The sequence below is a fragment of the Geodermatophilus sp. SYSU D01180 genome (assembly GCF_054050415.1).
In genome coordinates this window covers 54,453-167,372 of sequence record NZ_JBJGZH010000008.1, presented here as the reverse complement: position 1 = coordinate 167,372, position 112,920 = coordinate 54,453, and the positions used below count along the sequence as shown (strand labels likewise).

The 112,920-nt window shown below is 76.1% G+C and carries 114 protein-coding genes, 2 tRNA genes and 2 riboswitches (2 of these 118 running past the window's edge); of the genes, 75 read left to right on the top strand and 41 right to left on the bottom strand.

The features are described 5' to 3' along the window. The 3 genes in view from ACI8AA_RS10170 to ACI8AA_RS10160 are tightly spaced (at most 53 nt apart) and all read right to left on the bottom strand, a layout consistent with a single transcriptional unit that may run on beyond the window. A protein-coding gene (locus ACI8AA_RS10170; protein ID WP_456930029.1) for a winged helix-turn-helix domain-containing protein crosses the window boundary here: on the bottom strand, positions 1-277 show its 5' portion. It extends 38 nt beyond the left edge of the window; only the first 277 of its 315 coding nucleotides appear in the window; it begins with the start codon at positions 275-277; its stop codon lies off the left edge, out of view. Then, on the bottom strand, positions 274-705 hold the full coding sequence (locus ACI8AA_RS10165; protein ID WP_457044336.1) for a hypothetical protein: 432 nt from the start codon (positions 703-705) through the stop codon (positions 274-276). The genes ACI8AA_RS10170 and ACI8AA_RS10165 overlap by 4 nt, the downstream gene beginning before the upstream one ends. 53 nt (positions 706-758) lie before the next feature. Continuing rightward, positions 759-1,550 (bottom strand): trans-aconitate 2-methyltransferase, encoded by a 792-nt coding sequence (locus tag ACI8AA_RS10160; RefSeq protein WP_457044335.1) that lies wholly within the window; start codon positions 1,548-1,550, stop codon positions 759-761. A gap of 91 nt (positions 1,551-1,641) precedes the next feature. On the opposite strand from ACI8AA_RS10160, the gene tmk reads away from it, so the two are divergent. The 10 genes from tmk to ACI8AA_RS10110 all read left to right on the top strand — a co-directional run bounded on the left by tmk (position 1,642) and on the right by ACI8AA_RS10110 (position 13,877). Next, entirely contained in the window at positions 1,642-2,298 is a 657-nt protein-coding gene (gene tmk / locus ACI8AA_RS10155) for a dTMP kinase (RefSeq protein ID WP_457044343.1), read from the top strand. Further along, positions 2,295-3,470: a DNA polymerase III subunit delta' gene (locus ACI8AA_RS10150; protein ID WP_457044334.1), complete on the top strand. Its 1,176-nt coding sequence runs from the start codon at positions 2,295-2,297 to the stop codon at positions 3,468-3,470. The genes tmk and ACI8AA_RS10150 overlap by 4 nt, the downstream gene beginning before the upstream one ends. 57 nt (positions 3,471-3,527) lie before the next feature. Then, a tRNA-Thr gene (locus ACI8AA_RS10145) sits at positions 3,528-3,600 on the top strand. A gap of 465 nt (positions 3,601-4,065) precedes the next feature. Beyond that, the gene (locus tag ACI8AA_RS10140) at positions 4,066-5,799 is read left to right on the top strand and encodes a glycosyl hydrolase family 28-related protein (RefSeq protein WP_457044333.1); all 1,734 of its coding nucleotides are present in this window, start codon (positions 4,066-4,068) and stop codon (positions 5,797-5,799) included. Between the two features lie 75 nt (positions 5,800-5,874). After that, the gene (locus tag ACI8AA_RS10135) at positions 5,875-6,324 is read left to right on the top strand and encodes a helix-turn-helix transcriptional regulator (protein ID WP_457044332.1); all 450 of its coding nucleotides are present in this window, start codon (positions 5,875-5,877) and stop codon (positions 6,322-6,324) included. A 5-nt stretch (positions 6,325-6,329) separates the two neighbouring features. Continuing rightward, complete coding sequence (locus tag ACI8AA_RS10130) at positions 6,330-6,737, top strand: VOC family protein (protein WP_457044331.1); 408 nt, start codon at positions 6,330-6,332, stop codon at positions 6,735-6,737. Between the two features lie 133 nt (positions 6,738-6,870). After that, entirely contained in the window at positions 6,871-9,258 is a 2,388-nt protein-coding gene (locus ACI8AA_RS10125; protein ID WP_457044330.1) for an ATP-binding cassette domain-containing protein, read from the top strand. A gap of 123 nt (positions 9,259-9,381) precedes the next feature. Beyond that, a complete protein-coding gene (locus ACI8AA_RS10120; protein ID WP_457044329.1) occupies positions 9,382-12,264 on the top strand; it encodes an EAL domain-containing protein in 2,883 nt (960 codons plus the stop codon). A 191-nt stretch (positions 12,265-12,455) separates the two neighbouring features. Next, on the top strand, positions 12,456-13,103 hold the full coding sequence (locus ACI8AA_RS10115; protein WP_457044328.1) for a flagellar brake protein: 648 nt from the start codon (positions 12,456-12,458) through the stop codon (positions 13,101-13,103). Positions 13,104-13,130: 27 nt separating this feature from the next. Continuing rightward, complete coding sequence (locus tag ACI8AA_RS10110; protein ID WP_457044327.1) at positions 13,131-13,877, top strand: SAM-dependent methyltransferase; 747 nt, start codon at positions 13,131-13,133, stop codon at positions 13,875-13,877. 94 nt (positions 13,878-13,971) lie between these two features. Here the strand turns inward: ACI8AA_RS10110 and ACI8AA_RS10105 are convergent, their stop codons facing one another. Then, on the bottom strand, positions 13,972-14,463 hold the full coding sequence (locus ACI8AA_RS10105; RefSeq protein ID WP_387987239.1) for an inorganic diphosphatase: 492 nt from the start codon (positions 14,461-14,463) through the stop codon (positions 13,972-13,974). A 68-nt stretch (positions 14,464-14,531) separates the two neighbouring features. Between ACI8AA_RS10105 and dacB the strand changes: the two genes are divergently transcribed. The 10 genes from dacB (at position 14,532) to ACI8AA_RS10055 (ending at position 23,961) form a co-directional block, all read left to right on the top strand. After that, entirely contained in the window at positions 14,532-15,953 is a 1,422-nt protein-coding gene (gene dacB, locus ACI8AA_RS10100; RefSeq protein ID WP_457044326.1) for a D-alanyl-D-alanine carboxypeptidase/D-alanyl-D-alanine endopeptidase, read from the top strand. A 40-nt stretch (positions 15,954-15,993) separates the two neighbouring features. Continuing rightward, on the top strand, positions 15,994-17,079 hold the full coding sequence (locus tag ACI8AA_RS10095; RefSeq protein WP_456936725.1) for a zinc-dependent metalloprotease: 1,086 nt from the start codon (positions 15,994-15,996) through the stop codon (positions 17,077-17,079). Between the two features lie 12 nt (positions 17,080-17,091). Beyond that, positions 17,092-18,102 (top strand): tRNA lysidine(34) synthetase TilS, encoded by a 1,011-nt coding sequence (gene tilS / locus ACI8AA_RS10090; protein ID WP_457044325.1) that lies wholly within the window; start codon positions 17,092-17,094, stop codon positions 18,100-18,102. Then, positions 18,099-18,686: a hypoxanthine phosphoribosyltransferase gene (gene hpt / locus ACI8AA_RS10085; RefSeq protein ID WP_387987227.1), complete on the top strand. Its 588-nt coding sequence runs from the start codon at positions 18,099-18,101 to the stop codon at positions 18,684-18,686. Before tilS ends, hpt begins: the two co-directional genes overlap by 4 nt. Positions 18,687-19,047: 361 nt before the next feature. Continuing rightward, complete coding sequence (ftsH, locus tag ACI8AA_RS10080; protein ID WP_457044324.1) at positions 19,048-21,084, top strand: ATP-dependent zinc metalloprotease FtsH; 2,037 nt, start codon at positions 19,048-19,050, stop codon at positions 21,082-21,084. Beyond that, entirely contained in the window at positions 21,081-21,698 is a 618-nt protein-coding gene (gene folE, locus ACI8AA_RS10075) for a GTP cyclohydrolase I FolE (protein ID WP_457044323.1), read from the top strand. Before ftsH ends, folE begins: the two co-directional genes overlap by 4 nt. Next, positions 21,695-22,558 (top strand): dihydropteroate synthase, encoded by an 864-nt coding sequence (folP, locus tag ACI8AA_RS10070; RefSeq protein ID WP_457044322.1) that lies wholly within the window; start codon positions 21,695-21,697, stop codon positions 22,556-22,558. The genes folE and folP overlap by 4 nt, the downstream gene beginning before the upstream one ends. Then, the gene (gene folB / locus ACI8AA_RS10065) at positions 22,551-22,928 is read left to right on the top strand and encodes a dihydroneopterin aldolase (RefSeq protein ID WP_457044321.1); all 378 of its coding nucleotides are present in this window, start codon (positions 22,551-22,553) and stop codon (positions 22,926-22,928) included. The genes folP and folB overlap by 8 nt, the downstream gene beginning before the upstream one ends. Further along, a complete protein-coding gene (folK, locus tag ACI8AA_RS10060; protein ID WP_457044320.1) occupies positions 22,925-23,428 on the top strand; it encodes a 2-amino-4-hydroxy-6-hydroxymethyldihydropteridine diphosphokinase in 504 nt (167 codons plus the stop codon). Before folB ends, folK begins: the two co-directional genes overlap by 4 nt. Before the next feature lie 5 nt (positions 23,429-23,433). Further along, positions 23,434-23,961 carry a DUF3180 domain-containing protein gene (locus tag ACI8AA_RS10055; RefSeq protein WP_457044319.1) on the top strand — a complete coding sequence of 176 codons (528 nt, stop codon included), beginning with the start codon at positions 23,434-23,436 and terminating at the stop codon, positions 23,959-23,961. Positions 23,962-23,965: 4 nt separating this feature from the next. On the opposite strand, the gene ACI8AA_RS10050 is transcribed toward ACI8AA_RS10055, so the two are convergent. After that, a complete protein-coding gene (locus ACI8AA_RS10050) occupies positions 23,966-25,150 on the bottom strand; it encodes an ABC transporter ATP-binding protein (protein WP_457044318.1) in 1,185 nt (394 codons plus the stop codon). A 39-nt stretch (positions 25,151-25,189) separates the two neighbouring features. Here ACI8AA_RS10050 and ACI8AA_RS10045 point away from each other — a divergent pair, with 39 nt between their 5' ends. The 4 genes from ACI8AA_RS10045 (at position 25,190) to ACI8AA_RS10030 (ending at position 28,956) form a co-directional block, all read left to right on the top strand. After that, complete coding sequence (locus tag ACI8AA_RS10045) at positions 25,190-25,885, top strand: ABC transporter permease (protein WP_457044317.1); 696 nt, start codon at positions 25,190-25,192, stop codon at positions 25,883-25,885. 73 nt (positions 25,886-25,958) lie between these two features. Continuing rightward, entirely contained in the window at positions 25,959-26,699 is a 741-nt protein-coding gene (locus tag ACI8AA_RS10040) for an ABC transporter permease (RefSeq protein WP_457044316.1), read from the top strand. Between the two features lie 161 nt (positions 26,700-26,860). Beyond that, positions 26,861-27,871: a glycine betaine ABC transporter substrate-binding protein gene (locus ACI8AA_RS10035; RefSeq protein ID WP_457044315.1), complete on the top strand. Its 1,011-nt coding sequence runs from the start codon at positions 26,861-26,863 to the stop codon at positions 27,869-27,871. A 92-nt stretch (positions 27,872-27,963) separates the two neighbouring features. After that, entirely contained in the window at positions 27,964-28,956 is a 993-nt protein-coding gene (locus ACI8AA_RS10030) for a DUF6779 domain-containing protein (protein WP_457044314.1), read from the top strand. A gap of 17 nt (positions 28,957-28,973) precedes the next feature. On the opposite strand, the gene ACI8AA_RS10025 is transcribed toward ACI8AA_RS10030, so the two are convergent. Further along, positions 28,974-29,720, bottom strand: a complete 747-nt coding sequence (locus ACI8AA_RS10025) for an SDR family oxidoreductase (RefSeq protein WP_387987193.1) — start codon at positions 29,718-29,720, stop codon at positions 28,974-28,976. Positions 29,721-30,029: 309 nt separating this feature from the next. On the opposite strand from ACI8AA_RS10025, the gene ACI8AA_RS10020 reads away from it, so the two are divergent. The 9 genes from ACI8AA_RS10020 to ACI8AA_RS09980 all read left to right on the top strand — a co-directional run bounded on the left by ACI8AA_RS10020 (position 30,030) and on the right by ACI8AA_RS09980 (position 40,573). Beyond that, a complete protein-coding gene (locus tag ACI8AA_RS10020; RefSeq protein ID WP_456930055.1) occupies positions 30,030-30,974 on the top strand; it encodes a Rossmann-like and DUF2520 domain-containing protein in 945 nt (314 codons plus the stop codon). Next, complete coding sequence (panC, locus tag ACI8AA_RS10015) at positions 30,971-31,825, top strand: pantoate--beta-alanine ligase (RefSeq protein WP_457044313.1); 855 nt, start codon at positions 30,971-30,973, stop codon at positions 31,823-31,825. The genes ACI8AA_RS10020 and panC overlap by 4 nt, the downstream gene beginning before the upstream one ends. After that, positions 31,822-32,247: an aspartate 1-decarboxylase gene (panD, locus tag ACI8AA_RS10010; protein ID WP_457044312.1), complete on the top strand. Its 426-nt coding sequence runs from the start codon at positions 31,822-31,824 to the stop codon at positions 32,245-32,247. The genes panC and panD overlap by 4 nt, the downstream gene beginning before the upstream one ends. Next, on the top strand, positions 32,244-33,923 hold the full coding sequence (locus ACI8AA_RS10005; protein WP_457044311.1) for an L-aspartate oxidase: 1,680 nt from the start codon (positions 32,244-32,246) through the stop codon (positions 33,921-33,923). The genes panD and ACI8AA_RS10005 overlap by 4 nt, the downstream gene beginning before the upstream one ends. Further along, positions 33,920-34,825 (top strand): carboxylating nicotinate-nucleotide diphosphorylase, encoded by a 906-nt coding sequence (gene nadC / locus ACI8AA_RS10000; RefSeq protein ID WP_457044310.1) that lies wholly within the window; start codon positions 33,920-33,922, stop codon positions 34,823-34,825. The genes ACI8AA_RS10005 and nadC overlap by 4 nt, the downstream gene beginning before the upstream one ends. A 5-nt stretch (positions 34,826-34,830) precedes the next feature. Further along, positions 34,831-35,625, top strand: a complete 795-nt coding sequence (locus ACI8AA_RS09995) for a type III pantothenate kinase (protein ID WP_457044309.1) — start codon at positions 34,831-34,833, stop codon at positions 35,623-35,625. Between the two features lie 46 nt (positions 35,626-35,671). Then, on the top strand, positions 35,672-37,174 hold the full coding sequence (lysS, locus tag ACI8AA_RS09990) for a lysine--tRNA ligase (RefSeq protein WP_457044308.1): 1,503 nt from the start codon (positions 35,672-35,674) through the stop codon (positions 37,172-37,174). A 161-nt stretch (positions 37,175-37,335) separates the two neighbouring features. Beyond that, positions 37,336-37,692: a histone-like nucleoid-structuring protein Lsr2 gene (locus ACI8AA_RS09985; protein WP_457044307.1), complete on the top strand. Its 357-nt coding sequence runs from the start codon at positions 37,336-37,338 to the stop codon at positions 37,690-37,692. A 340-nt stretch (positions 37,693-38,032) separates the two neighbouring features. After that, entirely contained in the window at positions 38,033-40,573 is a 2,541-nt protein-coding gene (locus ACI8AA_RS09980) for an ATP-dependent Clp protease ATP-binding subunit (protein WP_456930063.1), read from the top strand. 219 nt (positions 40,574-40,792) lie between these two features. Here ACI8AA_RS09980 and ACI8AA_RS09975 read toward each other — a convergent pair whose 3' ends face one another. Then, complete coding sequence (locus ACI8AA_RS09975; RefSeq protein ID WP_457044306.1) at positions 40,793-41,668, bottom strand: A/G-specific adenine glycosylase; 876 nt, start codon at positions 41,666-41,668, stop codon at positions 40,793-40,795. A gap of 77 nt (positions 41,669-41,745) precedes the next feature. Between ACI8AA_RS09975 and ACI8AA_RS09970 the strand changes: the two genes are divergently transcribed. Further along, positions 41,746-42,441 carry a MucR family transcriptional regulator gene (locus ACI8AA_RS09970; protein WP_457044305.1) on the top strand — a complete coding sequence of 232 codons (696 nt, stop codon included), beginning with the start codon at positions 41,746-41,748 and terminating at the stop codon, positions 42,439-42,441. Between the two features lie 22 nt (positions 42,442-42,463). On the opposite strand, the gene disA is transcribed toward ACI8AA_RS09970, so the two are convergent. The 3 genes from disA to ACI8AA_RS09955 all read right to left on the bottom strand — a co-directional run bounded on the left by disA (position 42,464) and on the right by ACI8AA_RS09955 (position 45,713). Then, positions 42,464-43,552 (bottom strand): DNA integrity scanning diadenylate cyclase DisA, encoded by a 1,089-nt coding sequence (disA, locus tag ACI8AA_RS09965; protein ID WP_387987151.1) that lies wholly within the window; start codon positions 43,550-43,552, stop codon positions 42,464-42,466. 87 nt (positions 43,553-43,639) lie between these two features. Further along, on the bottom strand, positions 43,640-45,010 hold the full coding sequence (radA, locus tag ACI8AA_RS09960; protein WP_457044304.1) for a DNA repair protein RadA: 1,371 nt from the start codon (positions 45,008-45,010) through the stop codon (positions 43,640-43,642). 76 nt (positions 45,011-45,086) lie between these two features. Next, a complete protein-coding gene (locus ACI8AA_RS09955; RefSeq protein WP_457044303.1) occupies positions 45,087-45,713 on the bottom strand; it encodes a copper chaperone PCu(A)C in 627 nt (208 codons plus the stop codon). 110 nt (positions 45,714-45,823) lie between these two features. Here ACI8AA_RS09955 and ACI8AA_RS09950 point away from each other — a divergent pair, with 110 nt between their 5' ends. The 3 genes from ACI8AA_RS09950 (at position 45,824) to ACI8AA_RS09940 (ending at position 49,064) form a co-directional block, all read left to right on the top strand. Then, on the top strand, positions 45,824-47,389 hold the full coding sequence (locus ACI8AA_RS09950; protein ID WP_457044302.1) for a cryptochrome/photolyase family protein: 1,566 nt from the start codon (positions 45,824-45,826) through the stop codon (positions 47,387-47,389). A gap of 77 nt (positions 47,390-47,466) precedes the next feature. Beyond that, complete coding sequence (locus tag ACI8AA_RS09945) at positions 47,467-48,087, top strand: RNA polymerase sigma factor (protein WP_457044301.1); 621 nt, start codon at positions 47,467-47,469, stop codon at positions 48,085-48,087. Next, positions 48,084-49,064 carry a hypothetical protein gene (locus ACI8AA_RS09940; RefSeq protein ID WP_457044300.1) on the top strand — a complete coding sequence of 327 codons (981 nt, stop codon included), beginning with the start codon at positions 48,084-48,086 and terminating at the stop codon, positions 49,062-49,064. The genes ACI8AA_RS09945 and ACI8AA_RS09940 overlap by 4 nt, the downstream gene beginning before the upstream one ends. Before the next feature lie 18 nt (positions 49,065-49,082). Here ACI8AA_RS09940 and ACI8AA_RS09935 read toward each other — a convergent pair whose 3' ends face one another. Further along, a complete protein-coding gene (locus ACI8AA_RS09935) occupies positions 49,083-49,937 on the bottom strand; it encodes a UbiA family prenyltransferase (protein WP_457044299.1) in 855 nt (284 codons plus the stop codon). Between the two features lie 121 nt (positions 49,938-50,058). Here ACI8AA_RS09935 and ACI8AA_RS09930 point away from each other — a divergent pair, with 121 nt between their 5' ends. From ACI8AA_RS09930 to ACI8AA_RS09905, 6 genes are all read left to right on the top strand, one after another. Then, positions 50,059-50,541, top strand: a complete 483-nt coding sequence (locus ACI8AA_RS09930; protein ID WP_073418385.1) for a CarD family transcriptional regulator — start codon at positions 50,059-50,061, stop codon at positions 50,539-50,541. A 32-nt stretch (positions 50,542-50,573) separates the two neighbouring features. Beyond that, complete coding sequence (ispD, locus tag ACI8AA_RS09925; RefSeq protein WP_457044298.1) at positions 50,574-51,236, top strand: 2-C-methyl-D-erythritol 4-phosphate cytidylyltransferase; 663 nt, start codon at positions 50,574-50,576, stop codon at positions 51,234-51,236. Next, positions 51,233-51,736: a 2-C-methyl-D-erythritol 2,4-cyclodiphosphate synthase gene (gene ispF, locus ACI8AA_RS09920; protein ID WP_457044297.1), complete on the top strand. Its 504-nt coding sequence runs from the start codon at positions 51,233-51,235 to the stop codon at positions 51,734-51,736. Before ispD ends, ispF begins: the two co-directional genes overlap by 4 nt. Positions 51,737-51,857: 121 nt before the next feature. Further along, on the top strand, positions 51,858-53,261 hold the full coding sequence (gene cysS, locus ACI8AA_RS09915; RefSeq protein ID WP_457044296.1) for a cysteine--tRNA ligase: 1,404 nt from the start codon (positions 51,858-51,860) through the stop codon (positions 53,259-53,261). Then, the gene (rlmB, locus tag ACI8AA_RS09910; RefSeq protein ID WP_457044295.1) at positions 53,243-54,217 is read left to right on the top strand and encodes a 23S rRNA (guanosine(2251)-2'-O)-methyltransferase RlmB; all 975 of its coding nucleotides are present in this window, start codon (positions 53,243-53,245) and stop codon (positions 54,215-54,217) included. Before cysS ends, rlmB begins: the two co-directional genes overlap by 19 nt. A 144-nt stretch (positions 54,218-54,361) precedes the next feature. Further along, positions 54,362-54,778 carry a cupin domain-containing protein gene (locus ACI8AA_RS09905; protein WP_457044294.1) on the top strand — a complete coding sequence of 139 codons (417 nt, stop codon included), beginning with the start codon at positions 54,362-54,364 and terminating at the stop codon, positions 54,776-54,778. Between the two features lie 2 nt (positions 54,779-54,780). Here ACI8AA_RS09905 and ACI8AA_RS09900 read toward each other — a convergent pair whose 3' ends face one another. The 3 genes from ACI8AA_RS09900 to ACI8AA_RS09890 all read right to left on the bottom strand — a co-directional run bounded on the left by ACI8AA_RS09900 (position 54,781) and on the right by ACI8AA_RS09890 (position 58,247). Continuing rightward, positions 54,781-56,046: a DUF445 domain-containing protein gene (locus tag ACI8AA_RS09900; RefSeq protein WP_457044293.1), complete on the bottom strand. Its 1,266-nt coding sequence runs from the start codon at positions 56,044-56,046 to the stop codon at positions 54,781-54,783. Positions 56,047-56,106: 60 nt separating this feature from the next. Further along, positions 56,107-57,366 carry a S1C family serine protease gene (locus ACI8AA_RS09895; RefSeq protein ID WP_457044292.1) on the bottom strand — a complete coding sequence of 420 codons (1,260 nt, stop codon included), beginning with the start codon at positions 57,364-57,366 and terminating at the stop codon, positions 56,107-56,109. A gap of 104 nt (positions 57,367-57,470) precedes the next feature. After that, on the bottom strand, positions 57,471-58,247 hold the full coding sequence (locus tag ACI8AA_RS09890; RefSeq protein WP_457044291.1) for an ABC transporter permease: 777 nt from the start codon (positions 58,245-58,247) through the stop codon (positions 57,471-57,473). A gap of 151 nt (positions 58,248-58,398) precedes the next feature. Between ACI8AA_RS09890 and ACI8AA_RS09885 the strand changes: the two genes are divergently transcribed. After that, on the top strand, positions 58,399-59,109 hold the full coding sequence (locus tag ACI8AA_RS09885) for a hypothetical protein (RefSeq protein WP_457044290.1): 711 nt from the start codon (positions 58,399-58,401) through the stop codon (positions 59,107-59,109). On the opposite strand, the gene ACI8AA_RS09880 is transcribed toward ACI8AA_RS09885, so the two are convergent. Beyond that, positions 59,079-59,354 (bottom strand): DUF2695 domain-containing protein, encoded by a 276-nt coding sequence (locus ACI8AA_RS09880; protein ID WP_457044289.1) that lies wholly within the window; start codon positions 59,352-59,354, stop codon positions 59,079-59,081. The genes ACI8AA_RS09885 and ACI8AA_RS09880 overlap by 31 nt on opposite strands. A gap of 56 nt (positions 59,355-59,410) precedes the next feature. Between ACI8AA_RS09880 and ACI8AA_RS09875 the strand changes: the two genes are divergently transcribed. Beyond that, a tRNA-Thr gene (locus tag ACI8AA_RS09875) sits at positions 59,411-59,483 on the top strand. On the opposite strand, the gene ACI8AA_RS09870 is transcribed toward ACI8AA_RS09875, so the two are convergent. Further along, positions 59,483-59,914 carry a DUF5313 family protein gene (locus ACI8AA_RS09870; protein WP_457044288.1) on the bottom strand — a complete coding sequence of 144 codons (432 nt, stop codon included), beginning with the start codon at positions 59,912-59,914 and terminating at the stop codon, positions 59,483-59,485. The two genes, ACI8AA_RS09875 and ACI8AA_RS09870, sit on opposite strands and share 1 nt — an antisense overlap. A gap of 119 nt (positions 59,915-60,033) precedes the next feature. On the opposite strand from ACI8AA_RS09870, the gene ACI8AA_RS09865 reads away from it, so the two are divergent. The 6 genes from ACI8AA_RS09865 (at position 60,034) to ACI8AA_RS09840 (ending at position 67,546) form a co-directional block, all read left to right on the top strand. After that, positions 60,034-60,465: a CBS domain-containing protein gene (locus tag ACI8AA_RS09865; RefSeq protein ID WP_457044287.1), complete on the top strand. Its 432-nt coding sequence runs from the start codon at positions 60,034-60,036 to the stop codon at positions 60,463-60,465. A 74-nt stretch (positions 60,466-60,539) separates the two neighbouring features. Beyond that, complete coding sequence (gene rarD / locus ACI8AA_RS09860) at positions 60,540-61,457, top strand: EamA family transporter RarD (protein ID WP_457044286.1); 918 nt, start codon at positions 60,540-60,542, stop codon at positions 61,455-61,457. Between the two features lie 83 nt (positions 61,458-61,540). Then, on the top strand, positions 61,541-61,873 hold the full coding sequence (locus tag ACI8AA_RS09855) for a DUF3263 domain-containing protein (protein WP_457044285.1): 333 nt from the start codon (positions 61,541-61,543) through the stop codon (positions 61,871-61,873). 65 nt (positions 61,874-61,938) lie between these two features. Next, entirely contained in the window at positions 61,939-63,651 is a 1,713-nt protein-coding gene (locus tag ACI8AA_RS09850) for a LytR C-terminal domain-containing protein (protein WP_457044284.1), read from the top strand. 89 nt (positions 63,652-63,740) lie between these two features. After that, complete coding sequence (locus tag ACI8AA_RS09845; protein ID WP_457044283.1) at positions 63,741-66,677, top strand: alpha/beta fold hydrolase; 2,937 nt, start codon at positions 63,741-63,743, stop codon at positions 66,675-66,677. Next, the gene (locus ACI8AA_RS09840; RefSeq protein WP_457044282.1) at positions 66,674-67,546 is read left to right on the top strand and encodes an ABC transporter permease; all 873 of its coding nucleotides are present in this window, start codon (positions 66,674-66,676) and stop codon (positions 67,544-67,546) included. Before ACI8AA_RS09845 ends, ACI8AA_RS09840 begins: the two co-directional genes overlap by 4 nt. Before the next feature lie 107 nt (positions 67,547-67,653). Here the strand turns inward: ACI8AA_RS09840 and ACI8AA_RS09835 are convergent, their stop codons facing one another. After that, a complete protein-coding gene (locus ACI8AA_RS09835) occupies positions 67,654-68,475 on the bottom strand; it encodes an HAD family hydrolase (RefSeq protein ID WP_457044281.1) in 822 nt (273 codons plus the stop codon). Between the two features lie 61 nt (positions 68,476-68,536). Further along, positions 68,537-68,660, top strand: a riboswitch (SAM riboswitch). Positions 68,661-68,672: 12 nt separating this feature from the next. On the opposite strand from ACI8AA_RS09835, the gene thrC reads away from it, so the two are divergent. The 4 genes from thrC to groL all read left to right on the top strand — a co-directional run bounded on the left by thrC (position 68,673) and on the right by groL (position 72,744). Continuing rightward, positions 68,673-69,974 carry a threonine synthase gene (thrC, locus tag ACI8AA_RS09830; protein ID WP_457044280.1) on the top strand — a complete coding sequence of 434 codons (1,302 nt, stop codon included), beginning with the start codon at positions 68,673-68,675 and terminating at the stop codon, positions 69,972-69,974. Between the two features lie 222 nt (positions 69,975-70,196). Beyond that, a complete protein-coding gene (locus ACI8AA_RS09825; RefSeq protein WP_075013019.1) occupies positions 70,197-70,397 on the top strand; it encodes a cold-shock protein in 201 nt (66 codons plus the stop codon). A gap of 16 nt (positions 70,398-70,413) precedes the next feature. Further along, positions 70,414-70,899, top strand: coding sequence for a hypothetical protein (locus ACI8AA_RS09820; RefSeq protein WP_457044279.1), 486 nt, complete (start codon positions 70,414-70,416; stop codon positions 70,897-70,899). Between the two features lie 216 nt (positions 70,900-71,115). Next, entirely contained in the window at positions 71,116-72,744 is a 1,629-nt protein-coding gene (groL, locus tag ACI8AA_RS09815) for a chaperonin GroEL (RefSeq protein WP_456942627.1), read from the top strand. Positions 72,745-72,956: 212 nt separating this feature from the next. Here groL and ACI8AA_RS09810 read toward each other — a convergent pair whose 3' ends face one another. Continuing rightward, complete coding sequence (locus tag ACI8AA_RS09810; protein ID WP_457044278.1) at positions 72,957-73,358, bottom strand: VOC family protein; 402 nt, start codon at positions 73,356-73,358, stop codon at positions 72,957-72,959. Between the two features lie 24 nt (positions 73,359-73,382). Here ACI8AA_RS09810 and ACI8AA_RS09805 point away from each other — a divergent pair, with 24 nt between their 5' ends. After that, a complete protein-coding gene (locus ACI8AA_RS09805; RefSeq protein ID WP_457044277.1) occupies positions 73,383-74,168 on the top strand; it encodes a DUF72 domain-containing protein in 786 nt (261 codons plus the stop codon). On the opposite strand, the gene ACI8AA_RS09800 is transcribed toward ACI8AA_RS09805, so the two are convergent. Then, positions 74,169-75,167 carry a Gfo/Idh/MocA family protein gene (locus ACI8AA_RS09800; RefSeq protein WP_457044276.1) on the bottom strand — a complete coding sequence of 333 codons (999 nt, stop codon included), beginning with the start codon at positions 75,165-75,167 and terminating at the stop codon, positions 74,169-74,171. A 35-nt stretch (positions 75,168-75,202) separates the two neighbouring features. On the opposite strand from ACI8AA_RS09800, the gene ACI8AA_RS09795 reads away from it, so the two are divergent. After that, positions 75,203-75,478, top strand: coding sequence for a DUF4031 domain-containing protein (locus ACI8AA_RS09795; RefSeq protein WP_387988030.1), 276 nt, complete (start codon positions 75,203-75,205; stop codon positions 75,476-75,478). Here ACI8AA_RS09795 and ACI8AA_RS09790 read toward each other — a convergent pair. Next, a complete protein-coding gene (locus tag ACI8AA_RS09790) occupies positions 75,450-76,067 on the bottom strand; it encodes an HD domain-containing protein (RefSeq protein WP_457044275.1) in 618 nt (205 codons plus the stop codon). The two genes, ACI8AA_RS09795 and ACI8AA_RS09790, sit on opposite strands and share 29 nt — an antisense overlap. Further along, positions 76,064-77,335 carry an ArgE/DapE family deacylase gene (locus tag ACI8AA_RS09785; protein WP_457044274.1) on the bottom strand — a complete coding sequence of 424 codons (1,272 nt, stop codon included), beginning with the start codon at positions 77,333-77,335 and terminating at the stop codon, positions 76,064-76,066. The genes ACI8AA_RS09790 and ACI8AA_RS09785 overlap by 4 nt, the downstream gene beginning before the upstream one ends. 51 nt (positions 77,336-77,386) lie before the next feature. Between ACI8AA_RS09785 and ACI8AA_RS09780 the strand changes: the two genes are divergently transcribed. Then, positions 77,387-78,196, top strand: a complete 810-nt coding sequence (locus ACI8AA_RS09780; RefSeq protein WP_457044273.1) for a phospholipid scramblase-related protein — start codon at positions 77,387-77,389, stop codon at positions 78,194-78,196. Between the two features lie 183 nt (positions 78,197-78,379). On the opposite strand, the gene ACI8AA_RS09775 is transcribed toward ACI8AA_RS09780, so the two are convergent. Further along, on the bottom strand, positions 78,380-79,768 hold the full coding sequence (locus ACI8AA_RS09775; RefSeq protein WP_457044272.1) for a glucose-6-phosphate dehydrogenase: 1,389 nt from the start codon (positions 79,766-79,768) through the stop codon (positions 78,380-78,382). Positions 79,769-79,933: 165 nt separating this feature from the next. Here ACI8AA_RS09775 and ACI8AA_RS09770 point away from each other — a divergent pair, with 165 nt between their 5' ends. Next, positions 79,934-80,056, top strand: coding sequence for a hypothetical protein (locus ACI8AA_RS09770; RefSeq protein WP_387988025.1), 123 nt, complete (start codon positions 79,934-79,936; stop codon positions 80,054-80,056). A gap of 2 nt (positions 80,057-80,058) precedes the next feature. Beyond that, complete coding sequence (locus ACI8AA_RS09765; protein ID WP_457044271.1) at positions 80,059-83,043, top strand: helix-turn-helix transcriptional regulator; 2,985 nt, start codon at positions 80,059-80,061, stop codon at positions 83,041-83,043. Between the two features lie 85 nt (positions 83,044-83,128). Here ACI8AA_RS09765 and ACI8AA_RS09760 read toward each other — a convergent pair whose 3' ends face one another. After that, entirely contained in the window at positions 83,129-84,919 is a 1,791-nt protein-coding gene (locus ACI8AA_RS09760) for a DEAD/DEAH box helicase (protein ID WP_457044270.1), read from the bottom strand. Between the two features lie 438 nt (positions 84,920-85,357). Between ACI8AA_RS09760 and ACI8AA_RS09755 the strand changes: the two genes are divergently transcribed. Both ACI8AA_RS09755 and ACI8AA_RS09750 read left to right on the top strand, forming a co-directional pair. Beyond that, positions 85,358-87,310, top strand: coding sequence for a DUF222 domain-containing protein (locus tag ACI8AA_RS09755; RefSeq protein WP_457044269.1), 1,953 nt, complete (start codon positions 85,358-85,360; stop codon positions 87,308-87,310). A gap of 150 nt (positions 87,311-87,460) precedes the next feature. Beyond that, on the top strand, positions 87,461-87,553 hold the full coding sequence (locus ACI8AA_RS09750) for an LPXTG cell wall anchor domain-containing protein (protein WP_456928067.1): 93 nt from the start codon (positions 87,461-87,463) through the stop codon (positions 87,551-87,553). 36 nt (positions 87,554-87,589) lie between these two features. On the opposite strand, the gene ACI8AA_RS09745 is transcribed toward ACI8AA_RS09750, so the two are convergent. The 3 genes from ACI8AA_RS09745 to ACI8AA_RS09735 all read right to left on the bottom strand — a co-directional run bounded on the left by ACI8AA_RS09745 (position 87,590) and on the right by ACI8AA_RS09735 (position 92,123). Further along, complete coding sequence (locus tag ACI8AA_RS09745) at positions 87,590-87,904, bottom strand: DMT family transporter (protein WP_457044268.1); 315 nt, start codon at positions 87,902-87,904, stop codon at positions 87,590-87,592. An 11-nt stretch (positions 87,905-87,915) separates the two neighbouring features. Continuing rightward, positions 87,916-87,980, bottom strand: a riboswitch (guanidine-III (ykkC-III) riboswitch). Between the two features lie 153 nt (positions 87,981-88,133). Beyond that, positions 88,134-89,819, bottom strand: coding sequence for a DNA repair helicase XPB (locus tag ACI8AA_RS09740; protein ID WP_457044267.1), 1,686 nt, complete (start codon positions 89,817-89,819; stop codon positions 88,134-88,136). A 42-nt stretch (positions 89,820-89,861) separates the two neighbouring features. After that, a complete protein-coding gene (locus ACI8AA_RS09735) occupies positions 89,862-92,123 on the bottom strand; it encodes a helicase-associated domain-containing protein (protein WP_457044266.1) in 2,262 nt (753 codons plus the stop codon). A 57-nt stretch (positions 92,124-92,180) separates the two neighbouring features. On the opposite strand from ACI8AA_RS09735, the gene ACI8AA_RS09730 reads away from it, so the two are divergent. The 3 genes from ACI8AA_RS09730 to ACI8AA_RS09720 all read left to right on the top strand — a co-directional run bounded on the left by ACI8AA_RS09730 (position 92,181) and on the right by ACI8AA_RS09720 (position 94,702). Further along, a complete protein-coding gene (locus ACI8AA_RS09730) occupies positions 92,181-92,729 on the top strand; it encodes a hypothetical protein (protein WP_457044265.1) in 549 nt (182 codons plus the stop codon). 93 nt (positions 92,730-92,822) lie between these two features. Then, positions 92,823-93,050 carry a hypothetical protein gene (locus ACI8AA_RS09725; RefSeq protein ID WP_387988018.1) on the top strand — a complete coding sequence of 76 codons (228 nt, stop codon included), beginning with the start codon at positions 92,823-92,825 and terminating at the stop codon, positions 93,048-93,050. Then, entirely contained in the window at positions 93,047-94,702 is a 1,656-nt protein-coding gene (locus tag ACI8AA_RS09720) for an AMP-binding protein (RefSeq protein ID WP_457044264.1), read from the top strand. Before ACI8AA_RS09725 ends, ACI8AA_RS09720 begins: the two co-directional genes overlap by 4 nt. An 80-nt stretch (positions 94,703-94,782) precedes the next feature. Here ACI8AA_RS09720 and ACI8AA_RS09715 read toward each other — a convergent pair whose 3' ends face one another. Together ACI8AA_RS09715 and ACI8AA_RS09710 are read right to left on the bottom strand one after the other, a co-directional pair. Further along, complete coding sequence (locus ACI8AA_RS09715) at positions 94,783-95,088, bottom strand: hypothetical protein (protein ID WP_457044263.1); 306 nt, start codon at positions 95,086-95,088, stop codon at positions 94,783-94,785. 42 nt (positions 95,089-95,130) lie between these two features. After that, positions 95,131-95,898, bottom strand: a complete 768-nt coding sequence (locus ACI8AA_RS09710) for an endonuclease/exonuclease/phosphatase family protein (RefSeq protein ID WP_457044262.1) — start codon at positions 95,896-95,898, stop codon at positions 95,131-95,133. 71 nt (positions 95,899-95,969) lie between these two features. On the opposite strand from ACI8AA_RS09710, the gene ACI8AA_RS09705 reads away from it, so the two are divergent. Next, positions 95,970-96,539, top strand: a complete 570-nt coding sequence (locus ACI8AA_RS09705) for a nucleotidyltransferase family protein (RefSeq protein ID WP_457044261.1) — start codon at positions 95,970-95,972, stop codon at positions 96,537-96,539. On the opposite strand, the gene ACI8AA_RS09700 is transcribed toward ACI8AA_RS09705, so the two are convergent. Next, positions 96,529-96,828 carry a DUF202 domain-containing protein gene (locus ACI8AA_RS09700; protein ID WP_457044260.1) on the bottom strand — a complete coding sequence of 100 codons (300 nt, stop codon included), beginning with the start codon at positions 96,826-96,828 and terminating at the stop codon, positions 96,529-96,531. The genes ACI8AA_RS09705 and ACI8AA_RS09700 overlap by 11 nt on opposite strands. Then, a complete protein-coding gene (locus ACI8AA_RS09695) occupies positions 96,828-97,181 on the bottom strand; it encodes a YidH family protein (RefSeq protein WP_457044259.1) in 354 nt (117 codons plus the stop codon). Before ACI8AA_RS09695 ends, ACI8AA_RS09700 begins: the two co-directional genes overlap by 1 nt. A gap of 117 nt (positions 97,182-97,298) precedes the next feature. Between ACI8AA_RS09695 and ACI8AA_RS09690 the strand changes: the two genes are divergently transcribed. Then, positions 97,299-97,694, top strand: a complete 396-nt coding sequence (locus tag ACI8AA_RS09690; RefSeq protein WP_456872889.1) for a cold-shock protein — start codon at positions 97,299-97,301, stop codon at positions 97,692-97,694. Positions 97,695-97,697: 3 nt separating this feature from the next. On the opposite strand, the gene ACI8AA_RS09685 is transcribed toward ACI8AA_RS09690, so the two are convergent. Together ACI8AA_RS09685 and ACI8AA_RS09680 are read right to left on the bottom strand one after the other, a co-directional pair. Then, complete coding sequence (locus tag ACI8AA_RS09685) at positions 97,698-98,195, bottom strand: DUF2771 family protein (protein WP_457044258.1); 498 nt, start codon at positions 98,193-98,195, stop codon at positions 97,698-97,700. Next, a complete protein-coding gene (locus tag ACI8AA_RS09680) occupies positions 98,192-99,811 on the bottom strand; it encodes an MFS transporter (protein ID WP_457044257.1) in 1,620 nt (539 codons plus the stop codon). The genes ACI8AA_RS09685 and ACI8AA_RS09680 overlap by 4 nt, the downstream gene beginning before the upstream one ends. Before the next feature lie 100 nt (positions 99,812-99,911). Between ACI8AA_RS09680 and ACI8AA_RS09675 the strand changes: the two genes are divergently transcribed. Beyond that, on the top strand, positions 99,912-100,700 hold the full coding sequence (locus ACI8AA_RS09675) for a DUF3027 domain-containing protein (protein ID WP_457044256.1): 789 nt from the start codon (positions 99,912-99,914) through the stop codon (positions 100,698-100,700). A gap of 10 nt (positions 100,701-100,710) precedes the next feature. Here the strand turns inward: ACI8AA_RS09675 and ACI8AA_RS09670 are convergent, their stop codons facing one another. Further along, entirely contained in the window at positions 100,711-100,947 is a 237-nt protein-coding gene (locus ACI8AA_RS09670) for a DUF2530 domain-containing protein (protein WP_456936803.1), read from the bottom strand. 109 nt (positions 100,948-101,056) lie between these two features. On the opposite strand from ACI8AA_RS09670, the gene ACI8AA_RS09665 reads away from it, so the two are divergent. The 5 genes from ACI8AA_RS09665 (at position 101,057) to thpR (ending at position 105,441) form a co-directional block, all read left to right on the top strand. Further along, positions 101,057-102,598 (top strand): NCS2 family permease, encoded by a 1,542-nt coding sequence (locus tag ACI8AA_RS09665; protein WP_457044255.1) that lies wholly within the window; start codon positions 101,057-101,059, stop codon positions 102,596-102,598. A gap of 29 nt (positions 102,599-102,627) precedes the next feature. Continuing rightward, positions 102,628-103,062 (top strand): MarR family winged helix-turn-helix transcriptional regulator, encoded by a 435-nt coding sequence (locus tag ACI8AA_RS09660; protein WP_457044254.1) that lies wholly within the window; start codon positions 102,628-102,630, stop codon positions 103,060-103,062. 71 nt (positions 103,063-103,133) lie between these two features. Then, positions 103,134-104,435 (top strand): MFS transporter, encoded by a 1,302-nt coding sequence (locus ACI8AA_RS09655; RefSeq protein WP_457044253.1) that lies wholly within the window; start codon positions 103,134-103,136, stop codon positions 104,433-104,435. 35 nt (positions 104,436-104,470) lie between these two features. Continuing rightward, complete coding sequence (locus tag ACI8AA_RS09650) at positions 104,471-104,869, top strand: hypothetical protein (protein ID WP_457044252.1); 399 nt, start codon at positions 104,471-104,473, stop codon at positions 104,867-104,869. Then, positions 104,866-105,441: an RNA 2',3'-cyclic phosphodiesterase gene (gene thpR, locus ACI8AA_RS09645; RefSeq protein WP_457044342.1), complete on the top strand. Its 576-nt coding sequence runs from the start codon at positions 104,866-104,868 to the stop codon at positions 105,439-105,441. The genes ACI8AA_RS09650 and thpR overlap by 4 nt, the downstream gene beginning before the upstream one ends. Here the strand turns inward: thpR and ACI8AA_RS09640 are convergent. Beyond that, complete coding sequence (locus tag ACI8AA_RS09640; protein WP_457044251.1) at positions 105,410-106,378, bottom strand: aldo/keto reductase; 969 nt, start codon at positions 106,376-106,378, stop codon at positions 105,410-105,412. The genes thpR and ACI8AA_RS09640 overlap by 32 nt on opposite strands. Positions 106,379-106,406: 28 nt before the next feature. Here ACI8AA_RS09640 and ACI8AA_RS09635 point away from each other — a divergent pair, with 28 nt between their 5' ends. Next, entirely contained in the window at positions 106,407-107,219 is an 813-nt protein-coding gene (locus ACI8AA_RS09635; protein WP_457044250.1) for a thioesterase family protein, read from the top strand. On the opposite strand, the gene ACI8AA_RS09630 is transcribed toward ACI8AA_RS09635, so the two are convergent. The 5 genes from ACI8AA_RS09630 to ACI8AA_RS09610 all read right to left on the bottom strand — a co-directional run bounded on the left by ACI8AA_RS09630 (position 107,216) and on the right by ACI8AA_RS09610 (position 111,408). Continuing rightward, complete coding sequence (locus tag ACI8AA_RS09630) at positions 107,216-107,776, bottom strand: TetR/AcrR family transcriptional regulator (RefSeq protein ID WP_457044249.1); 561 nt, start codon at positions 107,774-107,776, stop codon at positions 107,216-107,218. The two genes, ACI8AA_RS09635 and ACI8AA_RS09630, sit on opposite strands and share 4 nt — an antisense overlap. 53 nt (positions 107,777-107,829) lie before the next feature. Further along, the gene (locus tag ACI8AA_RS09625; protein WP_457044248.1) at positions 107,830-108,606 is read right to left on the bottom strand and encodes an ABC transporter permease; all 777 of its coding nucleotides are present in this window, start codon (positions 108,604-108,606) and stop codon (positions 107,830-107,832) included. Continuing rightward, on the bottom strand, positions 108,603-109,328 hold the full coding sequence (locus tag ACI8AA_RS09620; RefSeq protein ID WP_457044247.1) for an ABC transporter ATP-binding protein: 726 nt from the start codon (positions 109,326-109,328) through the stop codon (positions 108,603-108,605). The genes ACI8AA_RS09625 and ACI8AA_RS09620 overlap by 4 nt, the downstream gene beginning before the upstream one ends. A 94-nt stretch (positions 109,329-109,422) precedes the next feature. Then, complete coding sequence (locus ACI8AA_RS09615) at positions 109,423-110,454, bottom strand: hypothetical protein (protein WP_457044246.1); 1,032 nt, start codon at positions 110,452-110,454, stop codon at positions 109,423-109,425. Beyond that, the gene (locus ACI8AA_RS09610) at positions 110,455-111,408 is read right to left on the bottom strand and encodes an NAD(P)/FAD-dependent oxidoreductase (RefSeq protein WP_457044245.1); all 954 of its coding nucleotides are present in this window, start codon (positions 111,406-111,408) and stop codon (positions 110,455-110,457) included. It lies immediately after the preceding gene. Positions 111,409-111,458: 50 nt separating this feature from the next. Between ACI8AA_RS09610 and ACI8AA_RS09605 the strand changes: the two genes are divergently transcribed. Beyond that, positions 111,459-112,259: a TrmH family RNA methyltransferase gene (locus ACI8AA_RS09605; RefSeq protein WP_457044244.1), complete on the top strand. Its 801-nt coding sequence runs from the start codon at positions 111,459-111,461 to the stop codon at positions 112,257-112,259. Here the strand turns inward: ACI8AA_RS09605 and ACI8AA_RS09600 are convergent. Both ACI8AA_RS09600 and sepH read right to left on the bottom strand, forming a co-directional pair. After that, positions 112,256-112,729, bottom strand: coding sequence for a general stress protein (locus ACI8AA_RS09600; protein WP_457044243.1), 474 nt, complete (start codon positions 112,727-112,729; stop codon positions 112,256-112,258). The two genes, ACI8AA_RS09605 and ACI8AA_RS09600, sit on opposite strands and share 4 nt — an antisense overlap. Positions 112,730-112,821: 92 nt before the next feature. Continuing rightward, positions 112,822-112,920, bottom strand: the 3' end of a protein-coding gene (gene sepH, locus ACI8AA_RS09595) for a septation protein SepH (protein ID WP_457044242.1). Its footprint extends 780 nt past the window's final position; 99 of the gene's 879 nt are visible here — the last part of the coding sequence; its start codon lies off the right edge, out of view; its stop codon occupies positions 112,822-112,824.

Sequence of the window (112,920 nt, the reverse complement as noted above, 5' to 3'; positions counted from 1 at the left end):
GCAGCGCCGCCACGTGCGCGTCGAAGGCCGCGCGGCCGCGCGCGGACAGCCGCAGCCAGGTCCGCGGCCGCTTGCCGACGTAGCCCTTGCGCACCTCGACGTAGCCCGCCCGCTCCAGCACGGCCACCGTCTTCGAGAGCACCGAGTCGCTGACCTGCACGCCGTCGCGGACGAAGCCGAACTCCGCCTCCTCCGCGGCGGCCAACGTGGCCACCACCGAGAACCGCACCGGCGCGTGGATCACCTCGTCGAGGGCGTGCCGAGGGTGCCCGGTCACCGCGGCCGCTCCCGCCAGGCGCCGACCAGGCACGGCGCCGCGACGGCGACCGCCAGCGGCGCCCACCACGCCCGGTCGGCGGCCAGCCCCGGCACGGTGAGCCCCACCGCGAGCCCCAGGCCCAGCACCGCGCCCCAGACGCCCATCGCCAGGCCGAACCGGGTGGAGAAGCCGGCGCGCACCGAGCCCCGGCCGGCCAGCAGCGCCGCCGCGGCGCCCAGCACGGCCAACGCGTAGACCACCGCCGCCGCGGCGACCCCGCGCTCGGACCCGGCCACCGGCAGGGCGAGGAAGAACCCGGCGCTCGCGCAGCCGAGGGTGAGCAGGAACGCCGACGCCGCGGGGCTGGCCTCCCGCCGCACCCGGGTGGCGGCCGCGTCGGCCTCGGCCAGCAGGGCGGTGGCGGACTCGGGGGTGGGAGCGGGCACGGCGGCCTCCTCGGTCGGGGTGCGCGACAGAGTGGCAACTACTTTCCACTCCGTCAAGTAGTTGCCGGCCGGGACCCGACCGCGAACACCCGGCGGAAGGGCAGCACCGTCGTCCCGTCCGGCCGCGCGGGGTAGGCCGCCTGCAGCGCCGCGGCGTACTCGGCGGTGAACGCGGCGGCGTCGGCGTCGTCCAGCAGCGCCAGCACCGGCCGCAGCACCGTGCCGCGCACCCAGCTGAGCACCGGGTCGGCGCCGCGCAGCACGTGCAGGTAGGTGGTCTCCCAGACGTCGGCGGACAGGCCCGCCGCCGTGAGGACGTCGAGGTAGCCCGCCGGGTCGAGCACCGGGTCGGGCGGGGGAGCGACCGTGGCCAGGGGGGGCGCCCACCGCGGCGCGGTGCACAGGCCGGCCAGCAGCCGGTGGGTCGGGGCCCGGTGGTTGCCGGGCACCTGCAGCGCCAGCCACCCGCCCGGCGCCAGGTCGCCGGCCCACCGCGCGAGCAGGTCCGCGTGCCCGGGCACCCAGTGCAGGACGGCGTTGGTGACCACGACGTCGACCGGGCCGTCCGGCCGCCAGTCGCGGACGTCGCCCGGCACGAACCGCACCCGCCCGGGGACGGCGTGCGCGGCCGCGGCGGCGAGCATCTCGGGCGAGGAGTCGACGCCGGTCACCCGAGCGCCGGACCAGCGCCGCGCGAGCGAGGCGGTCAGCTCCCCGGTGCCGCAGCCCAGGTCGACGACCTCGCGGGGCTCCTGCGCGTCCACCCGGGCCACGAGGTCGGCGAACGGCCGCGCCCGCTCGCCGGCGTGGCGCAGGTAGGCGGCGGGGTCCCAGGCGGCGGTCACCCGCCCGACCGTAGGACCCAGGGAGCGTCGTCCCCGGCCGGTACCGTGGACCGGCCGACGCCCACCCGCCACGACTCCCCGGGAGCACCCGATCGACGCCACTGGTCGCCTGCCCGGCCGCGGCCTGTTCGTCGCCTTCGAGGGTGGGGAGGGCGCCGGGAAGTCCACCCAGGTCCGGCGGCTGTTCGACTGGCTGGGCGTGGTCGAGGTGCCGGCGCGGGTGACCCACGAGCCGGGCGGCACACCGCCCGGCGCCCGGATCCGCGCGCTGCTGCTCGACCCGGCCAGCGCCGGGTTGTCCCCGCGGGCCGAGGCGCTGCTCTACGCCGCCGACCGCGCGCACCACGTCGACACGGTGGTCCGCCCGGCGCTCGACGCCGGCGAGGTGGTGGTGACCGACCGCTACGTGGACAGCTCGCTGGCCTACCAGGGCGCCGGCCGGGCGCTCGCCCTCGACGAGGTCCGGCGGCTGTCGGCCTGGGCCACCGGCGGCCTGGTGCCCCACCTCACCGTGCTGCTGGACCTGCCGCCCGAGACGGGCCTGGCCCGCGCCCGGGGCCGCGCCGCCGCCGACCGGCTGGAGTCGGAGTCGGTGGAGTTCCACGAGCGGGTGCGCGCCACCTTCCTCGCCCTCGCCGCCGCCGAGCCCGGGCGGTACCTCGTGCTCGACGCGCAGCACCCCGCCGACGAGCTCGCCACGGCCGTCCGCGAGCGGGTCGCCGCGCTCATGCCGGGGAGGGTGGCGTGACCACGGCCGACGGCGTCTGGGCGGAGGTCATCGGGCAGCCGGCGGTCGTCGCGGAGCTGCAGGCCGCCGTCGCCCAGCCCGCGGCCATGACCCACGCCTGGCTGTTCACCGGGCCGCCCGGCTCGGGCCGCTCGGTGGCCGCGCGCGCCTTCGCCGCCGCGCTGCAGTGCCCCGCCGGCGGGGACGGCACCTGTCATCAGTGCCGGACCGTCCTGGCCGGCACCCATTCCGACGTCACGGTCATCGTGCCCGACGGCCTCTCGATCGGGGCCAAGGAGGCCCGAAGTCTCGTGTTCGTCGCGGGCCGCGCGCCATCGCAAGGGCGCTGGCAGGTGATCATCGTCGAGGACGTCGACCGAATGAGCGAACACGCAGCCAATGCCGTGCTCAAGATGATCGAGGAGCCGCCACCTCGCACAGTGGTGATGCTCTGTGCCCCGAGTCTGCACCCGGACGACGTGAAGGTGACGATCCAGTCTCGTTGCCGAGTGATGACATTGCGGACACCAGGGGTGGACGCCATCGCTGACGTACTGGTTCGCCGGGACGGCATCGATCCAGCCCTTGCTGCTTGGGCGGCCGGTGCGTGCGGAGGTCACATCGGCCGGGCCAAGCGACTGGCGGAGGACGAGGCCGCGCGGATCGCGCGAAAGTCGGTGCTCGACATCCCGTTGTCGCTGGTGTCCCTGGCTGCCTGCCTCAACGCAGCGGGTGATCTGGTCAATGCGGCACAGGAGGAGACGAACGCGGCCGCCGAGGAACTCGATGGACCGGAGACCGAGGCGCTCAAGGCGAGCCTGGGGATGGGCGCACGAGGCCCGGGTGTGGTCGCCGCCAACCGCGGAGCGGCTGGGCAGCTCAAGGAGTTGGAGAAACGGCAGAAGTCGCGTGCCACCCGGATCGGGCGAGACTCGTTCGACCGCGCGCTTGTCGACCTCGCTGCCTTCTACCGGGACGCGCTCGTCCTCGCCGCGGCTCCCGAGGTGGAGTTGCCGCTCAACCACCCCGACCGGCGGGCCGACGCCGAGGAGCTCGCCCGGCGGATCGGCGCCGAGGGTGCGCTGCGCCGGATCGACGCCGTCCTGGCCTGCCGCACCGCGCTGGAGCAGAACGTGAAGCCGCAGGTCGCCGTCGAGGCGCTGACCGTGGCGCTGCGCCTGCCCACCACCTGACCGCCGGGCCTGCGCGGGCGCGGCCGACCGGTGTCGTACTCTGGACGCCGCACGCCCGCCGCCTTAGCTCAGTCGGTAGAGCATCTCACTCGTAATGAGAAGGTCGTCGGTTCGATTCCGACAGGCGGCTCACCTGCAGCGGCCCTCCCCTCCCGGGGAGGGCCGCTGTCGTGTTCCCGGGCCGGATCGATGGGACGGTTGTGACGGCAGGGGCAGGGCTGCCGGTCTGACGACTATTTCGTGACTCACCACGCCCGCGCGGCTACGTTCTGCTTCGAGCCGTCCGGTCGGAGACGACTCCGCGGGCCCTGATCCTGAGCGCTCCGCGGGGGGACGCGGGCGGCGGAACGGCACGTCAGCGCGCGTCCCGGTCGTCCCGGGCCGCGGCGGCTGACGGCCCCGAGCAGCGGGCGTCCCGGCCGAGCGGCCACCGGGACGTCGCGTCCGCGCGCCCCCGGACCAGCGTCGGTCCGTCGCGTCCCGGCACCGGGACGGGGGTGCGGGGCGGCCCGCCCGCCCGGGAGCACTGCGCGGCCGCGCGCACGGCGAAGGCACTCCCCCCGACACGCAGGCAGGTACGGACATGCGTCCCCCCGTGGAACCCCCGTCCCCCGACCACCCCCACCGGGCGCCCGCCCGCCCCGGCACCGGCCGGGCGCGGCTGTCCGCGCTGCTGCTCGTGGTCGCCGTCGCCCTGGGGGTGACGGCCACGACCGCGGCCGTGCGCACCGTCCCCGCGGCCGGGGACGGCACGGAGACGGCGAGCGCCGCCGCGCGAGGACCCGTGCACGGCAGCCGCTCGTCGGTCCGCACCCACGGCGCGCGGGCCGGGGCGCGGACGCCGGCGGCCGCCCCGTCCGCCCCGTCGAGCGCCCCGGCCCCGGCGCCGTCCAGCAGCTCGGCCCCCGTGCCGCCGAGCAGCCCGTCCGCCCCGTCCCCGGCCGGGCAGCCGGCGCCGGCCGGCGTCAGCGTGGCCGGCTACGGCGCCCGGGGCGACGGGCGGGCCGACGACGCACCCGCGATCCGGGCCGCCCTGGCGGCCAACCAGCACGTGTACATCCCGGCCGGCACCTACCTCCTGGCGAGCTTCGAGAGCCCACGGCAGACCCGGCTCCACGCCGACTTCGTGTTCTCGCTGCGCAGCGGCCAGACCGTCACCGCCGACCCCGGGGCGGTGCTGCGCTTCGCCGACGGCGTCATCGTGGACTCGCCGACCCTCTGGGGCGGCAACCTGTTCATGGTCGACGGCCAGTCCGACGTGACGATCTCCGGCGGGACCTGGGACTTCAACGGCGCCCGCAACCTGGTCCGGCCCGGCCAGACGATCACCGGCTACGGCGTCTACACCTACGGCGCCCGCAACGTCACCGTCCAGGACGTGACCATGCAGGACACCCCGGGCCAGAACTACGTCGTCATGCAGGGCCGCGGCGAGGGCTTCCGCGTCCTGCGCTCGACGTTCCGCAACGGCGGCACCTCGCTGCCGGCCAACCGCAACCAGGTCGACTTCTCGGCCATGTACTTCACCGGCGCGGACGTCACGGTCGACCAGGTGCACGTCACGCACGACCAGCAGCCGTGGTCCTACGCCGGCGGCGTCGAGCTGCACGGCACCCGCAACGCGGTCACCAACAGCACGATCGAGAAGAGCTGGCCGGGCGTCTACGTCGGTCCCGACGTCGCCTCGCGGCTGGAGGTCATGGAGGACACGGTCGTCACCGGCAACCGGTTCCTCGAGGTGGGCCGCGCGCTGGTCTTCAACGCCGAGGGCACCGGGGCCATCGACGGCGTCGAGTTCTCCGGCAACACCGTGCACACGACGTCGTTCCCTGCCCTCGGGGCCGGCCGCGGCGTGGACCAGGACGCCCCGCCGGACGGCAACTGGACCTACCACCACCTGATCACCGGCCTGGACGTCCGGGACAACGACTTCTTCGACGACGACGGCCGGACCGACTCCGGCATCCGCCTGTCGCAGATCCACAGCGGCACGATCACGCAGAACCGCTTCCACCAGTTCTCCGGCGCGGTGCTGCGGCTCGGCGGCTCCCCGTGGGGCACCCGCGGGGTCACCTTCGCCGACAACACCGCCACCTGGCTCGGCAGCAGCGGCGTCCCGGCGATCACGCTGAGCTTCACCCCGCACGACGCCGACGGCATCACCATCGCCCGCAACCGGGTCACCCGGACGACGGGGAGCGGCTCCGCGTGCGGTGTCTACCTGGAGGGCGCCGCGGTGACCTCCACCGCCGTCACGGGCAACACGTTCGCGAGCATCGGGCTGCCGACCTGCGGCCCCGACGCCGCCCGCCTGGCCTACTCGGCGTGAGCGCCGGCCGCCCCGGTCCGACGGCCCGGGGCGGCCGGCGCCCGTCCGTCCCCGGCTTCGGGCACCATCCGGCAGGTGACCAGCAGACCCGACGACGAGCAGCGCCTGCGCGACCTCGCGCGGCTGCGTCGCGTCCGCGACCGGATCGACCGGGAGTACGCCCAGCCGCTCGACGTCGAGGCGCTCGCCCGGGGCGTGCACGTGTCGGCCGGGCACCTCAGCCGCGAGTTCCGCCGCGCCTACGGCGAGTCGCCGTACTCCTACCTGATGACCCGGCGCATCGAGCGGGCGATGGCGCTGCTGCGCCGCGGGGGCCTGAGCGTCACCGAGGTCTGCTTCGCCGTCGGCTGCTCGTCGCTGGGCACCTTCAGCACCCGCTTCACCGAGCTGGTCGGCATGCCGCCGAGCACCTACCGGCGCCTCGCGGCCGAGTCCACCGCCGGCATCCCGGCGTGCGTCGCCAAGCAGGTCACCCGACCGGTCAGGAATCGAGAAGCCCCGGTGGGGACGCCGTCCCTAGCGTGACCGCCATGGACCTCACCATCCACTACACCTTCCTCCCGCACGACGACCCGGAGGCCTCGCTGGCCTTCTACCGCGACACCCTGGGCTTCGAGCTCCGCAACGACGTCGGGTACGGCGGGATGCGCTGGCTGACCGTGGGCCCGCCCGGCCAGCCGACCTCGATCGTCCTGCACCCGCCGGCGGCGGACCCGGGCGTCACCGACGAGGAGCGCCGCACCATCACCGAGATGATGGCCAAGGGCACCTACGCCTCGATCGTCCTGGCCACGAAGGACCTCGACGGCGCCTTCGAGCGGCTGCAGGCCGGCGACGCCGAGGTCGTCCAGGAGCCGGCCGAGCAGCCCTACGGCGTCCGCGACTTCGCCGTCCGGGACCCCGCGGGCAACCTCGTCCGCGTCCAGGAGGCCGGCTGAGCCGCCCGCCGTCCCGAGGGCACGACGCCCGCCCGGGTCCAGCCGGACGGGCGTCGCCCCGTGCCGGCCGTCACCCCCACCAGGTAGACAGCGAGCGCGCCGTCGACGCAGGCGCCCACCGGATGGAGACACGATGAGCACCGCCACCAGCACCGACCGGCAGGCGTCCGGGTCGCACGCGGCCGACTCCCACGACCTCATCCGCGTGCACGGCGCGCGGGAGAACAACCTCAAGGACGTCAGCGTCGAGCTGCCCAAGCGCCGGCTGACCGTGTTCACCGGCGTCTCCGGCTCGGGCAAGAGCTCGCTGGTGTTCGGCACGATCGCCGCGGAGTCCCAGCGGCTGATCAACGAGACCTACAGCGCCTTCGTGCAGGGCTTCATGCCCACGCTGGCCCGTCCCGATGTCGACGTCCTCGACGGCCTGACGACGGCGATCATCGTCGACCAGGAGCGGATGGGCGCCAACCCGCGCTCCACGGTCGGCACCGCCACCGACGCCAATGCGATGCTGCGCATCCTGTTCAGCCGGCTCGGGCAGCCGCACGTCGGCGGGCCCCAGGCGTTCTCCTTCAACGTCGCCTCGATCAGCGGCGCCGGCGCGGTGAAGGTCGAGCGGGGCGGGCGCGAGGTCAAGGAGCGCCGGGAGTTCAGCATCACCGGCGGCATGTGCCCGCGCTGCGAGGGGATGGGCCGGGTCAACGACATCGACCTGTCCGCCCTCTACGACGAGCGCAAGTCGCTCGACGAGGGCGCGCTGACCGTCCCCGGCTACAGCATGGACGGCTGGTACGGCCGCATCTTCGCCGGCGCGGGCCTGCCCATGGACAAGCCGATCGCGCAGTTCACGGAGGAGGAGCTGGACCGGCTCCTGTACAGCGAGCCGACGAAGATCAAGGTCGAGGGGATCAACCTCACCTACGAGGGCGTCATCCCCAAGATCCAGAAGTCGATGCTGTCCAAGGACGTCGACGCGATGCAGCCGCACGTCCGCGCCTTCGTCGAGCGGGCGATCACCTTCACCACCTGCCCCCAGTGCGGCGGCTCCCGGCTCAGCGAGGCCGCCCGGTCGTCGAAGATCCGCGGGGCCAGCATCGCCGACCTCTGCGCGATGCAGATCAGCGACCTCGCCGGGTGGGTGCGCGACCTCGACGAGCCCTCCGTGGCCCCGTTGCTCACGGCGCTGCGCGAGACGCTGGACTCCTTCGTCCAGATCGGGCTGGGCTACCTGTCCCTCGACCGCCCCTCGGGCACGCTGTCCGGCGGCGAGGCCCAGCGCACCAAGATGATCCGCCACCTCGGCTCCGCCCTCACCGACGTCACCTACGTCTTCGACGAGCCCACCGTCGGCCTGCACCCGCACGACATCCAGCGGATGAACGACCTGCTGCGGCAACTGCGGGACAAGGGCAACACCGTGCTCGTCGTCGAGCACAAGCCGGAGGCGATCGCCATCGCCGACCACGTCGTCGACCTCGGCCCCGGGGCCGGGACCGCCGGCGGCGAGGTGGTGTTCGAGGGCACCGTCGAGGGGTTGCGGGCCAGCGGCACGCTGACCGGGCGGCACCTCGACGACCGGGCCGCGCTCAAGACGTCCGTGCGCACGCCGACCGGCGCGCTCGAGGTCCGCGGCGCCCGCACGCACAACCTGCAGGGCGTCGACGTCGACATCCCGCTCGGGGTGCTCGTCGTCGTCACCGGGGTGGCCGGGTCGGGCAAGAGCTCGCTGGTCCACGGGTCGGTGGCGGGCCGGGAGGGCGTGGTGACCGTCGACCAGACCGCGATCCGCGGCTCGCGACGGAGCAACCCGGCCACCTACACCGGGCTGCTGGACCCGATCCGCAAGGCGTTCGCCAAGGCCAACGGCGTCAAGCCCGCGCTGTTCAGCGCCAACTCCGAGGGCGCCTGCCCCACCTGCAACGGCGCCGGCGTCGTCTACACCGACCTCGGGATGATGGCCGGCGTCGCCACCCCCTGCGAGCAGTGCGAGGGCCGGCGGTTCGACGCCTCGGTGCTCGAGTACCACCTGGGCGGCCGGGACATCAGCGAGGTGCTCGCGATGCCGGTCGCCGAGGCGCGGGAGTTCTTCGGCTCCGGCGAGGCCCGCACGCCCGCCGCGGCGAGGGTGCTCGACCGGCTCGCCGACGTCGGGCTCGGCTACCTCACCCTCGGCCAGCCGCTCACCACGCTGTCCGGCGGCGAGCGGCAGCGGCTGAAGCTGGCCGCGCAGATGGCCGACGAGGGCGCCGTCTACGTGCTGGACGAGCCGACCACCGGCCTGCACCTCGCCGACGTCGAGAACCTGCTCGCCCTCCTCGACCGGCTCGTCGACTCCGGCCGGTCGGTGGTCGTCATCGAGCACCACCAGGCGGTCATGGCGCACGCCGACTGGATCGTCGACCTCGGTCCCGGGGCCGGCCACGACGGCGGCCGGATCGTCTTCGAGGGCACGCCCGCGGACCTGGTCGCCGCCCGCTCCACCCTCACCGGCGTGCACCTGGCGGCCTACGTCGGGGCCTGAGGACGAGCTCCCGGTCCCCTCTCTTCGAGGGGGACCGGGGAGTCGCGGACTCAGACAGGAACAGGAACGGCCGATACCCCCCTCGTCGGCGCCCGCACCAGAGGGCGCCGGAGGAGGGGACCCATGCACCACGACGCCGGTACGTCCACGCTCAGCACCCGACTGGTCCTGCGGCTGGCCGCCACCCTCGGAGGAGACGGCTCGGTCGACCGGGTGCTGGCCCGGGCCGGGCTCAGCGACCGGCGGGCGGAGCTCGAGGGCCTGCACGGCCGGGTGCCCTACGGGGTCAAGGCGGCGCTCCTGGACGCGGTGGCCGCCGAGCTCGGGGACCCGGGGATCGGCCTGCGCCTCGGGGAGGCCGCCCTGCAGGACCCGGCCCTGGCGCCGTTCCGGGCGGTGGTCCGGGCTCTCGGCTCGCCGGAGGCCGTGCTGCGCTCGGTGTCGCGGGTGTCCACACGGCTGGACACGGCCGCGGTCTTCCGCTGCCTCGGTGCGGATCCGGGCACCGCTCGCGTGGGGTGGCGGGTCCTGCCGCCGAACGTCCCGAACCGGGTCGACTGCGACTACAACACCGGGATGCTCCGGCAGGTGACCGTCGTCTTCGGCCTCCCCGCGGCGGAGGTGCGGCACACGGCCTGCCAGGTCGACGGCGCGCCCGAGTGCACCTACGAGGTCAGCTGGACGCCGCGCCGCGGGGCGTCCCGCTGGTCCCGACGGCGACGTCGCCCGACCCGGCCGAGCCTCGACGCGGCGCTGCTGTCCGACGAGCGGCTGGGGATCCTGCAGGACGCCGTCGGCGACCTGGTGTGCGGCGCGGACCTCGAGCAGACCCTGGGCCGGGTCACGTCCCGGGCGGACCGGGCGCTGCACGCCCCCGGACACCTGCTCGACGTCCGCCTGCCGGACGGGACGCGGCACGTCCGCGCGCGCGGCCTCGGGACGCGGGTCGCCGAGCACCTCGGTGACACCGTGCTGGAGCCTGGGCTGCAGCGCGTCGGCGAGGGCGAGGTGCTGGCCGTCCCGGTGGCCACCGCCGACCGCGGGTACGGCGTCCTCGCCGCCGTCCTCCGGCCGGGCCAGGCGTTCTTCCCCGAGGACGAGGCGATCCTGGCCGCCTTCGCCCGGCACGCCGCGGTGGCGCTGCGCACGTCGGCACTGCTCGCCGAGGCCCGGGAGCACGAGGAGACCGCACGCCTGCTGCTCACCGTGGCGCGGTCCCTGGCCGGCCAGCGGTCCGTGCGGCGCATCGCGCAAGCCGTCGCCGAGGCCGTGCCGGTGCTGTCGTCCGCCGACCGCTCGGCGGTCGCCCTGTGGGAGCCGGGCCGGGAGTCGGTGCGGGTCGCCGGGGCCAGCGGCTGGAGCGGTGAGCTGGGGGACCGCATCGCCCGGTACGTGACCGACACGTCGCAGAGCCCGGAGCTCTGCGAGATCGTCCGGCACGGCCGGCCGATGCTGGTCGACTCCTCGGGCTCGCCCTGGGCGCGCGACCTCCTGGAGCAGTTCGGGGTGCGGGCGATGGCCGGTGTGCCGATCGCCGTCGACGAGCGGTTCGTCGGCATCGTCCTGGCCCACTGGGTCCACCGGGACCCGCCCACCGTGCTCGGGGAGTCGCTCGTCGAGCGACTCTGGGGCCTGGCCGGCATCGCCGGCGTGGCGCTCGAGAACACCCGGCTCGCCGGGGAGGTCGAGTGGCAGGCCACGCACGACGCCCTGACCGGACTGCCGAACCGGGAGGCGTTCGAGTCCCGCCTCCGGGAGCTCGCGGGGGACGACGGGCACGCCGCGTGTGCGGTGCTCCTCTGCGACGTCAGCCGGCTGACCAGGGTCAACGAGAGCCTGGGCCACGAGGCGGGGGACGAGGTCCTGCGCCAGGTCGCCGACCGGCTCCGGTCCGTGTCGCGCGACGGTGACCTGCTGGCCCGCTACAGCGGCGACCAGTTCGTCGTCGCCCTCCCCGGTGTCGCGGCGACGGGTCTCCCGGCACTCGTCGACCGGGTCACCGCGGCCGTCGCGGCGCCGGTGACGGTGGCCGGCGGGGACGTCTTCGTCGAACTCGTGACCGGCGGGGCAGCGACGCGCACCGGGCTCCCGGACGCGCCCCCGTCGGTGGCCAGGGACCTCGTCGCCCGGGCCGCCGAGGACCTGCAGCGGGCCAAGGCCCGGCTGCACGGTGGCCGCACCGCGCAGCTCGCCTCGGCGCACGAGCTGCGGCTGGAGAGCGACCTGCACGGCGCGCTCGGGCGTGGGGAGGTCGCGGTCCACTACCAGCCGCAGGTGGACCTGCTCACCGGGCGGGTGGTGGCCGTCGAGGCGCTGGTCCGCTGGCACCACCCCGCGCTCGGTTCCGTCCCACCGGACGTGTTCGTCCCCCTGGCCGAGGCCGGCGGGCTCATCGGGGACCTCGGGGCGCACGTCCTCCGCGAGGCCTGCACCACGGTGGCCCTGTGGCGGCGGGGAGGACTGGACCTGGACGTGGCCGTGAACGTGTCCCCGCTGCAGCTCGCCGACCCCGGTTTCGCCGACCTGGTGGAGGCCACCCTGCGGGAGACCGGGCTGCCGTGCCGGGCGCTGACGGTGGAGGTCACCGAGAGCCAGGTGCTGTCGGAGGCCGCGGTGCGCAACGGGCACCTCGGGCGCCTGCGCGGACTCGACGTCGGCGTGTCCGTCGACGACTTCGGCACCGGGTGGTCCTCCCTGGCGCAGCTGCGCCGGCTCCCGGTGACGGAGGTCAAGATCGACCGCTCCTTCACGGCCGGGATGGCCGACGGCGACGGACCCATCGTCGCGGGCGTCGTCGGTCTCGGGCACGGCCTCGGGCTCCGCGTGGTCGCCGAGGGGGTCGAGACCAGCGAACAGGCCCGGCAGCTCGCCGCCCTCGGGTGCGACCGGGTGCAGGGGTACCTCGTCGGCCGGCCGGCACCGGCAGGGGAGCTCGCGCAGCGACTGCACGCCGGCCCGGTCCTGCCGGTGGACGTACCGCGGCCGCGGGTGCCCGTCGCCGGCTGAGGCCGCCGGCGTGCCCACGGGCATCGGCCGGCACCTCCCCTGACGGGGTGGAGGGACGAACGCGTGGCCGTCCGACTGGAGTCCCGCGTCCTCCCTGCCGATGCAGCCGGGGAACGTGACCGCGAGGAGCTGCCGCGTGTCGGTGGTCCGACGCCGTCACGTGCGGAACCAGGTGAGCGAGGAGAGCGACGATGGGGACGCCGGGAGTCGACTACCCCGAGGACAGGGCCGTGCTCGACGTGAAGGCGGTCAGCCGGGACGACGTGCTGACCAGCTTCGTCGAGGAGGCGACGGGCGGCGAGCTCGTCGTCAGCGTCGGGGAGGACGCCTCGCGGCGCCGCGTCCGCCTCGACGTCGGCGAGCGCTTGGAGCTCATCTGGCGGGGGCCCGAGGAGTTGCGCTCGCTGCCGGTCGAGCTCGTCGAGGTCCGTACCGGCGACGCGCCGACCTGGCGACTCCGGGTCGTCGGCCCCGCCTCGCGGGGGCAGCGGCGGTCCGCGGTCCGCAGCCCCCTGTCGCTGCCCGTCGAGCTGGGCGCCGGCGAGACCCTGCTGTCGGGGACCACCGTCGACCTCAGCGAGGGCGGGACGCGCTGCATCCTCGGCGGCAAGCGGGAGGTGGGCGCGGCCCTGGAGGTCGGCGCGGTGCTCCCGGTGACCGTGGACCTGGACGGCACCCGGGTGTCGGCCAAGGCCGAGATCGTCCGGCGTCACCCGCGCGAGGACGAGCGCACGGAGCTGTCGCTGCGCTTCGTGGGCCTGGGCGAGAAGCGCGAGGACCTCATCCGCCGGCGCGTGTTCGCCGAGCTGCGCGACCTGCGCTCCCGCGGCCTCATCTGACCCGGCGGGCTGCGCCAGACTGCCGGCGTGGACCGAGCCCTCCTCAGCGCCGTCGCCCACCGCTGGCACCCGGTCGCGGCCCCCGTCGCCGACGACGCCCTCGCCCGGCTGGTCGCGCGGCTGGCCCCGCCCGAGGACGGCCGGGTGCTCGACCTCGGCTGCGGCTCCGGCGCCTGGCTGCTGCCGCTGGTGGCCGCCCACCCCGGCGTCGTCGGCGTCGGTGTGGACACCTCCGCGCCCGCCCTCGACGCCGCCCGGGACCGCGCCGCGCTCGGCGGCCTCGTCGGCCGGGTCGAGTTCGTGCAGGCCGACGCGGCGGCCTGGCGCGGCGGGCAGTTCGACGTCGTCGTCTGCATCGGCGCCACGCACGCCTTCGGCGGACCGGCCGGGACCCTCGACGCGGTGCGCGGCCACCTGCGCCCCGACGGCCGGGTGCTGTTCGGCGACGGGTTCTGGGAGGCCGGGCCCGGTGAGGCGGCGCTGGCCGGCCTCGGCGCCGAGCCCGGCGAGCTGCCGGACCTGCCCGGGCTGCTGGCCGAGGTGACCCGGGCCGGCTTCGAGCCCGGCTACGGCCACCTGTCCACGCTCGCCGAGTGGGACGAGTACGAGTGGTGCTGGACCGGCGCGGTCACCGAGTGGGCGCTGACCGAGGCGGCGGGGGAGGACCGCGCCGCCGCGCTGGAGGCCGCGCGCACGCACCGGCGGCAGTGGCTGGAGGGCTACCGCGGCGAGCTGGGGTTCCTGACCCTCGTCCTGCACGACACGAGGCACTGACACGACGACGGCGGTGCACCCCGCGCAGGGGTGCACCGCCGTGCGTCGTCCGTCGTGCGCTCGGAGGGCCGGTGGATCGCCCCGGGGGCGGCGGTCAGTGGCCGCCGGCCTCCTGGGCCCGCTTGATGGAGGCGTCGATCTCGGCCTGGGCCTCGGCCCGGCCGACCCACTCGGCGCCCTCGACCGACTTGCCCGGCTCGAGGTCCTTGTAGGTCTCGAAGAAGTGCTGGATCTCCAGCCGGTCGAACTCCGAGACGTCGGTGATGTCCTGCAGGTGGGCCATGCGCGGGTCCGTGGCCGGGACGGTGAGGACCTTGTCGTCCCCGCCCTTCTCGTCGGTCATCCGGAACATGCCGATGGCGCGGCAGGTGATGAGGCACCCGGGGAAGGTCGGCTCCTCGAGCAGCACGAGGGCGTCGAGCGGGTCGCCGTCCTGACCCAGGGTGTTCTCGATGTACCCGTAGTCGGCCGGGTACCGCGTGGAGGTGAACAGCATCCGGTCGAGCCGGATGCGTCCGGTGGCGTGGTCCAGCTCGTACTTGTTGCGCTGGCCCTTGGGGATCTCGATCGTCACGTCGAACTGCACGGCACGTAGTGTGGCCCACCGGTATCAGGCCCACCGGCGCAGGTCCGCCCCGGGGTCTCGTACGGGGGGTGGGCAGCATCGCGCCGAACGGTCCGACGACGGTCACGCCGAGCTACCGGCGGCTGCGCCGTCGCCTGCTGGTCAGCGCCCTGGCGGTGCTGGTGGTGGCCGCGCTGGTCGTCGGCGGGGTCCTGTTCCTGACCCGGGACGACGACGCGACGGGCGCCGCCGCGGGGCCCGCCGCGGTGCTGCCCGACGTCGGCGACCCCGCGCCGGTGCTCGCCGCGCTCTCCTCCGAGGCGCCCACCCCCGACCCCGACGTCCTCGCCGCCGAGCTGGGCCCGCTGCTGGCGGTCCCGGCGCTGGCCCGCGGGGTGAACGCCGAGGTGGTCGACGTCGCCACGGGGGAGACGCTGGTCGACCAGGGCGCCGGCGACCCGGTGACCCCGGCCTCGACGGCCAAGCTGCTCACCTCCGTCGCGGCGCTGACCGCCCTGGACCCCGACGACACGCTCGAGACGACGGTCGTCGCCGGGTCGGCCCCGGACGAGGTCGTCCTCGTCGGCGGCGGCGACCCGACCCTGTCCACGACCAGCCCGTCGCTCACCTACCCGGGTGCGGCCACCGTCGCCGACCTCGCGGCCCAGGTGCGGGCCGCGCTGCCGCCGGGCACGACGGTGGGCCGGGTCGTCGTCGACACGTCCCTGTTCGAGGGGCCGCTGACCGCGGAGGGCTGGGGGCCGGAGGACGCGCCCTCGAGCTACGCCGCCCCGGTCACCGCGGCCGCGGTGGACGGCGCGCGGGTGGTCCCGGGGGAGAACGCCCGCAGCGGCCAGCCCGGCACCGACGCCGGGCGGGCGCTGGCCGAGGCGCTCGGCGTCCCGGGCGCGGCCGTCGAGCTCGGCGAGGCCCCCGACGGCGCGACGACGCTGGGCAGCGTCCGCTCGGCGCCGGTCGCGCGGCTGGTCGAGCAGGCGCTGTCGCAGTCGGACAACCTGCTGGCCGACTCGCTGGCCCGCCACGTCGCCCTGACCCGCGGCCTGCCGCCCACCTTCGAGGGCTCGGCGGAGGCGGTCACCGGCGCGCTGGCCGACGCCGGCCTCGACACCAGCGACGTCGAGCTGTACGACGGCAGCGGGCTGTCCCGGCTGGACCTGGTGACCCCCGACCTGCTCGCCGACGTGGTCGCCGGCGCCGCCGACGGCTCCCTGCCCGGCGCCTCGGCGGTCGTCTCCGGGCTGGCCGTGGCCGGCTACGACGGCACGCTCGCCGACCGCGGCGACGCCGACCCGGCCACCGCCCCCGGCGCGGTGCGCGGCAAGACCGGCACGCTGCTCGGCGTGCACGCCCTCGCCGGCACCGTGGTCACCGCCGACGGCCGACTGCTGGCCTACGCGCTCGTGGCCAACGGCACCACCGGCGGCGGCGGGCCCGAGGAGGCGGCGCTGGACGCCGTGGCCGCGGCCCTGGCCGCCTGCGGGTGCCGCTGAACGGGGCCGACGCCCGGGCTTTCACGCGTACGGTGAGGCGATGACGAGCAGCGCACTGGTCGACTGGGAGCTCGCCGGGCGCACCGCCCGCCGCCTGGCCGGGCCCGGGCCCGCCACCACGCGGGAGGAGGCCGCCGCCGTCGTCCGCGAGCTGCACGAGGCCGCCGCGGCCGCCGTCGCCCACGTCGAGGGCCTGACCGGGCTGCACCCGGTGGCGGGCGGACCGGTGCCGGAGGTCGCCGTCGTCGACCGGCCCGGCTGGATCGACGCCAACACCACCGGCATGGCCGCCCTGCTGGACCCGCTGGTCACCGCGCTCACCGAGCGCTCGGAGAGCCGACCCGGGCCGCTGGCCACCGCGATCGGCTCGCGCGCCACCGGCGTCCAGGCCGGCGGGCTGCTGGCCTTCCTGTCCTCCCGCGTCCTCGGCCAGTACGAGGTGTTCGGCACCGGCGGGCGGCTGCTGCTGGTGGCGCCGAACGTCGTCGACGCCGAGCGCAAGCTGGGCGTGGACCCGACCGACTTCCGCATGTGGGTGTGCCTGCACGAGGTCACCCACCAGCTGCAGTTCACCGCCTTCCCGTGGCTGCGCGACCACCTCGAGGCGCAGATCGCCGAGTTCGTCGAGGCCACCGACCTCAGCCCCGACGCGCTGCGCGACCGCATGTCCGACCTGGTCCGCGGCATCGCCGACGCCGTCCGCGGCGGGGACGGCGACGAGGGCTCCCAGGGGCTGATGGCGCTGGTGCGCGACCCCGAGCAGCGCGCCGTCCTCGACCGGGTCACCGCGGTGATGAGCCTGGTGGAGGGCCACGCCGAGTTCGTCATGGACGGCGTCGGCCCGGACGTCGTCCCCTCGGTCCGGACGCTGCGCAAGCGCTTCGCGCAGCGCCGCAAGGGCCGCGGCCCGCTGGACCGCGTGCTGCGCCGGTTGCTGGGCCTGGAGCAGAAGATGAAGCAGTACGCCGACGGGCGGACGTTCGTCGGCGGCGTCGTGGACCTCGTCGGCATGGAGGGCTTCAACCGGGTGTGGACCGGCCCGGAGACCCTGCCGCTGGTCGAGGAGCTCACCGACCCCGCCCGGTGGGTCGAGCGGGTGCACGGCCGCCCGGCCGTGACCGCCTGATCCCGGGGCGCGGTGAGCGGCCCGCCGGTCCCGGTCGCGCAGGTCCGCAGCGCCGTCCGGCCGGGCCTGCGGGCGTCCGGGCAGCCGGTGCTGGTCGCCGTCAGCGGGGGAGCGGACTCCCTCGCGCTGGCCGCCGCGGTCGCCTTCGAGGCCCCGCGCGCCGGGGTGCCCGCGGGCGCGGTGACCGTCGACCACGGCCTGCAGCCGGGCTCGGCGCGGCGCGCGCGGGACACCGCCGACCTGCTGCGCGGGACGGGGCTGGACCCGGTGCTGGTCGTCCCGGTCGAGGTGGGCGCCGAGGGCGGCCCCGAGGGCGCGGCCCGCGCCGCCCGGTACGCGGCCCTGACCGGGTGCGCGCGGGAGCACGGCGCGCGGATCGCCCTCGGCCACACCCTCGACGACCAGGCCGAGACCGTGCTGCTCGGGCTGGGCCGCGGCTCGGGCCCGCGCTCGGTGGCCGGGATGGTGACCGAGCGCCCGCCGTTCTGGCGGCCCCTGCTCGGCGTCCGCCGGGCCACCACCCGGGCCGCCTGCGCGGCCCTGGGCCTGCCGGTGTGGGACGACCCCTGGAACACCGACCCCGCCTACCGCCGCGCGCGGCTGCGCGCCGAGGTGCTGCCGCTGCTGGAGGACGTGCTCGGCGGCGGCGTCGCCCCGGCCCTCGCCCGGACCGCGGAGCAACTGCGCGAGGACCTCGACGCCCTCGACGCGCTGGCCGGCGGCCACCTCGCCCGGCTCGCCGGCCCGGACGGCCTGCCGGTCGCGGACCTGGCGCCGCTGCCGGCCGCGCTGCGCCGCCGGGTGCTGCGCGGGTGGCTGCGCGGGTCGGGGGTCGGCGACCTGCAGGCGGTGCACCTGGCCGCGGTCGACGCGCTGCTGACCGGGTGGCGCGGGCAGGGGCCGGTGGCCCTCCCGGGCGGTGCGGAGGCGCTCCGGGCGTCTGGCAGGCTGGTGCTGCGGCCCGCCGGCTCCCGGGGCGGGAGGGCCGGAACCGCCCCCGACCCCGAGGAGCAGGCCCCGTGAGCGAGACCGCGTCGACCCCTGTCGTGCTGGGGCCCGACCACGGCTACGGCCCCGACATCGACCACGTGCTGCTGTCCGAGCAGCAGATCCAGGACAAGATCACCGAGCTGGCCGACCAGATCGCGCGGGATTACGAGGGCCGGGAGGTCCTGCTCGTCGGCGTCCTCAAGGGCGCGGTGCTGTTCATGAGCGACTTCGCCCGGGCGCTGCGGCTGCCCACCCAGATGGAGTTCATGGCCGTCTCCTCCTACGGCAGCTCCACCAGCTCCTCCGGGGTCGTGCGCATCCTCAAGGACCTCGACCGGGACATCTCCGGCATGGACGTCCTCGTCCTCGAGGACATCATCGACTCCGGGCTGACCCTGTCCTGGCTGCTCAAGAACCTCGGCAGCCGCCGGCCCGCCTCGCTGGAGGTGTGCGCCCTGCTGCGCAAGCCCGACGCGATCAAGGTCGAGGTGCCGGTGCGCTACGTCGGGTTCGACATCCCCAACGAGTTCGTCGTCGGCTACGGCCTCGACTACGCCGAGCGCTACCGCGACCTCCCCTACATCGGGACGCTCAAGCCCGAGGTCTACGCGTCGTAACCGGTCGGCCCACCGGCCGACACCGCGACCAGGTGCCCAGAAGGACCTCGGCGCCCCCCACGCCTCGCACGCTCGGCGCGAGCCCCTGCACCGAGGCCGACCGTCGCACCCGTCGCGAAGCCCTCCGGGCCCCACTCGGGCACGACACCGCCCTGTCGGGCGGGGTCCCCAGGACGGGGGAGGGCACAGCACCCGGGCAGCTCGCACACAGGGGACGCGCAGCCTCTCCGGTGTACCGTCGACCGCAACGACGCTGCCCCGAGCGCCCAGGTGCCCGCCCGGGTCGCGCGGAGCGTCACCGGACGCGATCAGGAGGGTCGACGGGCCAGGCCGGAGCCCCCCGGCCGCCCGGCATCGGTGTATGGAACGCAAGAAGATCTTCCGCTCCGTGTGGTTCTGGGTCGTCCTCGTCGTCCTGGTGGCCCTCGGGCTGTCCACCTTCCTCGGCGGCGGCTCCAGCTACGAGCAGGTCAACACCTCGGTCGCGCTGCAGCAGATCGAGGACGGCAACGTCGAGTCGGTCACGATCAACGACAAGGAACAGACCCTCGACCTCGACCTGCGCGACCCCTACGAGGGCAACGACCAGATCAGCGCGTCGTACCCGATCGGGGCCTCCGACGACGTCTTCGCCCTGGTCTCCGGGATCGACGCGAACGGCCAGAGCACCGGTGACGGCGTCGACTTCACCACGAACGTCACGCAGGACAACGTCTTCGTCAGCGTCCTGATCAGCTTCCTGCCCTTCCTCATCCTCCTGCTGCTGCTGTTCTGGCTGTTCAACTCCATGCAGGGCGGCGGCCGCGGCGTCATGGCCTTCGGCAAGTCCAAGGCCAAGACCGTCAGCAAGGACATGCCGAAGACGACGTTCGCCGACGTCGCCGGCGCCGACGAGGCCATCGAGGAACTGCAGGAGATCAAGGACTTCCTCGCCAACCCGGTCAAGTTCCAGGCCGTCGGCGCCAAGATCCCCAAGGGCGTGCTGCTGTTCGGCCCGCCCGGCACCGGCAAGACGCTGCTGGCGCGCGCGGTGGCCGGCGAGGCCGGCGTGCCGTTCTTCTCGATCTCCGGGTCGGACTTCGTCGAGATGTTCGTCGGCGTCGGCGCGAGCCGGGTCCGCGACCTGTTCGAGCAGGCCAAGCAGAACGCGCCGGCGATCATCTTCGTCGACGAGATCGACGCCGTCGGCCGGCACCGCGGCGCCGGCATGGGCGGCGGCCACGACGAGCGCGAGCAGACGCTCAACCAGATGCTCGTCGAGATGGACGGCTTCGACGTCAAGGGCGGCGTCATCATGATCGCCGCCACCAACCGGCCGGACATCCTCGACCCCGCGCTGCTGCGCCCCGGCCGCTTCGACCGGCAGATCGCCGTCGACCGGCCCGACCTCGAGGGCCGCAAGCGGATCCTCGAGGTGCACGCCAAGGGCAAGCCGCTCGCCCCCGACGTCGACCTCGAGACCGTCGCCCGCCGCACCCCCGGCTTCACCGGCGCGGACCTGGCCAACGTGCTCAACGAGGCCGCGCTGCTCACCGCCCGGCAGGGCAACTCGGTCGTCACCGACGCCACCGTCGAGGAGGCGATCGACCGCGTCATCGCCGGCCCCGAGCGCAAGACGCGGGCGATGAGCGAGAAGGAGAAGAAGGTCACCGCCTACCACGAGGGCGGGCACGCCCTGGTGGCGCACGCACTGCCCAACCTCGACCCCGTGCACAAGGTGACGATCCTGCCGCGCGGCCGCTCGCTCGGGCACACGCTCGTCCTGCCGACCGAGGACAAGTACACCCAGACCCGCTCGGAGATGATCGACACCCTCGCCTACGCCCTCGGCGGGCGCGCGGCCGAGGAGCTGGTCTTCCACGAGCCGACCACCGGTGCCGGCAACGACATCGAGAAGGCCACCTCGATGGCCCGCGCGATGGTCACCCAGTACGGCATGAGCGCCAAGCTGGGCGCGGTGAAGTACGGCAGCGGCGACTCCGAGCCGTTCATGGGCCGGGACATGCACACGCGACCGGACTACTCCGAGGCCGTCGCCGCCGACATCGACGCCGAGATCCGCGCGCTCATCGAGGCGGCGCACGACGAGGCCTGGGAGATCCTCGTGGAGTACCGGGCCGTGCTCGACCAGCTCGTCCTCGAGCTCATCGAGAAGGAGACCCTCTCCAAGGAGGACATGGCCCGCATCTGCGCGCCGGTCACCAAGCGCCCGTCGCTGGCCCCCTACAACGGCTTCGGCAAGCGCACACCGTCGGACCAGCCGCCGGTGCTGACCCCCGCCGAGCGGGCGGCCCAGGCGAACGGCGCCAACGGCCACGGGGCCACCGCGGCCGGCAACGGGCTGGTCAAGGGCGGCAACAACCCGGTCGGTGACGTCGGCGCCCCCGTCCAGAGATGAGCGAGATCCCGGAAGAGGCCGAGGACGAGGTCCGTCCGGACTACTCGCGGGTCGACTCGGCGCGGGCGGAGGCCGCCGTCCGCGAGCTGCTGCTCGCGGTGGGCGAGGACCCGGACCGGCCCGGGCTGCGGGACACCCCCGCCCGGGTCGCCCGGGCCTACGCCGAGACCTTCGCCGGGCTCTGGCAGGACCCGGGCGAGGTGCTCGCCACCGTCTTCGACGAGGACCACGACGAGATGGTCCTGGTCCGGGACATCCCGATGTACTCGACCTGCGAGCACCACCTGGTGCCCTTCCACGGCGCCGCTCACGTCGGCTACATCCCCGGCGACGACGGCCGGGTGACCGGGCTGTCCAAGCTGGCCCGCCTGGTCGACGTCTACGCCCGCCGCCCGCAGGTGCAGGAGCGGCTGACCCGGCAGATCGCCGACGCGCTGGCCGACCACCTCAAGCCGCGCGGGGTGATCGTCGTCGTCGAGGCCGAGCACCTGTGCATGGGGATGCGCGGCATCCGCAAGCCCGGGTCGACGACGGTCACCTCGGCCGTCCGCGGCATGTTCCGGGAGAACGCGGCCACCCGTGCCGAGGCGATGAGCCTCGTCCTGGGCCGGTGACCGGCCGCCGCGCCGAGCTCCTGCACCCGGGCCGGTGCGTGGTGATGGGCGTCCTCAACGTCACGCCCGACTCCTTCTCCGACGGCGGCTGCTTCGCCGACACGGCGTCCGCGGTCGCGCACGGCCTCGCGATGGCCGCGGCGGGCGCCGACTACGTGGACGTCGGCGGTGAGTCCACCCGCCCGGGCGCCGACCGCGTGGACGCCGCCGAGGAGCGCCGCCGCGTCGTCCCGGTGGTCCGTGAGCTCACCGGCGCCGGCGTGCGGGTCAGCGTGGACACCACCCGCACCGAGGTCGCCGAGGCGGCGCTGGAGGCCGGGGCGGTCCTGGTCAACGACATCAGCGGCGGGCTGGCCGACGACGGCATGGCCGCGCTCGTCGCCGACGCCGGCGTCCCGTGGGTGCTCATGCACTGGCGCGGCCACAGCCGGGAGATGTACGCGCAGGCCACCTACGGCGACGTCGTCGCCGAGGTCTGCGCGGAGCTGTCCGTCCGGGTCGACGCCGCGCTGTCGGCGGGCGTGGACGCCGCCCAGCTCGTGCTCGACCCCGGCCTGGGCTTCGCCAAGCAGGCGGCGCACAACTGGGCGCTGCTGGCCGCGCTGCCCCGGGTGGTGTCCCTCGGCCTGCCGGTGCTGGTCGGCGCCTCCCGCAAGTCCTTCCTGGGCCGCCTGCTCCCCGGTCCCGACGGCGCGCTGCGCCCGGCGCCGGGACGCGACGCCGCCACCCTGGCCACCACCGTCCTGGCCGCGGAGGCCGGCGCCTGGGGCGTGCGGGTGCACGACGCCGCCGGCTCGGCCGACGCCGTGCGCACCGTGGCCGCCGTCCAGCACGCCCGCGAGGAGGCCCGCCGTGATTGACACCCGCGTCCCGGACCGGATCGCCGTCCGCGGCCTGACCGCGCACGCCCACCACGGCGTCTACGGCTTCGAGCGCGAGAACGGGCAGACCTTCTCCGTCGACGCCGTCCTGGAGCTGGACACCGCGCCCGCCGCGGCCGGGGACGACCTGACGAAGACGGTCAACTACGCCGAGCTCGCCCAGCGGCTGCACGCCGTCCTCACCGGGGAGCCGGTGGACCTGCTCGAGACCCTCTGCCAGCGGCTGGCCGACGTCTGCCTCGCCGACCCGCTGGTCGACGCCGCCGAGATCACCGTGCACAAGCCGCAGGCCGACCTGGGCGTCCCCTTCGACGACGTCACCGTCACCATCCGGCGGACGCGGTCGTGACTCGCGCGGTGCTCTCCCTCGGCGCCAACCTCGGCGACCGCGCGAAGGCGCTGCGCACCGCCGTCGAGGCGCTCCGGGCCGACGGCCTGGTCGCCCGCTCGACGCTGTACGAGACGCCGCCCTGGGGGCCGGTCGAGCAGCCGCCCTACCTCAACGCGGTGGTGTTCGTCCGCGGCGACCGCGACGCCACCGGCTGGCTGGCGCGCGCCCACGAGCTGGAGCAGGCCGCCGGGCGCACCCGCGAGGTGCGGTGGGGCGCGCGCACGCTCGACGTCGACGTCGTCACGGTGACCGCCGACGACGGCACCCCGGTCCTCTCCGACGACCCGGCCCTCACGCTGCCGCACCCGCGGGCGCACGAGCGGGCGTTCGTGCTGGTCCCCTGGCTGTCGCTGGACCCGACCGCGGTGCTGCCGGGGCACGGGAAGGTGGCCGACCTGGTCGCCGCGCTCCCGCCGGAGGACGTGGCCGCGGTCGTGCGCTGGGAGCACCTGCATTGAGGCCGGTGAACCGCCGCGACCTGGTCGTCGTCGCCGTCGGGCTGGCGCTGGCCGCCTGGCTGCTGGTCCGCGCGACCTACGGCAGCCTGCCGCCGCTGCGCTGGTGGCTGCCGGTGCCGCTGGCGCTGCTCGCCGTCGCCGAGGCGCTGGGCGCCCGCACGCTGCGTGCCCGGCTGGCGGCCGAGCGCGCTGCCCGGCGCAGCGCCCGCGAGGGGGAGGCGGCGCCGCCCGCCGACCGCGGCGCGCCGCTGGTGCGCCGGGTCGAGCCGCTGCTGGTGGCCCGGCTGGCGGTGCTCGCGCAGGCCAGCGCGTTCGTCGGCGCGGCGTTCGTCGGCATCTGGGCCGGGGTGCTGCTGCACGTGGCCCCGGCGGTGTCCCGGCTGCAGGCGGCCGGCGACGACACGGTCGCCGCGGTCGTCGGCGTGCTGTGCGCCGTCGCGCTGACCGTCGCCGCGCTGTGGCTGGAGTCGGTCTGCCGCATCCCGCCGGAGGAGCGCGACGACCGGCGGCCGGGGGGCGGCGTCCGGGCCTAGCCGCTCAGCCCCGGGCGGGCACCGGGCCGGCGGTCTCCGGGGCCGTGCCCTCCACCGAGCGGCGCAGCGCCGCGTGCAGCGACTCGGGGGTGAGCACGCCGAGGAAGACGTCGCCGTCGAGCACCGCCACCCAGCCCGCCTCGTGCTGGAGCATCGTCGAGAACGCGGTCTTGAGCGTCGCGTCGGCGGGCACCCAGGCCTCCATCCGGTGCGCCGCCGTCCCCACCGTCCCGGCGCCCGTGGCCCGCTCGGCCGACAGCCAGCCGTGCAGCCGGCCGTCGTCGTCGAGGACGACCGCCCAGCGGGCGCCCCCGGCCTCCAGCGAGGCGCGGGCGTCGGCGAGCCCGTCGGCCACGTGCACGACCGGCGGCCGCTCCAGGTCGTCGGGGCCGATGCCGGTGACCGCCAGCCGCTTGAGGCCGCGGTCGGCGCCCACGAAGTCGGCGACGAAGGCGTTGGCCGGCCGGCCCAGCAGCTCCGCGGGCGGCGCGAACTGCTCGACGTGGCCGCGGGTGCTCATCACCGCGATCCGGTCGCCGAGGCGGACGGCCTCCTCGATGTCGTGGGTGACGAACACGATCGTCTTGCGCACCGTCTCCTGCAGCCGCAGGAACTCCGCCTGCAGCCGCTCGCGGACCACCGGGTCCACCGCGGAGAACGGCTCGTCCATCAGCAGGACGGCGGGGTCGGCCGCCAGCGCCCGGGCCACGCCGGCCCGCTGCCGCTGGCCGCCGGAGAGCTGGGCCGGGTAGCGCCCGCCGTGGACGGCGGGCTCCAGCCCCACGGTGGCCAGCAGTTCGTCGACGCGGGCGCGGGTGCGCCGCTTGTCCCAGCCCAGCAGCCGCGGCACGGTGGCGACGTTGTCCCGCACGGTCTGGTGCGGGAAGAGCCCGACGTTCTGGATCACGTAGCCGATGCGGCGGCGCAGCCGGTCGGCGTCGACGCGGGTGACGTCCTCGCCGCCGAGCAGGATCCGCCCCGTCGTCGGCTCGATGACCCGGTTGATCATCTTCATCGTCGTGGTCTTGCCGCAGCCGGACGGGCCGACCAGGACCGACAGCTCGCCCGCGGCGAAGGTGAGGTCCAGCCGCTCCACGCCGACCGTGCCGTCGGGGTAGGTCTTGCTGACGCCCTCGAGCCGGATCTCCTCCGCGGTGCTCTCGCGGCCGGCCTCGGCAGTAGCGTCCACGGGGTGACCTCCCTGGGTACGCGCCCTCTGCTGGACGCGGTGAGCGACCCCGTGGCGGGGGTGCTCGCGGTGGACGAGGCGCCGAACCCGTGGTTCGACCCGTCCTACGTGACGGAGAACTGGGACTCCATCCTGTCCTACACCGTCGAGCACGTCCGGCTGACCGTGCTGGCGGTGGTGATCGGGGCGGCCATCGCGCTGCCGCTGGCGGTGCTGGCCCGCCGCAGCCGGTTCCTGTCGGCGCCGGTGCTGGGCCTGTCCACGGTCGTCTACACCATCCCGTCGCTGGCGATGTTCGCGCTGCTGGTGCCCTTCACCGGGCTGTCGTCGAACACCGTGCTCATCGGCCTGGTCGCCTACTCGCTCGTCATCCTGGTGCGGAACTTCCTCGCCGGCCTGCAGGGCGTCCCGGCCGACGTCCGCGAGGCGGCGCGGGGGATGGGGCTGTCGGCCGCGCAGACGTTCTGGCGGGTGGACCTGCCGCTGGCCCTGCCGGCGTTCATGGCGGGGCTGCGGATCGCCACGGTGTCCACGGTGGCGCTGACGACGGTCGGCGTCCTGGTCGGGCACGGCGGCCTCGGGCAGCTGATCACCGGCGGGTTCGCGGCGAACTTCTACCGCGCCGAGATCGTCACCGGCGCGGTCGGGTGCGTGCTGCTCGCGCTGCTGGCCGACGTCCTGCTGGCCGGCGCCGAGCGGGCGCTCACCCCGTGGACCCGGGCGGTGCGGACGTGAGCGAGCTCGCGAGCTCACGCGGGGGCAGAGCAACGCCGGTCACGAGGCCGACGAGCGCCGGCGAGGAGACCGAGTGAACGACTTCTCGCGGGCGCTGGTGTACCTCAACGACCCGTTCAACTGGACCCGGCCCAACGGCATCGCCGACCTGACGCTGGAGCACCTGGGCATCTCCGCCGTCGCGGTCCTCGCGGCGATGGTCGTGGCGCTGCCGGTCGGCGTCGCCCTGGGGACGGCGCGCCGCGGCGCGGGCCTGGTCGTCGTCCTGTCCAACGTCAGCCGGGCGGTCCCGACCCTCGCGCTGCTCACCCTCTTCGCGGTCAGCCCGATCGGCTTCGGCAACCGCGCGACGACGATCGCGCTGGCGGTGTTCGCCGTCCCGCCGATCCTCACCAACACCTTCGTCGGCTTCCGCGGCGTCGACCCCGAGGTGAAGGAGGCCGCTCGCGGGATGGGGATGAGCCGGGCGCAGGTGCTCGGCCGGGTCGAGCTGCCCCTGGCCCTGCCGCTGGTGACCACCGGCATCCGCACCGCGGCGGTGCAGGTCGTGGCGACGGCGGGACTGGCCGCGCTGGTCGGCGGGGGAGGGCTGGGCCGGCTGATCAACCTCGGCTTCGGCCAGCAGGACTACGGCGTGATGATCGCCGGCGCGATCCTCGTGGCGGGCCTGGCGCTGCTCACCGAGCTGGTCCTCGCGGTGCTGTCCTGGGCGGTCACCCCGGGCCCCCGCAGGCCGCCGTTCCTGCACACCCGCACGACCCCCTCACGGGACGGCGCCGTGCCGGAACCGACCGCCAGCGGGGTGCCGCTGTGACCGGCGTCTCCCTCTGATCGCGCGCAGGTAACGAGAGCGCAACACATCGGCGGTGCCGGTGTCGGTGCGCGGGGCCCGCGGGTTGCATGTGCCGCGCGGGAGACCCCCGCCAGACACGCGTCGCGGCCGCGCGCCGCACGGGACACAGAAGGCGGGACACCATGCGCAGGCAGCGCGCCCTGGCTCCTCTCCTGCTCACCGGCCTGCTCCTGACCGCCGCCTGTGGCGAGTCGGGCTCCTCGGGCACCGGCGGGTCGACCGCGAGCGGCTCGGCCGCCGGCGGCGACGCCTGCGCCCCCGTGGCCGGTGACCAGCTGGTGGTCCTCGAGGACGACCAGGAGCTGCAGAACGCCGACAACATCGTGCCGGCGGTCACCGCCGCCACCGCCGCGGCCAACCCCGCGCTGGTGCCGGCCCTCGACGCGGTCTCGGCCGCGCTGACCACCGACCAGCTCATCGACATGAACGCCGCCGTCGACCTCGAGCGGCAGAGCGCCGAGGACGTCGCGGCGCAGTGGGTCGAGGACAGCGGCGTGACCGACGGCCTCGAGCAGGGCAGCGGGCCGGTGATCGTGGGCGCCGGCAACTTCACCGAGTCGACGATCCTGGCCAACGTCTACGCGGGGGTCCTGCAGGCCGCGGGCTTCGACGCCACCGTGCGCGAGGTGGGCAACCGCGACCTCTACCTGCCGGCGCTGATCTCGGGCACCGACCTGCAGGTCTTCCCCGAGTACCTGGCCACCGTCACCGAGGCGCTCAACGCCCAGGTCAACGGCCCCAACCCGACGCCGATCGCCAGCGGCGACGCCCAGGCCACCCGCGACGCGCTGCAGCCGCTGGCCGACCAGGTCGGGCTGACCTTCGGCACGCCGTCGGAGGCCGCCGACCAGAACGCCTTCGCCGTGACCCAGGAGTTCGCCGATCAGCTGGGCGTGGCCACGCTGTCCGAGCTCGCCGACGCCTGCGGCGACGGGTCGCTGGTCCTGGGCGGGCCGGCCGAGTGCCCGACCCGGCCGTTCTGCCAGCCGGGCCTCGAGGAGACCTACGGCCTGCAGTTCGCCGAGTTCCGCGAGTTCGACGCCGGCGGCCCGGCGACCAAGGCCGCCATCCAGCAGGGCGAGGTCTCGATGGGCCTGGTCTTCAGCTCCGACGGCGCCCTCGCGCAGGAGTAGCAGCACCAGCAGCACCGGGCGGGCCCTCGGCTGCGGCACACGGGACGATTCCGTGCCGCAGTCGGGGGCTCGCTCAGCGTTACGCTGAGGTCATGCGGACGGGGGGACGGCTGCGCGTCGCCGGGCAGGTGCTCGGGTGCGTGCTCGCCACCGCCGCGACCGCCGTCGTCTTCCTCAGCGACGACCCGCAGGTCCTGCGGGTGGCCGTGGTCGCCGTCGCCTGGGCCTGCCTGGGCGCCGCCTTCGCGGCCGGGCGCCGGCCGGAGCCGGCCGCCGGCGGTCCCGACGTCGCCGCCCTCGAGGCGCAGCTGCGCCGGGCCCACGAGGCCGAGCGCGACCGCGACGCGGCCGCCCACCGCGAGTCGGAGCGGCAGCTGGAGGCGCGGGTCCGCGGCGAGTCCGAGGCGTCGATGCGCCGCGAGCTCGACGGGCTGCGGGCCGAGCTGGCCGGGCTGCGCGGGGACCTCTCGGGCCTGGGCGCCCTGCAGGCCGAGGTCGCCGCGATCGGCGCCCTGCGGACCGAGCTGGCCGAGCTGGCCGGCCTGCGCGCCGACGTCGGCCGGCTGCGCGCCGAGCTGACCGGGCGGTCCGCGGGCGAGCTGCCGCACACGGGCGAGCTGCACCACTCCGGCGAGATGCGCATCGAGCGGGTGGTCATGCGCACCCAGTCGGTGCGGACCGGCCGCGAGCCGCTGGAGCCGGCGACCGCCGCCTGGCACGCCGCCGTCCCGCGGGAGCTGGGCGGCTGGCCCGCGCCGTCCGAGGGCCCCGGTCCCGCGGTGCCGCCCCCGGTCGCCGTCCCGCTGCCCGCGCCGGAGCCCGAGCCGGTCGCGCGCGTGGTGGCGCCGCCGCCGGTCCCGCGCCGGCGCCGCACCGACCTGCCCGCCGACCTGCTGCCCCCGGCGCCGCAGGAGCAGCTGACCCTCGAGCGCCCCTCCGTGCAGTCCGCCGCCGCGCGGCACGGCGGGCACGGGGCGCCGGTCCCGCCGGCCGACGACGAGGCCGGCGCGGCGCGGCTCGCACAGATCCTCGCCGAGAGCGGGGTCACCCCCGGCGGCCGGCGCCGCCGCTACCGCGACGTCTGAGGTCGCGGGGCCGTCGGCTACGCCGGGCCGCGGGAGAGCGCGCCGCCGTCGAGCACGAGCGTCTGGCCGGTGACCCAGCCGGCGCCGAGCAGGTAGGCCGCGGCCTCCCCGACGTCCTCGGGCTCGCCCAGCCGGCCGGCCGGGTAGGCGCGGGCGGCCTCCTCCTCGCGGCCCTCGTACAGCGCGCCGGCGAACCGGGTCTTCACCACCGCCGGGGCGACCGCGTTGACCGTCACCTTCGGGCCGAGCTCCACGGCCAGCTGGGTGACCAGGTTGACCAGCCCCGCCTTGCTGACGCCGTAGCCGCCGATCATCGGCGAGGCCTTGAGCCCGGCCACCGAGGCGACGACGAGGACCGAGCCGCCGTGCTCGGACATCCACGCCCGCCAGGCCTCCTGCACCAGGCCGAGCGTGCCGACGACGTTGGTGTCGAGGATCTTGCGGAACGCGTCGAGGTCGAGGTCCACCATCGGTCCGTAGACCGGGTTGATCCCGACGTTGCCGACCAGGTGGTCGAGGCTGCCGAACCGCTCGACCGCGGTGCGCACGGCCTCGGCCCGGTGCGCGGCGTCCCCGGCGTTGCCCGCCACGCCGACGGCGACGTCGGGACCGCCGAGCGACGCGACGGCCTCCTCCAGCGCCTCGGCCTTGCGGGCGGTGAGCACCACGCGCGCCCCCCGGTCGACCAGGCTGCGCGCGATGGCCAGCCCGATGCCGCGGCTGCCGCCGGTGACCAGTGCGGTGCGTCCCTCGAACGTGCCCACGTCGCTCCCTCGTGTCCGCCGGCGACCGCGTCGGCGCCGGTGCCGCCGCAACCGTAGGACCGCCCCCGGCGGGCGCTCCGCCCGCCCCGGCGCGCCGAGCGTGAGCCACCCCACACCGCCGTTCCGTTGCAGGCGCCCCGGGGCCGACTCACACTCGCCTTCGGCGCGTCGCCCGCGTGACACACCCGGTCGCAGCGGACGCACCCGCCGGCACCACCCGCACCGCACCCGCACCACCCGGGCCGCCAACGACGACGGTCCGCCCACCGAGTCCGGTACCCGCCAGGGACTGGAACGAGAGGTGTCCCGATGCCTGCTGCCCGCAGGACCCCCCGCGCTGCCGGGCTCGAGCCCGCCGACAGCGCCCCCGCCCGGCTCCGCGTCGGCGTCATCGGCGCCGGCCGCGTCGGCGCCGTCCTCGGGGCCGCACTCGCCGCCGCCGGCCACGACGTGGTCGCCGCCTCCGGCGTCTCCACCGCCTCCGCCGAGCGCGCCGCCCGGCTGCTGCCCGGCACCCCGCTGCTGCCCGCCGACGAGGTGGTCGCCGCCGCCGACCTCGTGGTGCTCGCCGTCCCCGACGACACGCTGCCCGGCCTGGTCGCGGGCCTCGCCGAGACCGGCACCTGGCGGGCCGGCCAGCTGGCCTTCCACACCTCCGGCGCGCACGGCCTGGCCGCCCTCGCCCCCGCGGAGCGGGCCGGCGTCCTCCCGCTGGCCCTGCACCCGGCCATGACCTTCACCGGCGCCCCCGAGGACGCCGACCGGCTCGCCGGCGCCCCGTTCGGCGTCACCAGCCGCCCCGAGCACCGGCCGGTCGCCGAGACCCTGGTGCTGGAGATGGGCGGCGAGCCGTTCTTCGTCGCCGAGGACGACCGGCGGCTCTACCACGCGGCGCTGGTCACCGGCGCCAACCACCTGGTCACCCTCGTCGCCGAGGCCGCCGACCTGCTGCGCCAGGCCGGCGTCGACGCCCCGGCCCGGGTGCTCACCCCGCTGCTCACCGCCGCGCTGGACAACGGCCTGCGCCGCGGCGACCGCGGGCTCACCGGCCCGGTCAGCCGCGGTGACGTCGGCACGGTGGCCGACCACCTCGCGACGCTCACCGACCGGGCGCCCGAGTCGGTGGCCGCCTACGTCGCCATGGCGCAGCGGACCACCGAGCGCGCGCTGTCCGCCGGCCGGCTCAAGCGGCACGAGGGCGCCCCGCTGCTGGACCTGCTGTACGAGGCCGCGGACCCGGCGGGCTCCCGGTGACCACCAGCACCCGGCCGGCCGTCGCGGAGACGGTGGCCGAGCTCCGCGAGCTGATCGCCCGGCTGCCCGGCCCGGTGGCGCTGGTGCCGACCATGGGTGCCCTGCACGAGGGGCACCGCACGCTCGTCCGCGCCGCCCGCGAGCGGGCCGGCAGCGTCGTCGTCTCGGTGTTCGTCAACCCGACCCAGTTCGGCCCCGGCGAGGACCTCGACCGCTACCCGCGCACCTGGGACGCCGACCTCGCCGCGCTCACCGACGAGGGCGCCGACGTCGTCTTCCACCCGCCGGTCGACGAGGTCTACCCGCCCGGCTCGCTCGGCGTCACCGTCGACCCCGGCCCGCTCGGGTCGGTCCTCGAGGGCGCGGTCCGGCCCGGCCACTTCGCCGGCGTGCTGACCGTCGTCGCCAAGCTGTTCGGCCTCGTCCGGCCCGCCCTCGCGTTCTTCGGCGAGAAGGACTACCAGCAGCTGACGCTGGTCCGGGCGATGGTCCGCGAGCTGGCGCTGCCGCTGGAAGTGGTCGGCGTGCCGACCGTCCGCGAGGACGACGGCATGGCGCTGTCCAGCCGCAACCGCTACCTGGCACCGGAAGAGCGCGCCCGGGCCGCGACGTTGAACAGGGCACTGCGTGCCGGGGCCGACGCCGGACCGCGCGGCGCCGGGGCCGTCCTCGCCGCCGCCCGCGAGGTGCTGGCCGGCGCGCCCGAGCTGGTGCCCGACTACCTCGAGCTCACCGACCCCGACCTCGGCCCCGCACCCGCGGCCGGCCCCGCCCGCCTCCTGCTGGCCGCCCGCGCCGGCGCCACCCGACTCCTCGACAACACCCCCGTCCTGCTGGGAGCCCCCCGATGATGCGCACGATGCTCAAGTCCAAGATCCACCGGGCGACGGTGACCCAGGCCGACCTGCACTACGTCGGCTCGGTGACGATCGACGAGGACCTGCTCGACGCCGCCGACCTCATCCCCGGCGAGCAGGTGGCGATCGTGGACGTCACCAACGGCGCCCGCCTGGAGACCTACGTCATCCCCGGTGAGCGGGGCAGCGGCGTCATCGGCATCAACGGCGCCGCCGCGCACCTCGTGCACCCCGGCGACCTCGTGATCCTGATCAGCTACGGCCTCATGGACGAGACCGAGGCCAAGAGCCACATCCCCAAGGTCGTGCACGTCGACGGCGGCAACCGCGTCGTCGAGCTGGGCGGGGACCCCTCGGCCCCGGTGCCGGGCGCGACCGACCAGCAGCGCAGCGACCTCGGCGTCCCCGTCCGGTGACCCTGGCGGCCCCGACCGTCAGCGGCCTGCCCACCCGGCTGGCCGCCCCGGCGCCCGGCTGGGAGCTGTCGGCCGACGTCTGCGTCGTCGGCTCCGGCGTCGCGGGCCTGTGCGTCGCGCTGCACGCCCGCGCGGCCGGGCTGTCGGTCGCCGTCGTCACGAAGGTCCGCGTCGACGACGGGTCGACCCGCTGGGCGCAGGGCGGCATCGCCGCGGTGCTCGACCCGGCCGACAGCCCCGGGGCGCACGCCCGCGACACCGAGGTCGCCGGCGTGGGGCTGTGCGAGCCCGACGCCGTGCGCACCCTGGTCACCGAGGGCCCGGCGCGGCTGCACCAGCTCATCGGCTGGGGCGCCGGCTTCGACCGCGACGAGTCGGGCCGCCTGCTGCTCACCCGCGAGGGCGGGCACACCGCCGACCGGATCGTGCACGCCGGCGGAGACGCCACCGGCGCCGAGGTCATGCGCGCCCTGTGCGAGGCCGTGCACGCCGACCCCGGCATCACCCTCGTCGAGCACGCGATGGTGCTCGACCTGCTCACCGACGCCGGCGGCCGGGCCGCCGGCGTCACGCTGCACGTCCTCGGCGAGGGCACCGAGGACGGCGTGGGCGCGGTCCGCGCGCGGGCCGTCGTCCTCGCCACCGGCGGGATGGGCCAGGTCTACGCCGCGACGACGAACCCCCCGGTGTCCACCGGCGACGGCGTGGCGCTGGGCCTGCGCGCCGGCGCGGTCGCCACCGACCTGGAGTTCGTGCAGTTCCACCCGACGTCGCTGTACCGCGGCCCCGGCGCCCGCGGGCAGCAGCCGCTGGTCAGCGAGGCGCTGCGCGGCGAGGGCGCGGTGCTGCGCGACGGGGCGGGGGAGCGGTTCATGCTCGGCGTGCACCCGCAGGCCGAGCTCGCGCCGCGCGACGTCGTCGCCAAGGCCATCACCCGGGTGCAGCTGCGCGACGGCGTCGACCACGTCTGGCTCGACGCCCGGCACGTCCCCGGCCTCGCCGAGCGGTTCCCGACCATCGTGGCCAGCTGCCGCGCGATCGGCGTCGACCCGGTCACCGACCTGGTGCCGGTCACGCCCGCCGCCCACTACGCCTCCGGCGGCCTGGTCACCGACCTCGCCGGCCGGACCACCGTCCCCGGGCTCTACGCCTGCGGCGAGGCCGCCTGCACCGGCGTGCACGGGGCCAACCGGCTGGCGTCGAACTCGCTGCTGGAGGGGCTGGTGTTCGCCGCCCGCATCGGAGTGGAGCTGGCCCGCTCGCTGCCCCCGGCCGCGCCGGCCCGCACGGCCGCCGCCGGGACCTCGGGCCTGCTGGACCCCGCCGGGCGGCGCACGGTCACCGAGACCATGTCCGGCCGGGTCGCCGCGCTGCGCTCGGGCGCCGGGCTGGCCGAGGCCACCGGCGTGCTCGCCGGGCTGGCCGCGGGGCTGGCCGCCGGCCCCGGCGCCGCGCCCGGCGTCGACAGCTGGGAGGCCACCGACCTGCTCACCGTCGCCAGCGCCCTCGCCGCCGCCGCCGGCGCCCGCGAGGAGACCCGCGGCTGCCACTGGCGGGAGGACCACCCCGCCACCGAGGAGGACTGGCGGGTGCACCTCGACGTCCGCCTCGACGACGACGGCCGGCTGCGCCTGACCCGCCGGCCGGTGGGGACCCCCGTGGTGCAGCCGTGGTGACCGCCGACCCACGGTCGCTGGCGGGCACCGGGCTGGCCGAGGCCTGGGTCGACGACCTGGTCGAGCGCACGCTGGCCGAGGACCTCGCCGGCGGGGCCGTGCTGCCCAGCGCGCCGGACCTGGCCGTCGCCCTCGACGTCACCAGCGCCGCCACCGTGCCCCCGGCGCAGTACGGCACCGCCGACCTCGTCGCCCGCGCCGACGGCGTCGTCGCCGGCCTGCCGGTCGCCGCCCGCGTGTTCACCCGCCTCGCGCCCGGCGCCACGCTCACCGTCGGCGCGGCCGACGGGGACCGGGTGGCCCGCGGCGACGTGCTGCTGACCGTCCGCGGGCCGGTCCGCGCGCTGCTGGCCGCCGAGCGCAGCGCGTTGAACATCGCCAGCCGGGCCAGCGGGATCGCCACCGCCACCCGCGCCTGGGTGGACGCCGTCGAGGGCACCGGCGCCGTCGTCCTCGACACCCGCAAGACCACCCCGGGCCTGCGCCCGCTGGAGAAGTACGCGGTGCGCTGCGGCGGCGGGTCGAACAAGCGCATGGGCCTCTACGACGTCGCGATGGTCAAGGACAACCACGTCGCCGCCGCGGGCTCGGTCGCGGCCGCCGTCGCGGCGGTGCGCGAGCGGGCGCCGCGGGTGCCGGTGCAGGTGGAGGCGGACACCCCCGCGCAGGCGGTCGAGGCGGTCGAGGCCGGCGCGGACTTCCTGCTGCTGGACAACATGCCGCCCGCGCAACTGCGCGAGGTGGTGGCGCTGGTCGGCGGCCGCGCGGAGCTCGAGGCCACCGGCGGGCTCACCCTCGCCGTCGCCCGCGAGGTGGCCGCCACCGGCGTGGACTTCCTGTCGGTCGGCGCGCTCACGCACTCCTCGCCGATCCTCGACCTCGCGCTCGACCTGCGGAGCTGACCGGCGTGCTGCTCACCGTCGACGTCGGCAACAGCCAGACCGTGCTGGCCACCTTCGACGGTGCCCGCAGGATCGGGTGCTGGCGCGTGACGACGCACGCGCGGGCCACCTCCGACGAGATCCGCATGCTGTGGCGCGGGCTGCTGCGCGACACCGAGGTCACCGGCGTCGCGGCGTGCTCCACCGTGCCGGCGCTGCTGCCCGCGCTGCGGCAGCTGCTGGACTCCCTCGAGGTCCCGGTCGTGCTCATCGGCCCCGGCGTGCGCACCGGCGTCCCGCTGCACGTCGACAACCCGCGCGAGGTCGGCGCCGACCGCGTCGTCACCGCGCTGGCCGCGCACGAGCTGTTCGGCCGGGCGCCCGACGGCGGCGGCCGCCCGGTCGTGGTGGTCGACTTCGGCACCTCCACCAACGTCGACGCCGTCGGCCCCGACGGGCAGTTCCTCGGCGGCGCGCTGGCCCCCGGCGTCGAGGTCAGCCTGGAGGCGCTGGCCACCCGCGCGGCCCAGCTGCGGTCGGTGGAGCTCACCGTGCCGACGCAGGCGATCGGCAAGAACACCGTCGCCGCGCTGCAGTCCGGGCTGGTGCTGGGCTTCGCCGGCCTGGTCGACGGGCTGGTCGGCCGGATCGCCGGCGAGCTGGTCGCGCAGTTCGGCGACCCGCCGGTCGTCGTCGCCACCGGCGGCCTGGCGCCGCTGGTGGCCGACAGCTGCCGCACCATCGGCGAGCGCGAGCCCGACCTCACCGTGCACGGCCTGCGGCTGGCCTTCGAGCGCTCCCAGGCCGGCGGCCGCCGATAGGACGTCGCCGGAGGTGGCGCGGCACACCGCCGTAGGCTCGGACGACGTGACCGACGAACCCCCGGGCCTCCCGGACGACGAGCTCCCCGAACAGCTCCGGGTCCGCCGCGCCAAGCTCGACCGGCTGCGCGAGTCCGGCGTCGACCCCTACCCGGTCACGGTGGAGCGCACGACCTCGCTGGCCGACGTCCGGGCCAAGCACCCCGACCTCGAGCCCGACACGCTGACCGGCGAGCGGGTCGGCGTCACCGGCAGGGTCATCTTCAGCCGCAACACCGGCAAGCTCTGCTTCGCGACGCTGCGCGAGGGCGACGCCGAGCTGCAGGTCATGCTCTCCCGCGACCGGGTGGGCGCCGACGCGCTCGACGCCTGGAAGGCCGACGTCGACCTCGGCGACCACGTCTTCGTCGAGGGCGAGGTCGGGACGTCGCGCCGCGGCGAGCTGTCGGTGTTCGCCGACTCCTGGCGGATGGCGGCCAAGGCGCTGCGCCCGCTGCCGGTGGCGCACAAGCCGATGAGCGAGGAGCTGCGGGTCCGACGCCGCTACGTGGACCTCATCGTCCGCGACGAGGCCCGCCGCACCGTCCGGCAGCGCGCGCAGGTGATGGCCGCGCTCCGGTCCGGGCTCACCGGCCGCGGTTTCCTCGAGGTCGAGACGCCGATGCTGCAGACCGTGCACGGCGGTGCCGCGGCCCGGCCGTTCCGCACGCACATGAACGCCTTCGACCTCGACCTGTACCTGCGCATCGCGCCCGAGCTGTTCCTCAAGCGCTGCATCGTGGGCGGCCTGGAGAAGGTCTTCGAGATCAACCGGAACTTCCGCAACGAGGGCGCCGACAGCTCGCACTCGCCGGAGTTCGCGATGCTCGAGTTCTACGAGGCCTACGCCGACTACCAGGACGTGGCGCGCACCACGCGCGAGCTGGTCCAGGAGTGCTGCGCGGCGCTGTTCGGCGACCACGTCGCGCGCCACCACGACGGCACCGAGATCGACCTGTCGGGGGAGTGGCCGCAGGTGCCGCTCTACACCCTGGTCTCCGACGCCGTCGGCGAGGCGGTCACCCCGGAGACGCCGGTCGAGCGGCTGCGGGAGCTGGCGGAGCGGCACGACGTCGGCGTCGACCCGGCGTGGCTGCCCGGCAAGGTGGTCGAGGAGCTGTTCGAGGCGCTCGTGCAGGACTCGCTGCAGGCGCCCACGTTCGTCGTCGACTACCCGGTCGACACCTCGCCGCTGACCCGCGCGCACCGCACGACGCCGGGCCTGGCGGAGAAGTGGGACCTCTACATCGCCGGCATCGAGCGCGGCACCGGCTACTCCGAGCTGGTCGACCCGGTGGTCCAGCGCGATCGGTTCACCCAGCAGGCGCTGCTGGCCGCGGCCGGCGACCCCGAGGCCATGGTGCTCGACGAGGACTTCCTCGAGGCCCTCGAGTACGGGATGCCGCCCAGCGGCGGCGTCGGCATGGGCATCGACCGGCTCATGATGACGCTCACGGGACTCGGTATCCGCGAGACGATCCTGTTCCCATTGGTGCGGCCGATTAGCTGAAACTCACGGTGCCGTTCCGCTGAATTCCTCCCCGAAATGGGCGACCCGCCGCTCGGGATTGGTCCGCCGGCTCCGTGTTGTGGTGCAATGTGCGCGTCGCCCGGTTCCGGGTGGCTGCAATTGTCCGGCCACGGGGGCCGAGAGGGAGTGAGGAAAGCGGAATGGCGCGCAAGGTCCAGGTGATCCTGAGTGACGACCTCGACGAGGACCTCCCCGCCGACGAGACGGTGAGTTTCTCGCTCGACGGCACGAACTACGAGATCGACCTGTCCGAGAAGAACGCCGAGGAACTGCGCAACGCCTTCTCCCGGTACGTGCAGGCCGCCCGCAAGGTCGGCCGCGGCGGCGGTGGCCGGGCCTCCGGCGGCGGTCGGTCCCGCGCCACCGGTGGCGGCGGCCGGATGGACCGCGAGCAGGCCGGCGCGATCCGCGACTGGGCCCGCAAGAACGGCCACAACGTCAGCGACCGCGGCCGCATCCCGGCCAGCGTCGTCGAGGCCTACGAGGCCGCGCACTAGCGACCTTCCTGCAGGGCCCCGCCGCGAGCTCGCGAGTGGTGGGGGGCAGGGAGGTCCTTCCGGTGAGCGACGGCCCGGTCCCCGCACGGGGACCGGGCCGTCGGCGTCCCCGACCGACACGCCGTCCGCTGTCGGCGTAACGCCCACGGAACACCGCCCCGTCACCATCGGTTGGACCGGGCAAGCCACCCACCGCACCGCCGGTCGCGACCGACGGGACGGCGTGGTCCGTGACTACAGTGGAATGACCGGTGCCCCAGCGCGCCGACGGACGTCGGGTGCTCCTCCCCGCTCGTGGGGAGGGACGTGCCGGACCAGCCGGTCAGAGGAGAAGCAGCAGATGTTCGAACGGTTCACCGACCGAGCCCGACGGGTGGTCGTCCTGGCGCAGGAAGAGGCCAGGATGCTCAACCACAACTACATCGGCACCGAGCACATCCTCCTGGGCCTGATCCACGAGGGCGAGGGCGTCGCTGCCAAGGCCCTCGAGTCGCTCGGCATCTCGCTCGAGGGTGTCCGCCAGCAGGTCGAGGAGATCATCGGCCAGGGCCAGCAGGCCCCGTCCGGGCACATCCCCTTCACCCCGCGGGCGAAGAAGGTGCTCGAGCTGTCCCTGCGCGAGGCGCTGCAGCTCGGCCACAACTACATCGGCACCGAGCACATCCTGCTCGGCCTGATCCGCGAGGGCGAGGGCGTCGCCGCCCAGGTCCTCGTGAAGCTGGGCGCCGACCTCAACCGCGTCCGCCAGCAGGTCATCCAGCTGCTCTCCGGCTACCAGGGCAAGGAGCCGGCCTCGGCCGGCGGCCCCTCGGAGGGCACGCCGTCGACGTCGCTGGTGCTCGACCAGTTCGGCCGCAACCTGACCCAGGCCGCGCGCGACTCCAAGCTCGACCCGGTCATCGGGCGGGCCAAGGAGATCGAGCGGGTCATGCAGGTCCTCTCGCGGCGGACCAAGAACAACCCCGTCCTCATCGGCGAGCCCGGCGTCGGCAAGACCGCCGTCGTCGAGGGCCTGGCCCAGGCGATCGTCAAGGGCGAGGTCCCCGAGACGCTGAAGGACAAGCAGCTCTACACCCTCGACCTCGGCGCCCTGGTCGCCGGGTCGCGCTACCGCGGTGACTTCGAGGAGCGCCTCAAGAAGGTGCTCAAGGAGATCCGCACCCGCGGCGACATCATCCTGTTCATCGACGAGATCCACACCCTCGTCGGTGCCGGTGCCGCCGAGGGCGCGATCGACGCCGCCAGCATCCTCAAGCCGATGCTGGCCCGCGGTGAGCTGCAGACCATCGGCGCCACCACGCTCGACGAGTACCGCAAGCACCTGGAGAAGGACGCCGCGCTCGAGCGCCGCTTCCAGCCGATCCAGGTGGGCGAGCCGACGCTCACCCACACGATCGAGATCCTCAAGGGCCTGCGCGACCGCTACGAGGCGCACCACCGGATCAGCATCACCGACGGCGCCCTCGTCGCCGCCGCCACGCTGGCCGACCGGTACATCTCCGACCGCTTCCTGCCGGACAAGGCGATCGACCTGATCGACGAGGCCGGTGCCCGGATGCGGATCAAGCGGATGACCGCCCCGCCGGACCTGCGCGAGTTCGACGACCGGATCGCCGGCATCCGCCGCGAGAAGGAGTCCGCGATCGACGCGCAGGACTTCGAGAAGGCCGCGTCGCTGCGCGACAAGGAGAAGACCCTCCTGGCCGAGAAGGCCGAGCGGGAGAAGGCGTGGAAGGCCGGCGACATGGACGTCGTCGCCGAGGTCGACGACGAGCAGATCGCCGAGGTGCTGGCCAACTGGACCGGCATCCCCGTCTTCAAGCTCACCGAGGAGGAGACGACCCGTCTGCTCCGCATGGAGGACGAGCTCCACAAGCGGATCATCGGCCAGGAAGAGGCCATCAAGAGCGTCAGCCAGGCGATCCGGCGCACCCGCGCGGGCCTCAAGGACCCGCGTCGCCCCGGTGGCTCGTTCATCTTCGCCGGCCCCTCGGGTGTCGGTAAGACCGAGCTCGCCAAGGCGCTCGCGAACTTCCTGTTCGGCGAGGACGACGCGCTCATCCAGATCGACATGGGCGAGTTCCACGACCGGTTCACCGTGTCGCGGCTCGTCGGTGCCCCTCCCGGCTACGTCGGTTACGACGAGGGCGGCCAGCTGACCGAGAAGGTGCGGCGCAAGCCGTTCTCGGTGGTCCTCTTCGACGAGATCGAGAAGGCCCACGCCGACGTCTTCAACACGCTGCTGCAGGTGCTGGAGGACGGCCGGCTCACCGACGGTCAGGGCCGGATCGTGGACTTCAAGAACACGATCCTGATCCTCACGACCAACCTCGGGACGCGGGACATCTCCAAGGCGGTCGGCCTCGGCTTCCAGGCCGGGAACGACGACCAGTCGAACTACGAGCGCATGAAGACGAAGGTCCACGACGAGCTCAAGCAGCACTTCCGGCCTGAGTTCCTCAACCGGATCGACGACATCGTCGTGTTCCACCAGCTGACCGAGGCCGAGATCATCCAGATCGTCGACCTGATGCTCGCCCGCGTGGAGAGCCAGCTGAGCAACAAGGACATGTCGCTCGAGGTCACCCAGGAGGCCAAGAAGCTCCTGGCGGCCCGGGGGTTCGACCCGGTGCTGGGCGCCCGGCCGCTGCGCCGGACCATCCAGCGCGAGATCGAGGACGCGCTGTCGGAGAAGATCCTCTACGGGGAGCTGACCGCCGGTCAGATCGTCGTGGTGGACGTCGAGGGCGAGGGCACCGACGCGAAGTTCACCTTCCGCGGCGAGACCAAGCCGATCGACCTGCCCGACACGCCGCCGGTGGCGCTGACCGTCGGCGACGACGAGGACGGCACCCAGGGCCCCTCGCTCCGCAAGGAGTGAGCAGGTAGCTCCACCGGCAGGGGCCGTCTCCCACGAGGGAGGCGGCCCCTGCTGCGTTCCCGGGAGGGGAGGGGCGGATGGCCCGCGACGACCACCCGAGGCGGACGCCGGCCGGCCTCCTGGGCGCCGTCCGCGGCCTCCCGCTCGTCCTGGCGGCCCTGGCGGGGTGGCTCACGACCTCCCGCGACCGCACGCCGCCACGGCGCCGCTGACGGCGGCTCAGGCGGGCAGGGCGAACCGGCCGTCGGCGGTCTGCTCGACGAGGCCGTCGGCCAGCAGGGAGTCCAGGCACCGGGACCGCTGCACCGCGTCGTCCCAGGCGGCGTCCAGGGCCGGGGCGGGCACCGGACCGTCGGCGGCGCGCAGGACGTCGAGCAGCCGGCCGCGGACCTGCCGGTCGGTCCCCGCGAACCGCTGCACCCGCCGCGGCGGTCCCTCGGCGGCCGGGCAGCCGGCCAGCCGCCAGGCGCAGCGGTCGCGCACCGGGCACGCGCCGCACCGTGGGGTGCGGGCCACGCAGACGAGCGCGCCGAGCTCCATGGCCGCCACCGAGAACCGGCACGCCCGCTCCCGGTCCGCCGGCGCCAGCGCCGCGACGTCGGTCAGGTCGGAGGCGCGCGCGGTCCCGGCCTCGGCGCGGCCGTGCACCAGCCGGGCCACCACCCGCCGCACGTTGGTGTCCACGACCGGCTGCGGCGTCCCGTGGCCGAAGCAGGCCACCGCCCGGGCGGTGTACGTTCCGATGCCCGGCAGCGCCTCCAGGGCCGCCACGTCGGCCGGGACGACGCCGCCGTGCCGCTCGGTGAGGGCGACGGCGGTCTCCCGCAGCCGGAGCGCCCGCCGCGGGTAGCCGAGCTTGCCCCAGGCGCGGATCACCTCGGCCGGCGACGCGGCGGCCAGCGCGGCCGGGGTGGGCCAGCGCTCCATCCAGGCGTGCCACACCGGCTCGACCCGCGCCACCGGCGTCTGCTGCAGCATCACCTCGCTGACCAGCACCGCCCACGGGTCCACGCCGGGCCGGCGCCACGGCAGGTCGCGGGCCGCCGTGTCGTACCAGTCGACCAGGGCGTCCCCGAGTCCGGCGGTGCTGCTCACGAGGGTCCAGTGTGCCCGGCCCGGACCGCGGCGTGCCCTGCCGGGACGGCCGGGAGCCGCCGACTACGGTCGCCTTCGTGCTGCACCCGGTCGGGCCCCTGCCGGCCGCCGTCTACTGGCGACGGCGGCTGCTCGTGCTCCTCCTGCTCGTCGCGGTCGTCGGCGGCGGGACCTGGCTCGGGGTGGCGCTGGCGGGCGGCGACCCGGAGGGCCGGGCCACGGCCGCCGGCACCTCGGAGGCGGCGTCGACGGCGCCGGCCGACGCGGAGGTGCCCGCCCTGGACCGGGTCCTCCCGTCGCTGGCCGGCGTGCAGACCCCCACGCCGCCGCCCACCCCGACGCCCGCCGCGCCCCCGGCTCCGGCCGCCCCGGTGCAGGAGGCCGGCGCCCCGTGCGGCGACGACGTCGTCGCGCTGGAGGTGCGCACGCCCGGCACCGTGACCTCCGGCTCCTCGCCGACGCTCGAGCTCGTGGTCACCAACACCGCCGCGGTGCCGTGCACCCGCGTGCTGGACAAGCAGGTGCAGGAGATGGTGCTGCTCGACGCGGCCGGGACCCGGCTGTGGGGCAGCAACGACTGCCAGCCCGAGACCAGCAGCGACACCCGCACGCTGCAGCCCGGTGAGCAGGTGGTGTTCCCGCTGGTGTGGAGCGGCCTGACCAGCGAGCCGACCTGCACCGCCGAGCGCGTGCCGGTGGCCCCGGGTCAGTACGTGCTGCGTGCCCGACTGGACACCGCGACCAGCCCGGACGCCGTCCTGCAGGTGACCTGAGCGCGGCCGAGGACGGGAGCCGTCAGCTGTAGCGGTCGAGGATCGAGGTCTCGGCCAGCCGGGACAGGCCCTCGCGGATGCCGCGGGCGCGGGCCTCGCCGACGCCCTCGACGGCGAGCAGGTCCTCGATGGTGGCCGCCAGCAGCTTCTGCAGGCCGCCGAAGTGGTCGACCAGCCGGTCGATGATCGCCGCGGGCAGCCGCGGCACCCGGGCCAGCAGCCGGTAGCCGCGCGGGCTGACGGGGGAGTCCAGCGCGTCGGCCGAGGTGGGCAGCCCGTAGCAGCGCGAGACGGCGGACAGGTCCAGCAGCTCGGTGGCAGACAGCGCCCGCAGCTCGGCCAGCACGTCCTCGATGGTGCGCGGCCGGCGGGTGCCCGCGGCGGGCAGGTAGTCGCGCACCAGCAGCGCGCGGTCCTCCTCGACGCCGGCGAGCATCTCGTCCAGCTGCAGGGCCAGCAGCCGGCCGTCGGTGCCCAGCTCGACGACGAAGCCCTCGATCTCGTCGGCGATCCGCCGGACCATCTCCAGCCGCTGGCTGACGCTCATCGCGTCGCGGACCGTCACCAGGTCCTCGATCTCCAGCGCCGAGAGGGTGCTGGCGACCTCGTCGAGGCGCAGCTTGTACCGCTCCAGCGCCGCGAGGGCCTGGTTGGCGCGGGCGAGGATCGTCGTCGGGTGCTCGAGCGTGTAGCGCCGGCCGGCCACGTAGACGCTGATGATGTGCATCGACTGGCTGACCGAGATCACCGGGAACCCGGTCTGCACGGCCACCCGCTCGGCGGTCCGGTGCCGGGTGCCCGACTCCTCGGTGGGCACGGTCGGGTCGGGCATCAGGTGCACGCCGGCCCGGACGATGCGCAGCCCGTCGGAGGACAGGATCACCGCGCCGTCCATCTTGGCCAGCTCGCGCAGCCGGGTCGCCGACAGTGCGACGTCCAGGGCGAACCCGCCGGTGCAGATGGACTCCACGACCCGGTCGTAGCCGAGCACGATCAGGGCGCCGGTGCGGCCGGCCAGGATGCGCTCCAGGCCGTCGCGCAACGCGGTCCCCGGGGCGATGCGGCCGAGCAGTTCGCGCAGGGCGACCTCGGAGTCCACAGCGGGGGGCACGGGCGCTCCTGACGTCGTCGTGGTACGGCAACCGAGTCTACGTGGCACGCCGACCTGCCGGTCGGGACCGGGGTGTGGTGAGCAGGCTCACCCCGGGAAGAGCCCGGCGAGCGCTGCTCCCAGGTCGGGCACCTCCATGAGCCGGATGGCCTTGGGGGCCTGGCCGGCGTCCGGCGGGACCAGCGCGAGCCGGTAACCCTGGCGGGCGGCCTCGGCCAGCCGCCGGCCGGTGCCGCCGACCCGCCGGATCTCCCCGGACAGACCCACCTCGCCCAGCGCGATCATCCCCTCGGGCAGCGGGGTGTCCCGCGACGCCGAGGCGATCGCCAGCGCGAGTGCGAGGTCGGCCGCGGGCTCGGCGATCTTCACGCCGCCGACGGAGGCGGCGAACACGTCGGCGTCGGCCAGCCGGACGCCGCCGCGCCGCTCGACGACGGCGTTGACCATCGCGACCCGCTGCGAATCCAGCCCGCTGACCGCCCGCCGCGGCGAGCCGCCGCCGGTGTTGGTGGCGACGAGGGCCTGCACCTCGGCCAGCAGCGGCCGGCTGCCCTCCATGGTCACCGTGACGCAACTGCCGGGCACCGAGGCGGTGCGGCGCGAGACGAACAGGTGGGAGGGGTCGGGGACGCCGACCACCCCGCCGTCGCCGATCTCGAAGCAGCCGATCTCGTCGGCCGGGCCGAACCGGTTCTTGGTGGCGCGCACCAGGCGCAGCGTGGAGTGCCGCTCCCCGTCGAAGGACACGACGACGTCGACCAGGTGCTCCAGCGCCCGCGGCCCGGCGATCGCGCCGTCCTTGGTGACGTGCCCGACGAGGATCGTCGTCATCCCGCGGGACTTGGCGACGGCGGTGAGCGCGGTGGCCACCGAGCGGACCTGGGTGGCGCCGCCGTCGGTGCCGTCGACCGCGGAGGAGCGGACGGTCTGCACGCTGTCGAGCACCAGCAGCGAGGGCGCCACCTGCTCGACGTGGGCGAGGACGGCCGACAGCTCGGTCTCGGCGGCGAGGTAGAGCCGGTCGTGCAGGGCGCCGATCCGCTCGGCGCGCAGCCGCACCTGCGCGGCGGACTCCTCGCCCGAGACCACCAGCGTGGGCCCGTTGGACTCCGCGACCCGGTGGGCGACCTCGAGCAGCAGCGTGGACTTGCCCACGCCGGGCTCGCCGGCGACGAGGACCACTGCGCCGGGCACCAGGCCGCCGCCGAGGACGCGGTCGAACTCGGGGATGCCGGTGGGCACCGCCCGCGCGCCGTCGAGCTGGACCTGGGCGATCGGCCGGGCGGGCGCGGTGACCGGGCCGGCGGCGACCGAGCGCAGCGCCGGCGCGGCGGGCCCGACCTCCTGCAGCGTGCCCCAGGCCTGGCACTCCGGGCACTTGCCCATCCACTTCGCCGACGAGAAGCCGCACTCGGTGCAGCGGTGGGCGGGACGGGCGGACTTCACTCCGGAGGGCACGCCGCCACGGTAGGTGGGGGTACCGACACTCCCGGGGAGGCCGGGCGGGTCACCGGAGGCAGGTCACCCCGGGCCGTCACTCGGCCTGGGTGTCCTCCTCGCTCTCCGGGTTCTCCTCCTCGAGGCCCTCCTCGAAGTCGAAGCTCTCGCCCCGCTCGATCTCCTCGTCCGGACCGGCCACCAACGCCTGCGTGGTGATCTCGCCGGCCTGCTCGAAGGTCAGGGTGAGCGTCAGGGTCTGCCCGGCCGTGAGCTCCTCGCCGAGGTCCTGCAGCGTGACCGTCGCGCCGTCCTCGCGCCCGATGTAGAGCGCGGAGTCGGCCGGGACGTCCAGCGACACCCGGCTGCTCGCCGTCGGCGTCGCGCCCGGCACGGTGGGCGCCGGGACGGCCGAGGTGCCGGACGCCGAGACGACCACGCCGTCGAAGCCCTCGCCCTCGATGCCGGTGAGGGTGTCGTCCTCGTTCGAGGCGTTGACGATCGTGAGGATCAGCTCGGCGTCGTCACCCTCCTCGTACCGCTCGTTCTCGGGGTAGGCGATCAGCACCTGGCGCAGCAGGATGTCCTCCACCTGCGCCTGGGGGCCGACCTTGTCGCGGTCCTGGGTGCCGGTCTGCGAGACCTGGCCGGCGCTGCAGGCGCCGAGCGCGACCGGGCTGAGGACGAGGGCACCCATCACGGCGGCGCGCAGCGCGCGGTTCACAGCGGTCGACCTCCACGGGGGAAACAGCAGCCGGCCACCGTGCGTCTCGATGGCCCGAGTCGCGCCGAGCCTAACGGTCCGCCCACCATGTCCGCCGGGAGGTGAGGCCGATGGGGCGCCCAGGACCCGGCGCCGGTGGACAGCCGCGCGACCCCGCCCTCGCTGACTTCCCCGAACGGTCGCCCGGTACGCGTCGGTGGACCTTCGCCGACCAGCTCGGCCCGCACTTCCTCGACGCGCCCGGCCAGCCGGTGCTCCTGGTCGAGTCGAGGGCGGTGTTCGCCCGCCGGCGGTTCCACCGGCAGAAGGCCCACCTGGTGCTCTCCGCGCTGCGCCACCGGGCCGCCGAGCTGGGGGACCAGGCCGACTTCCACCAGGTCACCACCTACGCCGAGGCCCTGGACCGGTACGACGAGCCGCTGAGCGTCTGCGCCCCCACCACCTGGAGCAGCCGCGACTACGTGCTGCGCCGCCCCGGCCTGCAGGTGCTCGCCGCCCGCGGCTTCGTCAGCAGCCAGGCCGAGTTCGCCCGGTGGGCGGAGGGCCGCGGCCGCCGCCGGCTGCTGATGGAGGACTTCTACCGCGACGCCCGCCGCCGCCTCGACGTCCTCATGGACGGCGCCGAGCCGCTGGGCGGGCAGTGGAACCGCGACCACGAGAACCGTGAGCCCGCCCCGCGGGACGGCCGCTCCCCGGCCCCGGAGCCGTGGTGGCCGGCCGAGGACGAGATCGACGAGCAGGTGCGCGCCGACCTCGACCGCTGGGAGGCCGCCGGCGAGGTCTCCTTCGTCGGCGACGACGGGCCGCGGCGGTTCCCCGTCACCCGCGAGGAGGCGCTCACCCGGCTGGCCGACTTCCTCACGAGCCGGCTGGGCGTCTTCGGCCCGCACGAGGACGCGATGCTCGCCGGTGAGCGCTGGCTGGCGCACTCACTGCTGTCGCCGGCGATCAACCTCGGCCTGCTCGACCCGCTGGAGGTGGTGCACGCCGCCGAGGACGCCGCCCGCGCGGCCGCCGCCGACGGCGCCCCGCTGCCGCTCAACAGCGTCGAGGGCTTCGTCCGCCAGGTGATGGGCTGGCGGGACTACGTCTGGCACACCTACTGGCACTTCGGCCGCGACTACCGGCACCGCAACGCCCTCCGCGCCACCGAGCCGGTGCCGGGGTGGCTGGCCGGGCTGGACGGGGACGCCGTCGACGCCGCGTGCCTGTCCGGCGTCCTCACCGACCTGCGCCGCGACGGGTGGGTGCACCACATCCCGCGGCTGATGGTGCTCGGCAACTACGCGCTGCAGCGCGGCATCGACCCGCTGGCGATGACCGACTGGTTCCACCGCACGTTCGTCGACGGCTACGACTGGGTGATGGTCGCCAACGTCGTCGGGATGAGCCAGCACGCCGACGGCGGGGCGCTGGCCACCAAGCCCTACGCGGCCGGCGGGGCCTACATCGACCGGATGAGCGACTACTGCGGCGGCTGCCCCTACGACCCGCGGCGGCGCCTCGGCGACGACGCCTGCCCCTACACCGCCGGTTACTGGGCCTTCCTCGAGCGCAACCGCGAGCGGCTGGCCGGCAACCAGCGGATGCGCCGTCCGCTGCAGGGCCTCGACCGGTTGAGGGACCTGCCGCTCGTCGTCGAGCAGGAGGCCGCCCGGGGCACCGCCGCCCCCTGATCGGGGGACGGACGGTCCAGTTCCGCGTCCGGCCTGCCGATGCCTCCCCCTGCACGGGGACGGCACGGGAGGTGCGGATGGCGGTCGGTGCCGCGTTCGACGACGTCCTCGCGGCGGCCCGGGCGGGCGCCGCGTGGGCCTTCGAGGTGCTCTACCGGGACCTGTCCCCGGTGGTCACCGGGTACCTGCGGCTGCACGGCGCCCCGGATCCCGACGACCTGGCCAGCGAGACCTTCCTCGCGGTCTTCCGCGGGCTGTCCGGCTTCACCGGTGACGAGGCGGGGCTGCGGTCGTGGGTGTTCACCATCGCCCACCGGCGGCTGGTCGACGACCTGCGCCGGCGCAGCCGCCGCCCGCAACTTGCGGACGGGGGCGCGGACCTGCTGCCGGAGGTCGCCGGCGGGGACGTGGAGGACGACGTCCTGACCCGGCTGGGCGCCGAGGCGGTGCACCGGCTGTGCGCCGGCCTGCCGGAGGACCAGCGCTCGGTCCTGCTGCTGCGGGTCCTGGCCGACCTCGCCGTCGAGCAGGTCGCCGCGGTGATGGGCCGGTCCGTGGCCTCGGTCAAGGCGCTGCAGCGGCGCGGCCTGCGCCGGCTGCGCGAGGACCTGGAGTCCGCTAGGACCACCCCGACGAGGGGGACGGCGACGGGCCGCGCACCCCTGCGGGCCCGTCCGGCGATGACGGGGGCGAGATGACCACGCCAGCCGACGCCCGGACCGCCGAGCAGGCCCTCGAGGCCTGCCTCGCCGGCCGTCCCGTGCCCGAGGGCGCGCAGTACCTGGCCGCGTTCACCGACGCGGTCCGGTCCGCGGCCACCGCGCCGGGCCGCCCGAACGCGGCCCTGGCCGAGCTGCTGGCGACCGGTCTGCTCACCGACCAGTCGGACCCGTCCACGCGGACGACCGGGCACCCCGCCCGGGCCTCACGGAAGAGACCCCGCATGTTCATCACCTCCCTCGCCGTCAAGTTCGCCGCGCTCTCCGCGGTCGCCAAGGCCGCCGTCGCCGGTGGCGCCGTCGCGGTCGCCCTGACCGCCGGCACGACCGCCGCCGTCGTCCTGCCCGAGGACACCACCCCCGCCCTCGTGGAGGCCGGCGACGGCACGGTCGCCGACGACACCGTCACCGACGGCGGCGCGCCGACCGAGGACGACGGGACCGCGACCGACGACACGACCGACGACACGGACACGACCGAGGGCACGACCGGCGAGCCCACCGAGGACGACACCACCGAGGAGGGCGCCGAGGAGGAGGTCGCGGAGGAGGAGCCCGCCACCGAGCCCACGACCCCCGGGGACGACCCGCTCGCCGGTATCGACGCGGACCAGCCCTTCGGCCACTTCGTGCACGCGATCATCGCGGCGAGCCGGGCGTCCGGTGACAAGGTCGGCCCGGCGGTCAGCGCCACGGCACACGCTCGCAACACGGCCCGTCAGGAGGCCCGCCAGGGCACCGTGACCGAGCAGCCGGAGACCGAGCCGGTCACCGAGCCCGTCATCGAGGAGCCGGTGACCGAGGAGCAGGAGGCCGTGGCCCCGGCGCCCACCCCCGAGGAGCCCGTCGCCACCACCTCCACCGGCGGCAACGGCCACGGCAACGGCGGTGACGGCGGCAACGGCAACGGCAACGGCAACGGTGGCGGCAACGGCCACGGCAACGGCCGGAAGTGACCGACGGCGGAGCCGCGCTCAGGTGAGCGCGGCCCCGCCCGCCAGCAGCAGCACCACGTCGAGCACGGTCAGCAGCATCACCGCCGGGAAGGCCAGCCGGCGGAAGGGCGCGGTCCCGGCCAGGGCGGCGACGGCGACCGCGGGCACCGCCAGCACCAGCCCCGCCCAGCCCCACCACGCGGGCGGGCCGGCCGGGCCGAGCACGAGCACCAGCGACGCCGTCCCGAGCAGCAGCGCTCCCAGGACCGCCGACACGCGGGGACCCAGCCGGTGCGGCAGCCCGCGCACCCCGGTCGCCAGGTCGTCGGCGATGTCGGGGGCCACGTTGGCCAGGTGGGCCGCCGCGCCCAGGGCAGCGCCGGCCGTCGGCAGCCACCACGGCGCGACCGGGACGCCCGGCGCCGCGGCCACCACCCCGGCGGGCAGCGCGCCGAAACCGGTGACGTAGGGGAGCCCGGAGGCCACCGTGCGCTTCAGACCCGCGTTGTAGGCCCAACCGCTGGCCACCAGCACCAGCAGCAGGAGTCCGGGCACCCAGCCCAGCGCCAGGGACAGGACGACGGCCGCCGCGGCCGCGCCGAGGGCCGCCGCGCGCAGCGTGGCGGGGGCGACGGCGCCCTGCACGACCGGCTTGTCGGCCCGCGCGACGGCGCGGTCGCGGTCGGCGTCGAGCCAGTCGTTGCTCCACCCGATGGACGCCTGACCTGCGAGGACGGCCAGCCCCAGGAGCACGACGCGCCCCGGGGACACCTGCGCGGTGCCGGCGAGGAGGGTCGCCACGACGGTGACCGCGACCGCCGGCGGCGCGTGCGTGGCCAGGACGAGCGCGCGGACGGAGGCGCCCCGCGAGGCCCGGGCAGGCACACCGACCACGCGCTGTCAACCCCTCCCGGGTACTTCATCAGGCCTCTGACCTGCGGATATCCCTCGGCGGACCGTTCCGGCCGTCAGTGTGCCGTGCTAACCTGGGTACAGCGAAAGGGGTCACACACACATGGGCTTCACTGTCGGCGAGACCGTCGTCTACCCGCACCACGGTGCCGCTCTGATCGAGGCGATCGAGACGCGGGTCATCAAGGGTGAAGAGAAGGCCTACCTCGTGCTGAAGGTCGCCCAGGGCGACCTGACCGTGCGCGTGCCGGCCGACAACGCAGAGATCGTCGGCGTCCGTGACGTCGTCGGTCAGGACGGGCTCAACCGCGTGTTCGAGGTCCTGCGGGCCCCGCACACCGAGGAGCCGACCAACTGGTCGCGCCGCTACAAGGCCAACCTCGAGAAGCTGGCCTCCGGCGACGTCAACAAGGTGGCCGAGGTCGTCCGCGACCTGTGGCGCCGCGACAAGGACCGTGGCCTCTCCGCCGGCGAGAAGCGGATGCTGTCCAAGGCCCGCCAGATCCTGGTGAGCGAGCTCGCGCTCGCCGAGGGGACCAACGAGGACAAGGCCGAGGTGCTGCTCGACGAGGTCCTCGCCAGCTGACCCCCGCACCCTCGCTCTCCCGGACCACTCCCGTGTCCGCTGTCGGCATCGTCGCAGCGGCCGGGAGTGGTTCGCGTCTGGGGGCGGACAGGCCCAAGGCGCTCGTCGAGCTGGCCGGCCGCCCGCTGGTCCGCTGGGCGGTGGACACGCTGCTGGCCGGCGGCGTCGACGAGGTCGTCGTCGCGGTGCCCGCGGCCGAGCGCGACGCCTTCGCCGCCGTCCTGCCCGACCGGGTCCGCCTCGTCGAGGGCGGCGCCACCCGCACCGCCTCGGTCCGCGCCGCGCTGTCGGCCGCCGACCCCCGCGCCGAGGCCGTCCTCGTGCACGACGCCGCCCGTCCGCTGACCCCGCCGGACGTGGTGGCCCGCGTGCTGACGGCGCTGTCCGCCGGTGCGCCCGCCGTCGTCCCGGTGCTGCCGGTCGTGGACACCACCGTCGTCGTCGACGCGGCCGGCACCGTGACCGCGGCGCCCGACCGCGCGCCGCTCCGCCGGGTGCAGACCCCGCAGGGCTTCTCCTCCCGCGTGCTCGCCGAGGCCTACGACGCCCTGCCGGTCGGTGAGGAGCTGACCGACGACGCCGCCGTCGTCCGCGCGATCGGCGTCCCCGTGAGCACCGTGGCCGGCGACGAGCGGGCCGCGAAGGTGACCGTGCCGCACGACCTGCACCTGGCCGCCCTGCAGGCCGCCCGGTGAGCGACGACCTGGCCCGGGTCGGCCTCGGCGTCGACGTGCACCCGGTCGAGGCCGGCCGGGACTGCTGGCTGGCCGGGCTGCAGTGGCCCGGCGCCGACGGCTGCGCCGGGCACTCCGACGGCGACGTCGTCGCCCACGCCCTCACCGACGCGGTGCTGTCCGCGGCCGGCCTCGGCGACATCGGCGGGCTGCTCGGCACCGACGACCCGCGCTGGGCCGGCGCCCGTGGCGTCGCCGTGCTCGAGCACGTGCGGGAGACCCTGGCCGCGGCCGGCTGGCGGGTCGGCAACGCCGCCGTGCAGCTCGTGGCGCCCACGCCGAAGCTCGGCCCGCGCCGGGCCGAGGCCGAGGCGGCGCTGTCCGCGGCGCTGGGCGCCCCGGTGAGCGTCACCGCCACCACCACCGACGGGCTGGGCCTGGTCGGCCGCGGCGAGGGCCGGGCCGCCCTCGCGACGGCGCTGGTCGTCCGGGTGGGCTCCGCGGACTCCGCGCTCGGCTGACGCCGCGCTCCGCAGACTCCGCGCTCGGCTGACGCCGCGCTCCGCAGACTCCGCGCTCGGCTGACGCCGCGCTCCGCAGACTCCGCGCTCGGCTGACGGCGCGCTCCGTAGACTCCGCGCAGTGAGCCTCCGCCTGTACGACACGGCCGCGCGCGCGGTCCGGGACTTCACGCCCCTGCGTCCCGGCGAGGCCTCGGTGTACGTCTGCGGGCTCACCGTCCAGGGGCCGCCGCACGTCGGGCACGTGCGCGCCGCCGTCGCCTTCGACGTCCTGCGCCGCTGGCTGACCGCGAGCGGGCTCGAGGTCACCTACGTCCGCAACGTCACCGACATCGACGACAAGATCCTCGCCAAGGCCGCCGAGCACGGCGTCCCGTGGTGGGCCTGGGCGTACACCAACGAGCTGGCCTGCACCCGCGCCTACGACGCCCTGGGGGTCCTGCCGCCCACCTACGAGCCGCGCGCGACCGGGCACGTCACGGACATGGTGGCGCTGGTCGAGCGGCTGGTGGAGCGCGGGCACGCCTACACCGTCGACGGCGACGCCTACTTCGACGTCCGCAGCTTCCCCCGCTACGGCGAGCTGACCCGGCAGGCGCTGGGCGACCTGCAGCCGGCCGCCGACACCGACACCGACGAGCGCAAGCGCGACCCCCGCGACTTCGCGCTGTGGAAGGCGCACAAGCCCGGCGAGCCGGAGACCGCGAGCTGGCCGACCCCCTGGGGCGCCGGCCGGCCCGGCTGGCACCTGGAGTGCTCGGCGATGGCGGGGCGCTACCTCGGCGCCGAGTTCGACATCCACGGCGGCGGGCTGGACCTGCGCTTCCCGCACCACGAGAACGAGCGCGCCCAGTCGATGGCCGCCGGCCTGCCGTTCACCCGCTACTGGATGCACAACGGCTGGGTCACCCTCGGCGGCGAGAAGATGAGCAAGTCGCTGGGCAACACCGCGCTGGTCGACGAGGTGGTCCGCCGGGTGCGGCCGGTCGAGCTGCGCTACTACCTGGTCGCGCCGCACTACCGGTCCACCGTCGAGTTCACCGATGCCGCGCTGGCCGAGGCGGGCGCCGCCTACCGGCGGATCGAGTCGTTCGTGCACCGCGCCGCGGAGCGGGTCGGCCGGGACACCCCGACCAGCCTGCCGCCGGCGTTCCGCGAGGCCATGGACGACGACCTGGGCACCCCGGCCGCGATCGCCGTCGTCCACGAGGTCGTCCGCACCGGCAACACCGTCCTGGCCGAGGGCGACGACGCCGCGCTGGCCGACGCGCTCGGCGCCGTCCGGGGCATGCTGGACGTGCTGGGGCTGGACCCGCTCGACCCGCACTGGGCGGCCGGCGGGGGTGCCGGCGACCGGCTGGCCGAGGTCACCGACGGCCTGGTCCGGCTGGCGCTGGAGCAGCGGCAGGCCGCCCGCGCCCGCAAGGACTACGCGGCGGCCGACGCGCTGCGCGACCAGCTCACCGCCCTCGGCGTGCAGGTCGAGGACACCCCGCAGGGACCCCGATGGGAGCTGACCCGCTGATGGCCGGAAACAGCCAGCGCCGCGGCCGCACGAGCGGCGCGGGCAAGAAGGGCGCCACCGCCGGCACCGGCGGCAAGAACCGCCGGGCGCTGGCCGGCCGGGGGGCGACCCCGCCGGCCGAGAAGCGCACGGGACACCCGGCGCAGCGCCGCGCGCAGGCCGACGCCCGCCGCCGCGCCGAGCGCGATCGCAGCCGCCAGCGCGCCGAGGAGGCGCCGGAGCTGCTGCTCGGCCGCAACCCCGTCGTCGAGGCGCTGCGCGCGCAGATCCCGGCGACGGCGCTGTACGTCGTCACCGGGGACACCGCCCGCGCCGACGAGCGGGTGACCGAGGCGGTGCAGCTGGCCGCCGACCGCGGACTGCCGCTGCTCGAGGTCGGCAGGGCGGAGTTCGACCGGATGTCGAACAACGCGCTGCACCAGGGCATCGGGCTGCAGGTCCCGCCCTACGAGTACGCGCACCCCGACGACCTGCTCGACGTCGCCCGCGACTCCGGCCGCCCGCCGCTGGTCGTGGCCATGGACGGCGTCACCGATCCGCGCAACCTCGGCGCGGTGGTCCGCTCGGCCGCCGCCTTCGACGCGCACGGCGTCGTCGTGCCGCAGCGGCGCGCGGTCGGGATGACCGCCTCGGCGTGGCGTACCAGCGCCGGCGCCGCCGCCCGGCTGCCGGTGGCCCGCGCGGTCAACCTGGCCCGCGCGCTGGCCTCCTACCAGGACGCCGGGCTGCAGACGGTCGGCCTGGCCGGCGACGGCGACGTGGACATCGCCGACTACGACGGCCTCGCCGACCCGGTGGCGCTGGTCGTGGGTGCGGAGGGCGCGGGGCTGTCCCGGCTGGTGCGCGAGCGGTGCGACGTCGTCGTCCGCATCCCGATCGCCCGCGACACCGAGTCGCTCAATGTGAGCGTCGCGGCGTCCATCGCCCTCTACGCCGCCGCTCAGGCGCGTCTATGACACGGCGGTCCTGCCGGACCGCACCGCGGCCAGGTGCCGTCCCCCGGACGCCATGAGCCCCGACGGACGCATCCCTCCTCGGGGACCCTCCGGGCCCCGCTCGTCGGTCGCAGCCACGCGGCCAGGTGCCGTCCCCCGGACGCCATGAGCCCCGACGGACGCATCCCTCCTCGGGGACCCTCCGGGCCCCGCTCGTCGGTCGCAGCGACTGCAACCCGGCTGGGGCTGGAGCCGCACCCCGAGGGCGGCTGGTACCGGCGCACCTGGACCTCGCCCGCCACGGCCGGTGACCGCCCGGCCGCGACGGCGATCCTCTACCTGCTCGCGCCGGGGGAGCGCTCGGCGCCGCACACCGTCGACGCCGACGAGCTGTGGCTCTGGCACGGCCCGGGGTCGCTGGTGCTGCACGTCGGCGACGCGCGCACGGTGCTCGACGCGGCGCACCCGCAGGTGCTCGTGCCCGCCGGCGCCCGGCAGGCGACCGACCCGGCGGAGGACGAGGTGCTGGTGACCTGCGTCGTCTCGCCCGGCTTCGCGTGGAGCGGCTTCCGGCTGGTCTGAGCTCAGCCCAGCAGCTGGGCGAGGGTGTAGATGACCAGCCCGGCCAGCCCGCCGACGACGGTGCCGTTGATGCGGATGAACTGCAGGTCGCGGCCGACCTGCAGCTCGATGCGGCGGCTGGTCTCCTCGGTGTCCCAGCGGGCGACGGTGCTGCCGACGACGTCGGCCAGGTCGCCGGCGAAGCGCTCCACCAGGTAGCCGGCCACCCGCACCGACTGCCGCTGCACCCGCTCGCGCACCCGCGGGTCGGTCTGCAGCAGCCTGGCGGCGTCGCGGATCATGCCGGTCACCCGGGACCGCAGCTCCGAGTCCGGGTCGGCGGCGGCGGCGAGGAACGAGGACTTCGCGTTGGTCCACAGCGACGAGGACCAGGTGCGCACCGCCGGGTGGTCGAGCAGCTCCTTCTTGAACCCCTCGACGCGGGCGGCGGTGTCGGGGTCGGTGCGCAGGTCGTGCACGTAGGCGCGCAGCCGGGCGTCGTACACCCGCCGCAGCTCGTGGTCGCGGTCGGCGCCGACCTCCTCCAGGAAGCCCTGCACGCCGGCGAACACGCGGTCGAACACCCGGTCGTCGACCCAGTTGGGCACCCACGACGGGGAGGCGTCCCCGAGCTGGGCGCGGAACACCACCCGGTTCTCCTCGAGGAACCGGGCGAGGTAGCGCAGGCCCGCCGACAGGACCTCCTGGTGCCGGTTGCCGTCGACCACCAGCTCCAGGACCCGCGCCAGCACCGGCGCGGCCGGCGTCGCGTGCAGCTTGCGGTCCACCAGGCCGGAGACGGCCTGCTGCAGGTCGTCGTCGCGCAGCAGGTCGGTGAGGCCGGACAGCCCGGCGGCGGCGTCACCGGCCAGCCGCTCGGCGCGGCCGGGCGCGGCGAGGAAGGCGCCGAGCCGGCCGGGGACGTCGACGGCGGCGAGCCGGTCCTCGACGACCGAGCGGGTCAGGAAGTTCTCCTGCACGAACGTGCCCAGGCTCGCGCCGATCTGGTCCTTCTTGCGCGGGATGATCGCCGTGTGCGGGATCGGCAGCCGCAGCGGGTGCCGGAACAGCGCGGTGACGGCGAACCAGTCGGCCAGCGCGCCGACCATCGAGGCCTCGGCGGTGGCCCGCACGTACCCGACCCAGGGCCCGGCGGTGTCGCCGAGCAGCACGCAGGCGAGGAAGACGGCCGCGGCCAGCAGGAACAGCCCCGTGGCCAGCCGTTTCATCCGTCGCAGTCCGGCGGCGCGCTCCGGGTCGTCGAGCGAGGAGGCGAGCGGAGCGCTCACAGACGACGACACCCTCCCCAGCCTAGAGGCGGGGGAGGGTGCCATCCCGGGCCGGAGGGGTCAGCCCGCGCTGCTGCCGAGGGTGACCTCGACCGTCGACGTCCCGCCGCCGCGCTGCACGGTCAGCTGCACCTGCGCGCCGGGGGCGGAGCTGCGGATCGCGGCGGTGAGCTCGGTGGAGGTGGTCACCGCCCGGTCGCCGACCGCGGTGACGACGTCGCCGGCCTGCAGGCCCGCCTCCGCGGCGGCCCCGCCGGGCTGCACCTGCACGACCTGCGCGCCGGTGCCCACCTCGGACGAGCCGGTCCCGCCGGCGGTGTGGGCGTTCACCCCGAGGACGGCGTGGGTGGCCGAGCCGGTGTCGACGATCTCCTCGGCGATCCGCTGGGCGGTGTTGCTCGGGATGGCGAACCCGACGCCGATGTTGCCGCTCTGGCCCGACGAGCCGGGCGCGCCCGAGGCCACCGAGGCGATCGCGGTGTTGATGCCGATGACCTCGCCCGCGGCGTCGACCAGCGCGCCGCCGGAGTTGCCGGGGTTGATCGCGGCGTCGGTCTGCAGCGCGTCGATGACGGTGGCGTCGTCCTGGGTGGAGCCGGTGGCCACCGCGCGGTCGGTGGCGCTGACGATCCCGTCGGTCACCGTGTCGGACAGGCCGAGCGGCGCGCCGATCGCGACGGCGAGGTCGCCGACCTGCACGTCGTCGGAGTCGGCGAACGTGGCCGCGGTGAGCCCGCTCGCGCCCTGCAGCCGGATGACGGCGAGGTCCGAGGTCGGGTCGGTGCCGACGACGGTGGCGTCGTAGAGGGTGCCGTCGGAGGTGCGCACCTGGACGGCGGCGTCGCCGGTGCTGCTGTCCAGCGTGACCACGTGGTTGTTGGTCAGCACGTAGCCGTCGTCGGAGAGCACCACGCCCGAGCCGCTGCCCGAGCCCGAGCCGCTGGTGACGTACACGGTGACGACGCTGGGCGAGGCCTTGGCGGCCGCGGCGGTCACCGCGGTCGCGTTCTCCGGGTCGGTGATGACCACCGACTGCGCCGCGGCCGCCGTGCCGCTGCCCCCGCTCCCGCCGCCGGAGGTGAGGGCGACGACCCCCGCCCCGGCGCCGCCGCCGACGAGGGCCCCGGCGAGCAGCCCGGCGACGCCGATCCGCAGCCGGCCCGCCCGCCGCCTCCCCGGGGCCGGCACAGGCGCCGGCGGCGGCAGGGGCGCCGTCGCGGTGCCGGCCGGCGCGTACCAGGAGTCACCGGACGGCGGCGGGGTCCAGCCCGGGGTCGCACCGGTCGGCTGCGCCGGGTTCGGGTACGGGTGTCCGTTCACTGCTGTGGTCCTCCTCTGGGGCGGCCGTCCGCCGCTCTGGGGACCACTGTCGGCGCGGCGTCTGGCGGGGCCCTGCGGAGCGCCTGTGAGGTGTCTGGACGTCCTCAGCGGGGGAGGTCCGGCAGCACCCGGCCGCGCGCGACCAGCTCGGTGACCACCCAGACCGCCGCCACCTCGGCGGCCAGCAGCCCCACGAGGACCAGCAGCTGCGCGGCGCCGGCGGCCAGCGGGCTGCCCCCGCCGAGCAGCACGCCGACGTAGGCGCCGGGCAGGGTGACCAGCCCGACGGTGCGGGTCTGGTCCAGCGGCGGCAGCAGGGCGGTCGCGGCGGAGGGCCGGGCGACCTCGAGGACGGCGTCGCGGGGGAGCAGCCCCAGCGCCAGGGCCGCCTCGACCTCCCCGCGGCGGGTGGTCAGCTCCTCGCGCAGCCGCCGGCCGGCCAGCGACGTCGCCGTCATCGCGCCGCCGACCAGGATGCCCGCGACCGGGATCACCGCCTCCCCGCGCAGCGGCACCGTGCCGCTGGCCAGCACCAGCGCGACCACCGGCGCCGCCCCGCCGGCCACCGCCAGCGCCGCGGCCCCCACCCGCCGCGGGGCACCCGGGGCCCGCAGCGGCAGGCCGCTGACCCGCCCGGCCGCCGTGACCGCCGCGACGGTGACCATCAGCAGCACGAACGCCGCCGACAGCCAGAGCGAGCGGACGACGACCAGCAGCACCGCCGAGACCGCCGCCAGCTGGACCGTGGCCCGCAGCGCCGCGACGACGACCGGCCGCTCCTGGCCCAGCCCGGACAGCCGCCCGCCCGCCGCCGCCAGCGCGGTGAGCAGCACCAGGACGACGGCCAGCGGCGGGCCGAGCTCGACGACGGAGGTCCCCACGGCCGCCGATCCTGCCGCCCACGACCCGGCCGCCCGCGACACGCCGACCACCGTGTGCGACGGGAGCGTCGCGGGGTAGAGGGGGAGCCCGGTCGCTCCCCTGGGAGCGGGCGGGTCCCCGCTGCCCGGCCTGCGCTCCTGGAGGCTGCTCGTGTCCACCCGCGGTCTGCCCGCCCGCCTGCTCGTGGGCCTCGCCGCCCTCACCGCCGTCGCGGTCGCCGTCGTCGGCGGCCTCGCCCTGCGGCCCCCGGGGCTGCTCGCCGTCGCGCTGGCCGCGGTGGTGACCTCCTGCCTGGCCGGCGGCGTGGCGCGCGAGTCGCACGAGGACGGCCGGCCGCCGCGGTACACGCCGCTGGAGGCGGCCTGGCGGGCCGGCGCGGTCACGATCGGGGTGCTGCTGTTCCTGTCCGGCGTCGCCGTGCTGGGCGGCCCGGCGCTCACCGCCCTGGCCGGTGCGGTGCTCTTCCTCGGCGGGCTCGGGCTGTGGCTGCTGCGCACCGGCCGCCCGGTGCGGCCGGCCGCGCCCGACGACGCACCGGCGCCCGGCCGGCCCGCCGCACCGGCGCCGCAGCGGCCGGTGGCCGGCGTCCGCCCGGGGGAGGCCGTCGGGACGGTCACCTCCCTGCCGCCGGTGGCGACGCTGACGACCGCGGCGCTCGGCCGCGAGTGGCTGAGCACGACGGCGGCGCTGGCCGGCCGGCTGGACCCGGCGGCGCGGCAGTCGATCGTCCGCCGTCGCCAGGAGGTCCTCGACGAGCTCGAGCGCCGTGACCCCGCCGGCTTCGCCCGCTGGCTGGCCGAGGGGTCGCTGCCCGGCAGCGACCCGGCCGGCTACCTGCGCGAGGGCCCGGCGGCCGCCTGAGGGTCGAAGACGGCGGCGGGGTCGACGTTCATCACGACCTCGCAGTCGCAGAACCCGCCGTACTCCTCGACCCCCTCGTGCAGCCGGTCGAGGGCGATCCCGTTCCCGGCGGCCCAGGCGTCGGTGGCGCGGTGGGTCCGGTCGCAGCCGCCGGCCGCGATGACGGCGTCGAGGTGCTCGCGCAGGGCGTCCAGCTGGGTGCGGTCCAGCGGCAGGAGCCCGGCCGGGTCGTCGATCGGTGCCACGCGCTCAGCATCGGCAGCAGGGCCGTCCGGGTCGAGCCCTATCGTGGTGGGCGTACGCCGGCGTGGCGCAACTGGTAGCGCACCCGACTTGTAATCGGGCGGTTGGGGGTTCGAGTCCCCCCGTCGGCTCAGTCGAAGCTGCCCGCCCCGCCCACGCGGTAGGGGTGGTGCCGCTCGTCGCGGGCCGTCCGCGCCCGCTCCGCGCGCTCCTCGCGCAGCCGGGCGGCGGTGCCGGAGGGATAGCCCGCCTTGGCCACGCGGTGCTCGGTGGTCTCCACCATGAACGCCAGCGAGTACATCAGCCCGACCATCAGCCCCCCGGCCGCCGCGGTCAGCCGGTAGCCCATCCCCACGGGGACGGCGACCAGGCAGATCACCACCAGCGGGGCGAGCTGCACCAGCGAGCGGGCGACGTGCCGGCGCACCCATCCCGGGCGGGTGGTGTCCGACAGCACCCACGGCGACAGCTCCCGGGGCAGCCCGCCGCCGACGGCGTAGCGGAGCCACTGCAGGGTGGTCGGACGGCGGGACGTCGCAGGCGCGGCGTGCTGGGTGCGCACGAGTCGACGGTAGGCCCCGCTGTCCACCCCGGGAACGGGGACGGGAGCGTCCCGTGCGGGCCGTTGCCCCCGCACGGCGGCGGGTGGACACTGCGACCGCCGAGTGAGGGAGGGTCCCCGTGCAGATCGCCTCGCTGCTCCGCCGCAAGGGGCCCGACGTCGTCACCGTCGCGCCGGACCGGCCCGTCCGCGCCGCCCTGGCCCTGCTCGCCGAGCACCGCATCGGCGCGCTCGTCGTCTCCCGCGGGGGCGGCGCCGTCGACGGCATCGTCTCCGAGCGCGACGTCGTCCGCGCCCTGCACGCCTCCGGGCCGGAGGTCCTCGACGGGCCGGTGTCGGCGCTGATGACCGCCGAGGTGCGCACCTGCGTGCCCGGCGCCTCGGTGCACGACCTCGCCCGCACGATGACCGATCACCGCATCCGGCACGTGCCCGTCGTCGAGGACGGCCGGCTGCTGGGGATCGTCTCGATCGGCGACGTCGTCAAGGCGCGCCTCGACGAGCTGCAGGACGAGCGGGACCACCTCGTCGACTACATCCAGACCACCTGACGAAGGACTCCCTCGCCCCACCGCCCGCACGCTCGCGGCGGGACCCTGCGAGGGGGCCAGTACGGTTGCCCGCCGTGGACGAGCGGCGGGCGGGCACGGCAGCGGGACTCGCCGCCTACGGGCTGTGGGGCGTGTTCCCGCTCTACTTCCCGCTGCTGGAGCCGGCCGGCGGGGTGGAGATCGTCGCCCACCGCATCGTCTGGTCGCTGCTGTTCGTGGCCGCGCTGCTGACCGTGCTGCGGAGGTGGGCGCTGGTCCGCGCGGCGGTCACCGACCGGCGCACGCTGCTCGTCCTGGCCGGGGCCTCGGTGCTCATCGCGGCCAACTGGCTGGTCTTCGTCTACGGCGTCAACTCCGGGCACGTCGTCGAGACCTCGCTCGGCTACTTCATCAACCCGCTGGTCAGCGTGCTGCTCGGCGTCGTCGTCTTCGCCGAGCGGCTGCGCCCGCTGCAGTGGGTGGCGGTCGGGCTGGCCGCGGTGGCCGTCGTCGTCCTGACCGTCGACCACGGCCGGCCGCCGTGGATCGCCCTGGCGCTGGCCGCCACCTTCGGCAGCTACGGGCTGCTCAAGAAGCTGGTGCGGGTGGAGGCGGCACCGGGCCTGTTCGTCGAGACGGCGCTGACCTTCCTGCCGGCGCTGCTGTTCCTCGGCGTCCTGCAGGCCACCGGGCGGGGGACCGCGGGCTCCGAGGGCGCCGGCCACCTGCTGTTGCTCATGGCCTCGGGCGTGGCGACGGCGGTGCCGCTGCTGCTGTTCGCCGCGGCCGCCCGGCGCATCCCGCTGTCCACCGTCGGGCTGCTGCAGTACGTCACGCCGCTCATGCAGCTGGCGCTCGGCGTCTTCGTGTTCCACGAGCCGATGCCCCCGGCGCGGCTGGCCGGCTTCGCGATCGTCTGGGCGGCGCTGGCGGTGTTCACCGTGGACAGCCTGCGCTCGGTCCGGGCCGCCGGCCGCCGGGCGGCCGCCGAGCAGGTGCCCGCGGCGGCCTGACCGCGCGTCTCGGGCTGTGGCCTGTCACCCCCCGGGCCTACCGTTGTGGGTGACGGCTTCCCCCCGATCGAACGGACCCGACCATGACCCCCGACCCCGACCCCGCGGTCTCCCCGCCGGGGGGCTCGGAGTCCGGTGAGGGCCCCGCGCAGCCCGCGGGCCTGACCCGGCGCGAGCACGAGATGCTGGCCTTCGAGCGGCAGTGGTGGCGCCAGCCCGGCGCGAAGGAGACGGCGATCCGCGAGCGGTTCGGCCTGCCCCCGACCCGCTACTACCAGGTGCTGAACGCGCTGGTGGACCGCCCGGCCGCGCTCGAGGCCGACCCCCTCCTCGTCCGCCGCCTGCGCCGGCTGCGCACCGCGCGGCGGCAGCGGCGTTCGCCTCACCTGCTGGGCAAGGGCTCGTCCGCCCTCTAGATTTGGTGACCGTGGGCAGGCACGCGGCACCAGGCGGTGACCAACCGGACCGGCCGTCAGCCCCCGTGGCCGGCGGCCGGCGCCGCACCGACCACCCCAGCGCGCCCCTGCCCGACCTGCCGACGACGCCCGGCCCCGGCGTGGACCCGGGCGCCGCGGAGCTGAGCGACCACCCGACGACGCCCGGTACCGGCCGCAGCCGCGCCGACCGCCGCCGCGACGCGCTGCTCGGCGCCGGGGACGAGACCGACCGCCGCCGGCTCACCGGCCGGTCCGCCCGCCCCGCCCTGGCCGCCCGCCCGGCGGCGGCCGCGCCCCCGGTGGCACCCGCGCCCCCGGCGACGTCCGCCCGTCCGGCCGAGCCGCAGCGGCCGCCGGTCCGCGCGCCGCAGCCCGAGGCACCGGCCGTCCGGTCGCGCCCCGCGCAGCCCGCCGCCCCGGCCCGCCCCCGGGTCCCCGCGCCGGTGGCCGCCGGCGTCGCCACCCGGCAGGCGCCCGCGCCGCAGCCGCCGGCCCGCCCCGCACCCCAGCCGCCGGCCGAGCCGCCGACCGCGCAGTCGCCGGCCGTGTCCCGTCCGGCGCCGCAGCCGCCGGCCCGTCCCGCGCCGCCCGAGACCACGGTCGCCCCGTTCCAGGCGGTCCCCCGGCCCGACGCCGAGACCGCCGAGCCGGCGGCGGCGCCGCTGGACCCCTGGGAGCAGCCCGCGCGCCCGCCCGCCCGCGGCCGGGCGCAGACCCCGCCCGCCGCCGAGCCCGCGCCGCCCCGGGACCGGGGCCGGACCCCGGGGGAGGCCCCCGCCGCGAACGGCTACCGCGACTGGACCAGCCCCTCCGGTGCGGGCACCGCGACGCCGGCCGCCCCGCCCACCGAGGCGATCCCGGACCGCGAGGTGTCCCGCGACCGCGCCGCGTCCGCCGACCGGGCGCCCGCCCCGGCGACCGCGGCGATCCCCGAGCGGGAGGTGTCCCGCGACCGGACCCGCGACCGCGCCCCGGCCGCGCCGCTGACCGAGGCCATCCCCGACCGCGAGGTCGCCGGCCGCCGCGACCGGGGACAGCGGGACCGCGACGCCGAGCCGGACACCGGCCCGCCGACCGGCGGCACCGGCGTCGTGGGCAACCGCGCCGCGATGCGCGCCGAGCGCCAGGCGAAGGAGGCCGAGCGGCAGGCCATGGAGGCCGAGCGCCGCAAGGCCGCGCGCCGGGCCGGGGTCTCCCGCGCCGCGCTGCGCGCCGCCGACGGCGAGGACGCGCCGCCGCGCCGGCGCACCGGCGTCGCGCTGCTGGCGGTGGTCGTCGTCGCGCTGGTCGTGCTCGGCGTCTACAGCTTCACCTCCCCGGCGGCGCAGGAGGCCGGCTCGGCCGCCACGCCCACGAGCGAGCCGTCGGCCTCGGCGACGGTGGCCCCCTCGTCGGGCCCGCTGCCCCCGCTGTCCGCCGAGCCGCTGCCCCCGGTCGAGCAGGCGCCCAGCACCCCGGTGCGGGTGCCGGTGACCGTCCTCAACGCCACGCAGACCGGGGGGCTGGCCGCCGACGTCGCCACCGCGTTCGCCGCGCAGGGCTGGACGACGGCCGGCGTCGGGGCCTACGAGGGCGGGGACGTCGCCGCCACCACCGTCTTCTTCGACGAGGGCGACGAGTCGCAGCGCCAGTCCGCCCTGCAGCTCATGGAGGCCTTCCCGGGCATCACCACCGGGCCCGCGGCGCGGTTCTTCGAGGTGCCGGACGTGGCCGACCCGGGCCTGGTCGTCGTCGTCACCGGCGGGTTCCAGCCCTGACCGCTCCCCGCCGCGCCCCGTCCCGGTCCCTGCGGAACCCGGGCGCGGCACCGTCCGTTGGCCGCAGCGTGCGTCCGTTCCGCGGGCCCGTGACACCCCGCCCGCGCCCCGGCGCCCGCGCGGTCGCCGGCATCCTGCTCGCCCTCCTGCTCACCGGCACCCTCGTCGGCGCGCTGCCCACCCCGGCGGCCGCCGCCGAGGAGGTCCGCACCGAGGACGCGCGCGTGCCCTCCGGCTCGGGCGCCGACGCCGTCGAGCTGGACACCACGCTCCACCTCCCGGCCTCGGCCACCGCCGACGACCCGGCGCCGGCCGTGGTCCTCGCGCACGGCTTCGGCGGCAGCAAGCGGTCGGTCGCCGACGACGCACAGGACCTCGCCGGCCGCGGCTACGTCGTCCTCACCTGGTCCGCGCGCGGGTTCGGCGAGAGCACCGGCCAGATCGGCCTGGACGACCCCCGCTACGAGGTCGCCGACCTGTCCACGCTGCTCGACCTGCTCGCCGACCGCGACGACGTCCTGCTCGACGGCGACGGCGACCCGCGGGTGGGCGTGGCCGGCGCCTCCTACGGCGGGGCGCTGTCGCTGCTCGGCGCCGCCTACGACGACCGGGTCGACGCCATCGCGCCGCAGATCACCTGGAACTCGCTGACCGCCGCGCTCTTCCCCTCCCAGACCGGCACCGCCGACGCGCCGACGATCGCCGCCACGCCGCAGACCGCTGACGCCGGCGTCTACAAGCGGCTGTGGTCGGGGCTGTTCTTCGGCGTCGGCGCGGTGCCCACCGGCGGGCTGCTGGACGCGCTCGGCGGCGGGGGAGCGGCCGAGGACGGGGACGGCGAGGACTCCGGCGAGGACCCCGGCGGCACCGGCGACGCGGCCCCCGTCTCCGGCGACGCCCCCACCCTGCCGTTCGACCCCGCGTCGGTGGACCCCGCGGTGGTGGAGCAGGCGCTGACCTGCGGCCGGTTCCGCGCCGACATCTGCGCCGCCTACCAGTCCGCCGCGGCCTCGGGCACGCTCACGCCCGAGGTGGCCGCGGTGCTCGACCGCAGCAGCCCGGCCGCGGTGCTCGACCGCATCACCGCGCCGACCCTGCTGGTCCAGGGCACCGAGGACTCGCTGTTCGGCCTCGGTCAGGCCGACGCCAACGCCCGCGGCATCGCCGCGAACGGCACCCCGGTCAAGGTCGTCTGGTACGCCGGCGGCCACGACTCCCAGGCGTCGGAGCGGGAGACCGCCGAGCTGCGCGACCAGGTCGCCGGCTGGTTTGACTGGTACCTGCGCGACGAGGACGACCCGGCCCGCGGCGAGGACCCGGGAACCGGCTTCGAGTTCCCCGCGCCCACCGGCCTCGGCAGCGGGCTGGGCAGCGTGCAGGGCGGCAACCAGAGCGTGCTCGCCGGCGCCTACCCCGGCCTCGACGGCGGGGAGCCGGCGCAGCGGGAGAGCATCGCGCTCGACGGCGGCACCCAGCCGGTGGTCACACCCGCCGGCGGCACCCCGGCCGCGATCACCACCGTCCCGGGCCTGGGCGCGGTGGCCTCGGCGCTCGGCGGCCAGGCCGTGGAGATCCCCGGCCAGTTCGCCGCGTTCACCAGCGAGCCGCTCGACGAGGCGGTCGAGGTGGTCGGCGCGCCGACCGTCGAGCTCGCCGTCGCCTCGCCCACCGGCAGCGCCACGCTGTTCGCCAAGCTCTACGACGTCGGCCCCGACGGCGCCCAGACCCTGCCCGGCGGGCTGGTCGCCCCGCTGGCGCTCACCGGCCTGTCGGCGGACCCGGCCGCGCCCACCGAGGTCGCCGTGACGCTGCCGGGCATCGTGCACCGCTTCGAGGCCGGGCACACGATGCGCGTCGTCGTCTCCTCGACCGACCAGGCCTTCGCGCTGCCGGCCGAGGCCACCGTCTACTCCGTCGCCCTCGCCGGGGCCGGCAACGGCGGCACCGCGCTGGCCGTGCCCACCGTCGAGGGGCAGCCGCAGGCCGACGGCGGCACCTCCCGCTGGTGGTGGCTGCTCGGCGCCGTCGCCGCCCTCGGCCTGCTCGGCTGGCTCGCCGCGGTGCTGTGGGGCCGCCGCCGGCGCCGGGTCACCTCGGAGGTGGAGCCCGACGGCGAGGACGTGCCGCTGCGGTTCGAGGGCATCACCAAGGCCTACAAGGACGGCTTCGTCGCCGTCCGCGACCTGTCCTTCGAGGTCCGCCGCGGCCAGGTGCTCGGCCTGCTCGGCCCCAACGGCGCGGGCAAGACGACCTCGCTGCGCATGCTCATGGGGCTGATCCGGCCGAACTCCGGGCGGATCACCGTGTTCGGCCACGCGGTCCGCCCCGGCGCCCCGGTGCTGTCCCGGCTCGGCTCGTTCGTCGAGGGCACCGGCCTGCAGCCGCACCTCTCCGGCCGCGACAACCTGCGCCTGTACTGGGCCGCCACCGGCCGCCCCGCCGAGGACGCGCACATGGAGGAGGCGATCGCGGTCGCCGGCCTGGGTGCGGCCATCGACCGGCCGGTGCGCCGCTACAGCCAGGGCATGCGCCAGCGGGTGGCGATCGCCCAGGCCATGCTCGGCCTGCCCGACCTGCTGGTCCTCGACGAGCCGACCAACGGGCTGGACCCGCCGCAGATCCACGCCATGCGCGAGGTGCTGCGCGACTACGCCGCCACAGGCCGCACGGTCATCGTCTCCAGCCACCTGCTCAGCGAGATCGAGCAGACGTGCACCCACGTGGTGGTCATGGCCAAGGGGCAGAAGATCGCGCAAGGGACCGTGGAGGAGATCGTCGGCACCGGCGGCGCGGTGCTGGTCGGCCTCTCCGACGACGCCGACGCCGACCGCGCGGCCGCCGTCCTGTCCGGGCTGCCCGGGGTCGCCGTCGAGCGCACCGACGAGGGCCTGGTCGCCGACCTCGGCCCCGAGACCTCGCGGGCGGCGGCGCTGCAGGCGCTGGTGGCCGCGGGCGTCGCCGTCGACCAGTTCACGCCGCGCCGCCGCCTGGAGGACGCGTTCCTGGCACTCGTGGGGGAGTCGTGACCGCGACCGAGCACGTCCAGCCCACCGGCGCCGTCGCCGGCTACCGGCCCGAGCGGACGCTGCGGCTGTCGGTCGAGCTGCGGCGGCAGTTCAAGCGGCGCCGCACGATCGGCGTCTTCGTGGCGATGGTGGCGCTGCCGCTGGTGCTCATCGCCGCGCTCCAGCTCGGGGCGAGCGAGGACGCGCAGACCAACAGCCGGATCAACCTGGTCGACGTCGCCACCGCCAGCGGGCTGAACTTCACCCTGTTCGTGCTGTTCGCGACGACGTCGTTCTTCCTCGTCGTGGTCTACGCGCTGTTCTTCGGCGACACGGTGGCCAGCGAGGCGCAGTGGGGGTCGCTGCGCTACACGCTGGCCACGCCGGTGCCCCGGATGCGGCTGCTCCGGCAGAAGTGGCTCGCGGCGCTGGTCCAGTCGGTGGGCGCGCTGCTCACCCTCGCCGTCGTCGCGGTGGTCGCCGGCGGCCTGGCGTTCGGGTTCGGCGAGATCGAGACGCCGATCGGGGTGACCCTGTCGCAGGGCGAGGGGTTCCTGCGGCTGGCCGGGATGCTCGGCTACCTCGCCGTGCACCTGCTCGTGGTCGGCACGCTGGCGTTCTGGCTGTCCACGATCACGGACGCACCGCTGGCCGCCGTCGGCGGGGCGGTGTTCACGACGGTCGTGTTCGCCATCCTCGACCAGGTCGAGCAGCTCGGGTCGATCCGCGACTGGTTCCCCACCGCGGAGGAGTTCGCCTGGACCGACCTGCTGCAGACGCCGGTCGACTCCTCGGACCTGTTCCGCGGCGTCGTCCAGTCGCTGGTCTACGCCGCCGTCTTCACCGCGCTGGGCTTCCGCCACTTCGCCCGGCGCGACGTCACGTCGTAACGGTCGCCCTACCGGGCGACGCCGCGGCCAGGAGCCGTCCCCAGCGCCGCGGAGCCCTTCCGTCGCGCCTGCGCGGACCCCTCCGGGGCCCACTCGGCACGACCCGCTCACAGGCTCGCTCGGACCGCCTCGGCCCAGCCGACGCCCATCGGCTCGGTGGTCACCGACACGTTGGGGACGGCGCCCAGCAACCCGGCCATGCCGTCGACCTCCGCGCCGTTGGCGGTGATCCACAGCCGGCCGACGGCGGGCGCCATCTCCAGGTCGCTGGCGCTGTCGCCGATCGCGACGGCGTCCGCGGGGTCGACGCCACGCCGGTCGAGGTCCCAGGCGATCGCCGCGCCCTTGGAGATGCCGCGCGGCATCAGGTGGTAGACGCGGGCCAGCTGCCCCTCCGGCGCCAGCCGCAGCCGGGCCGAGGCGGGGATCGCGCCGTTGTCCTTGAGCGTCAGCCAGCCGAACCCGCGCTCGGCCAGCCACGCGTCGACGGCGAGCGGGTCGACGAACCCGCGCAGCAGCGCGTCGCCGTCGTGCGTGGTGTGCCAGGGCGCGTGCCACTCCAGCCGGCCGGGGTGGGCGGCGCACAGCGCGTCGACGACGCCGAGCTCGGCCATCACGTCCATCGGCGTGCGGCCGGCGTACTCGGCGGGCAGCTCACCGGTCAGCTCGTGCCGTTCCCGGCCGCCCTTCCACGTCACCAGCGAGCCGAGCTCGGCTATCGCGCCGTCCGCGGCGAAGATCCGCCCCGCCTCGGTGACCTGGTCGGCGGTGCGCCCGCTGACGATCACCAGCGCGACCCCGGCGGTGTGCAGCTCCAGCAGGGCCGCGGCCGGCTCGGCCGTGGGGGAGCCGTCGGCGGCGTGCCAGAACGACCCCCGCGGTCCGACCATCGTGCCGTCGAGGTCGGTGTAGACGATGCGCGCAGCCACGGCGCCCAGCATGGCCGGGGCCGGGGGCGGTCCCGGCAGCCGGGTAGAGTCGGGCCCGTTCCACTCATCCAGAGGGGCAGAGGGACACGGCCCGGTGAAGCCCCGGCAACCGCGCTCGCGACAGCGGCGAGAGGTGCCAATTCCGTCCCGCGCGGCTCGACGGCCCGACGCGGGGAAGATGAGGAGGTAGTCGTCGCATGACCCTGACCGCTCCCGGTTCGCTCCAGGCCGACTCCGCCGCAGGCGGCCCGGTCCCGCCCAACCCCGCCCGCGGCCTCGTCTGTCGCAACTGCGGCGCCACCTTCGGCCTCATCGCCGAGCACGCCTGCGCCCAGTGCTTCGGCCCGCTCGAGGTCGACTACGACCCCGAGCTCATGCGGCAGGTCACCCGCGAGCAGATCGAGGCCGGCCCGCAGGACATCTGGCGCTACGCCGCGCTGCTGCCGGTGGGCCAGGACCCGGCCGACCGCGTCTCCCTCGACCCGGGCATGACCCCGCTCGTGCGCGCCGACCGGCTCGCCGCCGAGCTCGGCATCACCGGCGGGCTGTGGGTCAAGGACGACTCGGCCAACCCCACCCACTCGTTCAAGGACCGCGTGGTCAGCCTCGCCGCCACCGCCGCGAAGGGGCTGGGCTACCGCAAGATCGCCGCGGCCTCCACCGGCAACCTGGCCAACTCGGTGGCCGCGCACGCCGCCCGCGCCGGCCTGCCGTCGTTCGTGTTCATCCCGTCCGACCTGGAGCCCGGCAAGGTCGTGCAGTCGGCGGTCTACGGCCAGACGCTGGTCGCCGTCGACGGCTCCTACGACGACGTGAACCGGCTGACCAGCGAGCTCGCCGAGACCGACGAGTTCGAGGACACCGCCTTCGTCAACCAGAACGTGCGGCCCTACTACGCCGAGGGCTCCAAGACGATGGGCTACGAGATCGCCGAGCAGCTCGGCTGGCGGATCCCGGCCCAGGTCGTCATCCCCATGGCCTCGGGCTCGCTGCTCACCAAGGTGGACAAGGCCTGGCGGGAGCTGGTCGAGGCCGGGATCGTCGCGGACACCGAGTGGCGGGTCTTCGGCGCCCAGTCCGCCGGCTGCGACCCGATCGCCACCGCGTTCGACAACGGCTGGGACGTCGTCAAGCCGGTCAAGCCCACCGGCATCGCGAAGTCGCTGAACATCGGCAACCCCGCCGACGGCCCGTACGCGCTCGACGCCATCCGCCGCACCGGCGGCGCCGTCGGCCGGGTCGGCGACGAGCAGATCGTCCAGGGCATCCGCGACCTCGCCCGCACCACCGGCGTCTTCGCCGAGACCGCCGGCGGCGTGACCGTGGCGGTGCTGCGGCAGCTGGTCGAGGACGGCCGGCTGGACCCGAGCCGGGAGACCGTCGTCCTCAACACCGGTGAGGGCCTCAAGACCCTCGACCCGCTGCTGCCGGTGGTCGGCCCGACCCACCGGGTGGAGCCGTCGCTGCGGTCGGTCCGCTCCGCGGGGCTCATCGGCTGAGCCCCGCGGCGGGGGCGTAGCCTCGCCGGCGACGTCGATCCGGCGGGTGACATCTCCGCCGGATCGTCCCGAGTCGTGTGTCCAGGATCTCCCCACGGCGGCGTGCCTGTTGTACCGTCTCGCGCGGTCGTCAGTTCCACGCACGTGTCCGACGGGCGGAAGAGCTGTACCCCGGTCCCCGGATCACGGGGACCGTCCGCACGCACCAACGTGGGAGCACACGTGGCACAGGGCACCGTGAAGTGGTTCAACGCCGAGAAGGGCTTCGGCTTCATCGCCGTCGACGGCGGCCAGGACGTCTTCGTCCACTACTCGGCCATCCAGATGGACGGCTACAAGAGCCTCGACGAGGGCCAGCGGGTCGTCTTCGAGGTCGTCCAGGGCGAGAAGGGCCCCCAGGCCGACGGCGTCCGCGTCGCCTGAGCTCCTCCGTACCCCCGTGCTGCGGCCCGGTTCCCTCCGCGGGAGCCGGGCCGCAGCCGTTCCCGGGCCGCCGCCGGCCAGCTGGGCGCCGTGCCTGCTGGCCGCCCACGTCGCGGTCCTCGTCCTGCTGTCGGCCGTCTCCGCGGTCCTGCACCTCTCCGGCTGGCGCAGCAGCGGCTACGACGAGGTCGGTCGCTGGACCGGCCCGCCGCTCGCGGTCCCCGTCGCGACGTGGGTGCTCGCGCTGCTCGTGGTCGTGGTGGTGGCACGCGCCGTCGGCCCGCGGCGGCCCGGCCGGCTCGCGTACTGGCTGACCGGCACCGCGTGCTGGGCGGTCCTGCCGTGGGCCTGGCTGGCGACCGGCCTGTCGGCCTCCCAGCCCGAGGGCGGCTGGGCGTGGGTGACCGTCATCGGGTTCTCCCTCTACGGCTGGGTCTGGCTCCTGCCGCTCCTGGGTTTCGGCGCGGTGTTCACCGCCGTCCTGGCGCGCTTTCCCGACTGACCGGCACGGGAACAGGCGGCACCCACCCCCCGTTCTTGCACTCGGCAGGGGCGAGTGCCAGACTTCCGGTTGGCACTCGACAGTGCCGAGTGCCAATCAGGTCGGAACGGTGAGGCACAGGAGCGCGGGCCACATGGGAGCCCGCCGCGCCGGTGTCGTCCGTCGCGGGCGCCGGTCCCGGCCGTGCAGCGATCCATGCATGGAGGACATCACCACATGGCCAAGATGATCGCCTTCGAGGAAGAGGCGCGCCGCGGCCTCGAGCGGGGCATGAACACCCTCGCCGACGCCGTCAAGGTGACGCTCGGCCCCAAGGGCCGCAACGTCGTCCTCGAGAAGAAGTGGGGCGCTCCCACCATCACCAACGACGGTGTGAGCATCGCCAAGGAGATCGAGCTCGAGGACCCCTGGGAGAAGATCGGCGCCGAGCTGGTCAAGGAGGTCGCGAAGAAGACCGACGACGTCGCGGGTGACGGCACCACCACCGCCACCGTGCTGGCCCAGGCGCTCGTCCGCGAGGGTCTGCGCAACGTCGCCGCCGGCGCCAACCCGATGGCCCTGAAGAAGGGCATCGAGAAGGCCGTCGCCTCGGTCACCGAGTACCTCCTCTCGACCGCCAAGGACGTCGAGACCAAGGAGCAGATCGCCGCCACCGCGTCGATCTCCGCCGCTGACCCGGCCATCGGCGAGCTCATCGCCGAGGCGATGGACAAGGTCGGCAAGGAAGGCGTCATCACCGTCGAGGAGAGCAACACCTTCGGCCTCGAGCTCGAGCTCACCGAGGGCATGCGCTTCGACAAGGGCTACATCTCGCCCTACTTCGTCACCGACGCCGAGCGCATGGAGGCCGTCCTCGACGACCCGTACGTGCTCGTCGTCAACTCGAAGATCAGCTCGGTCAAGGACCTGCTCCCGCTGCTGGAGAAGGTCATGCAGTCGGGCAAGCCGCTGGCCATCATCGCCGAGGACGTCGAGGGCGAGGCCCTCGCGACCCTGGTCGTGAACAAGATCCGTGGCACCTTCAAGTCGCTGGCCGTCAAGGCCCCCGGCTTCGGTGACCGCCGCAAGGCCATGCTGACCGACATCGCCATCCTCACCGGTGGCCAGGTCATCAGCGAGGAGGTCGGCCTCAAGCTCGACACCGCCGACGTCTCCCTGCTGGGCCGCGCCCGCAAGGTCGTCGTCACCAAGGACGAGACGACGATCGTCGAGGGCGCCGGCGACAGCGACCAGATCGCCGGCCGGGTGAACCAGATCCGCGCCGAGATCGAGAAGTCGGACTCCGACTACGACCGCGAGAAGCTGCAGGAGCGTCTGGCCAAGCTGGCCGGTGGCGTCGCCGTCATCAAGGCCGGCGCCGCGACCGAGGTCGAGCTCAAGGAGCGCAAGCACCGCATCGAGGACGCGGTGCGCAACGCCAAGGCCGCCGTCGAGGAGGGCATCGTCGCCGGTGGTGGCGTCGCCCTGGCGCAGGCCACCGCCGTCGCGTTCGAGAAGCTCGACCTCGAGGGTGACGAGGCCACCGGTGCCAACATCGTGCGCGTCGCGCTCGAGGCGCCGCTGAAGCAGATCGCCGTCAACGCCGGCCTCGAGGGCGGCGTCGTGGCGGAGAAGGTGCGCAACTCCGAGGTGGGCCACGGCCTCAACGCCGCCACCGGCGAGTACGTGGACCTGGTCTCGGCCGGCATCATCGACCCGGCCAAGGTCACCCGCTCGGCGCTGCAGAACGCCGCCTCCATCGCGGCGCTCTTCCTCACCACCGAGGCCGTCATCGCCGACAAGCCGGAGAAGGCCGCCCCGGCCATGCCCGGTGGCGACGGCGGCATGGGCGGCATGGACTTCTGAGTCCCGCCCTCCCGTAACACCCCGCAACGCCCGGCAGGGGCGGTCCCGCATCGCGCGGGGCCGCCCCTGTCGGCGTTCCGGGCCGAACACACGGGTCGCCCTCTCGGCCGTCGGGAGAGGGCGCCCGGCGTGTGTTCGACCCGCGGCGATCCCGGTCGGGCCCCTTCCCGGGCCTCCCGGCCGCCCGGTGAGTTGCCGACGCCGCCGGCGGGTCAGGCCGGCGGCGGGAAGCAGCAGAACTCGTCGCCCTCGGGGTCGGCGAGGACGTCCCAGCCGATCTCGCCGGCGTCCTCGTCGGGCTCGTGGCCTGGCCGCGCGTCCGAGGCCCGCACCACCGTGGCGCCCGCGGCCTGCAGCGCCGCGGCGTCGCCGACGACGTCGAGGTGCACGCGGTTCTCGACCGCCTTCTCCTCGGGCACCGGGTTGAGCCAGGTCAGCGGCCCGGCGCCGGTGGGGTCCTCGATCGGCACCGGCCGGTCGCGCTCGCGCGGCATGCCGTCGGGCAGGACGTCGCGGCGGACGTGGCCCAGGGCGGCGCACCACCAGTCGGCCAGGGCCTGGTGGTCGCGGGCGTCGATGCAGAGGTCCTCGACGCGGGCGGGTGCGTCGTCCATGGGCGCGCAGGGTAGGCCGACGTCGTGGCCGTGGTGATCGGGACCTCGGGATGGCAGTACCGCGACTGGCGCGGCCGCTTCTACCCGCAGCGCCTGCCGCAGCGGCTGTGGCTGGAGCACCACGCGCGGCGCTTCGCCACGGTCGAGAGCAACGCCGCGTTCTACCGGCTGCCCGAGCGGGACACCTTCGCCGCCTGGCGCGAGCGCACCCCGCCGGACTACCGGTGGGCGGTCAAGGCCAGCCGCTTCCTCACCCACGTCCGGCGGCTGCGCGAGCCCGAGGAGCCCGTGGCCCGGCTGGTGGAGCACGCCGCGGGCCTCGGCGACCGCCTCGACGTCGTCCTGCTGCAGCTGCCGCCCACGCTGAAGGCGGACGCCGGGCTGCTGCGCGACTGTCTGGCCTGCTTCCCGCCCGGCCTGCGGGTCGCCGTGGAGCCCCGGCACGACAGCTGGTGGACCGAGGAGGTCCGGGCGCTGCTGGAGCGCTACGGCGCCGCGCTGTGCTGGGCCGACCGCGCCGAGCGGCCGGTGACGCCGCTGTGGCGGACCACCGGCTGGGGCTACCTCCGGCTGCACACCGGCGCGGAGGGCTGGGCCTACCCGCCGGGGGTGCTCGAGCAGTGGGCGCAGCGCCTCGCGGAGACGTACGCCGACGACGAGGACGTGTTCGTCTACCTGAACAACGACCCGGGCGGCGCCGCCGTCGTCGACGCGGTCACCCTGGCCGGTGCCGTCCGCCGGGCCGGCCGGACGCCCACCCGGGTGCCGACGCCGGAGGAGGCGACCGGCGCGGCGTGGGCCGCCGCCTGATCAGCCGAGGACGTGCGGGTCCTCGCGGTGCCGCACGCCGAGCTGCTCGGCGGCGCGCCCCAGGACGTCCTGCACGGCGAGGGTGTCGGCCAGCGGCACGACCGCGGACTCGGTGCGTCCCTCCTGCAGGCAGCGGGTGACCTCGGCGAGCTCGTGCGAGTAGCCGACGCCGGTCGCCGGGCGGGTGATCTCCTCGGGCTCGGCGCCGGTGCGGTGCAGCACGATGGTGGCCGGGTGGTGGAAGCGGGGGAGGACGTCGATCCAGCCGCCGGTGCCGAACACCCGCGCCTGCCCCGGCGTCGGGTAGCGCAGCGAGGTGGTCAGCGTGGCCGAGCGGCCGTCCTCCCAGCCGAGCAGCAGCGCCGCCTCGGCGTCGGCGCCGGTGGGGTAGGTGGACCCGGCGGCGGTGACGGTGTCGGGGGTGCCCAGCAGCATCTGGGCGAAGGAGACGACGTAGACGCCGAGGTCGAGCAGCGCGCCGCCGCCGAGCTCGAGGGCGAACAGCCGGTCGGCGGGGTCGTAGACGCGGTCGACGCCGAGGTCGGCCTGCACCGAGCGCACCTCGCCGATCGCGCCGTCGGCGATCAGCTCCCGCATGCGGACGACGGCCGGCTGGAACCGCGTCCACATCGCCTCCATGACGAAGACGCCGGCCCCGCGGGCCGCCGTCACCACCTCCTGCGCGCCGGCGGTGGTGGCGGTGAACGCCTTCTCCACCAGCAGCGCCTTGCCCGCGTCGATGGCGGCGAGCGCGATCGCGTGGTGCTGCGGGTGCGGGGTGGCGACGTAGAGGACGTCGACGTCGGGGTCGGCGAGGAGCTCGGCGTAGGAGCCGTACGCGCGCTCCAGCCCGTGCTGCTCCGCGAAGGCCTGCGCCCGGTCGGCCGAGCGGGACGCGACCGCCACCGGCCGCGCCCCTTCCACGTGCGCGAAGTCGCCCATCACGCTCTGCGCGATGCGCCCCGGTCCGACGATGCCCCAGCGGATCTGCTCGCTCACGGCGACGACGCTAGTCGCCGGGCAGACTGCACCCCGTGGCCGTGCTGATCGACAGTCCCGTCTGGCCGTGGCGGGGGCGCCGCTGGTCGCACCTGGTCAGCGACGTGTCGCACGACGAGCTGCACGCCTTCGTCGCCGCCGAGCTCGGCATCCCGCGCCGGGCGTTCCAGGGGGACCACTACGACGTCCCGGAGGACCTCTACGACGTCGCGGTGGCTGCCGGCGCCGAGCCGGTCGGGGCGCGCGAGCTGCTCGCCCGGCTGACGGCCGCGGGGCTGCGGGTCAGGAAGCGCGACCGCGCAGCAGGGTGAGCTCGGCGGCCAGGTTGGCCCGCGCCCGCGGCTCCCACTCCCGCGTCCCCGGCAGCCGGTAGAGCGCCGGCAGCGCCAGCAGCGACTCCAGGACGGCGATCCGCCCGGCGGTGAACACCTCGTCGGACAGGTGCCCGTACTCCTCGCGGACGGCCGACGCGTAGGCGGCGTACGCCCCGGGCGGCCCGGCGAGGACGGCGAGGTCGGCGTCGCAGAGCACGGCGCCGTTCGCGTCGCCGTCGGCCGCGTCGTGGCCGGCGGTCAGCAGCACCAGCCGGACCACCTCGTCCACCCGCGCCGCCGGGACCAGGCCGGTCAGGCCCGCCCGCGCGCGCTCGGCGCTGGCCTGCTCGTTGTCGCCGCGGGTGGGGTCGTAGACGACGTCGTGGTACCAGGCGGCCAGCGCGACGGCGGCCGGGTCGTCGGCGGCCGCGCCCAGTGCGTCGACCAGCCCGAGGACGGCGGCCAGGTGGTGGAGGTCGTGGTAGCGGCGGTGCGGTTCGCTCCACGCGGCGACGACGGCGGCCCACTCCGTGCGCGCGGTGGGGGAGTCGCCGGTCAGCGTGGCGAACTCCTCGAAGCCGATCACGCGACCCCGCAGCGGCGCAGGGTGAGCAGCGCCAGCGCGCGGGCGACGGCGGTCACGTCGGCCACCGGGACCCGCTCGGCCGGGCCGTGCGCCAGGTGCAGGTCGCCCGGGCCCAGGTGCAGCGCGGGGACGCCCGCGGCCGCGTACAGCCGCAGGTCGGTGCCGGCCGGCACGGCCCGCTCGGGCGGCGGCGCCCCGCCGGCGTCGACCACCGCGCCGCGGACCTCGCCGAGCAGCTCGTGCCCCGGCGGCAGCTGCCCGCTGGCGAAGGCGCCGCCGGTCCAGGTCACCCGCACCGGGTGCGCGGCCAGCCACCGGTGCCCGGCGCAGAACGCCGCCACCCGCTCCTCGAACGCCGCGCGGGCGACCTCGACCGGTTCGCCGAGCCGCACGCCGTAGCGGCCCTCGGCCACCAGCCGGTCCGGCACGCTCGAGGACCAGTCGCCGGCGCGCACCGTGCCGATCGACAGCCCGAAGGGGTACCGCTCGCCGGTGAAGCGCGGGTCGACGTCGCGCTGCCGGGCGCCCTCGAACGCGCGCAGGTCCGCGTGCAGCTCCCCGAACAGCTCGACCGCGCTCACCCCGCGGTCGCGCACCGCGGCGTGCGCGGCCAGGCCGGTCACCTCCAGCCGGAAGGTCAGCGCCCCGGCGGCGGCGGTGACGACGGCGCCGGCGGTGGGCTCGGGGATGACGCAGGCGTCGCCGCGGTGCCCGCGGGCCAGGGTGGCCCACGCGCCCAGGCCGCCGTCCTCCTCGCCGACGACGCTGTGCAGCGCCACCGGCCGGCACAGGCGCACGCCCGCGGCGCGGATCGCGGCCAGCGCGGCGAGGGCCGAGACCAGCCCGCCCTTCATGTCGCAGGCGCCGCGGCCGTGCACCGCGCCGCCGTCCCGCCGCGGGGTGAACGGGTCGCCGGCCCACAGCGCGCGGTCGCCGGTCGGGACGACGTCGGTGTGACCGCACAGCACCAGCGCCGGATCGCCGCCGTCGACGCCGGGCAGGGTGCCGACGACGCCCCACGCCTCGTCGCGCTCGACCTCCTGGCCGGGCGCGTCCGGTGCGGTGGCGGCCGCCGCGAGGTCGATCGCCCAGCGGTCGACGTCGCAGCCCAGCGCGTCGAGCTCGCCGGCGACCAGGGCCTGCGCCTCGCTCTCGGCCGCGGTGCCGCCCACGGAGGGGACGGCGACCAGGCGGCACAGCAGGTCGACGGCGGCGGCCTCGTCGACGGCGTCCAGGACGGCGGCCTCGGCACGGCTCAGGTCGGACACGGCTCGGGAGTCTGGCACGCGCGCACAGCCGCGGCGGTTACCGTCGCCGCCGTGACACAGCCCCTGCCGCCGCCCGGCTGGTATCCCGACCCCGCCGGCAGCGGCGGTTTCCGCTGGTGGGACGGCCGGACCTGGACCGAGCACGTCCAGCAGGCGGCCCCGCAGCCCGTGCCCCAGCCCACCCCCGCACCGGTCCAGCAGTCGGTCCAGCCGGTCCAGCAGCCGTACGGCGGTCAGCAGCAGTACAGCGCCCAGCCGCGCCGCTCGGTCCTGCACGACCAGCCGGTGCTGCTGGTCAACCAGAAGACCAAGCTCGTCGAGCTCACCAACGAGTACGCCGTCCTCGACAGCAACGGCACGCAGGTCGGCGCGGTGGTCGAGGTCGGGCAGTCGGCGGCCAAGAAGGTCGTCCGCTTCATGAGCAGCCTCGACCAGTACCTCACCCACCGCCTCGAGGTGCGCGACGCGTACGGGCCGGTCCTCGTGCTCACCCGCCCGGCGAAGCTGGTCAGGTCGCGGGTCGTCGTCGAGACGCCCGAGGGCGCGCCGGTGGGGGAGATCGTCCAGGCCAACGTGTTCGGCCGGATCCGCTTCGACCTGGTGGTGGGCGGTCAGCTCGCCGGCGCGATCCAGGCGGAGAACTGGCGCGCCTGGGACTTCTCGATCACCGACTCGCTCGGGAACGAGGTCGCCCGCATCACCAAGACGTGGGAGGGCCTGGCGCGCACGCTGTTCACCACCGCCGACCGCTACGTCGTGCGGGTGCACGCCCGGCTGCCCGAGCCGCTGGCGAGCCTGGTGCTGGCCTCGGCGCTGACCGTCGACACGGCGCTCAAGCAGGACTCCCGCGGATTCGGCTGATCCGCGCGTGGCGCGGCCCGGAGCGGGGTACCGTCGGGGATGTCCGGACCGGGCGATCTGTGTCCCCGGGTGCCAATTGGATACCGCCTTCGCGGACCACCGCCCCGGCCTCGGCCGGGGGTCTGGAGCCGCGTCGTGCTTCTCGCCGCGAGGCGACCAGAGCCCGGTCCGGACCCCATCCCCTCAGCTCCCCAGCACCCAGCCGCACGGGTCGGCCAGCGCCGCCGCCTGCGCGGGCCCCCAGGAGCCCGGCTCGTAGGGGTGCACCTCCGGCCGGTCCGCGAGGACCGGCGCGACCGCCCGCCACGCCCGCGCCAGCCCGCCGCTGGTGGTGAACAGCGACCGGTCGCCGACCAGGACGTCGTACAGCAGCGTGGCGTAGGGCGGCAGCGGCTCGCCCTCGGGCACCGCGCCCAGGTCCAGCGAGGACTCCGCCACCGCCAGCTCCAGCTCCGGCCCCGGGCGCTTGGCCACCAGCCCGAGGTCCAGCGCGCCGGCGCCCGACAGCGACAGCGAGACGGTGTTCCCGCCGCCGGGCACCGCGCCCACCGGGCCGTCGGGCCGGCGCAGCACCAGCGTCACCCGCTGCTGGTCCTCGGCCATCCGCTTGCCGGTGCGCAGCAGGAACGGGACGTCTTGCCAGCGGTCGGTGTCGATCCACAGCCGCGCCGCGACGAAGGTGTCGGTGCCGCTGTCGTCGGCGACGTCGTCGAGGTCCCGGTAGCCGGTGAACTGCCCGAGGACGACGTCGTCGCGGGTCAGCGGCCGGAACGCCGCGAGCACCGCGTCGCGGGCCTCCTGCAGGTCGCCCGGCGCCAGCGACGCCGGCGGCTCCGTCGCCACCTCGGCGGCCACCTGGAACAGGTGGGTGACCAGCATGTCGAGGGTGGCGCCGGTGGCGTCGTAGAACTCGGCGCGGTCGGCGACGTCGAGGGTCTCGGGGACGTCGACCTGCACCTGCGCCACGTGCTCGCGGCTCCACACCGAGGAGAACAGCCCGTTGGCGAAGCGCAGCACGTGCAGGTCCTGGGTGGCCTCCTTGCCCAGGAAGTGGTCGATGCGGAAGACCTGCTCCTCGTCGAGCACCGCGTGCACCAGCTCGTCGAGCTCGCGGAACCCGTCGGGGGAGGTGCCGTAGGGCTTCTCGTAGACGACGCGCGCGCCGTCGGCGAGGCCATGGGCGGCCAGGGCCCGGGTGATGCCGCCGAACGCCTCGGGCGGGACGGCGAGGTAGTGCACGAGCTGCGCGTCGTCGCCGAGCTCCTCGCGGGCGCGGGCCACGGCGTCGGGCAGCTGCCCGGGGTCGTCCGGGGCGAAGCCGCCGCCGGCGAAGCGCAGCCGCTCGGGCAGCCCCTCGGCGGGCTCCCCGTCGCCGTGCTCGGCCAGGGCGTCCCGGACCAGGTCGCGGAACTCGTCGTCGGAGCGCTCGCCGCGGCCGCTGCCGACGATCCGCCAGTCCGGCGGGAGCAGCCCGCGGCGCTGCAGGACGTCGAAGGCCGGCAGCACCATGCGCGCGGCCAGGTCGCCGGTGGCGCCGTACAGGACGAAGACGGTCGGGCGGAGGTCGGCCATGCGCCCAGCCTCGCCGCCCGGCCCCTCAGGCGCGCGCCGGGTGCGTCTGAGGGGCCTCAGACGCCGGGGGGAGGCGAGGACTGCCCGGTCGCCCGATGCCCGTGCCGCCGCCTCAGCACGACCGTGGTCGCCGTCCCCACCGGACACCGACCCGAGGAGCCCATCGTGACCATCTACCCCAACCCCGGACTCGAGGCCGAGCTCGCCTACCGCCGCGAGGTGCTGCGGGAGCTCGGCCGCGGCACCCGCACCCGCCGCGGGCCGTGGCGGTCGCGGCGGTCCCGCTGAGCGTGGCCACGCTGACGGCGGTCCCGTCGGCGGCCCGTGCCACGATCGTCGACGTGGCGCGGTGGGACGAGCGGCCCCTGGTGGGGCGGACGGCGGAGCTGGCCACCCTGCTGTCCGCCGTCGACCGGGCGGTCGCCGGCCGCGGCGCGGCCGTGCTGGTGGCCGGGGACGCCGGCGTCGGCAAGTCCCGCCTGCTCGACGAGCTGACGGGTCGCGCGGCCGCCCGTGGCCTGCGGGTGCTCACCGGCCACTGCGTCGACCTCGGCGAGGTCGGCCTGCCCTACCTGCCCTTCGTCGACCTGCTGCGCCCCGTCGCCGACGAGCTCGGCGACGGGGCCGCCGCGCTGTTCGCCGCCCGCTCGGCCGCCGCGCGCGAGCCCGAGGCGGCCGACCTGGGCAGCCCGGTCCGCGCGCTGCGCCCGCCGGTCGACGACGGCCGGCTGCAGCTGTTCGAGGCGGTCGCCACCGCGCTGTCCGGGCTCGCCGCCGACACCCCGCTGCTGGTGGTGCTCGAGGACCTGCACTGGGCCGACCGCTCCAGCCGCGACCTGGTCCGCTACCTGCTGGCCCGGCTGACCGGCGAGCCGGTCGCCGTCGTCGCCTCCTACCGCTCCGACGACCTGCACCGCCGCCACCCCCTGCGGCCGCTGCTCGCCGAGCTGGTCCGGCTGCCCGGCGTCGAGCGGCTGGACCTCGGCCCGCTGCCCGACGCCGACGTCGAGCAGCTCGTGCGCGGGCTGGCCGCGGGCGTGCCCGACCGCACCGTCGACGACGTCGTCGCCCGCGCGGAGGGCAACGCCTTCTACGCCGAGGAGCTGCTCGCCGCGGGGCTCGCGGGGGAGTCGCTGCCGCTGCTGCTCACCGACGTGCTGCTCGCCCGGGTGGAGCAGCTGACCCCGGCCGGGCAGCAGGTGCTGCGGGTGGCCGCGGTCGCCGGCCGGCGGGTGCGGCACGAGCTCGTGGCGGCGGTGGGCGGGCTGGCGCCGGCCGACCTGGAGGCGGCGCTGGCCGAGGCGGTGCACTCGCACCTGCTCGTCGTCGACCCCGACGGCGCCTACCGGTTCCGGCACGCCCTGGTGCGCGAGGCCGTGCTGGCCGACCTGCTGCCCGGTGAGCGGGTCCGGCTGCACGCCGCGGTCGCCGCGCACCTGGCCGGCGTCCCGGGGGCGGGCACCGCGGCCGAGCGGGCGCACCACCTGCGGGAGAGCAACGACCTGGCCGGCGCCCTGTCGGCCTCCCTGGACGCCGCCGACGAGGCGCGGCGGCTGGCCGCCCCGGCCGAGCAGCTGCAGCACCTGGAGGCGGTGCTCGCGCTGTGGCGGGCGGTACCCGACGCGGCGGCGCGGGCCGGGCGGTCGCAGGCGGAGCTGCTGCTGGACACCGCGGCCGCCGCCCGCCGCGGCGGTGAGCTGCACCGGGCGGTGGCGCTGCTGCGCTCGGCGCAGGACCTGCTCGGCCCGGACGGCGACCGGCAGCTGCGCGCGCGGGTGCACTCGACGCTGGCGCAGGCGCTGGGCCGCATCGAGGACCAGGCCGCCGCGCTGCGCGAGAGCACGGCGGCGATGGCGCTGGTGCCGGCTGAGCCGCCCTCGCCGGTGCGCACCTGGGCCGCGGCCACGCACGCCCGCGTCTGCTACGACGTGGGCCGCCGCACCGAGGGCGACGCCGCCGCCGAGGAGGCGCTGGCCGCGGCCGACGCGCTCGGGCTCGACGGCGCGTGGGCCGACGTCGCCGTGTCGCTGGCCCGCTCACGCGGCGGGGAGGAGCTGCCCGCGCGGCTGGAGGAGGCGCTGGCCCGCGCCCGCCGGTCGGGGGACCCCGACGTCGAGATGCGGGTGCTGTTCAACCTGGCGATCGTCGCCTACGAGGCCGGCTGCTCGGGCGAGACGCTGCGGTGGAGCGACACCGCGCTGGCGCGGGCCGCGGAGCTCGGCGTCGAGTGGTCGTTCTACGCCGCGGAGCTGCGCCACCTCGGGGTCGTCTCGCGGTACGTCGTCGGCGACTGGGACGGCAGCCTGGCGCTGGCCGACCGGCTGGCCCGGGTGCCCGAGATGGCCGCGCACGTGCGGGCGGCCGGGCTGCTCGTGCAGGTCGGCCGCGGCGACCCGGCCGCCGCGGAGCGGATCGCCTGGGCGCGCGGCCTCGTCGGCCGGCTCGACGCGCACGTGCTGCTGCTCCTGGCCACCGCCGGCGCGGAGGTCGACCTCGCCGCGTGGGCCGGCGACCCGGCCACCGCCCTGGCCACCGCGCGGTCGGCCACGGAGACGCTGACCGGGCTGTGGGGCGACGACCGGCTGGCCGTCGTCCGGCTCGCCGCGACCGCGCTGGCGCCGGTCGGCGACGCGGCGGCCACGGCCCGCCTGACCGGGGACGCCGCCGCGGAGCGGGAGTGGACGGCCGCGGGGGGGTCGCTGGTGGAGATCGCGCGCTCCGCGGTGGAGGCGCACGCCCGCCTGATCGGCCCGCACGGCGTCGAGGCGGCGGCGTGGACCGCGCGGGTGGAGGCCGAGGCCGCGCGGCTGGCCGGGTGCCCGGCGCCGGAGCTGTGGGCGGCCGCCGTCGAGGCGTTCGGCTACGGGCACGTGTACGAGCAGGCCCGCAGCCGGTGGCGGCTGGCCGAGGCGCTGGTCGCCGTCGGCGACCGCGGGGCCGCGCTGGAGCCGCTCTCCGCCGCCGCCCGGACCGCGCGCGAGCTGGGCGCCGCGCCGCTGCTGGCCGCGGTCACCGCGCTGGCCCGCCGGGCGCGGCTGGAGCTGCCCGGCGCCGGGCGGGTGGTGGATACCGCGGCGGTGTTCACCCCGCGCGAGACCGAGGTGCTGGCCCTGCTCGCCCGCGGCCGCACCAACCGGCAGATCGGCAGCGAGCTCTACATCAGCGAGAAGACCGCCAGCGTGCACGTGAGCAACATCCTGGCCAAGCTCGGCGCCGGCAGCCGCACCGAGGCCGTCGCCCTGGCCGCCGCGAGGGGCCTGCTGCCCACGGGCTGACCGGCGTCCCCGGCGATCATGGCGCGCTGACCATCGGGCGACGGCGTGTCGTGGTCACGGCGCCATGATCGCGGGCGGGACCGGCTCAGAGCATCGTGCGGAGGCGCTCGCGGCGGGCGCGGAGGACCTCGACCGGCGCCGAGGCCGACGGCGGGCCGGGCACGTGCTGGCGCAGCTGCGTGTGCACGACCGCGTGCGGGGTCGACGTCTTCGCCGACACCCGGCTGACCAGGCGGTTGATCTCCCGCCGCAGCTCGGCGACGTCCCGCCAGCCGCGGCCGGCGTCGTCCTCGTCGGGGTGGTCCTCGACGATCGGCAGCTCGCCGGTGTCCTCCTCGTGCACCCGCTGGGCGATACGCAGCCGCAGCTCGTCGTCGCGCTTGGCCAGCAGCGACGCCGTCTGCTCGGCGGTGAGCAGGCCGGGGATGCCGAGGAACTCCTCGTCCTCCGGCGCGACGGCGACCGCGCCGGAGCCCTCGCCGGTGTGCGCCGTCCCGCCGTGCAGCACGTGCGCGAACCGGGCCTCGGCCTCCAGCGCCTCCCACTGCTTGAGGCCGACCGCCTCGCGCTCCTTGGGCGGCAGCGGGTCGAGGTCGAGCGCCTCGGGGTCCTTCGCCTTCGGCGGCGGCATGACGTGGTTGCGTTCCTTCTCCATGGACGCGGCCAGGGAGAGCAGCGGCCGCACCGCGGGGAGGAACACCGTCGCCGTCTCGTGCGACGCCCGGGAGCGGACGACGCGGCCGACGGCCTGGGCGAAGAACAGCGGCGTCCGGTAGGAGGTCATCCACGCCAGGACGGCGGCGCGCGGGACGTCGACGCCCTCGGAGATCATGCGCACGCAGACGGCGATCCGCGCGGACCCGGTCGAGAAGCGCTCGATCTTCTTCGACGCCTTGGGGTCGTCGGACAGGATCAGCTCGGGCGCCTTGCCGGTGATCCGCTTGACGATGCGGGCGTAGGCGCGGGCGTCGTCCTGGTCGCTGGCGAGGATCAGCCCCGCGGCGTCGGGCATGCCGCCGTGCTCGCGCAGCTGGGTGATCCGGTCGTCCATCGCGGCGACCACGTGCGGCACCCACTGGCCCTTGGGGTCCAGCGCGGTGCGCCAGGCGGCCATCTCCACCGAGCGGGTGCCGGCCTCCGACAGCGACGCGGCCACGACCTCGCCGGCCGAGTTCCGCCAGCGCGAGGTGCCGGTGTAGGCGGCGAAGACGACCGGGCGGACGACGTTGTCGGCCAGCGCCTCCTTGTAGCCGTAGGTGTAATCGGCGCGGCTGACCAGCCCGGCGCCGGCCTCCCCGGCGTCGCCCTCGAAGCCGTCCTCCTCGTAGCGCACGAAGGGGATCCGCTCGTCGGGCTTGGTGCGGAACGGCGTCCCGGTCAGGCACAGCCGGCGGGCGGCGAAGCCGTAGGCCTCCTCGATCGCCTCGCCCCACGACAGGCCGTCGCCGGCATGGTGCACCTCGTCGAGGATCACCAGCGTCTTCACCGCTGTGGCGCGCGCGGCGTGCAGCATCGGCTTGCCTGCGACCTGCGCGTACGTCGTCACGTAGCCCTGGGTGCCGGCGCGCACCGGGCCGACGGCGTTGGTCAGGCCCGGGTCGAGCACGATGCCCATCCGGTCGGCGGCGTCGGCCCACTGCATCCGCAGGTGGTCGGTCGGGCAGACCACGATCACGCGGGCCACCTCGCGCCGCTGCAGCAGCCGCGAGGCCAGCGTCAGCGCGAAGGTGGTCTTGCCGGCGCCGGGGGTCGCGGTGACCAGGAAGTCCTTGGGGGAGGTCTCCTCGTAGCGCTCGAGCGCCGCCTGCTGCCAGGCCCGGAGCGGTCGGCTGGTCGTCTGCGGGGCGACCGCCCCCGCCCGTGCTGCACTCGCCATCTCGCGGCCCATCCTGCCTGGCGCACGCCGGACACGCCCGACCGGCCACCTCCCGCGCGCCCGCCCGCAGCCGTCGTATATGCGGTCCGCCACACGCGCCTGACCTGCGGTTTCGTCCCCGCCCGCCGGTCCGGCGTGGCAGGCCTCACATCGGGAACGGACCGGTCCGGCGCGTCCCGCCGGCCCCATCCGTCCCCGCAGTGGTCGACGCGGTCTTCCACGCGACCGGCGTCCGGGTGCGGCACCTTTCGGTGGCCCTGGACGAGCTGCTGCCCGGGCTGCCCTGAGCGGCGGCGGTGCCCGCTGCGCCCGGCGTGGCAACCCGTCGCGTCGCGGACCGCCTGCCTCCGGATGAGGCGTGTCCCTGGGCCCGGCCTCGTGGCGAACGTGCTGCTCAGTCGCCTGTTTCTGTCAGTGGTCGGCCGTATGTTCGACCTCGTGGACGACGTGCTGACCGTTCCGGTGCCGGTGGCGCCGCCGGTCTGGGTGTCGTCCGGGCCGCTGGGGGCGGTGCAGGCCGCGGACCGGGAGATCGCCCGGCCGACGGCGCTGCGGGCGCGGGCGGTGGCGGCGTTCGCGGCGACCCGGCCGGCCTCGGCCGACCGTCCGCAGGGTGCGCCGGGGGCGATGTCGGCGGAGCGGTGGGCGGCGCGGCCGGAGGTGCTGCGGCCGGTGAGCGCGTGGGCGACGCGGGAGCTGGCGGTGGCGCTGTCGTTGTCCGCGGAGGCGGCGCACGCGCTGCTGGAGCGGTCGCTGACCCTGGTGCACCGGCTGCCGGCCACGCTGGCGGCGCTGGAGGCGGGGATGCTGCACCTCGGGCACCTGTGGCCGCTGCTGGACCAGGTCGCCCCGATCGCCGACGACACGGTGCGCGCCGCGCTGGAGGCCGACCTGCTCGCGTGGGCGGCGGGGCGGGTGACCACGCCGGCGCAGCTGGGCGACGAGGCGCACCGGGAGGTGCTCGAGCGCGGCGCCCGCGCGGCCGCCGACCGGCTGGCCAGGGCGGTGCGCGAGCGCGGGGTGTCCGCCCGGCCGGACCGGGTGGACGGGAGGAGCGTGGTGGGTGCGCTGCTGACCACGCCGGAGGCGGCGGCGCTGGTGAAGGCGCTGGGCGCGTACGCGGATGCGCTGCCCGGCGACGGCCGCACCCGGGGGCAGAAGATGGCCGACTGCCTGCTCGACCTGGTGCTGCGCCCCGGGGGGACCGGTCTGCCGCCGGTGCAGGTGCGCCTGGACGTGGTCGCCCCGGTGGGGGCGCTGCTGGGTGGGGATCAGCCGTGCGAGATCGACGGACAGGTGGTGCCGGCGGAGATGGTCCGCGCCCTGCTGGCCGCCCTCACTGAGCCGGAGACCCCCGAGCCCGAGACTCCCGAGCCCGCTGCCCCGAGCGAGGGCGCCGGAATCGACAACTCGACAGGCAGCACGTCCTCGGCCGGCCCGGTCGACACCGCACGGGTCGACATCGCCGCCGCCGGTGCCGAGGACTGGCCGCTGCTGGATCTCACCGCCGCCGACATCGCCCACTACGAGGCCGAGGCCGACGAGCTGTCCGCGTGGTGGGACCGGATGGAGGCCCGGGTGCTGGCCGGGGAGTTCGACGACCGGCCGGTGTCCTGCCCCGTCGACGAGGAACCACCACCCGGCCTGCAACCACCGCCGGACGAACCCGCACCGCCCGACGACTCAGGGCCTCGGCCGACCGACTCCCCACCGGGGACGACCGTGCCCGCGGGCTGGTGGGCGCGCGCCGACCGCGCCGTCGACGACGCCGGCACCGCGCTCCTGGCTGCGCAGCGGGCACTGGGCCGTGCCGCCCGGATGGTGGCCACCGCCGAGCGCGCCGACACCGCCGACGAGACCGCCTGGCGCGGCAGCCCCGCCGGGCGGATCACCGCCGCACCGGATGCGCTGACCGCCCTCGCCGCCGCAGACCAGCAGGCCCGGGAGGCGCTGGCCGGGCTGCTGCGGCGCACCGCCGGCGGCGGGCTCACCGACCGGCCCCGCCTGGTCCTCACCGACGCCCTCACCGGCGCGCTGCTCACCCTCACCGACCTACCGGCCCTGCACCGCGCCGACAGGACCGGCACCGGCCTGCGCGTCCCCGGCCCGACCGCCGGCTACCACCCCGCCACGGCGCTCGACCGGCACGCCCGGGCCCGGGACCGGCGGTGCCGGTTCCCCGGCTGCCGCCGCCGCACCGGCCACCTCGACCACGCCATCCCCTGGCCGGCCGGACCCACCGCCGCGCACAACCTGGCCGGCTACTGCGCCGGCCACCACCGCGGCAAGCACCAGGCCCCCGGCTGGCGACACCACCTCGCCGCCGACGGCACCCTCACCCTCACCACCCCCACCGGGCTCACCGCGACGACCACCCCACCGCCCTACTGAGCCGGGACCCCTCAGGTTCCGGCTTCGGTGCGCGCACTCCTCGTCCTCGTGGGGTGACGCCCGCGCGCGGAGGTCTACTGCAGGCTGACGGTCGGGAGCAGGTGCGACAGGGGCGGCATCGCGCTCACGGACGACCGATGGGGGCGACCGATGAACGGCTGGCTCATGTGGGGCGTGATCCTCCCGTTGCTGCTGGTCGTCGCGGGGATCATCACCATCCGCCGCCGCAACAACCGGCCCTGACGAGGCATCCCGGCGTCCTCTGTCGGAGGGCGGGGCTCAGTGCGTGAGCTTGAGCCCGATCACGCAGCCGACGATGCCGAGCAGGAGCAGCACGCGCAGCGCCGACAGCGGCTCCTCGCCCGACACCATGGCGTAGCCGGCGGTCAGGGCCGCGCCGATGCCCACCCAGACCGCGTACGCCGTCCCGACGGGCTGGGTGCGCATCGCCCAGGCGAGCCCCAGCATGCTGCCGACCAGGCCGAGGACGAACACGACCGTCGGCGCCAGCCGGGTGAAGCCCTCCGTGCGGCCGAGGGCCGTGGCCCACACCGCCTCGAGGGCACCGGACAGGACGAGGACGAACCAGGACACGACGACTCCCGAGGACGCCGTCTTGTCGCTGTCCGGGTACGGCGCTGCTCGTCCGGGGGTCCGCTGCGGACCCGCCTCCACCGTCGCACACCCCGCCCGTCCCGGGTGGTGAGAACGGCCACCACCCTCAGGAGGTCAGGCCCTCCACGCGGTCATCCTGCCCGGGCTGCCGGGTCAGGAGACGGTCGCGGCCCCCCGGTCACGGGGACCAGGGGCCGCGGAGAGGGTTTCAGTCGGCGGGCTCGTCAACCCAGTCGGGGCCGTTGACCTCGCCCGGGCCGGCCAGGTCGGCGGCGTCGACGATCGTGTACGCGTAGCCCTGCTCGGCGAGGAAGCGCTGGCGGTGGGCGGCGTACTCGGCGTCGAGGGTGTCGCGGCTGACCACCGTGTAGAAGTGCGCCTGCCGGCCGTCGGCCTTCGGCCGCAGCACCCGGCCGAGCCGCTGCGCCTCCTCCTGCCGCGACCCGAACGTCCCCGACACCTGGACGGCGACCGCGGCCTCGGGCAGGTCGATGGAGAAGTTGGCGACCTTCGAGACGACGAGCGTCTTGACCTCCCCGGCGCGGAACGCGTCGAAGAGCTTCTCCCGCTCGCGGTTGGTGGTCGACCCCTGGATCACCGGGGCGTCCAGCGCCCGCCCGAGCTCCTCGAGCTGGTCGAGGTAGGCGCCGATGACCAGCTTCTGCTCGTCGGGGTGCCGGTCGAGCACCCGGCGGATCACCGGCAGCTTCGACGACGCCGTCGCCGCGATCCGGTACCGCTCCTCGGGCTCGGCGACCGCGTAGGTCATCCGCTCCTCGTCGTCGAGACCGACGCGCACCTCGATGCACTCGGCCGGGGCGATGTAGCCCTGCGACTCGATGTCCTTCCACGGCGCGTCGTAGCGCTTGGGCCCGATGAGCGAGAAGACGTCGTCCTCCCGCCCGTCCTCGCGCACCAGCGTCGCGGTCAGCCCGAGCCGGCGGCGGGACTGCAGGTCGGCGGTGAGCCGGAAGATCGGCGCCGGCAGCAGGTGCACCTCGTCGTAGACGATGAGGCCCCAGTCCTGGGCGTCGAACAGGTCCAGGTGCCGGTACTCGCCCTTCCGGCGGGTGGTCATCACCTGGTAGGTCGCGATGGTGACCGGGCGGATCTCCTTGCGCTCACCCGAGTACTCGCCGATCTCGTCCTCGGTCAGCGTGGTCCGCGCCAGCAGCTCGCGCTTCCACTGCCGCCCGGAGACGGTGTTGGTCACCAGGATCAGCGTGGTCGCCCGGGCCTGGGCCATCGCCGCGGCGCCGACCAGCGTCTTGCCCGCCCCGCAGGGGAGGACGACGACGCCCGAGCCGCCGGCCCAGAACCCGTCGACGGCCTCCTGCTGGTAGTCGCGCAGGTGCCAGCCGTCCTGCGCCAGCTCGATCGGGTGCGCCTGCCCGTCGACGTAGCCGGCGAGGTCCTCGGCCGGCCAGCTCACCTTGAGCAGCGCCTGCTTGAGCCGGCCGCGCTCGGAGGGGTGCACCACGATCGTGTCGGGGTCGATCCGCGCCCCGAGCATGGGCGCCACCCGCTTGGAGCGGACGACCTCCTCGAGGACGGCGCGGTCGGTGGTGGTGAGCACCAGCCCGTGCACCGGGTCGTTGACCAGCGTCAGCCGGCCGAAGCGGTCCATCGTGTCGGCGACGTCGACCAGCAGCGCGTGCGGTACCGGGTAGCGCGAGTAGCGCACCAGCGCGTCGACGACCTGCTCGGCGTCGTGCCCGGCGGCGCGGGCGTTCCACAGCGCCAGCGGGGTGACCCGGTAGGTGTGCACGTGCTCGGGCGAGCGCTCGAGCTCGGCGAACGGGGCGATCGCCGCGCGGCACTCGCGGGCCGCCGGGTGGTCGACCTCGAGCAGCAGCGTCTTGTCCGACTGGACGATGAGGGGTCCGTCGTTCACGGGTATGGGTGGCCTCTCCTCGGCGGGTGGGCGTCTGTCAGGTCAACCGCTGCCGGCGGCCGGGGCTTCCTCCTCGACCAGCGCGACCGAGGTGATCCGGTGCACCGCGAAGGTGCGGTTCTCCTGCCGGCGCTCGTCCCACCCCTGGAGGAAACCACCGGCCAGTGACACCGGCTGCACCACGCGCTGGCTGCCGCTGCCCTGGGCGTCGACGTAGCCCAGCCACACCGGGGCGCCGTCGCGGATGGCGCGGGATAGCAGCTCCAGCGTGCCCGCGGTGGTCACCCCGGGGACCTGCCGGATCGGCGCGGTGGGCCGGGCGGCGAGCGCGGCGTCGCCGGCCCGGATCTCCCGGACGGTCGCCTCCGCCTCGGCCGGCGTCAGCGGGCGCCCGGCGGCCGACGGCGGCGGCCCGGGACGGCGGCCGGCGGCGCGGGGCCGGGCCGGCGGGCGGGTCAGCACCGCACCGCCCGGCGACTCGCCGGCCGGCGCGTACCCGGCCTGCCGCAGCACGGTGAGCACCTCGTCGGCGCCCAGCCCGCTGACCAGCACGCCCGGGGCCAGCCGGCGCAGCTCGGCAACCGCGGTCCGCCGGTCGCCGAGCACCTGGGACAGCAGCCCGTGGTCGTCGGAGCGGACGTAGCACTCGATGGCGCCGACCCGCAGCCGGCCGTGCTGGCGCGCGACGTCGTCGACCAGGTACCGCAGCGCCTGCGGCACCGGCGTCCGCGAGGCGCGGGCGAAGAACTCGTGCAGGTCGGTGGCCGACCACCCGGCGTCCAGCGCCCGGCGCACCGAGGACTCCGACACCCGGAACACCGTCGCCCCGCCGGAGGACTCGACGTCGGCGACGACGGCGAGGGTGTCGGCGAGGTCTGACACCAGCGGGCCGGGCGCGACGAGGGTGAGGTCGGGCTGGGCGAGGACGTGGTCGACCGGCTCGGGCAGCAGTCCCTGCACCCCGTCGGCGGCGCCCTCCTCGCCTCGGGTCAGCAGGCCGCGCCCGCCGGTGGACAGCACCCCGCCCACCAGGACGCCAAGCCGCGCGGCCTCGGCGAGCATGTCCGGCACCGGCGCGAGCCGGTCGGCGCGCCGGGGGGTCCGCCAGCGCAGCAGCGCGACGAGGTCGTCGGGCGCCAGCCCGCGGCCGGGCGGGGCGTCCAGCAGCGCGGCCAGCGCGGAGCGGCGGATCGCCGGGGCGGTGTGCCGGACCAGGTCCGGCGACAGCGCGTTGACCGCCTTGCCGGCCATGTCCCGCGACCCGACCAGCGAGGGCAGCCGGGTGCTGTCCAGCCAGCCCGCGACCAGCGCCGCCCACCGGTCGGGCAGCGGCTGCTCGCGCCACAGGTCGTAGCCGCGGGTGGGCAGCCACTCGTCGCGGTGCGGCCCGCCGACATCGAGCAGCCCCGCGGCGAAGGCCAGCTCCAGCAGCCACCCCGCGTCGCCCTCGGACACCGACAGCGCCTTGGCCAGCCGCTTGCGGTCGCGGACGGCGACCCCGCCGCTGCGCAGCAGCCCGGCCGGCTCCTCCTCGAGCACCGCCAGCAGCTCGCCGACCCGCCCGACCGCCTCCAGCGCCGCCCCGGCGGCCTGCCGGTCGACCGCGGCCGGGTCCCGCTCCACGGCGGCCGGCTCCGGGCGCAGCCGTGGCGGGCCGTAGGGGAGCTGCCCGCGCAGCAGCAGGCCGATCTCGCGCGGCAGCTCGACGTTGAGCGCGTCGATGCGGGCCAGCAGCCCGGCCTGCAGCAGCCGCCGGGCGGGGGAGGCGGCGCCGCCGCCGGTCTCGGGCAGGTGCCCGACCGGGCGGTCGCCGGCCAGCCGCTCGAGCACCTCGCGCTCGGCGGGGGCCAGCCCGCCGACGACGGCGGCCAGGTCGACGGGCAGGGTCACCCGCAGCTCCACGGCCCGGCGGCCGAGGCCCGCGGGGTGCCGGACGGCGCGGCGCACCTGGTCGGGGGCATGGAGGACCTCGTCGCCCCACAGCAGCGCCCGGGTGGTCAGCCGCTCGATCGCCGCGTCGACGACGTCCTCGGGCAGCCCGGGCAGCGCCGCGACGACGTCGGCGGCCTCCACGCCGTCGGTGGGGGCGAGCAGCACGACGTCGAGCACCTGCAGGGTGGCGGCGTCGAGGTCGTCGAGGGCGCGGTCCACCGACACGGGCACCGCCAGCCGGCTGGCCAGCGCGACGACGTCGGAGGGCGCGGGCCGGGCCACGTCGGGCCGCGCGGCCAGCAGCGCCCCGAGCTGGGCGTCGCTGCGGGTGCGCAGCCACGCGGCCAGCGTGGCGGGGCGGTCGGCAGGCATCCGGACCACGTTACGTCCGCGCCCGCCCGTGCCGCCCGGACCGCCGGTCCTGCCAGCATGGACGCCGTGCAGCCGGCCGCCGACGATCCGCACACCCGGACCGCCCTGGAGGGCTACCGGGCCGGCGCGCTGCGCTGGCTGGCGGGCGGGCTGATCGCCGTCGTCCTGGCCGTGCTGCTCGGCGCGGTCGCCGTCGCCGTCGCGGAGGACCGCGGCCGCCCCGTGCCGCTGGCCGGGACGGTCGTCGTCGCGCTGGTCGTCGTCGGGCTGGTCGCCGCCGGCGCGGGCCTCGGCGCGCTGGCCCGCGCCCTGCGCTGGCGGCGGGCGCTGGCCGCCGTCCCCTGGCAGCGCGGGCTGCTGCGCATCGCCGGGCCGGCGATCGTCGCCTTCGAGCCCGAGGGCTACGACGAGTGGGACCCCACCCACGAGCCGGTGCGGCTGACGCTGGTGAGCACCTCGGTCTGGCGCACCCGCCAGGTGCAGGGGCTCGACGGCGGCGAGGTGCGGCTCGCGCCGGTCGGCCCGGGGGAGTGGGTGCTCACCGCCGAGGGGCTGCCCACCCTCTACGGCGCCCGGTCCGCCCGCGCTCGCCGCGAACGGGGGTGACGTGGGCGGGGCTGCTGCGGGTAGGACCAGGGGCACGCGAGAATGACGCCGCACGTGCGCCCCCCGGCGGAGCGCACCGGACACGGAGGCGAGATGGCCAAGCGCAACGAGAAGCACGCCCACCTGGTGGAGCCGACCTGGGGCCAGTCGGAGAACGCCGGCCCGCCGGTCACCGAGTTCCTCGGTGAGATGGCCGGCCCGCTGTCGCCGTTCGGCGAGGACCACAGCTTCCCGCTCCCGCCGGACCGCATCCGCTACGCGCACCCCACCGACAAGCCCAACCGGGCCGGGGTGCAGCTGCCCGAGAACCGGCGGCCGTGACCACCCCCGCGCTGCCGTCCTACGCCAGCGGCACCTCGACCGTCCCCCTGCTCGGGGACACGATCGGTGCGGACCTCGACCGGACGGCAGCGCGGGTGGGTGACCACGAGGCGCTCGTCGAGTGCGCCACCGGCCGCCGCTGGACGTACCCGCAGCTGGTCGCCGACATCGACGCCTGCGCCCTCGGCCTCGACGCCCTCGGCGTGCAGAAGGGCGACCGGGTCGGCATCTGGGCGCCCAACTGCGCCGAGTGGGTGTTCGTCCAGTACGGCACCGCCAAGCTCGGCGCGATCCTGGTCAACATCAACCCGGCGTACCGCACGCACGAGCTGGCCTACGTGCTGCGCCAGGCCGGCATCTCCGTGCTGGTCGCCGCGCCGGAGTTCAGGACCAGCGACTACCGGGCCATGGTGGCCGAGGTCCGCGGCGACTGCCCCGACCTGCGCGAGGTCGTCTTCCTCGGCGCCCCCGAGTGGGAGCGGCTGCTGGACACCGGCCGGGCCGCCGACCGCGGGCTGCTCGCCGAGCGCGCCGCCGAGCTCTCGCCGGACGACCCGATCAACATCCAGTACACGTCGGGGACCACCGGCTTCCCCAAGGGCGCCACGCTGTCCCACCACAACCTGCTCAACAACGGGTTCTTCGTGGGCGAGGGCTGCGGCTACACCGAGGCCGACCGGATCTGCATCCCGGTGCCCTACTACCACTGCTTCGGCATGGGCATGGGCAACCTCGGGGCCACCAGTCACGGCGCCACGATGGTCATCCCCGCGCCCGCCTTCGACCCGGCGGCCACGCTGCGGGCGGTGCAGGACGAGCGGTGCACGTCGCTGTACGGCGTCCCGACGATGTTCATCGCCGAGCTGGCGCTGCCGGACTTCGGCACCTACGACCTCTCCAGCCTGCGCACCGGGATCATGGCCGGCTCGCCGTGCCCGGTGGAGGTGATGAAGCGGGTGGTCGCCGAGATGGGCATGACCGAGGTGACCATCTGCTACGGCATGACCGAGACCTCACCGGTCTCCACCCAGACCGGCGCCGACGACGACCTCGACCGCCGCACCTCGACCGTCGGCCGGGTGCACCCGCACCTGGAGGTCAAGGTCGTCGACCCCGAGAGCGGCATCACCGTGCCCCGCGGGACGCCGGGGGAGTTCTGCACCCGCGGCTACTCGGTGATGCTCGGCTACTGGGACGAGCCGGAGAAGACCGCCGAGGTGATCGACGCGGCCCGCTGGATGCACACCGGCGACCTCGCCGTCATGGACGACGCCGGCTACCTGAACATCGTCGGCCGGATCAAGGACATGGTCATCCGCGGCGGGGAGAACGTGTACCCGCGCGAGGTGGAGGAGTTCCTCTACACCCACCCCGACGTCGTCGACGCGCAGGTGATCGGCGTCCCCGACGAGCGGTACGGCGAGGAGCTCATGGCCTGGGTGCGGCTGCGCGAGGGGGCCGAGCCGCTCACGCCGGAGGCGCTGCGCGAGTTCTGCGCCGGGAAGCTGGCGCACTACAAGGTGCCCCGCTACGTCAAGGTCGTCGAGGGCTTCCCGATGACGGTGACCGGCAAGGTCCGCAAGGTCGAGATGCGCGAGGTCTCGGTGCAGGAGCTGGGCCTGGAGGCCGCCGCCGCCGTGAGGAACGCCTAGACGAAGGACCCCGTCCTCCCCACCCTTCGCAGGCTCAGGGTGGGACCCGGGACGGGGCCACCCGCCGATCGAACGGGGTCCTACGGTGCGAGCTTCACCAGCAGCTTGGACACCAGGTTGCCGACGACGACCCAGACCAGCGCGGCGATCGCGGCGTTGACCGTCTCGCCGATCCGCGGGTCCGACGGCCGGAACAGGTCGACGGTGAACCAGCCCAGGTTCTCGCGGACGTCCGCGGCGGCCGACACCAGCGTGTTCGCGGGGTTCGCCTCGAAGAAGGTGAACACCGCGTGGACCACGATCACCACCGCCACCAGCGAGGCGACCAGGCGCACCGCCGAGGCGACCAGGGTGAACGCGCGGGTGCCGACGGAGGACGCAGCCATGGGCTGATCGTGACACCCGTCGCTGTCACGACGCCAACCGCCTCACCCGACCGCGCACGGCACCGCCAGCGCCCGGTGGTCCGACAGGGGCAGCCGCACCACCTCGGCCGGACCGGTGGCGGTCACCGGCCCGCGGGCCAGCACGTGGTCCAGCTGCCGGACCGGGACGTCGGCGGGGAAGGTCAGCCCCGCGGCCAGCGGCCGCAGCCCGCTGACCCGGGCGGCCTTGGGCGGCTCCATGTTGAGGTCGCCGAGGACCACCAGCGGCTCGCGCGTCCCCCGCAGCGACCGCACCAGCCGGCGCAGCTGGACGGTGTTCCAGTACGGCACGAACGACAGGTGCGTGCAGGTGACGGTGAACTGCCCGGTCGGGCCGTCGATGACGGCGGCGACGGCGACCCGCGGCTCCTCGCTGACCAGCTGCGGCGCCCGCGCGCCGCGGAACCACACCGGCACCCGCCCGGGCAGCGTCGGCAGCCGCACCACCCGCCAGGACACCACCGGATACCGCGACAGCAGCGCGACGCCGTAGCTGGCCGCGCCCGGCTGCTCGTCGCCGGTGGCGGCCATCCACGTCCCGCCGGGCGTCCCCGACAGCGCGGCCACGAACTGGTGGTCGACCGCGCCCATCGCCTCGGCGGCCACCGCGGTGAGGTCGGCGTTCATCGAGCGGGGCTGGTCGCGGTCGACCTCCTGCAGCGCCAGGACGTCGGCGTCCAGCGTCTTCACCCCCGCGGCCAGCCGGTCGACGTCGACCCGGTCGTCCTCGGGTGAGCGCCCGTGCAGGATGTTGAACGTCGCGATGCGCACGGGGTCTCCCGTGCCCCGGCGGGCGGTGCTCAACCGTGCGTGACCGGCCGGACGCCGGGTAGACGCACCCCGTGCTGCCCTCCGACCGCGACGAGATCCGTGACCTCCTCAAGCGCACCGCCGTGGCCCTCAAGGAGGGCGGCGTGCCCTTCGCCCTCTGCGGCGGCTACGCCGCGTTCGTGCGGGGCGCCCCCGAGCCCGACCACGACGCCGACTTCCTCGTGCCCGCGGCCGAGGCCGAGCGGGCGGTCAAGGTGCTCGCCGACGCCGGCCTGCAGGTGGAGGACCCGGCCGAGGACTGGCTGACCAAGGTCGTGCAGGGCAACTCGTTCGTCGACGTGCTCTGGCGCACCTGCGGCAAGCCGGTGGAGACCGACCTCATCGAGCGTGCCGAGGACGTCTCGGTCCTCTCGGTGCACATGCCGGTCCTCGCGGCCACCGACATCCTGGTCACCAAGATCATGACGCTCGACGAGCACTACTGCGACTTCTCCCGGCTGCTGCCGGTGGCCCGGGCGCTGCGCGAGCAGGTCGACTGGCCCGCCGTCCGGCGGGAGGTCGCCGACAACGACTTCGCCGTCGTCTTCCTCGACCTGCTCGGCCGGCTCGGCGTCGTCGAGCCCGGGGTGGTCAGCGGCTGAGCAGGGTCGCGGCGGCCGCCAGCGCCGTCGCGACGACGGCGGCGGTGGCCAGCTCGACCGCGGCCGGCGCCGACGCCGGGTCCCGGGCGAGCGCGCGGGCCCGCCGCCGCGCGAGGACGCCGAGGACGCCCAGCCCGGTCGCCGCCACCGCGGCCGCGAGGACCAGGGGCAGCACCCGCGCGTCGAGCACGGCGTGCGAGCCGAGAACCGCGGCGACGCCGAGCAGGCCGAGCCCGGTGCGCTGCCAGGCGAGGACCGTGCGCTGCGGCTGGGTCTCCGGCGCGGTCATCAGGCGACCTCGACGACCAGCAGCACCGCCACCAGCAGCACCACCGCCGAGACCAGCGCGACCAGCGCCGGGACCTCGGGGCCGGCGCGCAGCGGGGCGTCGGTGGCGATCGCCCGCTCGTTGCGCCGCCACCGCCGGTAGCCGGCCAGCGCGGTGCCGAGGCCGGTCCCCACGAGCGCCAGGCCGACCGCGCCGCCGCCCCAGGAGGCCCCGAGCCGCGGCACGTACGCCGCCACCGCCACCCCGCCGGCGACCAGCGCCAGCCCGGTGCGCAGCCAGGCCAGCAGGGTGCGCTCGTTGGCGAGGGTGAACCGGTAGTCCGGGTGGGCCGGCGGGCCGTCGGGCGCTGGCACGCGGCCAATCTAGGTGCGCCGGACCGCTAACCTGGGAGGCGAGCGGTGCGTCCCGCGCCGCCGTCCGCCGGCCCCGCGCCGGGACACCCGCGAGCAGAAGCGACCCGAGGGATCAACGTGCCCACCGGCAGAGTCAAGTGGTTCAACCCCGAGAAGGGCTTCGGCTTCCTCTCGCGCGAGGACGGGCCCGACGTCTTCGTGCACAAGGACGCCCTGCCCGCGGGCACCGCCGAGCTCAAGCCGGGTCAGCGGGTGGAGTTCGGCATCGTCGCCGGCCGCCGGGGCGACCAGGCGCTGCAGGTGCGGGTCCTCGACCCGCTGCCCTCGGTGGCGGCCAAGGTGGCCGAGTCCCGGCGGAAGAAGCCCGACGAGCTGGTCCCGATCATCGAGGACCTCATCAAGCTGCTCGACGACGTCTCGAACTCCCTGCGCCGCGGCCGGCACCCCGACCGCGCCGAGTCGCGCAAGGTCGCGGCGGTGCTGCGGGCGGTCGCCGGGGACCTCGAGGCCTGAGCCTCAGCCGGCCGGCGTCGGGGTGGGTGTGGTGCCCACCTCGCCGCCGGCCCGCAGGAACCCGACCGGCCACGAGCCGGTGAGCAGGCAGTCGTCGTGCTGGTCCTCGACGACGACGAGGTAGTACGCCGGTGGGACGACGTCGGAGCTGTTGATCCCGTCGAACGTCGTCGTGCCCGCGTCGACGTCGACCTCGCCGAGCCGCTCCTCGAGGCGCTCGTCGAAGACCTGCACGCTCCACCCGTTCGCGGCGACGTCCTCGGGCACGGTCAGCTCGATCGGGGTGTCGGGGGAGACCTCGACCACCGGCGGCGTGACGTCGTAGCGCTGCCCCTCGCCCTCCCCGCAGTACTGCGTGGGCGGGGCGGTGACCTCCTGCGGGCCGGCGGTGACCGTGATGTCCGGCGGGGTGTCCGACGAGGCCGGACCGCCGCAGCCGGCCAGCACGACGGGGAGCGCGCCGGCCAGCAGGGCTGCGGCGGCGCGGGTGGGGGTCCTCACGGGCGGGGTGCCTCCGGCACGGTCGGGACGTCGGGCGCGGCGGGGACGGCGCCCGGGACGGTGGGGGCGGTCGGGTCGACCGGCGCCCACCGGCGGCGGCGCGGCGTCCACAGCACCAGCCCGACGGCGAGCACGAGCAGCGCGGCGGCGACGGTGAAGCCGAGCCAGCCGATCGGCGGCAGCGCGATGCCGAGCGCGCCGCCGAAGACCCAGGCCAGCTGCAGGACGGTCTCCGAGCGGGCGAACGCCGAGGCGCGCAGGCTCTCGGGCACCTCGCGCTGGATGATCGCGTCGAGGGCGACCTTGCCCAGGGCGTTGGCGACCGCCGCGACCCCGGCGACGGCGGCCGCGGTGGCCAGGCCGAAGAACACCGCGGCGAGCACGGTGACCGCGGCGGCGACGCCGGCGGACCACACGACCACCCGGTCGGGGTCGGCGTGGTGCAGCCGGGACCCGATGCCGGTGCCGAGCACGCTGCCCGCCCCCGCGGCGCCGGCGATGGCGCCCAGCGCGAGGCTGGCCTCCCAGCCGCCGGAGACGGTGGCCTGCACGAGGAACGCGGAGAAGATCGTCAGGAAGCCGCCGAGGCCGCGCAGCGCCGCGTTGGCCCGCAGGGCGAGCACCACGTGCGGGTTGACCGGCCGGCGCCGGCGGCCGGCGACCGGCACGGGACCGGTGCTGAGCACGTCGGCCGGCTGCTCGCCGACGGGGACGTCGACGTGCCGGGGCAGCCGGACGGCGAGCACCCCGGTGACGGCGAACACCGCGGCGGTCGCCCACAGCAGCGGCTCGAAGCCGAAGGCCCAGGCCAGACCCGCCCCGACGGCGCCGAAGACGCCGGCGGTGACCAGGCCGAACACCGACAGCCGGGCGTTGGCCGAGGTGAGCGACATGGCGCCGGGCAGCACCCGCGGGACGACGGCGGCGCGCAGCACGTTGTGCGCCTTGGACAGCACCAGGACGCCGAGCGCCGCCGGGTAGAGCAGCCAGTCGGTCTGGTGCGCGGCCATGACCAGCGCCAGCGCCGCCCGCCCCAGCGAGGCCGCGCCCAGCGCCCAGCGGCGGCCGCGCTGCAGCCGGTCCAGCAACGGGCCGATGACCGGGGCGACCACCGCGAACGGCGCCATCGTGACCAGCAGGTACAGCGCGACGTTGCCGCGCTGCGCGTCGGCGGCCGCGGCGAAGAACAGGGTGCCGGCCAGCGAGACGGCCACCATCGCGTCCCCGGCCATGTGCAGGGCGTTGACCCACAGCAGCTGGGTGAGGCCGCTCTCGGCGGCGCCGTCGGCGCGGCTGGCGGCGCGCACCCGGGCGACGGCCGCGCCGGTGAGCTCGCGGGTGCGGGCGACGGCGACCCGGGTGACGGTCACCCGCGGCTGCGCCTGCGGCGGCTGCTCCCCCGGGGGTGGTGCCGGGGGGAGCGCCTGCGGCGGCGGGCCGTACACGGGGTCCGTGGGCGGGCCGTACCCGGGCGGGGGTACCCCGGCGGCCTGCGGCTGCGTCCCCGGGCGGGGCAGGTCCAGCGGGGTGGTGTCCAGGCGGTCGGGCGGGACCGGGTCCGGCCGCGACCGGCGCAGCGGGCCCCGGCGGGACCCGGGCGGACGCGACGACGGCACGCCCCCATGGTGCCGCACCCGCCTGGCAGTCCGGGGTGGGCGTGATCACGCGGGTCCCCGCGTGCACGTCGTCGGCGCCCCCGTCTGGGAACATGGGCCCGTGACCCCGGATCCCGCCCCCAGCGACGTGCTGACCGGCGCGGTCGACCTCGCCCGCGCCGCGGCCGAGGAGACCGCCGGCGACCCCGCGGTGGTCGGCGAGCACCTGGGCGCCACCCCGGAGCAGCCCGGGGACGCCGCGGCCGCCGTCCTCGGCGAGGTGGTCACCCACTCGTTCGCCAGCCGGCTGCCCGGCTACGCCGGCTGGCACTGGGCGGTCACCCTCGCGCACGTCCCGGGCGACGACGCGGCCACCGTCGACGAGGTCGTGCTCCTGCCCGGCGACGCCGCGCTGCTGGCGCCGGCCTGGGTGCCCTGGCACGAGCGGCTGCGCCCGGGCGACCTGTCGGTGGGCGACGTCCTGCCGGCCACCGAGGACGACCCGCGGCTGGTGCCCTCCTACACGACCGAGGACGACGCCGCGGCCGACCCCGAGGCGCAGGCGCTGGCGAGCGAGATCGGCCTGGGCCGGGAGCGGGTGATGTCCCGCGAGGGGCGCAGCGCCGCCGCCGCCCGCTGGCTGGCCGGGGACTTCGGCCCGCGCGCGCCCATGGCCCGCCAGGCCCCCGGCCCGTGCGGCACCTGCGGCTTCTTCCTCCCGCTGGCCGGGTCGCTGCGGACCCTGCTCGGCGCCTGCGGCAACGAGTACGCGCCCGCCGACGGCCGGGTGGTCGCCGTCGACTACGGCTGCGGCGCGCACAGCCAGGCCACCCTCGCCGCCGGGGAGCCGGCCGAGGTCGTGACGTCGGCCCGCTACGACACCGCGGAGTTCGACGTCCTCACCGACTAGCGGCCCCGCCTCAGCGGCGGGGCCCGAGCTGGCCCTGCCGGCGCATGACCGCCAGGCCCACCCCGGCCAGCGCGATCCCGGCCACGCAGGTCCACGTCCACACGCGGTCCACCCGGTCGCCGAGGAGCAGCAGGACGACGAGGGCGAGCGCCCACAGCGCCGTCAGGGCGAGGACGACGCGGGCGGTGTCGACGCGCAGCGGGGGAGGGGCCGGCTTCAGGGGGCCGGGTGCAGCGGGGCGGGACACACCGCCGACACTAGGCGGCGTCCCCCGGAGACCGGCGGGGAGGCGCGCGTGCGGTGTGGCACGCTGTCGCGGCTCACCGCCCGGCAGCCGCATGTCCGCAGGAGCCCGCATGCCCGAGAAGTCCCGTCCCGCCCGCGGCGCCCGCGCAGCCCGCACCGCCGCCCCCACGGGGGACACGCCGGCCGACGTCGCGGTGGAGGCGTCCCGGCCGCGCCGCAGCGCCGGCCCGCAGGTCCGGCCGCGCAACGGGCTGGACCGGTACTTCGGGATCAGCGCCCGGCGCAGCACGGTCGGCCGCGAGGTCCGCGGCGGGCTGACCACCTTCTTCACGATGGCCTACATCGTGGTGCTGAACCCGATCATCCTGTCCGGCGTCGACGTCACGGGCGCCTCGCTGCCCTTCGGCGCCGTCGCCGCGGTCACCGCGCTGGTCGCCGGCGCGCTCACCGTGCTCATGGGCGTCGTCGGGCGCTACCCGTTCGCGCTGGCCACCGGCCTCGGCATCAACGCGATCGTCGCGGTCTTCGCCGCCACCCAGCTGGCCTGGCCGGAGGTCATGGGCCTGGTCGTGCTCGAGGGCCTGCTGATCACCGTCCTCGTGCTCACCGGCTTCCGCCGGGCGGTGTTCGAGGCGATCCCGCCGCAGCTGAAGACGGCGATCGCGGTCGGCATCGGCTTCTTCCTCACGATCATCGGCCTGGCCGACGCCGGGGTGATCCGCCCCGGCTCGCCGCTGATCAGCTTCGGCGTGGGCGGCCAGCTCGCCGGGTGGCCGCTGCTGGTGTTCGTCGTCGGGCTGCTGCTCACCGCCGTCCTGGTGGTGCGCAAGGTCCGCGGCGCGCTGCTGATCGGCATCGTGGTCTCGACCGTGCTGGCGATCGTGGTCGAGGCGATCGCGGGGATCGGGCCGCGCGTCGGTCCCGACGGCCAGGAGCTCGACGCGCGCGGCTGGGCGCTGCAGGTCCCCACCCTCCCCGACCAGGTGGTGAGCGCCCCCGACCTGTCGATCGTCGGGCAGTTCTCGCTGTTCGGCGGGTTCGAGCGGATCGGCGTCGTCGCCGCGCTGCTCATCGTCTTCTCGATCATGATCGCCGACTTCTTCGACACCGTCGGCACGGTCACCGCCGTCGGCGCCGAGGGCGACCTGCTCGACGAGGACCGCAACCTGCCCGGCTCCCAGCCGGTCCTGCTGGTCGACTCGGTGGCCGCGGCGGCCGGTGGCGCGGCGAGCGTCTCGTCGAACACGACCTACATCGAGAGCGCCTCGGGCGTGGCCGACGGCGCCCGCACCGGACTGGCCAGCGTCGTCACCGGCGTGCTGTTCCTGCTGGCGATGTTCTTCACCCCGCTGGTGCAGGTCGTCCCCTCGGAGGCCGCGGCCCCGGCGCTGGTGATCGTCGGTGCGCTGATGATCAGCCAGATCCGCACGCTCACCTGGGACGACATGTCCCTGGTCATCCCGGCCTTCCTCACCATCGCGCTCATGCCGTTCACCTACTCGATCACCAACGGCATCGGCGCCGGCGTCGTCAGCTACGTCCTGCTGCGGACGGCGGTGGGCCGCCGCCGCGAGGTGCACCCGCTGATGTGGGTGATCGCGCTGGCGTTCGTCGTCTACTTCGCGCTGGAGCCGCTCCAGCAACTGTTCTGAGCGGCGCTAACGACCGGTAGGCTGGGGTCGTGACCCGGTCGACGCTGGACACCGCAGCGCTGGCCCACGACCTCCGCCTGGCGGTGATGCGCTTCTCCCGCCGGCTGCGCAACCAGCGGGTCGACACCTCGGTCACGCTCACCCACCTCGCCGCGCTGTCCACGCTCCAGCGGCACGGCGCGATGAGCCCGGGAGAGCTGGCCGCGCACGAGCGAGTGCAGCCGCCGTCGATGACCCGCGTCGTCGTCGCTCTCGAGGGCATGGGCCTGGTCACCCGCACGCCGCACCCGACCGACGGCCGGCAGGTGGTCATCGACCTGACCCCGGCCGCCGGGACGCTGCTGGCCGAGGAGGCCCGGGCCCGGGAGGCGTGGCTGTCGGGCCAGTTGCAGCGGCTCACCCCGCAGCAGCGGGCGACCCTGCGCGAGGCCGCGGAGATCATGGAGGAGCTCGCCGGTGGGTGACGTCCACGCCTGCTGACCCCCGTCCGGGGGGACCGGCCACCAGCGGGCGCAGCCCGTTCCGGTCCCTCCGCGTGCACAACTTCCGGCTCTACGCGTCGGCGAACCTCGTCAGCCTGACCGGCACGTGGATGCAGCGCATCGGCCAGGACTGGCTGGTGCTGCAGCTGTCCGGCGACAGCGGGGTGGCGCTGGGTCTGATCACCGCCCTGCAGTTCGGCCCGACGCTGCTGCTGAGCATGTACGGCGGCGTGCTGGCCGACCGCTACGACAAGCGCCGCGTCCTCGTCGCCACCCAGGCGCTCATGGGCCTGCTGGCGCTCGGCCTCGGCGCGCTCGTGGCCACCGGCGCCGTCGCGCTGTGGCACGTGTTCCTGCTGGCCGGCGCGCTGGGCTGCGTGTCGGCGATCGACGCCCCGGTGCGCCAGGCGTTCGTCTCGGAGATGGTGGGCGGCGACCTGCTCGCCAACGCGGTCGGGCTCAACTCGACGATCTTCAACGGCGCCCGGCTGGTCGGCCCGTCGCTGGCCGGCCTGCTCATCGCCGCCTCGGGCGGCGACACCGCGCCCGCGTTCCTCGTCAACGCCGCCAGCTTCGTGTTCACCATCGGCGCGCTGCTGCTCATGCGGGCCGGCGAGCTGCGCCGCAGCGAGCCGGTCGTGCGCGCCCGCGGGCAGCTGCGGGCCGGGCTGGCCTACACCTGGTCGCGCCCGGACCTGCGGCTGGCGATGGTGCTGGCCTTCGTCATCGGCACCTTCGGGTTCAACTTCCAGGTCACCATCGCGCTCATGGCCCGCGAGGTGTTCGACCTCGGCGCCGAGGCGTTCGGCCTGCTCTCGACGACGTTCGCCGTCGGCTCGCTGACCGGCGCGTTCCTGTCCACCCGCCGCAGCGCCCGCCCGCGGCAGCGGTTCCTGGTCACCTCGGCCGTCGTCTTCGGGCTGCTCACCGTGGCCTGCGGGCTCGTGCCGGGCTTCTGGTCGTTCGCCGTGCTGCTCGTGCCCACCGGCGCGGCCGCCCTCGTGTTCAGCGTGGCCAACAACAGCTTCGTGCAGCTGGGCGCCGACCCGCAGGTGCGCGGGCGGGTGATGGCCCTCTACTTCACGTGCTTCATGGGCGGCACGCCGCTGGGCGCCCCGCTGATCGGCTGGGCCTCCGAGCACCTCGGCGCGCCGTGGGGACTGATCCTCGGCGGGCTGGTCGTCGTCGCGGCCGGCGCCGTCGCGGGGCTGTGGCTGGCCCGGGGGCGGCGGGTCCGGCTGGAGGCGCACGTGCTCCCGCCGCGGCTGCAGCTGCACGTGGGGGCGCGGGCCGTCCCCTCGCTGGCTCCCGCGGACGCCGGGGGAGGCCGGACGCCGTCGCACGACGTACCGTGACACACGTCACGACCCGCGTCGTCCGTGGAGGCGACATGCCCGCTGCGCTGCTGCAACTCGGATCGATCGTCGCGGGCGTGGTCGGGTCGGTCGCGCTCGCCGGCTGGATCGCCAGGGTGGTCTTCGGGTCGGCGCAGGTGCCGGCGCCGCTCCGCCGTCGGAGCCCGGCGCCGGCGGAGCCGCCGCACCGGCCGCTCGAGGTCGTCGCCGCCGACCTGCGCCGGGTGTCCCGCCAGGTCGCCCGGGTCCCGGCCGGGGTGCCCATGGCCCGGCGCCGCGGGATCCTCGCCGCCTACGACGACCTGCTCGCCGAGGCCGCGGAACTCCTCGAGGTCCCGACCACGCTGCTCGGCACGCCCCCGGGCGCTGCGCGGGACGCCGAGCGGCTGCGGGTGGAGACCGCGCTGGCCGGGGCCGGCCTGGTGGTGCGCTGAGCGCGCCGGCGCCGCTGCGGCTGTTCGTCGCGGTGGCACCGCCCGCTCCGGCCCGGGACTCCCTCGCGGCGGCCGTCGCGCCGCTGCGCGAGGCCCCCGGCGCACCGCGCTGGGGTGACCCCGCCCGCTGGCACCTCACGCTGCTGTTCCTCGGCGCCGTCCCGCCGGCGCTGCTGGACCCGCTCTCCGCCGCGGTCGGGTCCGCGGTCGCCGGCACGCCGCCGGCGGCGTTGCGGCTGTCCGGCGCCGGCCGGTTCGGGTCCGCCCGGCGGCCGCAGGTGTTCTGGGCGGGGCTGGACGGCGACGTCGCCGTCGTGACCGCCCTGGCCGGGCGGCTGGCCCGCGCCGCCCGCGGGCTGGGCCTGCCGGTCGAGGACCGGCCGTTCCGCCCGCACCTCACCCTCGGCCGCTGGCACCCCCGCCGCCCCGCCGACGGCGACCTGCCCGCCCGGCTGGCCGGCTACCGCGGGCCGGAGTGGCCCCTGGCGGAGGTGACCCTGGTGCGCAGCACCGCGGGCCGGCACGAGACGCTCGGCACCTTCACCACGCGTACTCCATCGGAGCGGGCCTGAAGCCGGGGAAGACCTCGTCGAGGCGGTCGAGCTGGGCCTGCTCCAGCCGCACGTCGAGCGCGGCCAGCGACCCGGTGAACTGCTCCGTCGTGCGCGGACCGACGATCGGCGCGGTGACGCCGTCCCGGTGCAGCAGCCAGGCCAGCGCGACGTCGGCCGGGGCCAGCCCCCACTCGCGGCAGGCGTCCTCGTAGGCCTGCAGGGCCGGGCGGTGCCGCTCGATGCGCCGCTGCTGGCGGTCCTCCGTGCGGCGGGTGCCCTCCGGCTGCCCGAGCGCGCCGGCGAGCAGGCCGCCGGCCAGCGGGCTCCACGGGATGACGCCGACGCCGAGGTGCCGCGCCGCCGGGAGCACCTCGAGCTCCACGTGCCGGGTGAGCAGGTTGTAGTGCGACTGCTCGCTGACCAGCCCGAGGAAGTGCCGGCGGGCGGCGGCCTCGTTGGCCGCGACCAGCTGCCAGGCGGCGTGGTTGGACGACCCGACGTAGAGCACCTTGCCCTGGGCGACGAGCGTCTCGCAGGCCTGCCAGATCTCGTCCCACGGCGTCTCGAGGTCGACGTGGTGGAACTGGTAGAGGTCGATCCAGTCGGTCCGCATCCGGCGCAGCGACTCGTCGGCCGACCGCACCAGGTTCCGCGCGGACAGGAACGTGTCGTTGGGCCACTCGCTCATCGAGCCGTAGACCTTGGTGGCCAGCACCGTCCGCTCGCGGCGGCCGCCGCCCTGCGCGAACCAGGTGCCGAGCACCTCCTCGGTGCGGCCCTTGCCGGCGTCGAAGCCGTAGACGTTGGCCGTGTCGAAGAAGTTGACGCCCTCGTCGTGCGCCCGGTCCATGATCGCGTGGGCGTCGGCCTCCTCGGTCTTCCAGCCGAAGTTCATCGTGCCCAGGCACAGCCGCGAGACCGACAGACCGCTGCGCCCGAGGTGCGTGTACTCCACGGGGGACCACCCTGGCACCCTGTCCGGCGTGCCGCAGACCGACACCGCGCAGTCCGCCTTCGACCGGGCCACCGCCGTCACCCGCACCGAGGGCGGGGGCGTCCGGGCCGAGCTGGACCCGGGCTGGGACGTCGGCAACGGCGTCCTCAACGGCGGCTACCTGCTGGCCGTCGTGGCGCGGGCGGCGCTGCTGGACAGCCCGCACCCGCACCCGGTCGCGCTGTCGGCGAGCTACCTGCGGGCCACCCCGGGCGGGCCGGCCGACCTCGCGGTCGCCGCCGGGCCGGCCGGGCGCACGCTCGCACACTCCACGGTGCTGCTCGCCGGCGCGGCCGGGCCCTCGCTCGCCGTCCAGGTGACGACGGCGACGCTGGGCACCGGCGCCGCCGACTACACGGTCAACCCGGCGCCCGAGCTCCCCGCGCCCGACGAGTGCGTGGCCACCCGCACCACCGAGGGCGGCCCCGCCGTGGGGCTGGCCCGGCAGCTGGACACCCGGCTGGACCCGGCGACGGCGGGCTGGGTCGTCGGCCGGCCCTCGGACCGCCGGCTGCTGCGCGCCTGGATCCGGCTGGCCGACGGCCGCGAGCCCGACCCGCTGGCGCTGCTGCTGTTCGCCGACGCGCTGCCGCCCACCGCGTTCGCCGTCGGGAAGCCCGGCTGGGCGCCCACCGTGCAGCTGCAGGTGCTGGTGCGCGCGCTCCCGGCGCCGGGCTGGTGCGTCCTCGAGTCCCGGTCCACCGAGGTCACCGGCGGCTGGTCGGACGAGGAGTGCCGGATCTGGGACTCCACCGGGCGGCTGGTCGCGCAGGCCCGGCAGCTGGCCCGGGTGGCGCGCTAGTCCCGCCGGCCGGGGAGGGCGACCTCGCCGGTGAGGTAGCGCTGGACGGTCGGGCCGACGGCCGCGGCCAGGTCCTCCGGGGCGGCCGAGGCCAGCGGCTCCAGCCGGAGCACGTAGCGGGTCATCACCAGGCCGATCACCTGGGAGGCGACCAGGGCGCCGCGGGTGTCGCGCTCGGCCACCGGCATGTCCATGGAGCCGATGACCCGGCGGATGACCTTCGCCAGCACGAACTCGCGCAGCAGCCGCGCCGACCACTCGTGGTTCACCGCCGAGCGGACCAGCGCGAGGATCCCCGGGCGGGCGGGGCCGTCCCACACCCGCAGCACCATGCGGACCACCGCCTCGCCGCGGGCGTCCACCGGGACGGCCAGCACCTCCGGCAGGAAGTCCTCGGGGTCGGCCGGGGCCTCGACGGCGGCGAGGAACAGCGCGTCCTTGGTGCCGAAGTAGTGGTGCACCAGTGCGGGGTCGACGCCCGCGGCCGCGGCGATGGCCCGGATCGAGGCGCCGTCGTACCCGCGCTCGGCGAAGGCGGTGCGGGCCGCAGCCAGCACCGCCTCCCGGGTGTCGGGGTTGCCGGGGCGCCGTCCGGGGCGCCGTGCTGCCGTCAGCTGGTCCTCCTCCGCAGGGTCGCCGCCGCCAGGGCGAGGGCGAGCACGGCCGCGCCGGCCACGATGCCGACGTCCCGCCACATCGTCCCCGTCTCGGCCGCCGACCGCCCGACCTCCTGCAGCGCCTCCACCGCGTAGGTCAGCGGCAGCACGTCGCTGATCGCCTGCAGCCAGCCGGCCATCTGCTCGCGGGCCACCAGCAGCCCGCAGAGGAAGAACTGCGGCAGCACGATCACCGGCATGAACTGCACGGCCTGGAACTCGCTGCGGGCGAAGGCGCTGGCCAGCAGGCCGAGGGCCACCCCCAGGACGGCGTTGGCGACGGCGATGAGCACCACCAACCAGGGCGACCCGGCGATGTCGAGGTCGTAGAGCGTGGTGGCCACCGTGACCGTGACCAGCGCCTGCACCGCGGCGGCCAGGCCGAACGCGGCGCCGTAGCCGAGCAGCAGGTCCAGCCGGGACAGCGGGGTGGTGAGCAGCCGCTCGAGCGTGCCCGAGGTCCGCTCCCGCAGCATCGCGATGCTGGTGACCAGGAACATCACCACGAACGGGAAGACGCCGAGCATGGTCAGCCCGACCCGGTCGAAGACGCTCGGCTGACCGGGCAGCGCGGGCACGTCCCGCCAGAGCAGGTACAGCAGCCCGAGCAGCAGGCTGGGCAGCAGCACCATCATCGCGATGGTGCGGTGGTCGTGCCGCAGCTGCCGCAGCACCCGGGCGGTGATCGCGCCGGTGAGCCGGGGGCTCAGGACGGCGGTCGGGGCGCTCACGCCGCCACCTCCTGCTGCTGCGCCCGCACGAGGCGGAGGAAGGACTCCTCGAGGTCGTCGGTGCCGGAGTCGGCGCGCAGCCGCGCGGGCGTGGAGTCGGCCAGCAGCCGGCCCTCCCGGAGCAGCAGCAGCCGGTCGCAGCGCCCGGCCTCGTCCATGACGTGGCTGGAGACGACGAGGGTGGTGCCGGCCGCGGCGAGGGCGTGGAACCGGTCCCACAGCTCCACGCGCAGCACCGGGTCCAGGCCGACGGTCGGCTCGTCGAGGACCAGCAGCTCCGGCTCGCCCACCAGCGCGCAGGCCAGCGACGCCCGGCCGCGCTGGCCGCCGGAGAGGTCGCCGACCAGCTGCCCGGCGGCGTCGGTCAGGCCGACGGCGGCCAGCGCGTCGTCGGCCGCCCGGGCGCCGCGGCCGTACAGGGCGGCGAAGTGGCGGGCGTTCTCCCGCACGGTCAGGTCGGCGTAGACGCTCGGCGCCTGGGTGACGTACCCGACCCGCCGGCGCAGGCCGGGGGAGCCGGCGGGCTCGCCGAGCACGGTCACCGAGCCCGAGCGGACCCTCTGGACGCCGACCAGCGCGCGCATGAGCGTCGTCTTCCCGCTGCCGCTGGGTCCCAGCAGCCCGGTGACCCGCCCGGCGGGGACCGCGCACGACAGGTCGTGCAGCACCCGGCGGCGCCCGCGGTCGACGACGAGGTCGGTGACGGTGACGGCGTCGGTCATGTCGGCCTCCCGAGTGGCGAGAACTCAACGCCTGATGAACTCAACGCTAGATGAGTTCGTCAGGCGGCGTCAACGGCCCGGCGCGCGGGAGGGGTCAGGGGCGGCGGGCGGCGGCGTCGACCAGCGCGATGAGCAGCAGCGGGACGGCGCACCACAGCCCCAGCACCCACACGGCGCGGGCCACGCCGTCCCCGTCGAGGTAGGCCAGGCCGCGCAGCGCCCGCACCGCCACGCCGGGCGGCAGGACGGACGCCAGCGGCTCGAGCCAGCCGGGCAGGTACTCGGCGGGGAAGCTGCCGGTGCTGGTCGCGGCGCCGACGGTCAGCAGCACCGCGGTGGCGACGAAGGTGCCAGCGCCGCCGAGCAGGCGCAGGGCCAGCGCGGCCGCGCAGCCGCACGCCAGGGCCAGCAGGCCGACGAGCCCGGCCACCGGCCAGGACCCGGCGGGCAGGGCGGCGAAGACCGGGCCGGCCAGCAGCGCGCCGGCCAGCCCCGCCACGGCGGCGAAGAGGACGGCGCTGAGCAGCCGCAGCCCCAGCCCTTGCCGCGGGGCGACCTGGTAGCTGGTGATGCCGAACAGGAAGCCCCCGAGCACCACGCCGAACGCGAGGTGGTCGATCGCCCGGCCCCGCTGGTCGCCGGCCGCCGGCGGCGCGAGGTCGGTGACCGCGGGCGGGGCCCCGGCCCGCGCGGACACCGCCGGGACGAGGACCTCGGTCAGGTCCTGCGTCACCGCCCGGCCGTGCGCCCCGGCCACCAGCAGGGCCGGGCCCGGCGGCCCCAGCACCAGGGCCGCGTACACGTCACCGGAGGTCACCGCCCGCTCGGCGGCCCCGGGACCGGGCAGGCCGATGAACCGGACGGCGCCCGGCCGCGCCTCGGCCACCGCCTGCCGGACGGCGTCCACCTCGGCGGCCGGGCCGGCGATGCCCACGGGCAGGTCGTGCGGTGCAGCGGTGGGGAAGGCGGCCAGGTAGACCGCGACCAGCAGGGTGCCGATGGCGACGGCCACCGCGGCCGGCAGGACGATGCCGCGCAGGCCGGCCCGCGCCGGGGACCCGTCCGAGCGCTCCTCCTCGGCCGCCTGGTCGGCCGGGCCCGGGGGAGGGGCGAGGCCCGCGGGCACTCAGCGCCCGCCCAGCGCGGCGCCGAGCAGGTGCCCGCTGGTCCAGGCGCTCTCCACCTTCGACGGCGCCCGCCACCCGTCGCCGCAGACGCCGACGCCCTCGGCCAGCCCGAACGGCTCCTCGCGGGGCGCGGCCGGCTTGGCGAACGTCCAGCGGTGCACGTGCGTCCAGGCCGGCGGGGCGTCGATGCCGAGCGCGCGGCACACGGCGGCGGTGACCCCCGGCGCCGCCCGGCCGGGGTCGTCGAGGTGCGCGGCGGCGGTGCCCGGCGTCGTGTGCGCCACCAGCACCGGGGCGCCGTCGCCGCGCCGGTCGCCGTCGTCGGCGACCCACTCGACCACCGGGTCGTCGTGCACGAAGGCGCCGTGCAGGTCGGCCGGCCACCGGCGCCCGTCCCAGCCCAGCGCCACGGCCAGCGTCGGCTGCCAGGGGTGGGCGCCCTCCTCGCCGAGCAGGCGGGCGGCCAGGTCCGGCGGCAGCAGGCGGCGGGCCTGCGGGTCGGGCAGCGCCAGGACGGCGGCGGGCACCTCCGCGCCGTCGACGCGGGCGCCGGGCTCCACCCGCTCCACCGCGGACTCCTGGACGACGTCGAGGCCGGCGGCTAGGTCGGCGACCAGCGAGCGCAGCCCGCCGGGCGCGGCGTAGCGGACCGGGCCGCTGCTGCTGTCGCGGATCCCGTCGGGCCCGGCGACGGCGAAGGTGTCGGTCCACGGCCGGGCCAGCCCGCGGGCCACCCAGTCCTCGACCACGGCGGCGAACGGCGTCCCGGCCCGCGCGGTCAGGTAGGAGGCGCCGAGGTCGGTGACCCGGCCGGCCAGCGTCCGGGACGCCATGCGGCCCCCGGGACGGCGGCCGCGGTCGCGGACCTGCACCGGCACGCCCGCGTCCGCGAGCGCGCGGGCGCAGGCCACGCCGGCGATCCCGGCTCCGACGACGACGGTTCCGTTGGGCACCACTGGATCCTGCGGGCAGGCGGCGCGGACCGCTCGGGGAGGATCGGGGCGTGAGCGCGCTGATCACCGACGTCGCCGACGAGCGGGTGGCCGACTTCCGCGACCTGCACGCCGGCGACCGGCCGGCCGGGCGGGTGCGGGGGACCGGCCCGGTGATCGTCGAGGGCGTCCCGGCGGTGCAGCGGCTGCTGGCCTCGCCGTACCGGGTGCGGGCGGTGCTCGGCGTGCCCGGGCGGCTGGCCGAGCTGGGCCTGCCCGCGGGCGTGCCGGCCTACGAGATGGACAAGTGGGCGCTGTCGGAGCTGATCGGCTTCCGGCTGACCCGCGGCGTCCTGGCCTCGGCCGACCGCCGCCCGCCGGCCGACGTCGGCGCGCTGCTGGCCGGGCCGGACCCGGCGGCGCCGCGGCGGCTGGCGGTGCTCGAGGCGCTCAACGACGCCGAGAACCTCGGCTCGATCGCCCGCTCGGCCGTGGCCCTCGGCGTCGACGGGCTGCTGCTGGACCCGCGCTGCGCCGACCCGCTCTACCGGCGCGCGGTGCGGGTCTCGATGGGGCACGTGCTGGCGCTGCCGTTCGCCGTCCTGCCCGACTGGCCGGCCGGGCTCGAGCGGCTGCACGCGGCCGGCTACCTCACCGTCGCGCTCACCCCCGCCGCGGACGCGGTGGACCTGGGGGAGGTGGACCCGCGGGCGCACCCGCGCACCGCGGTGCTGCTCGGGGCGGAGGGGCCCGGGCTCACCCCGGAGGCGCAGGCGGCCGCCCGGGTGCGCGCCCGGATCCCCATGCGCGCCGGGGTCGACTCCCTCGGCGTCGCCGCCGCGGCCGCCGTCGCGTTCGCGACGCTGCGCTAGCTCCGCAGCGACCAGCGGGCCAGGATGGCGCGGGCCTCCTCGGCGCGGGAGGGGTCGCACATGACGTCGTACCGGCTCGCGGTGACCTGCGAGACGCTGGTGAAGTCGCGCTGGCCGCGGGTGGCCGCGTAACCCATGGCACCGAACAGGGCGCCGAACGCGAGGCCGATGAGCAGGCCGGTCAGCACCGAGCTGATCCAGCTGGTGCCGTCGGGGGCGAAGATGCCCAGAAGCAGGCCGACGAACAGACCCCACCAGGCGCCGCCCGCGGCACCCGCGCCGATCGCGCGGCCCCAGGTGAGCCGCCCGGTCACCCGCTCCACCATCCGCAGGTCCGACCCGATGATCGTCACGTTCTCGACGGGGAACCTCTCGTCGGAGAGGTGGTCCACCGCGGCCTGCGCCGCCTGGTAGCTGTCGTACGACCCGACCTGGACTCCGCCCAGGGGCATCGACACGGACATCGACATGGTGCGCTCCACTCCCGCAGTCGTTCGGTTGTGGACGACGTACCCGAGGCCCCCCGGACGGACACGTCGGTCCGGAGCGGCGAGCGTACTGCTCAGCGGTTGCGGCGGACCCCGAAGACGATGTCCTCCCAGGCGGGCACCCGGGCGCGCGGGTCCTCGTCCTCGCCGTCGGACTCGCCGGTGCGCAGGAC

Bases quoted from the DNA above. Each gene is read 5' to 3' on its own strand.
- ACI8AA_RS10130 (WP_457044331.1), top strand. From the start codon at position 6,330: ATGGACCTCACCATCCACTACACCTTCCTCCCGCACGACGACCCGGAG.
- ACI8AA_RS10125 (WP_457044330.1), top strand. From the start codon at position 6,871: ATGAGCACCGCCACCAGCACCGACCGGCAGGCGTCCGGGTCGCACGCG.
- ACI8AA_RS10120 (WP_457044329.1), top strand. From the start codon at position 9,382: ATGCACCACGACGCCGGTACGTCCACGCTCAGCACCCGACTGGTCCTG.
- ACI8AA_RS10115 (WP_457044328.1), top strand. From the start codon at position 12,456: ATGGGGACGCCGGGAGTCGACTACCCCGAGGACAGGGCCGTGCTCGAC.
- ACI8AA_RS10095 (WP_456936725.1), top strand. From the start codon at position 15,994: ATGACGAGCAGCGCACTGGTCGACTGGGAGCTCGCCGGGCGCACCGCC.
- ftsH (WP_457044324.1), top strand. From the start codon at position 19,048: ATGGAACGCAAGAAGATCTTCCGCTCCGTGTGGTTCTGGGTCGTCCTC.
- folE (WP_457044323.1), top strand. From the start codon at position 21,081: ATGAGCGAGATCCCGGAAGAGGCCGAGGACGAGGTCCGTCCGGACTAC.
- ACI8AA_RS10035 (WP_457044315.1), top strand. From the start codon at position 26,861: ATGCGCAGGCAGCGCGCCCTGGCTCCTCTCCTGCTCACCGGCCTGCTC.
- ACI8AA_RS10030 (WP_457044314.1), top strand. From the start codon at position 27,964: ATGCGGACGGGGGGACGGCTGCGCGTCGCCGGGCAGGTGCTCGGGTGC.
- ACI8AA_RS10020 (WP_456930055.1), top strand. From the start codon at position 30,030: ATGCCTGCTGCCCGCAGGACCCCCCGCGCTGCCGGGCTCGAGCCCGCC.
- panD (WP_457044312.1), top strand. From the start codon at position 31,822: ATGATGCGCACGATGCTCAAGTCCAAGATCCACCGGGCGACGGTGACC.
- ACI8AA_RS09985 (WP_457044307.1), top strand. From the start codon at position 37,336: ATGGCGCGCAAGGTCCAGGTGATCCTGAGTGACGACCTCGACGAGGAC.
- ACI8AA_RS09980 (WP_456930063.1), top strand. From the start codon at position 38,033: ATGTTCGAACGGTTCACCGACCGAGCCCGACGGGTGGTCGTCCTGGCG.
- ACI8AA_RS09950 (WP_457044302.1), top strand. From the start codon at position 45,824: ATGGGGCGCCCAGGACCCGGCGCCGGTGGACAGCCGCGCGACCCCGCC.
- ACI8AA_RS09945 (WP_457044301.1), top strand. From the start codon at position 47,467: ATGGCGGTCGGTGCCGCGTTCGACGACGTCCTCGCGGCGGCCCGGGCG.
- ACI8AA_RS09940 (WP_457044300.1), top strand. From the start codon at position 48,084: ATGACCACGCCAGCCGACGCCCGGACCGCCGAGCAGGCCCTCGAGGCC.
- ACI8AA_RS09930 (WP_073418385.1), top strand. From the start codon at position 50,059: ATGGGCTTCACTGTCGGCGAGACCGTCGTCTACCCGCACCACGGTGCC.
- rlmB (WP_457044295.1), top strand. From the start codon at position 53,243: ATGGGAGCTGACCCGCTGATGGCCGGAAACAGCCAGCGCCGCGGCCGC.
- ACI8AA_RS09905 (WP_457044294.1), top strand. From the start codon at position 54,362: ATGAGCCCCGACGGACGCATCCCTCCTCGGGGACCCTCCGGGCCCCGC.
- ACI8AA_RS09855 (WP_457044285.1), top strand. From the start codon at position 61,541: ATGACCCCCGACCCCGACCCCGCGGTCTCCCCGCCGGGGGGCTCGGAG.
- thrC (WP_457044280.1), top strand. From the start codon at position 68,673: ATGACCCTGACCGCTCCCGGTTCGCTCCAGGCCGACTCCGCCGCAGGC.
- groL (WP_456942627.1), top strand. From the start codon at position 71,116: ATGGCCAAGATGATCGCCTTCGAGGAAGAGGCGCGCCGCGGCCTCGAG.
- ACI8AA_RS09810 (WP_457044278.1), bottom strand. From the start codon at position 73,358: ATGGACGACGCACCCGCCCGCGTCGAGGACCTCTGCATCGACGCCCGC.
- ACI8AA_RS09775 (WP_457044272.1), bottom strand. From the start codon at position 79,768: ATGGCCGACCTCCGCCCGACCGTCTTCGTCCTGTACGGCGCCACCGGC.
- ACI8AA_RS09760 (WP_457044270.1), bottom strand. From the start codon at position 84,919: ATGGCGAGTGCAGCACGGGCGGGGGCGGTCGCCCCGCAGACGACCAGC.
- ACI8AA_RS09750 (WP_456928067.1), top strand. From the start codon at position 87,461: ATGAACGGCTGGCTCATGTGGGGCGTGATCCTCCCGTTGCTGCTGGTC.
- ACI8AA_RS09735 (WP_457044266.1), bottom strand. From the start codon at position 92,123: ATGCCTGCCGACCGCCCCGCCACGCTGGCCGCGTGGCTGCGCACCCGC.
- ACI8AA_RS09730 (WP_457044265.1), top strand. From the start codon at position 92,181: ATGGACGCCGTGCAGCCGGCCGCCGACGATCCGCACACCCGGACCGCC.
- ACI8AA_RS09725 (WP_387988018.1), top strand. From the start codon at position 92,823: ATGGCCAAGCGCAACGAGAAGCACGCCCACCTGGTGGAGCCGACCTGG.
- ACI8AA_RS09715 (WP_457044263.1), bottom strand. From the start codon at position 95,088: ATGGCTGCGTCCTCCGTCGGCACCCGCGCGTTCACCCTGGTCGCCTCG.
- ACI8AA_RS09700 (WP_457044260.1), bottom strand. From the start codon at position 96,828: ATGACCGCGCCGGAGACCCAGCCGCAGCGCACGGTCCTCGCCTGGCAG.
- ACI8AA_RS09665 (WP_457044255.1), top strand. From the start codon at position 101,057: ATGCCCGAGAAGTCCCGTCCCGCCCGCGGCGCCCGCGCAGCCCGCACC.
- ACI8AA_RS09650 (WP_457044252.1), top strand. From the start codon at position 104,471: ATGCCCGCTGCGCTGCTGCAACTCGGATCGATCGTCGCGGGCGTGGTC.
- ACI8AA_RS09620 (WP_457044247.1), bottom strand. From the start codon at position 109,328: ATGACCGACGCCGTCACCGTCACCGACCTCGTCGTCGACCGCGGGCGC.
- ACI8AA_RS09600 (WP_457044243.1), bottom strand. From the start codon at position 112,729: ATGTCGATGTCCGTGTCGATGCCCCTGGGCGGAGTCCAGGTCGGGTCG.